Annotated in this window: 107 protein-coding genes, 4 tRNA genes, 3 rRNA genes and 1 pseudogene; 63 read left to right on the forward strand and 52 right to left on the reverse strand. The window is 40.7% G+C overall.

The window, feature by feature from the left end; genetic code table 11:
• Positions 1-160 precede the first annotated feature (160 nt).
• The 7 genes from dnaA (at position 161) to PUND_RS00035 (ending at position 9,853) form a co-directional block, all read left to right on the forward strand.
• Positions 161-1,549 (forward strand): chromosomal replication initiator protein DnaA, encoded by a 1,389-nt coding sequence (gene dnaA, locus PUND_RS00005; protein WP_010392708.1) that lies wholly within the window; start codon positions 161-163, stop codon positions 1,547-1,549.
• A gap of 13 nt (positions 1,550-1,562) precedes the next feature.
• Positions 1,563-2,666, forward strand: coding sequence for a DNA polymerase III subunit beta (dnaN, locus tag PUND_RS00010; RefSeq protein WP_008112965.1), 1,104 nt, complete (start codon positions 1,563-1,565; stop codon positions 2,664-2,666).
• Between the two features lie 15 nt (positions 2,667-2,681).
• Positions 2,682-3,776 (forward strand): DNA replication/repair protein RecF, encoded by a 1,095-nt coding sequence (gene recF, locus PUND_RS00015; protein ID WP_010392712.1) that lies wholly within the window; start codon positions 2,682-2,684, stop codon positions 3,774-3,776.
• Between the two features lie 12 nt (positions 3,777-3,788).
• Positions 3,789-6,215 carry a DNA topoisomerase (ATP-hydrolyzing) subunit B gene (gyrB, locus tag PUND_RS00020; RefSeq protein WP_008112961.1) on the forward strand — a complete coding sequence of 809 codons (2,427 nt, stop codon included), beginning with the start codon at positions 3,789-3,791 and terminating at the stop codon, positions 6,213-6,215.
• Between the two features lie 140 nt (positions 6,216-6,355).
• Entirely contained in the window at positions 6,356-7,258 is a 903-nt protein-coding gene (glyQ, locus tag PUND_RS00025; RefSeq protein WP_010392717.1) for a glycine--tRNA ligase subunit alpha, read from the forward strand.
• Positions 7,259-7,260: 2 nt separating this feature from the next.
• Entirely contained in the window at positions 7,261-9,330 is a 2,070-nt protein-coding gene (glyS, locus tag PUND_RS00030) for a glycine--tRNA ligase subunit beta (RefSeq protein ID WP_010392718.1), read from the forward strand.
• A gap of 73 nt (positions 9,331-9,403) precedes the next feature.
• Entirely contained in the window at positions 9,404-9,853 is a 450-nt protein-coding gene (locus PUND_RS00035) for an early set domain-containing protein (protein ID WP_010392720.1), read from the forward strand.
• Between the two features lie 143 nt (positions 9,854-9,996).
• Here the strand turns inward: PUND_RS00035 and tusA are convergent, their stop codons facing one another.
• From tusA to fadB, 3 genes are all read right to left on the reverse strand, one after another.
• On the reverse strand, positions 9,997-10,236 hold the full coding sequence (gene tusA, locus PUND_RS00040) for a sulfurtransferase TusA (RefSeq protein ID WP_008112953.1): 240 nt from the start codon (positions 10,234-10,236) through the stop codon (positions 9,997-9,999).
• Between the two features lie 249 nt (positions 10,237-10,485).
• Positions 10,486-11,655 (reverse strand): acetyl-CoA C-acyltransferase FadA, encoded by a 1,170-nt coding sequence (gene fadA / locus PUND_RS00045; protein ID WP_010392722.1) that lies wholly within the window; start codon positions 11,653-11,655, stop codon positions 10,486-10,488.
• 4 nt (positions 11,656-11,659) lie between these two features.
• Positions 11,660-13,819: a fatty acid oxidation complex subunit alpha FadB gene (gene fadB, locus PUND_RS00050; RefSeq protein ID WP_010392724.1), complete on the reverse strand. Its 2,160-nt coding sequence runs from the start codon at positions 13,817-13,819 to the stop codon at positions 11,660-11,662.
• 309 nt (positions 13,820-14,128) lie between these two features.
• Here fadB and PUND_RS00055 point away from each other — a divergent pair, with 309 nt between their 5' ends.
• The 9 genes from PUND_RS00055 to PUND_RS00095 all read left to right on the forward strand — a co-directional run bounded on the left by PUND_RS00055 (position 14,129) and on the right by PUND_RS00095 (position 22,007).
• On the forward strand, positions 14,129-16,015 hold the full coding sequence (locus PUND_RS00055; RefSeq protein WP_010392726.1) for a transglycosylase SLT domain-containing protein: 1,887 nt from the start codon (positions 14,129-14,131) through the stop codon (positions 16,013-16,015).
• A gap of 117 nt (positions 16,016-16,132) precedes the next feature.
• Positions 16,133-17,455: a Xaa-Pro dipeptidase gene (pepQ, locus tag PUND_RS00060; RefSeq protein ID WP_010392729.1), complete on the forward strand. Its 1,323-nt coding sequence runs from the start codon at positions 16,133-16,135 to the stop codon at positions 17,453-17,455.
• Between the two features lie 80 nt (positions 17,456-17,535).
• Positions 17,536-18,150: a YigZ family protein gene (locus PUND_RS00065; RefSeq protein WP_010392731.1), complete on the forward strand. Its 615-nt coding sequence runs from the start codon at positions 17,536-17,538 to the stop codon at positions 18,148-18,150.
• A gap of 94 nt (positions 18,151-18,244) precedes the next feature.
• A complete protein-coding gene (locus PUND_RS00070; RefSeq protein WP_010392733.1) occupies positions 18,245-19,696 on the forward strand; it encodes a TrkH family potassium uptake protein in 1,452 nt (483 codons plus the stop codon).
• 24 nt (positions 19,697-19,720) lie between these two features.
• Positions 19,721-20,383, forward strand: coding sequence for a flagellar brake domain-containing protein (locus PUND_RS00075; protein WP_010392736.1), 663 nt, complete (start codon positions 19,721-19,723; stop codon positions 20,381-20,383).
• A 503-nt stretch (positions 20,384-20,886) separates the two neighbouring features.
• A complete protein-coding gene (locus tag PUND_RS00080; protein ID WP_008112941.1) occupies positions 20,887-21,099 on the forward strand; it encodes an EF-hand domain-containing protein in 213 nt (70 codons plus the stop codon).
• Positions 21,100-21,167: 68 nt separating this feature from the next.
• Positions 21,168-21,380 (forward strand): EF-hand domain-containing protein, encoded by a 213-nt coding sequence (locus PUND_RS00085; RefSeq protein WP_008112939.1) that lies wholly within the window; start codon positions 21,168-21,170, stop codon positions 21,378-21,380.
• Positions 21,381-21,514: 134 nt separating this feature from the next.
• Positions 21,515-21,727, forward strand: a complete 213-nt coding sequence (locus tag PUND_RS00090) for an EF-hand domain-containing protein (protein ID WP_008112937.1) — start codon at positions 21,515-21,517, stop codon at positions 21,725-21,727.
• 64 nt (positions 21,728-21,791) lie between these two features.
• Positions 21,792-22,007 carry an EF-hand domain-containing protein gene (locus tag PUND_RS00095; protein ID WP_010392739.1) on the forward strand — a complete coding sequence of 72 codons (216 nt, stop codon included), beginning with the start codon at positions 21,792-21,794 and terminating at the stop codon, positions 22,005-22,007.
• Positions 22,008-22,066: 59 nt separating this feature from the next.
• Here PUND_RS00095 and PUND_RS00100 read toward each other — a convergent pair whose 3' ends face one another.
• The 5 genes from PUND_RS00100 to def form a co-directional block, all read right to left on the reverse strand.
• Positions 22,067-24,217, reverse strand: coding sequence for a TonB-dependent siderophore receptor (locus PUND_RS00100; protein WP_041708890.1), 2,151 nt, complete (start codon positions 24,215-24,217; stop codon positions 22,067-22,069).
• A 192-nt stretch (positions 24,218-24,409) separates the two neighbouring features.
• On the reverse strand, positions 24,410-25,786 hold the full coding sequence (trkA, locus tag PUND_RS00105; RefSeq protein WP_010392744.1) for a Trk system potassium transporter TrkA: 1,377 nt from the start codon (positions 25,784-25,786) through the stop codon (positions 24,410-24,412).
• Between the two features lie 84 nt (positions 25,787-25,870).
• Entirely contained in the window at positions 25,871-27,166 is a 1,296-nt protein-coding gene (gene rsmB / locus PUND_RS00110) for a 16S rRNA (cytosine(967)-C(5))-methyltransferase RsmB (protein ID WP_010392746.1), read from the reverse strand.
• Positions 27,159-28,112, reverse strand: coding sequence for a methionyl-tRNA formyltransferase (gene fmt / locus PUND_RS00115; RefSeq protein ID WP_010392748.1), 954 nt, complete (start codon positions 28,110-28,112; stop codon positions 27,159-27,161). Before fmt ends, rsmB begins: the two co-directional genes overlap by 8 nt.
• Positions 28,113-28,143: 31 nt before the next feature.
• Complete coding sequence (def, locus tag PUND_RS00120; protein WP_008112927.1) at positions 28,144-28,650, reverse strand: peptide deformylase; 507 nt, start codon at positions 28,648-28,650, stop codon at positions 28,144-28,146.
• Between the two features lie 119 nt (positions 28,651-28,769).
• Between def and PUND_RS00125 the strand changes: the two genes are divergently transcribed.
• The 6 genes from PUND_RS00125 to hemF all read left to right on the forward strand — a co-directional run bounded on the left by PUND_RS00125 (position 28,770) and on the right by hemF (position 33,680).
• The gene (locus tag PUND_RS00125) at positions 28,770-29,891 is read left to right on the forward strand and encodes a LysM peptidoglycan-binding domain-containing protein (RefSeq protein ID WP_010392750.1); all 1,122 of its coding nucleotides are present in this window, start codon (positions 28,770-28,772) and stop codon (positions 29,889-29,891) included.
• A 28-nt stretch (positions 29,892-29,919) separates the two neighbouring features.
• Positions 29,920-31,011 (forward strand): DNA-processing protein DprA, encoded by a 1,092-nt coding sequence (dprA, locus tag PUND_RS00130; protein ID WP_010392754.1) that lies wholly within the window; start codon positions 29,920-29,922, stop codon positions 31,009-31,011.
• Between the two features lies 1 nt (position 31,012).
• On the forward strand, positions 31,013-31,486 hold the full coding sequence (locus PUND_RS00135) for a DUF494 family protein (protein ID WP_010392756.1): 474 nt from the start codon (positions 31,013-31,015) through the stop codon (positions 31,484-31,486).
• A 111-nt stretch (positions 31,487-31,597) separates the two neighbouring features.
• Positions 31,598-32,173: a DNA topoisomerase family protein gene (locus PUND_RS00140; protein ID WP_010392760.1), complete on the forward strand. Its 576-nt coding sequence runs from the start codon at positions 31,598-31,600 to the stop codon at positions 32,171-32,173.
• 23 nt (positions 32,174-32,196) lie between these two features.
• Positions 32,197-32,760, forward strand: a complete 564-nt coding sequence (gene tsaC / locus PUND_RS00145; RefSeq protein ID WP_010392763.1) for an L-threonylcarbamoyladenylate synthase type 1 TsaC — start codon at positions 32,197-32,199, stop codon at positions 32,758-32,760.
• A gap of 2 nt (positions 32,761-32,762) precedes the next feature.
• Entirely contained in the window at positions 32,763-33,680 is a 918-nt protein-coding gene (gene hemF / locus PUND_RS00150) for an oxygen-dependent coproporphyrinogen oxidase (RefSeq protein ID WP_010392766.1), read from the forward strand.
• A 46-nt stretch (positions 33,681-33,726) separates the two neighbouring features.
• Here the strand turns inward: hemF and PUND_RS00155 are convergent, their stop codons facing one another.
• Together PUND_RS00155 and PUND_RS00160 are read right to left on the reverse strand one after the other, a co-directional pair.
• Positions 33,727-35,331 carry a methyl-accepting chemotaxis protein gene (locus PUND_RS00155; RefSeq protein ID WP_010392769.1) on the reverse strand — a complete coding sequence of 535 codons (1,605 nt, stop codon included), beginning with the start codon at positions 35,329-35,331 and terminating at the stop codon, positions 33,727-33,729.
• A gap of 102 nt (positions 35,332-35,433) precedes the next feature.
• Positions 35,434-35,871, reverse strand: coding sequence for a group II truncated hemoglobin (locus PUND_RS00160; RefSeq protein ID WP_010392770.1), 438 nt, complete (start codon positions 35,869-35,871; stop codon positions 35,434-35,436).
• 52 nt (positions 35,872-35,923) lie between these two features.
• On the opposite strand from PUND_RS00160, the gene aroE reads away from it, so the two are divergent.
• Positions 35,924-36,748, forward strand: coding sequence for a shikimate dehydrogenase (gene aroE, locus PUND_RS00165; protein WP_010392772.1), 825 nt, complete (start codon positions 35,924-35,926; stop codon positions 36,746-36,748).
• Positions 36,745-36,999, forward strand: coding sequence for a DUF1488 family protein (locus PUND_RS00170; RefSeq protein WP_008467093.1), 255 nt, complete (start codon positions 36,745-36,747; stop codon positions 36,997-36,999). Before aroE ends, PUND_RS00170 begins: the two co-directional genes overlap by 4 nt.
• A gap of 1 nt (position 37,000) precedes the next feature.
• On the opposite strand, the gene PUND_RS00175 is transcribed toward PUND_RS00170, so the two are convergent.
• Complete coding sequence (locus PUND_RS00175) at positions 37,001-37,540, reverse strand: gamma carbonic anhydrase family protein (protein WP_010392775.1); 540 nt, start codon at positions 37,538-37,540, stop codon at positions 37,001-37,003.
• 580 nt (positions 37,541-38,120) lie between these two features.
• On the opposite strand from PUND_RS00175, the gene PUND_RS00180 reads away from it, so the two are divergent.
• The 13 genes from PUND_RS00180 to PUND_RS18355 all read left to right on the forward strand — a co-directional run bounded on the left by PUND_RS00180 (position 38,121) and on the right by PUND_RS18355 (position 49,928).
• A 16S ribosomal RNA gene (locus tag PUND_RS00180) occupies positions 38,121-39,654 on the forward strand.
• Positions 39,655-39,730: 76 nt separating this feature from the next.
• A tRNA-Ile gene (locus tag PUND_RS00185) sits at positions 39,731-39,807 on the forward strand.
• A gap of 111 nt (positions 39,808-39,918) precedes the next feature.
• Positions 39,919-39,994 (forward strand) — tRNA-Ala (locus tag PUND_RS00190).
• 298 nt (positions 39,995-40,292) lie between these two features.
• Positions 40,293-43,177 (forward strand): 23S ribosomal RNA (locus tag PUND_RS00195).
• A gap of 135 nt (positions 43,178-43,312) precedes the next feature.
• A 5S ribosomal RNA gene (gene rrf, locus PUND_RS00200) occupies positions 43,313-43,427 on the forward strand.
• The 16S, 23S and 5S rRNA genes sit together here with 2 tRNA genes alongside, the layout of an rRNA operon.
• Before the next feature lie 365 nt (positions 43,428-43,792).
• A complete protein-coding gene (locus tag PUND_RS00205; protein WP_010392530.1) occupies positions 43,793-44,725 on the forward strand; it encodes a hypothetical protein in 933 nt (310 codons plus the stop codon).
• A gap of 25 nt (positions 44,726-44,750) precedes the next feature.
• Positions 44,751-45,650, forward strand: coding sequence for a DUF350 domain-containing protein (locus PUND_RS00210; RefSeq protein WP_041709155.1), 900 nt, complete (start codon positions 44,751-44,753; stop codon positions 45,648-45,650).
• A 4-nt stretch (positions 45,651-45,654) separates the two neighbouring features.
• On the forward strand, positions 45,655-47,376 hold the full coding sequence (locus PUND_RS00215; protein ID WP_010392534.1) for a polyamine aminopropyltransferase: 1,722 nt from the start codon (positions 45,655-45,657) through the stop codon (positions 47,374-47,376).
• Positions 47,377-47,456: 80 nt separating this feature from the next.
• Positions 47,457-47,870, forward strand: coding sequence for a YjfI family protein (locus PUND_RS00220; protein WP_008113284.1), 414 nt, complete (start codon positions 47,457-47,459; stop codon positions 47,868-47,870).
• Positions 47,871-47,959: 89 nt separating this feature from the next.
• On the forward strand, positions 47,960-48,652 hold the full coding sequence (locus tag PUND_RS00225) for a PspA/IM30 family protein (protein ID WP_010392537.1): 693 nt from the start codon (positions 47,960-47,962) through the stop codon (positions 48,650-48,652).
• A 71-nt stretch (positions 48,653-48,723) separates the two neighbouring features.
• Positions 48,724-49,362, forward strand: a complete 639-nt coding sequence (locus PUND_RS00230; RefSeq protein ID WP_010392538.1) for a DUF4178 domain-containing protein — start codon at positions 48,724-48,726, stop codon at positions 49,360-49,362.
• Positions 49,359-49,679 (forward strand): hypothetical protein, encoded by a 321-nt coding sequence (locus tag PUND_RS00235; RefSeq protein ID WP_010392540.1) that lies wholly within the window; start codon positions 49,359-49,361, stop codon positions 49,677-49,679. Before PUND_RS00230 ends, PUND_RS00235 begins: the two co-directional genes overlap by 4 nt.
• A gap of 63 nt (positions 49,680-49,742) precedes the next feature.
• On the forward strand, positions 49,743-49,928 hold the full coding sequence (locus PUND_RS18355; RefSeq protein ID WP_021033113.1) for a hypothetical protein: 186 nt from the start codon (positions 49,743-49,745) through the stop codon (positions 49,926-49,928).
• A 15-nt stretch (positions 49,929-49,943) separates the two neighbouring features.
• Here the strand turns inward: PUND_RS18355 and PUND_RS00240 are convergent, their stop codons facing one another.
• The 4 genes from PUND_RS00240 to PUND_RS00255 all read right to left on the reverse strand — a co-directional run bounded on the left by PUND_RS00240 (position 49,944) and on the right by PUND_RS00255 (position 52,761).
• The gene (locus PUND_RS00240; RefSeq protein WP_010392543.1) at positions 49,944-50,345 is read right to left on the reverse strand and encodes a hypothetical protein; all 402 of its coding nucleotides are present in this window, start codon (positions 50,343-50,345) and stop codon (positions 49,944-49,946) included.
• Positions 50,346-50,355: 10 nt separating this feature from the next.
• Positions 50,356-50,874, reverse strand: coding sequence for a hypothetical protein (locus PUND_RS00245; RefSeq protein ID WP_010392545.1), 519 nt, complete (start codon positions 50,872-50,874; stop codon positions 50,356-50,358).
• A gap of 108 nt (positions 50,875-50,982) precedes the next feature.
• Entirely contained in the window at positions 50,983-52,362 is a 1,380-nt protein-coding gene (locus PUND_RS00250) for a class II fumarate hydratase (RefSeq protein ID WP_010392548.1), read from the reverse strand.
• Between the two features lie 213 nt (positions 52,363-52,575).
• Positions 52,576-52,761, reverse strand: coding sequence for a hypothetical protein (locus tag PUND_RS00255; protein WP_008113269.1), 186 nt, complete (start codon positions 52,759-52,761; stop codon positions 52,576-52,578).
• Positions 52,762-52,954: 193 nt separating this feature from the next.
• On the opposite strand from PUND_RS00255, the gene PUND_RS00260 reads away from it, so the two are divergent.
• Complete coding sequence (locus PUND_RS00260; protein ID WP_010392551.1) at positions 52,955-53,545, forward strand: DUF938 domain-containing protein; 591 nt, start codon at positions 52,955-52,957, stop codon at positions 53,543-53,545.
• Here PUND_RS00260 and PUND_RS00265 read toward each other — a convergent pair.
• The 3 genes from PUND_RS00265 to PUND_RS00275 form a co-directional block, all read right to left on the reverse strand.
• The gene (locus PUND_RS00265; RefSeq protein WP_010392552.1) at positions 53,522-54,661 is read right to left on the reverse strand and encodes a GNAT family N-acetyltransferase; all 1,140 of its coding nucleotides are present in this window, start codon (positions 54,659-54,661) and stop codon (positions 53,522-53,524) included. The two genes, PUND_RS00260 and PUND_RS00265, sit on opposite strands and share 24 nt — an antisense overlap.
• A 92-nt stretch (positions 54,662-54,753) precedes the next feature.
• Complete coding sequence (locus tag PUND_RS00270) at positions 54,754-57,480, reverse strand: ATP-binding protein (protein WP_010392554.1); 2,727 nt, start codon at positions 57,478-57,480, stop codon at positions 54,754-54,756.
• A gap of 73 nt (positions 57,481-57,553) precedes the next feature.
• On the reverse strand, positions 57,554-58,009 hold the full coding sequence (locus PUND_RS00275) for an Lrp/AsnC family transcriptional regulator (RefSeq protein ID WP_010392556.1): 456 nt from the start codon (positions 58,007-58,009) through the stop codon (positions 57,554-57,556).
• A 136-nt stretch (positions 58,010-58,145) separates the two neighbouring features.
• Between PUND_RS00275 and PUND_RS00280 the strand changes: the two genes are divergently transcribed.
• Positions 58,146-59,315 (forward strand): PrnB family protein, encoded by a 1,170-nt coding sequence (locus PUND_RS00280; RefSeq protein ID WP_010392558.1) that lies wholly within the window; start codon positions 58,146-58,148, stop codon positions 59,313-59,315.
• A 1-nt stretch (position 59,316) separates the two neighbouring features.
• Positions 59,317-60,441, forward strand: coding sequence for an aminotransferase class V-fold PLP-dependent enzyme (locus tag PUND_RS00285; protein ID WP_010392560.1), 1,125 nt, complete (start codon positions 59,317-59,319; stop codon positions 60,439-60,441).
• On the opposite strand, the gene PUND_RS00290 is transcribed toward PUND_RS00285, so the two are convergent.
• From PUND_RS00290 to PUND_RS00310, 5 genes are all read right to left on the reverse strand, one after another.
• Positions 60,425-60,913 (reverse strand): RNA-binding protein, encoded by a 489-nt coding sequence (locus PUND_RS00290; protein ID WP_010392562.1) that lies wholly within the window; start codon positions 60,911-60,913, stop codon positions 60,425-60,427. The genes PUND_RS00285 and PUND_RS00290 overlap by 17 nt on opposite strands.
• A gap of 724 nt (positions 60,914-61,637) precedes the next feature.
• Positions 61,638-61,730, reverse strand: a tRNA-Ser gene (locus PUND_RS00295).
• Between the two features lie 54 nt (positions 61,731-61,784).
• Positions 61,785-61,875, reverse strand: a tRNA-Ser gene (locus PUND_RS00300).
• A gap of 221 nt (positions 61,876-62,096) precedes the next feature.
• Positions 62,097-62,237 carry a hypothetical protein gene (locus tag PUND_RS00305; RefSeq protein WP_010392563.1) on the reverse strand — a complete coding sequence of 47 codons (141 nt, stop codon included), beginning with the start codon at positions 62,235-62,237 and terminating at the stop codon, positions 62,097-62,099.
• A 760-nt stretch (positions 62,238-62,997) separates the two neighbouring features.
• Complete coding sequence (locus tag PUND_RS00310) at positions 62,998-63,792, reverse strand: YggN family protein (RefSeq protein ID WP_010392565.1); 795 nt, start codon at positions 63,790-63,792, stop codon at positions 62,998-63,000.
• Between the two features lie 387 nt (positions 63,793-64,179).
• On the opposite strand from PUND_RS00310, the gene PUND_RS00315 reads away from it, so the two are divergent.
• Complete coding sequence (locus PUND_RS00315) at positions 64,180-64,365, forward strand: PA3496 family putative envelope integrity protein (protein ID WP_008108975.1); 186 nt, start codon at positions 64,180-64,182, stop codon at positions 64,363-64,365.
• Between the two features lie 72 nt (positions 64,366-64,437).
• Here PUND_RS00315 and PUND_RS00320 read toward each other — a convergent pair whose 3' ends face one another.
• The 3 genes from PUND_RS00320 to PUND_RS00330 all read right to left on the reverse strand — a co-directional run bounded on the left by PUND_RS00320 (position 64,438) and on the right by PUND_RS00330 (position 66,019).
• Positions 64,438-64,929, reverse strand: coding sequence for a glutathione peroxidase (locus PUND_RS00320; RefSeq protein WP_010392568.1), 492 nt, complete (start codon positions 64,927-64,929; stop codon positions 64,438-64,440).
• Between the two features lie 89 nt (positions 64,930-65,018).
• Positions 65,019-65,318 (reverse strand): AzlD domain-containing protein, encoded by a 300-nt coding sequence (locus tag PUND_RS00325; protein WP_008108977.1) that lies wholly within the window; start codon positions 65,316-65,318, stop codon positions 65,019-65,021.
• The gene (locus tag PUND_RS00330; protein WP_010392571.1) at positions 65,315-66,019 is read right to left on the reverse strand and encodes an AzlC family ABC transporter permease; all 705 of its coding nucleotides are present in this window, start codon (positions 66,017-66,019) and stop codon (positions 65,315-65,317) included. Before PUND_RS00330 ends, PUND_RS00325 begins: the two co-directional genes overlap by 4 nt.
• 105 nt (positions 66,020-66,124) lie before the next feature.
• On the opposite strand from PUND_RS00330, the gene PUND_RS00335 reads away from it, so the two are divergent.
• Positions 66,125-66,781 carry a cytochrome b/b6 domain-containing protein gene (locus PUND_RS00335; RefSeq protein ID WP_010392573.1) on the forward strand — a complete coding sequence of 219 codons (657 nt, stop codon included), beginning with the start codon at positions 66,125-66,127 and terminating at the stop codon, positions 66,779-66,781.
• A 52-nt stretch (positions 66,782-66,833) separates the two neighbouring features.
• Here the strand turns inward: PUND_RS00335 and PUND_RS00340 are convergent, their stop codons facing one another.
• Entirely contained in the window at positions 66,834-67,286 is a 453-nt protein-coding gene (locus PUND_RS00340) for a c-type cytochrome (RefSeq protein ID WP_010392576.1), read from the reverse strand.
• A gap of 220 nt (positions 67,287-67,506) precedes the next feature.
• On the opposite strand from PUND_RS00340, the gene PUND_RS00345 reads away from it, so the two are divergent.
• Positions 67,507-69,840: a S8 family serine peptidase gene (locus PUND_RS00345; RefSeq protein WP_010392578.1), complete on the forward strand. Its 2,334-nt coding sequence runs from the start codon at positions 67,507-67,509 to the stop codon at positions 69,838-69,840.
• Between the two features lie 11 nt (positions 69,841-69,851).
• Complete coding sequence (locus tag PUND_RS00350; protein WP_010392580.1) at positions 69,852-70,385, forward strand: S8 family serine peptidase; 534 nt, start codon at positions 69,852-69,854, stop codon at positions 70,383-70,385.
• A 53-nt stretch (positions 70,386-70,438) separates the two neighbouring features.
• On the opposite strand, the gene PUND_RS00355 is transcribed toward PUND_RS00350, so the two are convergent.
• A complete protein-coding gene (locus tag PUND_RS00355; protein WP_010392582.1) occupies positions 70,439-70,909 on the reverse strand; it encodes a DUF2721 domain-containing protein in 471 nt (156 codons plus the stop codon).
• Between the two features lie 191 nt (positions 70,910-71,100).
• Here PUND_RS00355 and PUND_RS00360 point away from each other — a divergent pair, with 191 nt between their 5' ends.
• The 3 genes from PUND_RS00360 (at position 71,101) to PUND_RS00370 (ending at position 74,320) form a co-directional block, all read left to right on the forward strand.
• Positions 71,101-73,272 carry a S9 family peptidase gene (locus PUND_RS00360; protein WP_010392583.1) on the forward strand — a complete coding sequence of 724 codons (2,172 nt, stop codon included), beginning with the start codon at positions 71,101-71,103 and terminating at the stop codon, positions 73,270-73,272.
• A gap of 166 nt (positions 73,273-73,438) precedes the next feature.
• Positions 73,439-73,804 carry a DUF4870 domain-containing protein gene (locus tag PUND_RS00365; protein WP_010392586.1) on the forward strand — a complete coding sequence of 122 codons (366 nt, stop codon included), beginning with the start codon at positions 73,439-73,441 and terminating at the stop codon, positions 73,802-73,804.
• A gap of 75 nt (positions 73,805-73,879) precedes the next feature.
• The gene (locus tag PUND_RS00370) at positions 73,880-74,320 is read left to right on the forward strand and encodes a YqaA family protein (RefSeq protein ID WP_010392588.1); all 441 of its coding nucleotides are present in this window, start codon (positions 73,880-73,882) and stop codon (positions 74,318-74,320) included.
• Here PUND_RS00370 and folX read toward each other — a convergent pair.
• The 7 genes from folX to ycaO form a co-directional block, all read right to left on the reverse strand.
• A complete protein-coding gene (gene folX / locus PUND_RS00375; RefSeq protein WP_008108994.1) occupies positions 74,297-74,653 on the reverse strand; it encodes a dihydroneopterin triphosphate 2'-epimerase in 357 nt (118 codons plus the stop codon). The genes PUND_RS00370 and folX overlap by 24 nt on opposite strands.
• Before the next feature lie 3 nt (positions 74,654-74,656).
• Positions 74,657-75,211: a GTP cyclohydrolase I FolE gene (gene folE, locus PUND_RS00380; protein WP_008108996.1), complete on the reverse strand. Its 555-nt coding sequence runs from the start codon at positions 75,209-75,211 to the stop codon at positions 74,657-74,659.
• Positions 75,212-75,235: 24 nt separating this feature from the next.
• Positions 75,236-75,955 (reverse strand): dihydromonapterin reductase, encoded by a 720-nt coding sequence (folM, locus tag PUND_RS00385; RefSeq protein WP_008468539.1) that lies wholly within the window; start codon positions 75,953-75,955, stop codon positions 75,236-75,238.
• Positions 75,956-76,081: 126 nt separating this feature from the next.
• On the reverse strand, positions 76,082-76,918 hold the full coding sequence (gene nadE, locus PUND_RS00390; RefSeq protein WP_010392594.1) for an ammonia-dependent NAD(+) synthetase: 837 nt from the start codon (positions 76,916-76,918) through the stop codon (positions 76,082-76,084).
• 73 nt (positions 76,919-76,991) lie between these two features.
• The gene (locus tag PUND_RS00395; protein WP_010392596.1) at positions 76,992-77,624 is read right to left on the reverse strand and encodes a YceH family protein; all 633 of its coding nucleotides are present in this window, start codon (positions 77,622-77,624) and stop codon (positions 76,992-76,994) included.
• A gap of 41 nt (positions 77,625-77,665) precedes the next feature.
• The gene (locus tag PUND_RS00400) at positions 77,666-81,004 is read right to left on the reverse strand and encodes an ATP-binding protein (RefSeq protein WP_010392598.1); all 3,339 of its coding nucleotides are present in this window, start codon (positions 81,002-81,004) and stop codon (positions 77,666-77,668) included.
• A 117-nt stretch (positions 81,005-81,121) separates the two neighbouring features.
• On the reverse strand, positions 81,122-82,882 hold the full coding sequence (ycaO, locus tag PUND_RS00405) for a 30S ribosomal protein S12 methylthiotransferase accessory factor YcaO (RefSeq protein ID WP_010392601.1): 1,761 nt from the start codon (positions 82,880-82,882) through the stop codon (positions 81,122-81,124).
• A 156-nt stretch (positions 82,883-83,038) separates the two neighbouring features.
• On the opposite strand from ycaO, the gene PUND_RS00410 reads away from it, so the two are divergent.
• The 4 genes from PUND_RS00410 to PUND_RS00425 all read left to right on the forward strand — a co-directional run bounded on the left by PUND_RS00410 (position 83,039) and on the right by PUND_RS00425 (position 88,190).
• Complete coding sequence (locus tag PUND_RS00410) at positions 83,039-85,327, forward strand: penicillin acylase family protein (protein WP_010392604.1); 2,289 nt, start codon at positions 83,039-83,041, stop codon at positions 85,325-85,327.
• Between the two features lie 75 nt (positions 85,328-85,402).
• A complete protein-coding gene (locus PUND_RS00415; protein WP_010392607.1) occupies positions 85,403-86,251 on the forward strand; it encodes an MBL fold metallo-hydrolase in 849 nt (282 codons plus the stop codon).
• Positions 86,252-86,340: 89 nt separating this feature from the next.
• Entirely contained in the window at positions 86,341-87,873 is a 1,533-nt protein-coding gene (locus PUND_RS00420) for a bifunctional GNAT family N-acetyltransferase/carbon-nitrogen hydrolase family protein (protein WP_010392609.1), read from the forward strand.
• Positions 87,873-88,190 (forward strand): DMT family transporter, encoded by a 318-nt coding sequence (locus tag PUND_RS00425; RefSeq protein ID WP_010392612.1) that lies wholly within the window; start codon positions 87,873-87,875, stop codon positions 88,188-88,190. The genes PUND_RS00420 and PUND_RS00425 overlap by 1 nt, the downstream gene beginning before the upstream one ends.
• A 30-nt stretch (positions 88,191-88,220) precedes the next feature.
• On the opposite strand, the gene PUND_RS00430 is transcribed toward PUND_RS00425, so the two are convergent.
• Positions 88,221-89,102, reverse strand: coding sequence for a DMT family transporter (locus PUND_RS00430; RefSeq protein WP_010392614.1), 882 nt, complete (start codon positions 89,100-89,102; stop codon positions 88,221-88,223).
• Between the two features lie 242 nt (positions 89,103-89,344).
• Here PUND_RS00430 and PUND_RS00435 point away from each other — a divergent pair, with 242 nt between their 5' ends.
• On the forward strand, positions 89,345-89,728 hold the full coding sequence (locus PUND_RS00435) for an MAPEG family protein (protein WP_010392617.1): 384 nt from the start codon (positions 89,345-89,347) through the stop codon (positions 89,726-89,728).
• Between the two features lie 74 nt (positions 89,729-89,802).
• Here PUND_RS00435 and PUND_RS00440 read toward each other — a convergent pair whose 3' ends face one another.
• The 3 genes and pseudogenes from PUND_RS00440 to PUND_RS00450 form a co-directional block, all read right to left on the reverse strand.
• Positions 89,803-91,014 carry a M56 family metallopeptidase gene (locus PUND_RS00440; RefSeq protein WP_010392618.1) on the reverse strand — a complete coding sequence of 404 codons (1,212 nt, stop codon included), beginning with the start codon at positions 91,012-91,014 and terminating at the stop codon, positions 89,803-89,805.
• A gap of 9 nt (positions 91,015-91,023) precedes the next feature.
• Positions 91,024-91,397, reverse strand: a pseudogene (locus tag PUND_RS00445) (BlaI/MecI/CopY family transcriptional regulator).
• Between the two features lie 111 nt (positions 91,398-91,508).
• Positions 91,509-92,198 carry a pseudouridine synthase gene (locus tag PUND_RS00450; RefSeq protein WP_010392624.1) on the reverse strand — a complete coding sequence of 230 codons (690 nt, stop codon included), beginning with the start codon at positions 92,196-92,198 and terminating at the stop codon, positions 91,509-91,511.
• A 91-nt stretch (positions 92,199-92,289) separates the two neighbouring features.
• On the opposite strand from PUND_RS00450, the gene PUND_RS00455 reads away from it, so the two are divergent.
• Both PUND_RS00455 and PUND_RS00460 read left to right on the forward strand, forming a co-directional pair.
• Positions 92,290-92,595, forward strand: coding sequence for a DUF6482 family protein (locus PUND_RS00455; RefSeq protein WP_008109023.1), 306 nt, complete (start codon positions 92,290-92,292; stop codon positions 92,593-92,595).
• A gap of 40 nt (positions 92,596-92,635) precedes the next feature.
• On the forward strand, positions 92,636-93,055 hold the full coding sequence (locus PUND_RS00460; RefSeq protein ID WP_010392627.1) for a GNAT family N-acetyltransferase: 420 nt from the start codon (positions 92,636-92,638) through the stop codon (positions 93,053-93,055).
• A 14-nt stretch (positions 93,056-93,069) separates the two neighbouring features.
• Here PUND_RS00460 and PUND_RS00465 read toward each other — a convergent pair whose 3' ends face one another.
• From PUND_RS00465 to lptM, 7 genes are all read right to left on the reverse strand, one after another.
• Positions 93,070-93,429, reverse strand: coding sequence for a HopJ type III effector protein (locus PUND_RS00465; protein WP_010392629.1), 360 nt, complete (start codon positions 93,427-93,429; stop codon positions 93,070-93,072).
• A gap of 74 nt (positions 93,430-93,503) precedes the next feature.
• Complete coding sequence (locus tag PUND_RS00470; protein ID WP_041709606.1) at positions 93,504-94,208, reverse strand: HAD-IA family hydrolase; 705 nt, start codon at positions 94,206-94,208, stop codon at positions 93,504-93,506.
• A 10-nt stretch (positions 94,209-94,218) separates the two neighbouring features.
• Positions 94,219-95,163 carry a tyrosine recombinase XerC gene (locus tag PUND_RS00475; RefSeq protein WP_010392632.1) on the reverse strand — a complete coding sequence of 315 codons (945 nt, stop codon included), beginning with the start codon at positions 95,161-95,163 and terminating at the stop codon, positions 94,219-94,221.
• On the reverse strand, positions 95,160-95,771 hold the full coding sequence (locus PUND_RS00480) for a DUF484 family protein (RefSeq protein WP_010392634.1): 612 nt from the start codon (positions 95,769-95,771) through the stop codon (positions 95,160-95,162). The genes PUND_RS00475 and PUND_RS00480 overlap by 4 nt, the downstream gene beginning before the upstream one ends.
• Positions 95,768-96,598, reverse strand: coding sequence for a diaminopimelate epimerase (gene dapF / locus PUND_RS00485; protein ID WP_008109029.1), 831 nt, complete (start codon positions 96,596-96,598; stop codon positions 95,768-95,770). The genes PUND_RS00480 and dapF overlap by 4 nt, the downstream gene beginning before the upstream one ends.
• 64 nt (positions 96,599-96,662) lie before the next feature.
• The gene (gene lysA, locus PUND_RS00490) at positions 96,663-97,916 is read right to left on the reverse strand and encodes a diaminopimelate decarboxylase (RefSeq protein ID WP_010392636.1); all 1,254 of its coding nucleotides are present in this window, start codon (positions 97,914-97,916) and stop codon (positions 96,663-96,665) included.
• Positions 97,917-98,096 carry an LPS translocon maturation chaperone LptM gene (gene lptM / locus PUND_RS00495; RefSeq protein ID WP_010392638.1) on the reverse strand — a complete coding sequence of 60 codons (180 nt, stop codon included), beginning with the start codon at positions 98,094-98,096 and terminating at the stop codon, positions 97,917-97,919.
• 148 nt (positions 98,097-98,244) lie between these two features.
• Between lptM and cyaY the strand changes: the two genes are divergently transcribed.
• The 8 genes from cyaY (at position 98,245) to add (ending at position 107,923) form a co-directional block, all read left to right on the forward strand.
• On the forward strand, positions 98,245-98,568 hold the full coding sequence (cyaY, locus tag PUND_RS00500) for an iron donor protein CyaY (RefSeq protein WP_008109036.1): 324 nt from the start codon (positions 98,245-98,247) through the stop codon (positions 98,566-98,568).
• Positions 98,565-99,221 carry an alpha/beta hydrolase gene (locus PUND_RS00505; protein WP_010392641.1) on the forward strand — a complete coding sequence of 219 codons (657 nt, stop codon included), beginning with the start codon at positions 98,565-98,567 and terminating at the stop codon, positions 99,219-99,221. The genes cyaY and PUND_RS00505 overlap by 4 nt, the downstream gene beginning before the upstream one ends.
• A gap of 23 nt (positions 99,222-99,244) precedes the next feature.
• Positions 99,245-100,150 carry a DUF2914 domain-containing protein gene (locus PUND_RS00510; RefSeq protein WP_010392643.1) on the forward strand — a complete coding sequence of 302 codons (906 nt, stop codon included), beginning with the start codon at positions 99,245-99,247 and terminating at the stop codon, positions 100,148-100,150.
• A gap of 59 nt (positions 100,151-100,209) precedes the next feature.
• On the forward strand, positions 100,210-101,148 hold the full coding sequence (gene hemC, locus PUND_RS00515) for a hydroxymethylbilane synthase (protein ID WP_010392645.1): 939 nt from the start codon (positions 100,210-100,212) through the stop codon (positions 101,146-101,148).
• Positions 101,148-102,986 carry a uroporphyrinogen-III C-methyltransferase gene (locus PUND_RS00520; RefSeq protein WP_010392646.1) on the forward strand — a complete coding sequence of 613 codons (1,839 nt, stop codon included), beginning with the start codon at positions 101,148-101,150 and terminating at the stop codon, positions 102,984-102,986. Before hemC ends, PUND_RS00520 begins: the two co-directional genes overlap by 1 nt.
• Positions 102,983-104,089, forward strand: a complete 1,107-nt coding sequence (locus PUND_RS00525) for a heme biosynthesis HemY N-terminal domain-containing protein (RefSeq protein WP_010392648.1) — start codon at positions 102,983-102,985, stop codon at positions 104,087-104,089. Before PUND_RS00520 ends, PUND_RS00525 begins: the two co-directional genes overlap by 4 nt.
• 46 nt (positions 104,090-104,135) lie before the next feature.
• Positions 104,136-106,802: an ATP-binding protein gene (locus PUND_RS00530; RefSeq protein ID WP_010392650.1), complete on the forward strand. Its 2,667-nt coding sequence runs from the start codon at positions 104,136-104,138 to the stop codon at positions 106,800-106,802.
• Positions 106,803-106,921: 119 nt separating this feature from the next.
• Positions 106,922-107,923, forward strand: a complete 1,002-nt coding sequence (add, locus tag PUND_RS00535) for an adenosine deaminase (protein WP_010392653.1) — start codon at positions 106,922-106,924, stop codon at positions 107,921-107,923.
• A gap of 66 nt (positions 107,924-107,989) precedes the next feature.
• On the opposite strand, the gene PUND_RS00540 is transcribed toward add, so the two are convergent.
• The 5 genes from PUND_RS00540 to PUND_RS00560 all read right to left on the reverse strand — a co-directional run bounded on the left by PUND_RS00540 (position 107,990) and on the right by PUND_RS00560 (position 113,286).
• Positions 107,990-108,403 (reverse strand): CBS domain-containing protein, encoded by a 414-nt coding sequence (locus tag PUND_RS00540; protein ID WP_010392655.1) that lies wholly within the window; start codon positions 108,401-108,403, stop codon positions 107,990-107,992.
• A gap of 159 nt (positions 108,404-108,562) precedes the next feature.
• Complete coding sequence (gene fre, locus PUND_RS00545; protein WP_010392658.1) at positions 108,563-109,276, reverse strand: NAD(P)H-flavin reductase; 714 nt, start codon at positions 109,274-109,276, stop codon at positions 108,563-108,565.
• A gap of 95 nt (positions 109,277-109,371) precedes the next feature.
• Positions 109,372-110,838: a 4-hydroxy-3-polyprenylbenzoate decarboxylase gene (gene ubiD / locus PUND_RS00550; RefSeq protein ID WP_010392659.1), complete on the reverse strand. Its 1,467-nt coding sequence runs from the start codon at positions 110,836-110,838 to the stop codon at positions 109,372-109,374.
• 71 nt (positions 110,839-110,909) lie between these two features.
• Complete coding sequence (locus tag PUND_RS00555) at positions 110,910-112,940, reverse strand: methyl-accepting chemotaxis protein (protein ID WP_010392661.1); 2,031 nt, start codon at positions 112,938-112,940, stop codon at positions 110,910-110,912.
• 67 nt (positions 112,941-113,007) lie between these two features.
• Positions 113,008-113,286 (reverse strand): MliC family protein, encoded by a 279-nt coding sequence (locus tag PUND_RS00560; protein ID WP_010392663.1) that lies wholly within the window; start codon positions 113,284-113,286, stop codon positions 113,008-113,010.
• A 117-nt stretch (positions 113,287-113,403) separates the two neighbouring features.
• Here PUND_RS00560 and PUND_RS00565 point away from each other — a divergent pair, with 117 nt between their 5' ends.
• A complete protein-coding gene (locus PUND_RS00565) occupies positions 113,404-114,306 on the forward strand; it encodes a DUF808 domain-containing protein (protein ID WP_010392664.1) in 903 nt (300 codons plus the stop codon).
• A 21-nt stretch (positions 114,307-114,327) separates the two neighbouring features.
• Here PUND_RS00565 and PUND_RS00570 read toward each other — a convergent pair whose 3' ends face one another.
• Complete coding sequence (locus PUND_RS00570) at positions 114,328-115,269, reverse strand: tetratricopeptide repeat protein (RefSeq protein ID WP_010392665.1); 942 nt, start codon at positions 115,267-115,269, stop codon at positions 114,328-114,330.
• Positions 115,270-115,343: the final 74 nt, after the last annotated feature.

The raw sequence follows: 115,343 nt of genomic DNA on the forward strand, positions 1-115,343 counted from the left end.
TCAACAATTTTACAAAAATCAATCTTTTACTTGTGGATAAAGTGCATTCATAATAGTCGGTCTTGGGCTGCTTATTGAGCCATTTAAACGCAATACAGGTGTGATTTTTGAATCATTATTGATGTGCGGGAATAAAAATTATATCTCTGGGAGTTTTACTGTGTATCTGTCGGTTTGGCAAAGTTGTTTATATGTATTGCAAGATGAATTGCCTTCGCAGCAATTCAGTATGTGGGTCAGACCACTTCAAGCAGAAAGTACCGAAGATACCTTGACGATTTATGCGCCTAATCGTTTCGTACTTGATTGGGTGAGAGAGAAGTACTTAAATAGAATAAATGAATTATTGGTAGAAATTTGTGGTGTAGAAGCACCCGAGTTACGCTTTGATGTAGGTAGTAAGCCGCTATTAAATGCACAAGCTGCACCGGTGGTTGAAACACAATCAGCCCCAAGCACGCAATCAACGGCAAAACAACCACCTCGAGAACAAAAACCGGTTGTAGAACCTGCTCCTAAATCTGGTTATAAATCAAACATTAAAGAAAACTATACCTTTGATAGCTTTGTTGAGGGTAAATCTAACCAATTAGCAAAAGCGGCTGCCACTCAGGTAGCAGACAACCCTGGCTCTGCATTTAACCCTGTATTTATTTACGGTGGTACAGGCTTAGGTAAGACGCATTTATTACATGCGGTAGGCAACGGTATTATGGCCAATAAGCCCGATGCTAAAATTGTTTACATGCATTCAGAACGTTTCGTTCAAGACATGGTTAAAGCACTGCAAAATAATGCGATTGAAGAGTTTAAGCGTTATTACCGTAGTGTTGATGCATTAATGATTGATGACATTCAATTTTTTGCTAATAAAGAACGCTCTCAAGAAGAATTCTTTCATACCTTTAATGCATTATTAGAAGGTAACCAACAAATTATTTTAACCTCTGACCGTTACCCTAAAGAGATTGAAGGGGTTGAAGATCGCCTTAAATCTCGTTTTGGTTGGGGATTAACCATCGCGATTGAGCCGCCAGAGCTTGAAACACGCGTTGCTATTTTGATGAAAAAAGCCCAGCAAAGTAAAATTAACTTACCGCATGAAGTGGCATTTTTTATTGCGAAAAAATTACGTTCAAACGTACGTGAACTTGAAGGGGCATTAAACCGTGTAATTGCTAACGCAAACTTTACCGGCCGCCCAATATCTATCGACTTTGTAAAAGAAGCACTGCGTGATTTATTAGCGCTGCAAGACAAACTAGTCACCATCGACAACATTCAACGTACGGTTGCTGAATACTATAGAATACGTGTATCTGATTTACTGTCTAAGCGCCGTAGTCGCTCTATAGCAAGGCCTCGCCAAGTAGCCATGGCATTATCTAAAGAACTCACTAATCACAGCTTACCTGAGATTGGGGATGCTTTTGGTGGGCGTGACCATACAACAGTACTGCACGCGTGTCGCAAAGTTAAATCATTACGTGACGAAAGCCACGAGATTAAAGAAGATTACCAAAACTTAATAAGAACATTGTCATCTTAGGGCTGACTTTATTATGCAAATAACAATATCAAGAGAACAATTTTTAAAACCATTGGTACAAGTATCGGGTGCCATTGAGCGCAAGCATACGTTACCTATTTTATCTAACGTATTGCTCGTGGTAGAAAATGGCCAGCTTTCAATGACAGGGACAGACCTTGAAATTGAGTTAGTGGCGAGTGTATTTGTAGGTGACGATGTTGCCGATACTAAACTCACATTACCGGCTAAAAAATTACTCGATATTTGTAAAAGTTTACCGGATGGTTCTGATCTTACTTTAAGCTTGCAAGACCATCAGTTACTTTTAACCAGTGGGAAAAGTCGTTTTTCATTGACCACTTTAGCTGCTGAAGATTTTCCTAATTTAGAGCAGTGGGATGGTGAAGTTGAGTTTCAACTAACGCGTTTAGAATTACGTAAATTACTTGAAAGCACACACTTCTCAATGGCAAACCAAGATGTGCGTTATTACTTAAACGGCATGTCGTTTGAAGTTGATAACAGCGATATAAAAACAGTTGCCACTGATGGGCACCGTTTAGCTATTGCACAAAAACAACTAGGTCAGTCGTTAAATACACAGCGCCAATTAATTATACCGCGCAAAGGCGTACAAGAAATTATGCGTCTAATGGTTGCTGATCAAGAGCTGGTAACTATTCAGTTTGGTGCCAACCACATTCGTATTATTGATATTGAATTTACCTTTACGAGTAAATTAGTTGATGGTCGATTCCCTGATTACCGTCGTGTTTTACCGCGCGGTGGCGATAAGGTAATTACCGCGAATCGTGAATGGCTTCGTAATGCTTTTCAGCGTGTGTCGATTTTATCGAACGAAAAGTTTCGTGGTGTACGCTTAAATTTATCAAACGGTTTATTAAAAATTACAGCCAACAACCCAGAGCAAGAGCAAGCTGAAGAAGTGGTTGAAGTAATGTACGAGGGTGATGACCTAGAAATAGGCTTTAATGTCTCTTATGTATTAGATGTATTAAATACATTAAAAACCGAAGATGTATTATTTACCCTTGCCGATTCAAACAGTAGTGCACTTATAGAAGGTGCCGGCGATGAAGAAGCTATGTACGTTGTTATGCCAATGCGTTTATAAGATTATAAATACATAATGAGCTTAAGTCATTTGAGCCTCAAATATTTTCGTAATATTGAGGCACTGACGCTAGAACCAGTTAACGGCGTTAATATAATTTATGGTGAAAACGGCAGCGGAAAAACCAGCCTTTTAGAGGCTATTTATTACCTTTCTCACGGCAAATCTTTCCGAACCTCTAAACATAAAAGCATCATCGCCCATCAACAAGATCAGTTTGTTATTCATGGCCGAAAAGCGTTACACGATTTATCTATTCCAATAGGGATAAGTAAAACCCAAACGGGTGAAACCAATTTAAAAATACAGGGTAAGGCGAGTCGAAAAGTATCTGAACTTGCTCAACTTATGCCAGTGCAAGTTATTACACCAGAAAGCTATTCATTATTTTTTGGTGGCCCTAAAGAGCGCAGAAAATTTTTAGACTTAGGTTTGTTCCACGTGGAACATGAGTTTTTTTTCTTATGGCAATCGTTTAATAAAGTGCTAAAACAGCGCAATGCATTGTTGAAATCTAAGCCTAAGAATTATTTTGACCAAATCAAGTTTTGGGACAAAGAATTTGTTAGACTGGCTGAACAAATAAATAAATTAAGAATTGCGTATATAACTAGGTTTAAGCAGCAGTTTTTTGATAAAATGTGTGCAGAATTAACGCTAATACGCGATCTAGAAATTAGCTTTAATGCAGGCTGGAAAGAGACCGAATCTCTTTCTGATGCGTTAGAGCAAAGCTTTGAGCGAGATGCTCGCCAAGGCTTTACTAGTAAAGGCCCTCATAAGGCTGGTTTTAGTTTTAGTGTCGCTGGCAGCAGTGTTGAGAATGTATTCTCACGCGGGCAGTTAAAGCTATTGTTGTATGCGTTAAAAGTAACGCAAAATAGTTTAATTGAGTCAGAGACAGATAAGCAATCTATATTGCTAATAGATGATTTACCTTCAGAGCTAAGCGAAGATACAAAAGAGAAAGTGGGTCAGTTATTGACTCATTGCAGTTCTCAAATATTTATTTCTTCAATTTTATCTGAAAGTATTTCTGCTGTGGTGGAACCCATGAAACGAGAACTAAAAATGTTCCACGTGAAACATGGCAACCTAATAACAAGATAAGTGGGATTAACCATGTCTGAGAATTATGATTCGTCGAGTATTAAAGTACTTAAAGGATTAGATGCAGTAAGAAAGCGTCCTGGTATGTATATAGGGGACACCGATGATGGTACGGGCTTACACCACATGGTGTTTGAGGTCGTTGATAACTCTATCGATGAGGCCTTAGCCGGTCACTGTGATGATATATTTGTCACAATTCACTTAGACGGTTCGGTATCTGTAAGAGATAACGGCCGTGGTATTCCTACTTCTATACATGAAGAAGAAGGTGTATCTGCAGCTGAAGTTATTATGACGGTATTACACGCTGGTGGTAAGTTTGATGATAACTCTTATAAAGTATCAGGTGGCTTACACGGTGTTGGTGTATCGGTAGTAAATGCATTATCAGAAAAGTTAAAACTAACTATTCGTCGTGAAGGTAAACTTTACGAGCAGTTTTACACTATGGGTGTTCCAGATGCACCACTTGCAGCTATTGGTGATTCTGAAACAACCGGTACTGAGTTACGTTTTTGGCCAAGTGCAGAAACGTTTACTAACCTAGATTTCCATTACGATATTTTAGCTAAGCGTTTACGCGAGTTATCGTTTTTGAACTCAGGTGTGAGCATCATTTTAAATGATGAGCGCGAAGAAAATAAGAGTGACCATTTTAAATACGAAGGTGGTATTAGAGCGTTCGTTGAATACTTAAACCGTAATAAAACGCCTGTACACAAAGGGGTATTCCACTTTACTCACGAACGTGAAGAAGACGGTATTAGTGTAGAAGTATCAATGCAGTGGAATGATGCGTTCCAAGAAAACATTTACTGTTTTACTAATAACATTCCACAACGTGATGGTGGTACTCACTTAGCTGGTTTTAGATCTGCGCTAACACGTACGCTGAATAACTACATGGAAAAAGAAGGTTTTAACAAAAAGGCTAAAACAACAAGTAACGCAACGGGCGATGATGCTCGTGAAGGCTTAACGGCTGTTGTTAGTGTTAAAGTTCCTGATCCTAAATTCTCATCACAGACAAAAGACAAGCTAGTATCTAGTGAAGTTAAGTCTGCTGTAGAGCAAGCAATGGCTGAAAAATTCACTGAGTTTTTATTAGAAAACCCAATGGATGCAAAAATTGTTGTTGGCAAAATTATTGATGCAGCACGCGCGCGTGAAGCCGCTCGTAAAGCACGTGAAATGACACGCCGTAAAGGTGCTATGGATTTAGCTGGTTTACCGGGTAAACTAGCGGATTGCCAAGAAAAAGATCCAGCCCAATCTGAACTATACATAGTGGAGGGTGACTCAGCTGGCGGTTCAGCCAAGCAGGGTCGTAACCGTAAGAATCAAGCGATTCTTCCGCTTAAAGGTAAAATCTTAAACGTAGAAAAAGCACGTTTTGATAAAATGCTTTCTTCACAAGAAGTGGCAACGCTAATTACTGCACTAGGTTGTGGTATTGGCCGTGACGAATATAACCCTGAGAAATTACGTTATCACCGTATCATAATCATGACCGATGCCGACGTGGATGGTTCTCACATTCGTACTTTGCTACTAACATTCTTCTATCGTCAAATGCCGGAAATTGTTGAACGTGGTTATATTTATATTGCTCAGCCTCCACTTTATAAAGTGAAAAAAGGCAAGCAAGAGCGTTATATTAAAGATGATCCAGCATTAGTTGATTACCTTACATCTTTAGCGCTAAGCAATGCAGCACTGTACACTAGTGATAGTGCTGAAGCGGTTGATGGTGAAGCATTAGAGTCAATTGTTCACGATTATCAAAACACGGTTAAAGTTATCGAGCGCTTAAAGCGTAAATATCCGAACACAGTTATGAACCGTTTGATTTACCAAAGTGAGCTGAAAAAAGAAGACCTTTCAGACGAAGCTAAGGTAATTGCTTGGACTAAAGAGCTGGTTGATGACTTAATTGAACGTGATGAAGATGCAACTATTTTCCATGCGGGAACTGAGCACGATACAGAGCGTAACTTGTATTATCCAGTTGTGAATATTCGTCAGCATGGTGTGGATAAAGCACACGTACTTCATTATGACTTTATTACATCAAGAGACTACCAACGCATTGCTGTAACAGGTAAAAACATTGCTAATATCATCACAGAGGGTGCATATATCCAACGTGGTGAGAAAACAAAACCTGTTGATAACTTTGTGGATGCATTGGAATGGTTGATCGCAGAGTCTAAGCGCGGGATCTACATTCAACGCTATAAAGGACTGGGTGAAATGAATCCAAATCAGCTTTGGGAAACCACCATGGATCCTAGCGCACGCCGTATGTTGCAAGTAACAATTGAAGATGCTGTTGCAGCGGATCAATTATTTGCCACTTTAATGGGCGATCAAGTTGAGCCGCGTCGTGAGTTTATTGAAACGAACGCACTGCGTGTGGTTAACTTAGACGTATAAAACATTATCGTAATCACAAAAAAGGAGCCCTAGGCTCCTTTTTTATTTTTTCAAACGCACAAACTGCTTAAAACCTGAGTGTGCACAAGGTATACTGAGGGTAATTTTCACGCTACTTCTCAGATAGTAAAAAGCCAAATATGCAAAAATATGACGTTAAAACCTTTCAAGGTTTGATCCTGGCTTTACAGGATTATTGGGCACAGCAAGGCTGTGTCATTATTCAACCACTTGACATGGAAGTGGGCGCAGGGACATTTCACCCGCAAACATTTTTAAAATCAATTGGCCCAGAGCCGATGTCGAGCGCATACGTTCAACCGTGTCGTCGTCCTACCGATGGCCGTTACGGTGAGAACCCAAACCGCTTACAACATTACTACCAATTCCAAGTTGTGTTAAAACCATCTCCAGACAATATTCAAGAGCTTTACTTAGGCTCTTTAGCTGCTGTAGGTATTGATACCCTAACTGACGAAGTTCGCTTTGTAGAAGATAACTGGGAATCACCTACATTAGGTGCGTGGGGCCTAGGTTGGGAAATTTGGTTAAATGGCATGGAGGTAACGCAGTTTACCTACTTCCAGCAAGTGGGCGGTTTAGAATGCTCACCGGTAACGGGCGAGATTACTTACGGCCTAGAGCGTTTAGCAATGTACATTCAAGGCGTAGATAGCATTTACGACCTAGTATGGGCTGACGGTCCATTTGGGCGCGTAACTTACGGTGATGTGTTCCATCAAAATGAAGTTGAGCAATCAACCTATAACTTTGAACATGCAAACGTAGCCGACTTATTTGAACAGTTTGATAAATGTGAAGCTGAGAGCCAAAAGCTAATTGAAGCAAGCCTACCATTACCAGCCTACGAGCAAGTAATGAAAGCATCGCACGCATTTAACTTATTAGACGCACGTCATGCTATTTCAGTAACTGAGCGTCAACGTTATATTTTACGCGTTCGTGCGTTATCAAAAGCGTGTGCACAAAGTTATTACGATGCACGTGAAGCACTTGGTTTCCCGCTGTGTAAGGATAAGTAAGCATGTCAGCAGAAAATTTATTAGTAGAAATTGGCACCGAAGAGTTGCCACCAAAAGCACTTCGTAAATTAGCCGAAGCCTTTGCTGCAAACTTAACAGCAGAATTAGAAAGTCTAGAACTAGGTCACCAAGGTGTGAACTGGTATGCATCGCCACGTCGTTTAGGTTTACAAGTAAAAGCACTTGAAGCTAAACAACAAGACAAAGAAGTTGAAAAACGTGGCCCTGCAACTAAAGCCGCTTTTGATGCTGAGGGTAACCCAACTAAAGCAGCCATGGGTTGGGCTCGTGGTTGCGGTATTGAAGTAAAAGATGCGCAAACACTAGAAACAGATAAGGGCGCATGGTTATTGCACATTGCTAAAGTAGCAGGGCAAGAAACCAAAACGTTAATGACCGACGCTATAAGCAAAGCGCTCGCTAAACTACCTATCCCTAAACCAATGCGTTGGGGTGCGAATAAAACACAATTTATTCGTCCTGTGCATACGGCAACTATTTTATTCGGTAGTGAACTGGTTGAGGGTGAAATTCTTGGTAAGCAAGTGAGTAATCAACTGCAAGGCCATCGTTTTCATCACCCTGAAAAAATTAGCATTGATCATGCTGATGATGTGTTTGATGTACTTAAATCAGCTTACGTTGTTGCTGACTACGAACAGCGTAAAGCACAGATTCGCGCGCAAATAGAAGATGCAGCCAAAGCAGTTAATGCCGTTGTTGCTATGGATGAAGACTTACTTGAAGAAGTTACTTCATTGGTAGAATGGCCAGTAACGCTAACAGCCACATTTGAAGAAGCATTTTTAGATGTACCTGCTGAAGCGCTTATTTACACCATGAAAGACGATCAGAAATACTTTCCGTTATTAGATCAAGACGGCAAACTTTTAAATAAGTTTTTGTTTGTCTCTAACATCGAAAGTAAAGATCCTAGTGTAGTTATTTCTGGTAACGAAAAAGTAGTGCGCCCGCGTTTAGCCGATGCGCAGTTCTTCTTTGAAACAGATAAAAAGAAAACATTAGAAAGCCGTTTAGAATCTCTTGATAGTGTATTGTTCCAAAAACAACTTGGTACGCTTAAAGATAAGTCACAGCGTATTAGTGAACTGGCAGGTTACATTGCAGAGCAACTTGGTGCCGACAAAGCACTGGCAGCTCGCGCTGGCTTATTAAGTAAAACAGACTTAATGACCGAAATGGTAATGGAATTTACCGACGTACAAGGTGTAATGGGAATGCATTATGCGCGTCACGATGGTGAAGCAGAAGAAGTCGCAGTGGCACAAAACGAGCAATACATGCCACGTTTTGCCGGTGACAACTTACCAACTAATTTGATCAGCTGTGCAGTCGCCATTGCCGATAAGTTTGATACGCTGGTGGGTATTTTTGGTATAGGCCAAGCACCAAAAGGTGATAAAGACCCATTTGCACTTCGTCGTGCTGCTATTGGTGCATTACGTATCATGGTAGAAAAACAGCTACCGCTTGATATTTTAGACCTGGTTGCTAAATCACAAACTCTGTTTGGTGAAAAGCTGACTAACCTAAATGTATCAACAGATGTGTTTGACTTTATGCTAGGGCGTTTCCGTGCTTGGTATCAAGACGAAGGTATTGAAGTAGATGTGATTCAAGCCGTACTGGCGCGTCGTCCAACGAAGCCAGTTGATTTTGATCGCCGAGTTAAAGCCGTAAGTCATTTCCGTACATTAGACGCCGCAGAATCGCTTGCAGCGGCTAATAAGCGTGTAAGTAATATTCTGGCTAAAAATAACATTACAACGCAAGGTGATGTTGATCAGAGCTTATTAAGTGATGATGCTGAAAAAGTGCTTGCTTCGCAAGTTGCAAAATTTGCCACTGATTTAGCACCACTGTACAGCGATGGAAATTACCAAGAGGCATTAAGCCAATTAGCAGGCATTCGTGAGAGTGTTGATAACTTTTTTGACAATGTCATGGTAATGGCCGACGATGAAGCGGTTAAGCAAAACCGTCTTGCACTTTTAAGCCAGCTTAGCGGGTTATTTTTAGAAATTGCAGATATTTCTGTATTACAAAAATAACAGCTTATAGCTATTTAAAAAGCCAGCATTATGCTGGCTTTTTAGTATTCACTGTATGCAAAGGATACAAATGATGATCTCTATAAAACGAATTTTAACGCTAGCAATGGCTGGTTTACTTACGGCCTGTACCAGCCAAATTTCGATTAACGATGTGTTGCCGCAGCAAGAATTGGATCGCAGTATTTATTTAAGAGGGGATTTCACATTATGGGATGCAGAACCTCAATACCAATTTCAACAAGTTGGCCCTGCGCTTTATCAAGCTCAAGTTAAATTTTCGACCCCTGGCAAAGTGTACGAGTTTAAAATAGCCGATGCAGATTTTAGTGAAGGTTTTAACTGTGGCTACAGCGATTCACAGCCATCAGGGCAAAGCCTAACACTTGGCCAATCAACGCGCGCTGATTGTAATACCATTTATAATTACTTTAGCTACACACCCGCAATCAAAGGGTCGTACATAGTCAGCATTGATTTTAGTGACTACGATAAGCCGCAAGTAACGATAACTAAAAAGTAAGAGCTGTAAGCTATAAGCAGTCAGTCGTTAGCTTAAATATAAAATAAAAAACCGTGCTTGATTTAACAAACACGGTTTTTTAATTTTTAGCTGATAGCTGATAGCTGATAGCTGATAGCTGATAGCTGATAGCTGATAGCTGATTACAACCCTTTCTTCACCACATATCTATACGGTGATTCTTCAACTTCTTTAGCCACTAGCGTGTGATCCATAAAGGTACAAAAGCTGGGAATATCGCGGGTGGTTGAAGGGTCGTCGGCAATAATAAGCAGTGTTTCACCATCGCTCATTTTACGAATCGCAGCGCGTACCATCATCACCGGCTCTGGGCAACGAAGGCCGATGGCATCTAATTGGTGATCGGGGTTATCAAAGCTCATAAAAATTACCTGTAAAAATAGTCGCGGCTTGGTTAGGTCGGGTAGTTTAGCGTAAATAAAGCTGTTGGTTAACTATTTTACGTATAACAAAACAGCTCAACTTATTAATAGATAATCTGAAATAAGTTTAATGCACCCGATCACATTATTCATTTTAAACCTGCAAAAGCTGGTGGCATAAAAAAGGCGAACTAACTTGCGCTAGTTCGCCTTTTAATCACCAAGATGGTTTTACATGTTAAAAACTAATTAGTCTTGAACACGTTCAAATACAGTGGCAATGCCTTGGCCTAAACCAATACACATAGTTGCTAAACCGTATTTTGCGTTTTTGTCTTCCATTAAGTGAATAAGCGAGGTGCTAATACGTGAACCCGAACAACCCAGAGGGTGACCAAGTGCGATAGCGCCGCCGTTTAAATTCACTTTTTCGTCAACCACATCTGCTAAACCTAGGTCTTTAAGTACAGGCAGTGATTGTGCTGCGAATGCTTCGTTTAGCTCAGCTACGTCAATGTCATCAATGGTAATACCGGCTTGTGCTAATGCTTTTTTACTTGCAGGTACTGGGCCGTAACCCATGATTGATGGATCGCAACCGGCAACAGCCATAGCGCGAATACGTGCACGAATTGGTAAGCCCAGTTCTTTTGCTTTTTCTTCGCTCATTACTAACATAGCTGATGCGCCGTCAGAAAGTGCAGAAGATGTACCCGCAGTAACAGAACCCGTAGCAGGGTTAAATACTGGACGTAGCTGCGATAAACCTTCAACTGTTGTTTCTGGACGAATTACTTCATCATCTTCAACAAGAATAAGTGAACCGTCAGCATCGTGACCTTCCATTGCTAAAATTTCGCGGCGGAAACGGCCTTCAACAGTCGCTGCATGAGCGCGTTGATGCGAGCGGTAAGCAAATTCATCTTGTTGCTCACGGCTAATACCGTGAATAGTAGCAAGGTACTCAGCGGTTAAACCCATAGAGCCAGATGCTTGTGCAATTGATGTAGCTAAGCCTGGGTGAAAGTCGTTACCGTGAGTCATAGGTACGTGACCCATGTGCTCAACGCCACCAATTAGGTATGTGTCGCCAGCGCCAGTCATAATTGCGCGAGCAGCGTCATGCAATGCTTGCATTGATGAGCCACATAAACGGTTAACTGTGGTTGCTGGCACTGAATGTGGAATGCCTGCAAGTAGAGATGCGTTACGTGCAACGTTAAAGCCTTGCTCTAATGTTTGCTGTACACAGCCCCAATAAATATCGTCAATTGACGCAGGGTCAACTGCCGGATTACGTTCTAATAAGCCTTTCATTAAATGAGCGCTTAAGTCTTCCGCACGTTTGTTTTTAAATACGCCGCCTTTTGAGCGACCCATTGGTGTGCGGATACAATCTACAATTACTGGATTATTCATGATATTAACCTTCCACCTTATAGAAAACACGGCCTTCTTCAGCCCACTTGCGAGTTTGCTCTGATACTTGGTAAATCGCACCTAGGTGAGCGTATTTGTCAGCAGTTGCTACAAAGTTAGCTAAACCTGTTTGATCTAAGTAACGGAACGCGCCGCCTCTAAATGGAGGGAAACCAACACCATATACAAGTGCCATATCAGCTTCTTGAGGAGAAGCAACAATGCCTTCTTGTAAACAAAGTAGTACTTCGTTGATCATTGGGATCATACAACGGTCAATGATTTCTTGTTTATCAAATTCTTTTGGTGCGTCTGTGATAGGTGCAAGTAGTTCAATCGCTGTTTGGTCATGAGATTTTTTAAGACGACCGCGACGATCTGTTTCGTACTTATAGAAACCTGCTTTGTTCTTTTGACCAAAACGTTTTTCGTTAGCAAAAACAGTCACTGGGTCTTTATCTGCACGTGCCATACGCTCAGGGAAACCGTCTGCCATTACACCAGTACAATGATAAGCCGTATCAATACCTACAACATCAAGTAGGTAAGCCGGGCCCATTGGCCAGCCAAATACGTTTTCCATTACTTTATCTACTTTTGCAAAGTTAGCGCCTTCAACCACTAATTTGCTAAATCCAGCAAAGTAAGGGAATAAAACACGGTTTACAAAAAAGCCTGGGCAATCGTTAACAACAATCGGTGATTTACCTAGTTTAAGTGCGTAATCAACCACGGCATTAATCGTTTTATCTGAAGTTTTTGCACCACGGATAATTTCTACTAATGGCATTTTTGGTACTGGGTTGAAAAAGTGCATACCACAGAAGTTTTCTGGCTTATCAAGCGCTTCTGCAAGTAGGTCGATACAAATAGTCGATGTATTTGACGTAAGTACCGTGCCTTCTGGCATATTCTTTTCAAGATCAGCAAGTACGGCTTGCTTCACTTTAGGATTTTCTACTACGGCTTCAACAATGATGTTGGCGTTTTGTAGGTCTGCATCGTTAAGCGTTGGTTTGATTTTGCTAAGCGTTGCTAGCATTTTTTCCATCGGCATGTGGCCGCGCTTCACTTTTGCACCTAATAGTTTAGATGCTTCACCCATACCTAAATCTAGCGCATCCTGTTGGATGTCTTTCATTATGATTGGTGTGCCTTTATAAGCAGACTGGTATGCAATACCGCCACCCATAATACCTGCGCCTAATACTGCCGCTTGTTTAATTTCTACATCGCTGTGTTTAGCAAATTTACGTGCTTTACCTTTAATGTATTGGTCTGCTAAAAAGATACCCGTTTGAGCAGCAGCTTCACTAGTACGTGCTAGTTTTGCAAAGTTGGCATTTTCAATTGCCATTGCTTCGGCGCGTGAGCTGTTTGCTGCGGCTTTAATAGTGCGAACTGCCATAACTGGAGCAGGATAGTGGCCTTTGGTTTTACCCATTACCATACCTTCTGCCATTGCAAAGCTCATGCCTTGCTCAACACGGTTTAATTTAAGCGGTTGTAATTTTACAGCACGTTTTGCTTGCCAATCTAGCTTGCCAGCAATCGCTAATTCTAGTGTTGCTAAACTTGACTCTTGTAGTTTGTTGGCACTAACTACCGCGTCAAATGCACCTACTTTAAGGGCGTCAGCAGCGCGATTTTCGTTACCTGTGGTGATCCACATCATCGCGTTATCGGCACCAATAATGCGCGGAAGGCGCACTGTACCACCAAAACCAGGCATTATGCCTAATTTAACTTCTGGTAAGCCCATTTTTGCTGAGTCACTTGCAACACGATAATCGGTAGCAAGTGCCCACTCACAGCCGCCGCCAAGCGCCAAGCCGTTTATAACACTGAGTGTTGGGAATGGTAAGTCTTCAATTGCATCAAAAACGTCAGTTGCATCTTTGATCCACGTTACTAATTCTGCTTCAGGCTTAGTAAAAGTAGGTAAAAATTCGAAGATATCGGCACCAATAATAAAGTGGTCTTTATCACTGGTAAAAATCATGCCTTTAATATCAGTGTTAGCGGCTAATTCTTTTAATGCTGCCGCGCAATCTGAAAGAGTTTGTTGAGATAATGTGTTTACAGAACCTGTAGCACAAAACTTAAACTCGGCGATGTTTTCCTTCACGAAGCTAACTTCAAAGGAATCGCTTTTATATAACATTATTATTCTCCCTAGTTGATGAACTAAGACTGGTACGATGAGTTCATATTCAGACCAGTGTGCTTGCTTTAAATTAAAAATGCAACGAAAAATTTATCTTGGTTACAAACGTCTGGTTAAAATATAGCTGGTTTGGTGCTAAGGTGGGTTTGAAAGTTTTCTTTATTCATTTTATTGCGCTGTCTTGGTGTTTATAGCTTGGGTTTTATCAAAGTAAATAAAATAGAGTTACAGTGCCTGCGCTGTTTTTTATTTACCCATAGCCACACTCTTGTCAGCCTTGAAGGTAACTATGCCCTAAAGGACATTATGAAAAAATATTTATTAAGCGTAGCGGCAGCGACTCTATTTTTATCTTTTCCCTCTGCCAACGCAAATACCGAACTTGATGCATTTTTAGATGCAGAAAAACAAGCCCGCTATGGCGATTACAATAGCTTTAAACAAGCGGTAGACTCATTGTCTCACCCACTTAAGCCCTATGTAGAAAAAGCCTATTGGCAGCGCTACCCCAGTTTAAAACACCAAACAGAAATAGAAAACTTCCTCACTATTTATGAACACACGCCATTAGAGTGGCCAGTGCGCAAAGCATGGTTAAATTATTTAAAGCGCAGAAATAAAAAAGCAGCATTTATTAAAAACTACCGTGAAACCTCTGACACTGAGCTTAGTTGTACCCATCTTAGTTATCAGCTTGATTTAGGAGCGCCTAAAAAAGCAATACTCTCGCAGGTAACCGACATTTGGACGGTAGGCGAGTCACAACCTAGTGAATGTGACGGGCTTTTTGAGCGTTGGCGACAAAATGGTTATTTAACCCCTGATGTTGTGTGGCAGCGTGTTACTTTAGCGGCACAAGGGGGCTCTTATCGTTTATTGCCTTATTTAAAAACCTTATTGCCAGCCAAGGAGCGTTATTTAGCTGATTTATATTCCAAAGTAAGGCGCGATCCTAGTGCTGCTGCAGGCCTTTACCGCTATAAACGTAAAACAGCCAAAGAAGGGGAAATAGCGCTTTATGGTATTAAGCGTTTAATTTGGCGTGATAAAGAGCTGGCATTAAAGGCGTGGCAAAAAATTGAAGGCATGTTTGATTTTGCTGATGATGAAAAGGCGGAGGTATATTATACCTTTGCGCTGTCGTTAGCGTCGAGCGGCCATAGCCAGGCGAGCTTTTATTTAAATAAAGTCCCTAAAGCGCGTCAAGACCGTAAATTAATGCAATGGCAACTAGCCAATATGCTTAAAACTCAAGATTGGGAAGGCATTGCGGCATTTTTTACCGGAAAAGAAAACCTTAGCTTAGGGCAACAGTATTGGCTTGCATATAGTTATGACAAACGCGCAGAGCATGAAAAAGCTAAGGCAATTTGGAGCAAGGTAGCCGCTAACCGTGATTATTACGGTTTTTTAGCCGCTGCTCGCTTAGGGTTACCGGTTGATTTAAATGAGCTACCAGTCAATGTAAATCAAGCCTTAGTGACAAAAGTCAGTAATGCACCAGGCTTTAAGCGTGCTAAGGCACTATATGAACTTGAGCGATTTACAGCGGCCCGACGTGAATGGAATTATTTAACCAACACTTCTGAAGATGATGAAAAGCTAGCAGCGTCAGTGCTTGCGGCAGAACTTGATTGGTTTGATAGTACAATATTTACCCTAGCAAAAATAAAAGCATGGGATTATGTTGATTTGCGTTTTCCATTTGCGTTTCAAGAAATGTTTGAGCGCTACAGTAATCGTAGCAAAATAGATTTAACTTGGAGTATCGCTATTGCGCGTCGAGAAAGCTCATTTGCACCCGATGCCCGTTCTCATGCAAATGCACGCGGGTTAATGCAGTTATTACCAAGCACCGCAAAATATATTAACAAAGGCGATGTATCTAGCCGTCGCTTGTATCAGCCAAAAACCAATATTCGACTTGGTACCCGTTATTTACAGTATTTAAAAAAGAAAAATCACGGTAACGAGGTGTTGGCAACAGCATCCTATAACGCCGGGTATCACCGAATTAAGCGTTGGCTACCAGAGGAAGCGATGCCCGCAGAGCTATGGGTTGAGCTTATTCCATATAGAGAAACTCGAGACTACGTAAAAAACGTATTTGCGTATCGGCAGGTTTATCACACTCGCCTTGGCCGAGAGGGGAATTTACTCGCGCCACTATTAGAGATGACCATGGGCGGGTAGTAAAAATAAATCTACAACAGCAGAGGGATATTTACACGGTAACTATCCCTCTTTTTTGAGCGCTTTGTTTATAAGTGGTAGACTCAGAGCAAGTTAAATTTAACAGATGGGTTTATTATGGAAAAATTAGCCGTATTATACGCCGAACATATTGCAACATTGCAGCAGCGTACACGTACTATTTGTGAGCAAGAAGGGTTAGAAGGATTAGTCATTCATTCAGGCCAAGCTAAGCGCCAATTTTTAGATGATATGTATTACCCGTTTAAAGTTAACCCACACTTTAAAGCGTGGTTACCGGTTATTGATAATCCGCATTGCTGGATTGTGGTAAATGGTAGCGATAAGCCAAAGCTTATTTTTTATCGTCCAATTGATTTTTGGCATAAAGTACCTGATGAACCAAGAGATTTTTGGGCAGAGTACTTCGATATTGAATTGCTACTAAAGCCTGATCAGGTTGAAAAACTACTTCCTTACGATAAAGCTAAATTTGCCTACATTGGTGAATACCTAGAAGTAGCCCAAGCACTTGGTTTTAGCATCATGAATCCTGAGCCAGTACTTAACTATATTCATTATCACCGTGCTTATAAAACGCAATATGAACTTGAATGTTTACGTAATGCGAACCGTATTGCAGTAGATGGCCACAAAGCGGCGCGTGATGCGTTTTTTAATGGTGGTAGCGAGTTTGATATTCAGCAGGCCTACTTAATGGCAACGCGTCAGAGCGAAAATGAAATGCCATATGGCAACATTGTGGCCCTTAACGAAAACTGCGCTATTTTGCACTACACCCATTTTGAGCCAAAAGCACCGCAAACACATAACTCATTTTTAATTGATGCGGGCGCTAACTTTAATGGTTACGCTGCAGATATTACCCGTACCTACGACTTTAAAAAGCAAGGCGAGTTTGCTGATCTAGTTAAAGCAATGACGGCGCATCAGATTGAGTTAGGCAAAAGCTTAAAACCAGGTGTACTGTATGGCGAGCTACATATTGACTGCCATAACCGCATTGCACAGTTACTAAGTGACTTTGATATTGTTAAGTTACCTGCAGCTGAAATTGTTGAGCGTCAAATTACCTCAACCTTCTTTCCTCATGGCTTAGGGCATCATTTAGGTGCACAGGTACATGATGTAGGTGGCTTTATGCGTGATGAAACCGGTGCGCATCAGGCACCACCAGAGGGTCATCCATTTTTACGCTGCACTCGCTTAATTGAGAAAAACCAAGTGTTTACAATTGAGCCCGGTTTGTACTTTATCGACTCTTTGTTGGGTGATTTAGCACAAACAGACAACAAGCAGTTTATTAACTGGGAAAAAGTAGAAGCGTTTAAACCATTTGGCGGCATTCGTATTGAAGATAATATTATTGTTCACGAAGACAGCCTAGAAAATATGACGCGTGATTTATTACTCGACTAATATTTAACTAATAACAGTTTATATTATTCATGAAAGGGGCCTGTTGGCCCCATTTTTAATTTAACAGCCAAGTAAGCGCTATGTCAGAATATAAATACCCAGCCGACGATGTTTTTCATCAAGAAGAAATTAAAAAAAGTACCTTTATTGTGCATATAGGCCACACGCCTGATTTAAACTCTGCGAAAGCCTTTATTAAAAACATTGAAGAAAAATACAGTGATGCACGCCATAATTGTTGGGCGCATGTTGCGGGTAATCCTGGTGGAAGCCATGTTTATGGTTTTTCTGACGATGGAGAGCCAAATGGCACCGCCGGTAAACCTATGCTCAACGTGCTGGTGGGCTCTGGTCTAGGTGAAGTAACTGCTGTGGTAACACGATATTTTGGTGGTATAAAACTTGGTACCGGTGGGTTAGTTCGTGCTTATGGTGGCTCACTTAATAATGCCTTAGCAAAATTACACACAGTGGTAAAAGTACCCAGCATTGAGCTGGTTGGCTTTAGTGAATACAGTATGCAAGGCGCAATAGAACAGCACTTAAAAACCAATTTTCAGGTACTTAATATTGAAAAGCAGTTTACGGCAAATATTGAGTGGAGTATTACTATTGATAGCCGCCAAGCACAGCAAGCATGCAAAGATATTTTTGATTTAAGTCACGGCGCAGTTGAGTTAACAATCAAAGAGTAATAGTCTTACATCCATCCTATTTAATCACTACAGATTAAATTTTCGAGTCATACAGTAGTTATTTTAATTTACTAATAAAAAAGCGATACGCTCAATGCAATTTCGTACCATCATAAAAATTCTTGGCCAACTGGTCGCGCTATTTAGTATTACAATGGTGCCACCAGCACTCGTGTCTTTAATTTATAAAGATGGCGGAGGTGTACCGTTTGTTTTAGCCTTTATATTTAGCGTTATTATTGGCTTAATGGCTTACTATCCAAATAGGCATGAGCATGGTGATTTAAAAGCACGCGAAGGCTTCTTAATTGTGGTTTTGTTTTGGTTGGTACTAGGGGCGTTTGCGTCATTGCCGCTGATATTTTTACAAGAACCCAACCTCTCTTTGGCCGATGCAGTGTTTGAAGCTTTCTCAGGCTTAACTACCACAGGGGCGACCGTATTAACTGGCATAGAATACTTGCCTAAATCGGTATTATTTTATCGCCAGCAATTACAGTGGTTTGGTGGGATGGGGATCATTGTATTAGCAGTAGCCATACTGCCAATGCTTGGCGTCGGTGGTATGCAGTTGTACCGAGCTGAAATTCCTGGCCCAGTAAAAGACTCCAAAATGACCCCGCGTATTGCCGATACAGCTAAGCACCTTTGGTATATTTACGTATCTATTACTCTTGCGTGTACTTTGGCGTATTGGAGCGCAGGGATGAACTGGTTTGACGCTATATGCCATGCCTTTTCTACAGTTGCTATTGGTGGTTTTTCTACTTATGACGCGTCAATGGGGCACTTTGATAGCCCTGTAATTAACTTTATTTGTGTGTTCTTTTTAATTATAGCCGCTATTAACTTTTCACTACATTATGCCGCTGTAGCGAGCCGTAATATTAGCGTGTACATTCGTGACCCTGAATTTAAAGTATTCTTATGTATTCAGCTAGCGCTGGTGGTAATTTGCTTTACTGTGCTTTCGTCTCATGATGTTTATGCAAATGGTGATGAAACCCTCGATCAGGCGTTGTTTCAAGCGGTGTCTATTAGTAGTACTGCTGGGTTTGCCACAGATAATTTTTCAGCTTGGCCGTTGTTTTTACCTATTTTACTTATTTTTTCGAGCTTTATTGGCGGCTGTGCGGGTTCTACCGGTGGCGGTATGAAAGTTGTTCGCGTGTTTTTGTTGTACTTGCAAGGGATACGAGAGCTTAACCGCCTAGTACATCCTCGAGCTATATATTCAATAAAGCTCGGTCGTAAGGCCTTACCTGACAAAGTAGTTGAAGCGGTATGGGGCTTTTTCTCAGCTTATGCACTAGTCTTTATTATTATAATGTTAGCGTTAATGGGCACAGGGTTAGACAACATTACTGCATTCTCTGCGACAGCAGCCTGCCTTAATAACTTGGGCCCAGGTTTGGGTGACGTAGCCTCTCATTATGGTGCGATTAGTGATGCCGCTAAATGGATACTAACAGTCGCTATGGTATTTGGCCGGTTAGAGATATTTACACTGTTAGTATTATTTACCCCAACATTTTGGCGTGGATAATGTTTTAAATATTAGGAAGGAACTATGCAAAAAACCAATTTGGAAAAGTTAAACCAAATCGTCACAGGTGGCATAGTCGATGTAGAAATACTGACACCAACCAGTAGCCGACGTGTAAAAACGGAGTTTATTGGTTTATTAGAAAACAAATTTATTATTTTAAACTATCCCAGCGCTAAGCGACTTCCTATGGCAAGTGATTACCTGCGTGATGGTGTTATGGTGGTGGTAAGAGCGCTTATAGAGGGCAGTGGCGGGCATGTGATTGCGTTTCGTCAGCAACTTATGTCTGTTGCCTCTCACCCTGCTAAATTGTTGTTTATTCAATACCCTTCACAAGTGCAGTTGTTTGGGCTGCGCTCACAAGCACGCATACCCACGTTGTTTCCTGCTAAGTTAACATTAACCGATGAGCAGCCTCCCTTTGAAGGGGTTATAAAAGACATTTCGCTCACCGGAGTTATGTTTGATATTAAAACAACCCAAGCACTCGATGAGTTAAAAGACATGCGCTGTACGGTTGTATTTGATGGTGATACTAAGCATGAGGGGCAAATATGCAGTGTAAAAAAACATGCTAGCGGTATCTGTTGTGGAATTCGATTATTTGCCAGTGAAGAGCAAATGAAAGCGCTAATGGGGGATCATTTTATTGACCCTAGTGCACTTGAAGTTGAAATAGTTTAGGGGCATATCAAGTTGAACAAGCTTCTATTATAAGTTCAGTATACTCACGTGATTTCGTCATTTTGCAACAAATAGCCTTGTGCGGCTGTAAATTTTCAACGTCACCTTAAATTTATTTTTAAACTGTTTAAAAACAGCAGCTTAAATTTATTTTTTAATTTTAATTTTTTATTTATAACAAAATAAATCTCAACTCACCTTCCTTTTTGTTTAATTAACTTGCTTTGTTAGTGGTTTTTCACTGATCGTGTGGTGTTTTTATAAAAACCAACCCATTGTTTTTTAAGGTTTTAATTTTATCGCTTTATTCACTGTTGCTAAAAAGCAACAAAATAACGAGTAAAATAACGCTACTTAAAGATGTTTTAATTTTAACTCATTGAAAGTAAATTACTTTTTATTGTTGGCATCGAAGTTGTAATAGTCAGGTTGTATTGAACGAAACGTGATTTAAAGTAAAACACTTAATCGCATAAAACATAAACTTTGAAGGAAGATTGATTATGAAAAGCATTAATAAAACTTTAGCACTTATCGCATTGGCTTCTTCATCAGCTGCTTTTGCAGCAAGCGACTTTGATACGCTAGACGTTGACGGCAACGGCGCGATCAGTCAAAGCGAAGCATCAGTTGATGCAAAACTAATGAGCATGTTTTCAGAGCTTGATACAGACCAAAACGGTGAGCTATCAAAAGAAGAGTTCTCTAAAGCATAATCCTAAGCTATTAAACTTTGGGAGCTAAATCTCCCACATTATTTAAACGATTTTAAGGAATACTCATTATGAAAACATTACACAAAACATTCGCACTTATTGCATTGGCTTCTTCATCAGCAGCTTTTGCTGCCAGCGATTTTGATACACTTGATACCGACGGTAACGGTGCTATTAGCCAAAGTGAGGCATCAGTTGATGCAAAGCTAATGAGCATGTTCTCAGAGCTTGATACAGACCAAAACGGTGAGCTATCAAAAGCAGAATTTTCTAAAGCATAAGCTAAAGCTGGGTATATTCTGAGTTGCCAAAGACAACCTAAGTAGGCAAGGGAGCCTGTGAAAAAGAATGACAAGGACGGTTATAGCCTGACATTTCCAATAGCACAAAGCATTACATTTTGAAGGATTAAATTATGAAAACATTACACAAAACATTCGCACTTATCGCGCTAGCTTCTTCATCAGCAGCCTTTGCCGCTAGCGACTTTGACACACTTGATGCCGACGGTAATGGGGTTATTAGTCAAAGCGAAGCTGCTGTAAATGCTGATTTAACGGCCGCATTTACTGAGCTTGATACTGACGGTAATGGTGAGCTTTCTAAAGCTGAGTTTGCAAACTTTTAATTTTTAACTTTTTTCATTGCACAGGGATCTCAGAAAAGGATTTCCCTCTTTAAGGAGACTTATTATGAAAGCATTAAACACAACACTTGCGATTTTAGTATTAGCGTCATCATCAGCGGCATACGCAGCAGTAGACTTTGCCTCTTTTGATAGCAATGGCGACGGTGTAATTAGTCAGCAGGAAGCAGCGTCTAATAAACAACTAATGAATATTTTTGATGACTTAGATACTGACGGAAATGGTGAACTTTCTAAAGAAGAGTTTGCAAGAGTACAATAAGTATTACCCCATCATACTCCACTAAAGCCGCTTAATAGTCAGCGGCTTTTTTGTGCTTGTTAGAGACTATATTTAAGTTGGAGAGAGAAGCTTCTTGGCTTGCCATGACGATATTGGTTATAGAACCCAATTTGACTGTAATAATGCTTATCAAATAAGTTATCGATATTTAGGCTAACAGATAATTGCTCATTCATTTGATAATTCGCCATTAGGCTGGCAATACCATAACTAGGCTGGTTTACCTCAACAGCACCATAAACAGGGTTGTTAACTTCATCATAGCTATTGCTTTGCCAGCGATAGCCACCACCCACTTTTAGATTGTCTAATGCACCTGAGAGTTGATAGCTAGTAAAAAGTTTAAATTGATCTTTTGGGTTGGTGGTATTTAATACCGTATTATCCGGTTTTTCGCCTTTACTATGGGTATAGCCAAAATAAGCGTTCCAGTTGTCGGTTAATTTTCCGTTGATTTCTAGCTCGTAGCCCTGAGTTAATGTGCCGTCAATGGGCTTGTAGATGGCCTGAAGTGTTTCTGCAATGGTATCTCCCGTGTACTCGCCTACATTATCTTGATAAATTTTAAATCCAGAAAGGGATATGTCTAAACGTTCATCAAGTACAGAAGCTTTTATGCCAAGTTCATAATTCTTACCTTCAATAGGGCTTAAATAATGTCCATTTTTATCAACTCGACTTTGTGGTGTAAAAATATCAGTGTAATTAGCATACAAAGCCCAACTCTGTGTTAGTTCATAAGTTGCTCCAAAATAATTAGTTAGTTCATCACTTATTTTATAATCATGCATGCGACCAAAATTATCTTGATTGGTTTGCCATTGATTTAACCGGCTTCCAACAATTAAAGACAAGGCATCGGTTATATTTAGTTGTGCAGCAACATAAAGCGCATCTTGTTTAGTTGTGCCATAAGAGCCGTAAGCCGCTTCTGACTGCCAATTTGGTTTTGCAATACTATAACTAGAGTCAGTGAAATCGCCGATAATATAGTCACTTTGTTCACTAGCATAATAAGGGGTCGAAAACCGTTGCTCTTGGGTATTATAACCAAATAGCAGTTGGTGACTTTGGCCCAGCCAATTAAACCTACCATTGAGTTCGACCTCATAGGTATCCTGCGTTCTGTTTGCATCAATATAGTTTATAGAACCGGGTTTCATTCCAGTGTTGTTTATAGGATCGGGCTCTCCTTTTACCCAAAACACATCATAGTCTAGGTCGTTATCACCATAGACATAATTAGCGGTTAGCTGCCAGTTAGCGTTAAAGTAATGCTCTAGACGAATAAACGCATTAAGTGCATCGGTTCGAGAAGAGGCCCAATCTTGAGCCGTTGAAGCACCTCTGTCATAAGCAGTGCGGGAGCCATCACTATAAAAAATAGGCAAACCACCTGACATTGTTCCTTTAGGGGTTGTCGATTGATTATCAACAGCAAGAGTCAATAAAGTACTGTTAGAAAGATCTGCCTCAATAATGCCATACAATGTTTGACTGGTTTGCGAGAAGCGATCTTGATATGAGTGTCTATCTTGATAAGCAACAACAGCCCGTCCTCTTATACTTTCACTATTATTTATGCTTCCCGACACATCCACCATCGCACGGTAGTTGTCCCATGAGCCTAATGAAGCAGTAAGATTTATTTGAGTGTTTGCAGTTGGACGTTTACGTATCAAATTAATTGCTGCCGAAGGGTTACCTGCGCCCAGCATTAGCCCCGTTGCTCCTCTAACTATTTCGATACGATCATAAATTGCGGTATCGGTTAGGTTATCTCCATAATTAAAGCGGGTGTCATAGGTGGTCGCTATGCCATCATAAAGTATGCTGGTGACACTAATACCTCGGGCTGAAATAGAAAACTTGCCATTATCTGCTTCTCGAGCATTTATGCCTGTTACACTGGTTATAGCTTCAATTGCGGTGTCTAGTTGTTGGTCTGCCATAAAATCGCTTGTTATCGCTATCGTTGATTGCGGTGTTTGCAAATGTGATAGCTCAAGACCTGTTGCAGAGCTCATGGAATTAACTTTATAGCCGTTCGCTTGCTCTCCAATAACGGTTAACCTTTCGATATCTTTGCTAGTGTGGGCGAGCGTTTGAGTTGAAACTGCTGAAAATAAAAGACCAACCAGAGTGTAATGAGTTACGGGAGAATTTTTCTTTGAGAGTAGGTGTATCATTTGAAATCCATTTTTATTTAAAAACGTGAAATTAACTTTTCACATCAGTAGATGTCGCTGCTTGATAATCGAGCAAGAAGAGACTAATGGATTTTTCTTTATTAGTAAATGCTTTTGATAATGATTTTCATTTAGATTTAAATGTTCTCCTTTTTACTTACAAGCACGTTGTGAATAAAAAGGAGGGATTACTTATAAAAAGATTGCGCTAACTTGGAATAACTTTTCAACCACGTTAATGTGCTTTTTATCAATTAAGAACATAATTACATGATCGCCTGATAGAATTATCGTGTCGTCGTGGGCAATGAGTACATCGTCATTACGTACAATTGCACCTATTGTGGTACCTGCTGGCAATTTAATATCTGCAATCGCGCGACCCACTACTTTAGATGTGTTTTCATCACCATGGGCAACTGCCTCTATGGCTTCTGCAGCCCCTTTACGCAGTGAATACACGTTTACAATGTCGCCTCGGCGCACGTGCGTAAGTAACGCAGAAATAGTCGCTTGTTGTGGTGAAATAGCAATATCTATTTCGCCGCCCTGTACTAAATCAACGTAAGCACCTCGTTGAATAAGCACCATGGTTTTTTGTGCCCCCATGCGTTTTGCGAGCATGGCCGACATAATATTCACTTCATCATCGTTAGTAACGGCAATAAAAACATCAACTTGTTCAATGTGTTCTTCTGAGAGCAGCTCTTGATCGGACGCATCACCACAAAATACCACGGTATTGTCTAGCATTTCAGAGAGTTGCTCTGCGCGCTTTTTACTGCGTTCTAATAATTTAACGCTGTGGTTTCTTTCCAGTGAACGGGCTAGGCCTGCACCAATATTACCGCCACCGGCTATCATAATTTTTTTGTACGAGCGTTCCAGTTTTTGTAGCTCGTTCATTACCGCACGAATATGTTTGGTGGCGGCAATAAAAAATACTTCATCGTCGGCTTCTATTACGGTGGTACCCTGCGGTTTTATTGCCTTGCCTTGACGGTAAATAGCGGCTACCCGGGTTTCTACATTAGGAATATGTTGCTTAAGTGTAGATAGGGCATAGCCTACCAATAAACCGCCATAGTAGGCTTTTACAGCTACTAAAGAGAGCATGCCGTCGGCAAATTGTAGTACCTGTAATGCACCAGGGTAATCTATCAAACGGCGAATATATTTAGTTACGAGTGCTTCTGGGGCTATATAATGATCGACAGGTAAATCATCATTATGAAAGAGCTTTTCGCGGTATTTTAAATATTGCTCAGAGCGAATGCGGGCAATTTTGGTTGGCGTATTAAAAATACTGTAAGCAACTTGGCATGCCACCATGTTTACTTCATCTGAGCTGGTTACGGCGATAATCATGTCGGCATCTTCAGCTCCTGCGCGACTCAACACGTCAGGGTGGGCGCCATGGCCTGCAACACCTTGTAAATCGTATTTATCTTGCAGTTCACGCAAGCGGTTACCGTCGATATCAACTACGGTTATTTCGTTTTGTTCACCCACTAAGTTTTCTGCGAGTGTGCCGCCAACTTGCCCAGCACCGAGTATGATTATTTTCATTATGTACCCGTATTATTAATACTAATTACATCAAAATAATAACTACCTCAAAAGCGAGGTAGTTAAATGTGTTGCGTGGCAATACTAGGCTTTTTTAACTAATTTAGCGTAGTAAAAACCGTCACTTTCACCTGGTAACAGCTGTAAGCCTGGTGTGGTTTTTGTGTCTTCGCTGTGCAGAGGAATATGCTCCACATCGTCGTTATTAGCTAAAAACTTAGCAACTTGTTGTTGGTTTTCTTGAGGAAGTACCGAGCAAGTTGCATACACTAATGTGCCGCCTGGTTTTAACAATGGCCAAATGCTATCGAGTATATCGCCTTGTAGGGTCGATAAGTCGTTAATGTCGGATGCGCGACGTAGCCATTTTATATCTGGATGACGACGAATTACGCCCGTTGCAGAGCAGGGTACATCTAACAAAATACGATCAAACTGCTCTTCGTCCCACCAAGTGTGAGGTTGCGATGCATCACCACATTGTAAGTCGGCGCCCAAACCAATTCGTTCTAAGTTTTGTTTAACACGTTCTAATCGTGTGGCATCGCTATCAAGCGCGAGTACATCTGCATCGGCAAGCTCTAAAATATGGCAGGTTTTACCACCAGGCGCTGCACAGGCATCAAGTATTGCATCACCATTTTGTGGGTCTAGGTAGCGAGCTGCAAGCTGCGCTGCCGCATCTTGTACTGAACAAGCACCGGTATCAAACTCAGGAAGTGAAAACACATCGCGTGGTTTGCTTAGTTTAATGCCATCAATAAAATCAGGGTTTAGAGTATGTTCAATATCGTTAGCGGTTAGCATTTCGCTATATTCTTGGGTGCTAAACTGAGATTGATTCACTCGCAGCCACATTGGCGCTTGCTGTTGGTTTGCTTCTAGAATGTCTTCCCAGTGATCTGGATAGGCTTCTTTTACTTGCTTTATAAACCAGTTTGGATGGTTGTATAAACATACCGGAATTTGTTTGGCTTTTTCTTCAAGTTCAACTTGCTGACGTTGAAAGCTTCGTAAAATGGCGTTAATAAGTCCTTTTAAGCCAAGAGCACGCAATTGTTGTAACGCATTAACCGTTTCGCTAATTGCTGCATGCGGCGGTACACGCATGTGTTGTAGTTGGTAAATGCCCACATACAATAAAAACTGGAAAATACGACGTTTGCCTTTAAGCGGTTGCTCGACTAGATGCTGGCAATAATTTTCTAGGCTAGGTAAGTAACGTAATACTCCGTAGCAAATTTGCTGCAGTAAGGCTTTATCTTTAGGTGATAGGCCTTGGCTAGCGAAAGGAAGCTCTTGATTAAGCGATGCGCCTTTATCAACCACGTTATATAAAGTTTCAGCGGCTAGCGCTCTGACATTGCTTACATTACTCATTATTTTCGCCTAATACAGTGCCGGGTGTGACCCAATCGCTACGACCGTTTAAAAAATCATTAATTGCCATTGGCTTTTTGCCTTGTGGTTGTAATTCGCCAATAGATAAAGCGTGTTTACCACAAGCCACAACGATACCGTTTTTATCACTTGCTAAGACAGTGCCAGCTGCGCCTGATTGTTCAACCACATTTGCTTGGTATATTTTTACCGTATTACCACTCATTTGGGTAAAGCATACTGGCCATGGGTTAAAGGCACGAATGTTGCGCTCGATTTGCTCGGCATCCATAGACCAATCAATGTTAGCTTCGTCTTTTGAGAGTTTTTTAGCGTAATTGGCATCGGTATCGTTTTGTGGTTCAGGCGTTATTTCCCCGTTGGCTAAACGATTTATGGTATCGATTAATGCATCAGGCCCGAGTTCAGCAAGCTTAGTGTATAAGCTGGCACTGGTTTCAGTATTATCAATAGGGCAGCGGCTAATATGCAGCATATCGCCGGTATCTAGCCCTTCATCCATTTGCATTATCGTTACACCAGTTTGCTGATCGCCTGCCCAAATAGCACGTTGAATAGGTGCGGCACCACGCCAGCGAGGTAAAATAGAACCATGCACATTTAAACACCCTAAACGCGGGGCATCTAAAATGGCTTTAGGTAAAATTAAACCGTAGGCAACCACAATCATAATATCGGCATTGAGGCTGTTTAATTCCTCAAGTGCTTCATCTGTTTTGAGAGATTGCGGCTGAAAAACAGGGAGGTCATGTTCTAGTGCAAGCGCTTTTACTTCACTGGCTTTTAGTTTTTTTCCGCGACCCGCTGGACGATCTGGTTGACTGTAAACGCCCACAATTTGGTGTTCACTATTGATGAGTGCTTGCAGATGGCGTGCAGCAAAGTCCGGCGTACCGGCAAATATAATGCGTAATGGTTGTGTCACTGAGTTTCCTAATTATTTACTAAGGTGCTTATTATTGCGCTGCAAACTTCGCTTCTTTTTCAAGCTTTTTACGGATGCGTTGGCGCTTTAATGGAGATAAATAATCAATAAATAATTTACCTTGAAGGTGATCAAGCTCATGCTGAATACAAATCGCTAATAATTCGTCGGCATCAAGAATAAACTCTTTACCTTCTTCGTTGAGTGCAGCCACGGTGACGGTTTCTGCGCGATCAACTTTTGCGTAGGAGTGAGGAACTGATAAACAGCCTTCTTCGCTCACGGTAGAGCCATCTTTTTTGATAATTTGTGGATTGATAAGTACTAGCGGTTCATCGCGCTCTTCTGATACATCGATCACCACAATACGTTGATGAATATCAACTTGCGTAGCAGCAAGTCCAATACCATTTTCATCGTACATAGTTTCTAGCATATCTTTGACGATTTCACGTACTTGGTCGTCAACAACAGTTACTTCTTTTGCGATTGTACGTAAACGTTCATCTGGAAATCTTAAAACTTCTAACCTAGCCATAGTTACCTTTTACACTTATGCTTAAATTTAGGGTATCGTATGTTCTTATTTTAGCCATTCACGTTCCCCTTTAACAGGTTTTGATTAATAATAATGAAAAAACACTATGAGGAAGCTCAATGAAATCTCCATTCATTGCAATAATACTTGCATTAGGTGCTGCTTTTCCTGTTCTAGCAGATGTACTAACTATAAAAAAAGACGCTCCTAAACAATACGTTGTAAAAAAAGGTGACACGCTTTGGGATATCTCAGCGATATATTTAAACGAGCCGTGGCTTTGGCCTGAGTTATGGCAAATGAACCCGCAAATAGACAACCCTCATCTTATTTACCCGGGCGATGCGTTAGCATTAATTTACGATGCAGACGGTAATCCGCGTTTAGTGATTAATAAAGCGTATAGAAAGCTATCACCTATGGGGCGTATTACACCTAAAGGGAAAGACGCTATCACCACGTTACCGCTTGAGTTGATTAAACCGTATTTGTCGTTTGAACAAGCGATAAACAGCGATACGATAAAAGAAAAACCCTACATTTTGGGTGCAAACGAAAATACTAAAACCCAAACAATCGATCATATTTTATATGTTAAAGGTAACTTAAAGCGCAATCAGGCTTATGCTATTTACCATGAAGGGGCGCCTTACACCGATCCTAAAACAGGTGAAAAGCTAGCGAGTAGAGCATCTTATGTGGGTATGGCTCGCGCTTTTAGAGCTGGTGATGCGGCTAATGGTGAACCTGCCTCAGTCAGAGTTGAATCAGTTAAGCGCGAAATCAAGCAAGGTGATTTTTTATTACCCGCGATGGAAGGACAGATGCTGCCGGTGTATTTTAATATGCATCGTCCTACCCAGCCGTTGCAGGGTCATGTAATTGCCTCTCCCCGTGAAGTGAGAGAATTTAGCACGATGGATGTGGTGGTGCTAAACTTAGGCTCTGAACAACAAGTTGAAGTAGGTCATGTAATTGATATTGAACGTCAATCACCTAAAGTAATTGATGGCGCTCGAGGTCCGCGTTATACAGAAGACTCAAGTCGTTTAGAAAAACTAGTATCCGCTACTAGCGAGTTGTTTGGCTCAGAGAGCGACGAAGATAGCATTACGTGGAAAATGCCAGCAGAAAAAGTTGGTGAAATGATTATTTTTAAAGTGTATGACAAAGTTAGTTATGCACTCATCACTAAAAATCAGTACCCAATTCGCATTGGAGATTTAGCAGTTATTCATTAAGTAGCGAGTCGGTGTTCTAGGAGGGAACATGGAGCAATCGTGTGGCAAGTTAAATCATTGGCTTGCCTTATACTTATGCAAGGGGTTAGGGATTAAAACGCTCTTAGCCCTGTCTAAACAATACAGCTTAGCATCGCTGTTTTCTTTATCGCATGCTGAGCTAGTTAGCTTAGGTTTAACGGCTCATCAAGCTAGCAATTTACTTAATACTAATTGGCAGCAAGTTGCACATTATGAGCAGTTGATCAGCCAACAAAACATTATTGTTATTAGTATTTTTGATACCACCTACCCAGAACACCTCAAACAAATAGCTAGTGCGCCATTATTACTTTTTTGTAAAGGAAATATCAGCTTGCTGGCTTCGCCGCAAATAGCCATTGTTGGCAGTCGAAACGCAACGACTACGGGGCTTGAAATTGCTGCTGAGTTTGCGCATCAGCTAACGCTTGCTGGCATAACAGTAACCTCTGGTATGGCGCGTGGCATTGACGGCGCTGCCCATAAAGGAGCATTGGCAGGAAATGGTAAAACCATTGCAGTGCTAGGGACAGGCGTTGATATTTACTATCCCAAACGCCATAAGTTACTCACAGAGCAAGTATTAGCAACAGGCTTATTGGTTAGTGAGTTTTTGCCTGGTACGACTGCCAATGCGCACAACTTTCCACGGCGCAATCGTATTATTTCAGGGCTCTCTTTAGGCGTTTTAATTGTTGAAGCCGAAATTAAAAGCGGCTCATTAATTACGGTACGTTACGCGCTTGAACAAAATAAAGAAGTTTTTGCGGTACCCGGTTCAATTAAAAATCCGCTTGCACAAGCTAGCCACTTTTTAATTAAGCAAGGTGCTAAGCTGGTTGAGAACGTCGCAGATATCCTTGATGAGATGAACTTTTCATACCCTTCTGGTCTAAACTATAAAGAGTTAACTGATGCTGTAACCTCAGATTGCGAGGTACTTAATAGTATCGGGTTTGAGGTGACCAGTGTGGACGATATTATGCGTCGAGTGCAGTGGCCAATTGATAAAGTACAAGCGCGATTGCTTGATTTAGAGTTAGACGATCAAATTGAGCGAGTATTAGACGGCTATATTAAATTAAGCGCTGGAGGATAATATGTTTGATATTCTTATGTATTTATTTGAAAACTATGTTCACAGCGAAAGCGATGTTTTTGTTGAGCAAAGTAAGCTTACTGATGAGCTACTGCGCGCTGGGTTTAACAAGCCGGAAATAAACAAAGCTATTGACTGGTTAGATCAACTTGCCGCATTACAATATAGTAATGAGTCGCCTTATTTATTAGCCACTGAGCAGCATGCAGTGCGAATCTTTACCGATAGCGAGTGTCGAGTTCTTGATACTGAATGCCGTGGCTTTTTAATGTTTGTTGAACAAACCGGCGTTATTAATAGCACCACTCGTGAAATGGTGATGGATCGTTTGGCGGCGCTTGATAATTCAGCCATTACTTTAGAAGATTTAAAATGGTTAATTTTGATGGTGTTATTTAATGCCCCTGATTCTCAGCAGGCGTATGAGCAAATGGAAGATCTTATTTTTGATGAGCCTAGCGAAGTGTTACATTAACCATTATTGGGTGTTTTATTATTTTCAGCGTTAACAAACCGACCGCCATAGCTTGTATCTTTAAGGGTTTTGGGTATATTAGGCGAAAATTCACCAACCACTAGGATTTACATGAGTAAAATCGATCATTCACTTTTCTCGGCCAATAAACACGCCCTAGAAAAAGAATATGAGATATGCCCGCAATGTGGTTCAGAACTCGTCATTCGTAATAGTAAGTCGGGGCCTTTTTTAGGCTGCGCTAGTTACCCAAAGTGCGATTTTATTCGCCCGCTTGCCCATCATGATAGCAATGAAATAAAAGTACTTGAGGACAGCGAGTGTCCAGAGTGTAGCAAGCCGCTGGTGGTGAAAAATGGTCGCTACGGTATGTTTATTGGTTGTACGGGTTATCCTGAATGCCACTATATTGCCAGTGACGATGACGACACCCCAAGTGAAGAGCCTGTGGTTGGTTGCCCTAAATGTAAAAAGGGGCATTTAGTTTCACGCAGTAATAAGTTTGGTAAAGTATTCTATTCCTGCGACTGTTACCCAAGCTGTAAATATACGCTTAATCATAAACCTGTAGCTCAAGCGTGCCCAGTATGTGACTGGCCAGTTGTTACTGAGAAAAAAGCCGCGAGTGGCGTTGTGTTACAATGTCCACAAAAAAGCTGTATGCATAAGTTTGCTGCCACTGAATAACGTAAATATCTCTGGAGACAATTTTGTCTGACCTTTCTTCTTTATCTGCTGCAATAACAAGCTTAGAAAACGGCGATGTTATTTTATACCCAACCGAAGCTGTTTATGGTTTAGGTTGCGATCCTGACAATCAACAGGCGGTGGAACGTTTACTTGATATTAAACAACGCCCAGTTGAAAAAGGGCTTATTTTAATTGCTGACAATTACGGGCAATTATTAAAGTACGTGGATGATGCTAAGTTGCCCATGGACAAGCGCGCTGATATTTTTTCAAGTTGGCCTGGTGCTATTACCTGGGTTATGCCTGCAGCTAAAACCACGCCGAAGTGGTTAACAGGGCAATTTGATACTATTGCAGTGAGAGTAACTAACCATCCTACAGTTAAACGTTTATGCCAAGAGTTTGGTAAATCATTGGTATCAACAAGTGCAAATTTAACTGGTCAAGCAACGGTAACAAGTATTGTTGAGGCGCAGCAGCAGTTTGCAGAGCAGGTTAGTTTTTATGTTGATGAACCATTAGGTGGTAATACACAACCAAGCACCATTAAAGATGCCACAACAGGCAATATATTCAGAGGTTAACTATGCAAAGCGAATTATTAAAACAAGTAAAAGCCTACTTTATGGCTTTGCAAGATACCATTTGCCAAGGCTTAGAAGCAGCAGATGGGAAAGCACAATTTGTTGAAGACAGCTGGCAGCGAGAAGAGGGCGGCGGTGGTCGTACTCGCGTTATCACCAATGGTAATGTGATTGAGCAAGGCGGAGTTAATTACTCTCATGTATTTGGTGCCTCTATGCCGGGCTCTGCGACTGCACATAGACCTGAACTTGCAGGACGTAGTTTTCATGCGTGTGGTGTATCGTTAGTGATTCATCCTAAAAACCCACATATACCAACAAGCCATGCCAATGTACGCTTTTTTATTGCCGAAAAAGAAGGTGAAGAACCGATTTGGTGGTTTGGTGGTGGTTTTGATTTAACCCCGTTTTACCCTGTACTTGAAGATGTAGTGCATTGGCACCAAGTTGCGCACGATGTGTGTCAGCCATTTGGCGATGATGTTTATCCAAAATATAAAAAATGGTGTGACGAATACTTTTATTTAAAACATCGTGATGAAACCCGCGGCGTAGGCGGCTTATTTTTTGACGATTTAAATGAGTTAGGTTTTGAGCAAAGCTTTGCATTTATGCAATCGGTGGGTAATGGCTTTTTAGATGCTTACGTTCCTATTATTGAACGTCGTAAAAACGATGAGTACACCGAGCAGCAGCGCGACTTCCAATTATACCGCCGTGGTCGTTATGTTGAGTTTAATTTAGTCTGGGACCGTGGCACATTGTTTGGTTTACAAAGCGGTGGCCGTACGGAATCTATTTTAATGTCGATGCCACCTTTAGCCCGTTGGGAGTATAACTATACCCCAGCCGAAGACAGCGCAGAGGCATTACTATATAAAGATTTTTTAAAGCCTCGAGATTGGTTAGCACTGGGCTAAGAATGATATGCCAGTCAATAAGCTACTTATTGACTGGCTTTTAAAATTATTGTTTAAGTTTAAAACTGCGTACCTGCTCATCTAACGAACGAGCTAAATTGAGTAACTCTTCACTGACTTTTTGATTTTCATCGGCATCCACTAATGATTGCTCGGCGTTATCGCTAATACCAACAACACTTATATTTATTTCTTCAGCAGCTTGGTTTTGTTGCTCTGTTGCATCGGCTATTTGTATATTGAGCTCATTTATTTCATTCATTTGCCCTGAAATATCTTTTAAAGCTTGTGCAACTTGCTGTACTTGTTGCGCTCTTTCGTCTGCCTCTGCACAGGACTCCCCCATGGTTTTAACGGTTTGCGCGGCTTCTGACTGCAGCTTATCAATTGTGCGACGTATTTCATCAGTAGATGCATGAGTTCGAGTTGCTAAAGTACGTACTTCATCAGCAACAACGGCAAAGCCTCGGCCAGCTTCACCTGCACGGGCAGCTTCAATGGCAGCATTAAGCGCTAATAAATTTGTTTGCTCGGCGATACTGCTGATCACCTCAAGTACTTTTCCCACTTCAAGCGTTTGCTCTTGTAGTTGTCTCACTTGATCTGCCGCTTGGCGTACATCTTCTGCTAACTGATTGATACTGAGTTCGGTTTGCTCAGCAACCTGCATGCTTTGTTGTGCTAGTTCATTACTGTTCTCAGATTTTTCTTGAGCAAAATGAGTGGTGTTTCTTACTTCATTGGATGAGCTTTCTAGCTCATTAATGGCTGCGGCCACCGAATCGGTACTTTTCTTTTGTTTTAAAATAGCGCGCTCAGTGGTATCGGCCGAGGTATAAATTTTCTCTGCTGAATGAATAAGTACTTTTGAAGAGTGAGATACCTGAGCAATATTATCTTTAAACGTAGCAATCATTTGGTTAAAGCTAGTGGCAAGCCAGCCGAGTTCATCTTCGGCGTTATCTTCAATGCGTAAGGTTAAATCTTTATTGGTAGTGGCTAAGTGCATTGCATGGCCGAGCTTTTTAAGGCGCACTATAAATATTTTTCTAAACACTATACCTAGCAGCACAAAGGCAATAATAAAAATAGTAGAAAGTAGGCTGGTGGTTACTAAGGTGTTGTAAGTTACCTCATTATCAATATCAGCTAAGGAATAACTAATTTTTACCACGCCTAGTACATCGCCTTCTTGCGCTTGGTGGCAGCCTAAACAGTTAGTACCTTTATAATCAGAGCTAGCATACATAGGACGTAGGTAGGTCATACTGCGGCTATCGGTGTTTTGCTCTATAAATAAGCTTTCTTTACCCTTTAGTGCTTCGCGTTCGTTGTTATTACTTGCTGTTTGGTTTTTATTTCCGGCACCATACAGATTATTAACTATATCGGAGCGAATAATATGAGCATCTTCTATATTAGGGTGTTTGCGTAGCTTTTGGCTCAATAATTCTCGATTAGCTATAGTACCGGTTAGCATCATGGTGTTTATTGAATCAAAATAATTATCGGCAAGCAGCTTAATGTTTTCTGCCACCGTATCTTGGGCGAGCGTGCGCTGTTGGCTAGCACTACTAAAAATACTGGCTATTAATACAATAACGCCAGTTAGAGCTAATAAAGCATAAATTTTATGTTGGATTGATTTCACACGCGCCACGCTTTTCTAATTATTTGATAGGGTATTATCTATATTTTAGAAAAGCGGATTTTGACTTAGCGCAAATAATCCCCAATTAAAGAACGAGGTAGGTTAATGCTGGTTAATCATATGGCTGGCAAGCTGAGCCAGTGATTGACGTAAGCCTTCGCGTAACACAGGGTTATCTATTTCTATATCTAAGGTCTTATTCATGCAATACATCCACTGATCACGTAAGTCTTGATCAATAGGGAACGGCATATGACGTTTACGCAGCATCGGATGGCCATGCTTTTCAACAAATAGGTCAGGCCCACCAAGCCAACCGGATAAAAACTCAAAAAATACTTGGCGAATTCTGTCTAATGGTTGAGGATGCATATCATATAACGGTTTAGCGTATTCATCGCTGGCCATTATGTCGTAGAATCTATTAGCAATTGCACGCGTGGGGGCTTCTCCACCAATGATTTCATACGGGGTTTTATCTGGCGTAGGTGCTTGCGTAGTTGTAGACGGCTTTGATCTTGAAAAGAGTCTTTTAATCATAAATTTATCATCGTTAATAGGCAGTACTAAAACTGCGAAGAGGTTGTTTAAAATGGACAAATATGCGGTTTTTGGAAATCCAATCAAACATTCAAAATCTCCCATTATTCATCAGCAGTTTGCAAAATCATTGGGAGAGCAAATCGACTATCGCGCAATATTAGCACCTATCGATGGATTTGAAAAAACAGTCGCTGCTTTTTTTGAGCAAGGGGGAAAAGGCGCCAATGTCACTGTTCCTTTTAAAGAGCAGGCTTTTGCTTTAGCCGATGAACTCACCCCAGTTGCCAAACTGGCAGGCGCAGTGAACACCCTTAAAAAGCGCGATGATGGCAGTTTACTCGGTGATAACACTGATGGCACTGGTTTTGTTAACGACTTACTGACCAATAAAATAACGATAACAGGTAAACGCCTGTTGATCATTGGTGCGGGTGGCGCTGCTCGAGGAGTGATCTTACCTTTACTAGAGCAAAATCCCGCAGAGATAGTTATTGTTAATCGCACAGTACACAAAGCCCAAACATTGGCAAAGCTCTTTACTGGGCATGGCAATGTTTCGGGATATGGTTTTGACGACCTTCCTTTTACTGATTATCATTTAGTTATTAACTCAACCTCGAGCAGCATGAATAACGAATTACCTGCGTTAAGCGAAAAGCACTTAAGCACATGTGAAATGGCTTATGATATGTTTTACGCCACGCAAAATACGCTATTCATGAATTGGGTCAGCGAACACAATAAAGCAGCTAAGCTATTAGATGGCAGTGGCATGCTAGTAGGGCAAGCCGCCCAAGCTTATTATGTATGGCGAAATAAAATGCCTGAGATTGTTCCTGTTATTACTGCACTAAAGCAGGGAGTGCTTAAATGAATCAAGCAATACAGTTTATAGATCGACTCGAATTTAGAGAGCCAACTCATCAATTAGTTTTTTTTGCACAAGTAAATGGCATGCTAGTTGAGTGTGTGATTGCTGTCAGTAGTTTAAATTTAGCCGATGAGAGTCATGCAACGCGTTATTTTGAGCAATACCGTTTTGATTATGAAGAACGTGCCGAGCAGCTTATTGAAGATGAATGCTATAACTCGGCAGGTCAAATAGAAGTGAGTTTAGTTAGTTAAATTAACTAGCATCTTCAGCTAAGTATTCATCTTTAAGCTGCACGTAATTATCAGCAGACACTTTTAAAAAGCTCAGCTCTTGCTCTGTTAATGGGCGAGCTTGTTTTGCTGGGCTACCTACATATAAAAAACCAGATTCTAAACGCTTATTAGGGGGTACTAAAGCACCGCCACCAATAATTACCTCATCTTCTACAATCACATTATCCATAATAATAGCGCCCATACCCACAAGTATACGATTACCTAATACGCAGCCATGCAGCATTACCTTATGACCAACGGTTACATCATCACCAATAATAAGTGGGTAGCCGTCTGGATTATTCTTTGTTGCTCTTGATAAGTGTAAAACGCTGCCATCTTGTATATTAGTACGTTGACCAATACGAATATGGTTAACATCACCGCGGGCAGCAACTAACGGCCATACACTGCTATCATCACCTATAGTGATATCACCGACTAATACAGACGACTCGTCTACATAAACAGATTCATTAAACGCAGGAGTGATTCCTTTATAAGAACGTATTGCCATATATGCACCTTTAAATTAAACATATTAAGAGTATTAGTGTAACAGTAGCGCTTATTTTAGTGCCAGCAAAGCCTATATTGATTATAAAACTACCAGTTTCACCTGCTTTCGTTCAGATACTAACCGAACAGTGTGTTTTTTTAGTTTTTCTTTAAAAAAGTACTTGCGTAAAAATCTGTTCTCCCTATAATGCGACCCCACTGAGACGGGGAACGCCAACGCATAGCGAGGCACGAACTACTCAGAGAGTTAAATAAAACTTGAGTTTAAATCATCGTAAGAAAGTTTAAAATTAAGTGTTGACTCGAAAAATAAAGGATGTATTATACGCATCCCTAGCGACAACGTCGCAACGTTCTTTAACAATATAAAGCAATCATCTGTGTGGGCACTCGTACAGATTGAGTTCTAACAGCCAAGCTACTTAGGTAGTGAGGCAAACAAATTTAGAGTCTCAATTGAAACTGAGTGACCAACAGCAATAACTACTTAGGTAGGAATTGCAGCACAGTCAATTCAATATCGAAAGATATTAAATAAATTCAGAATTCATTGAGCTGTCGAAAGACATAAAACTTTTTAATTGAAGAGTTTGATCATGGCTCAGATTGAACGCTGGCGGCAGGCCTAACACATGCAAGTCGAGCGGTAACATTTCTAGCTTGCTAGAAGATGACGAGCGGCGGACGGGTGAGTAATGCTTGGGAACATGCCTTGAGGTGGGGGACAACAGTTGGAAACGACTGCTAATACCGCATAATGTCTACGGACCAAAGGGGGCTTCGGCTCTCGCCTTTAGATTGGCCCAAGTGGGATTAGCTAGTTGGTGAGGTAATGGCTCACCAAGGCGACGATCCCTAGCTGGTTTGAGAGGATGATCAGCCACACTGGGACTGAGACACGGCCCAGACTCCTACGGGAGGCAGCAGTGGGGAATATTGCACAATGGGCGCAAGCCTGATGCAGCCATGCCGCGTGTGTGAAGAAGGCCTTCGGGTTGTAAAGCACTTTCAGTCAGGAGGAAAGGTTAGTAGTTAATACCTGCTAGCTGTGACGTTACTGACAGAAGAAGCACCGGCTAACTCCGTGCCAGCAGCCGCGGTAATACGGAGGGTGCGAGCGTTAATCGGAATTACTGGGCGTAAAGCGTACGCAGGCGGTTTGTTAAGCGAGATGTGAAAGCCCCGGGCTCAACCTGGGAACTGCATTTCGAACTGGCAAACTAGAGTGTGATAGAGGGTGGTAGAATTTCAGGTGTAGCGGTGAAATGCGTAGAGATCTGAAGGAATACCGATGGCGAAGGCAGCCACCTGGGTCAACACTGACGCTCATGTACGAAAGCGTGGGGAGCAAACAGGATTAGATACCCTGGTAGTCCACGCCGTAAACGATGTCTACTAGAAGCTCGGAACCTCGGTTCTGTTTTTCAAAGCTAACGCATTAAGTAGACCGCCTGGGGAGTACGGCCGCAAGGTTAAAACTCAAATGAATTGACGGGGGCCCGCACAAGCGGTGGAGCATGTGGTTTAATTCGATGCAACGCGAAGAACCTTACCTACACTTGACATACAGAGAACTTACCAGAGATGGTTTGGTGCCTTCGGGAACTCTGATACAGGTGCTGCATGGCTGTCGTCAGCTCGTGTTGTGAGATGTTGGGTTAAGTCCCGCAACGAGCGCAACCCCTATCCTTAGTTGCTAGCAGGTAATGCTGAGAACTCTAAGGAGACTGCCGGTGATAAACCGGAGGAAGGTGGGGACGACGTCAAGTCATCATGGCCCTTACGTGTAGGGCTACACACGTGCTACAATGGCGCATACAGAGTGCTGCGAACCTGCGAAGGTAAGCGAATCACTTAAAGTGCGTCGTAGTCCGGATTGGAGTCTGCAACTCGACTCCATGAAGTCGGAATCGCTAGTAATCGCGTATCAGAATGACGCGGTGAATACGTTCCCGGGCCTTGTACACACCGCCCGTCACACCATGGGAGTGGGTTGCTCCAGAAGTAGATAGTCTAACCCTCGGGAGGACGTTTACCACGGAGTGATTCATGACTGGGGTGAAGTCGTAACAAGGTAGCCCTAGGGGAACCTGGGGCTGGATCACCTCCTTATACGATTTAGAACTTATTTGTTCGTAGTGTCCACACAGATGATTGTTAATTGTAAAGAGAACAACACTTATTGTTTGGGTCTGTAGCTCAGCTGGTTAGAGCGCACCCCTGATAAGGGTGAGGTCGGTAGTTCAAATCTACTCAGACCCACCACTTCTTCTTAATACTTCGTTGTAAGCTTCGTTGTTTAGTAAACTAAACGGCCTCAACTTACGCTTTGTCTTAAAAAGAAGTCGGTATACAAACAGTAAGACCAGCATATGTGGGGCTATAGCTCAGCTGGGAGAGCGCCTGCCTTGCACGCAGGAGGTCAGCAGTTCGATCCTGCTTAGCTCCACCACTTTACTTCTTAAAAATAAATATTCTTTTATCGGGTAGCACAATCACCTGAGAATAGAGTGTGTTTAATTTTGAGAAGTTTTTGATTCTCTGCTCTTTAAAAATTTGGAAAAGCTGATAATAAAATTCGTATGAATAACATTGTTATTTGTACAGAGTTTTCAAAAGTAAAAAAGAATGATAGCAGTATCATTCAGTGCCAATTTAATCCTCGGATTAATTGGTATCTACTTTAGTATTCAATATTAACTTCTGGCGAAGTTAAACTGTCACAAAACAAAGACCCGTTTGGGTTGTATGGTTAAGTGACTAAGCGTACACGGTGGATGCCTTGGCAGTTGGAGGCGATGAAGGACGTATTAACTTGCGATAAGCCTAGTCAAGCTAGTAAAAAGCACTTGAGACTAGGATTTCCGAATGGGGAAACCCACCTGCTTGCAGGTATCGTTAACTGAATACATAGGTTAACGAGGCGAACGCGGAGAACTGAAACATCTAAGTACCCGTAGGAAAAGAAATCAACCGAGATTCCGATAGTAGCGGCGAGCGAAATCGGAACAGCCCTTAAGCTTATTATGTGTTAATGGAAGGCTCTGGAAAGTGCCACGATACAGGGTGATAGTCCCGTACATGAAAATGCATTTTAAGTGAAATCGAGTAGGTCGGAGCACGTGAAACTTTGACTGAATATAGGTGGACCATCATCTAAGGCTAAATACTCCCAACTGACCGATAGTGAACCAGTACCGTGAGGGAAAGGCGAAAAGAACCCCTGTGAGGGGAGTGAAATAGAACCTGAAACCGTGTACGTACAAGCAGTAGGAGCCCCTCGAGGGTGACTGCGTACCTTTTGTATAATGGGTCAGCGACTTATATTTTGTAGCGAGGTTAACCGATTAGGGTAGCCGTAGGGAAACCGAGTCTTAACTGGGCGAATAGTTGCAAGGTATAGACCCGAAACCCGGTGATCTAGCCATGGGCAGGTTGAAGGTTGAGTAACATCAACTGGAGGACCGAACCCACTAACGTTGAAAAGTTAGGGGATGACCTGTGGTTAGGAGTGAAAGGCTAATCAAACCGGGAGATAGCTGGTTCTCCCCGAAATCTATTTAGGTAGAGCCTCGGACGAATACTTACGGGGGTAGAGCACTGTTAAGGCTAGGGGGTCATCCCGACTTACCAACCCTTTGCAAACTCCGAATACCGTAAAGTAATATCCGGGAGACACACGGCGGGTGCTAACGTCCGTCGTGAAGAGGGAAACAACCCAGACCGCCAGCTAAGGTCCCAAAGTCATAGTTAAGTGGGAAACGATGTGGAAAGGCCCAGACAGCCAGGAGGTTGGCTTAGAAGCAGCCATCCTTTAAAGAAAGCGTAATAGCTCACTGGTCGAGTCGGTCTGCGCGGAAGATGTAACGGGGCTAAACTATGCACCGAAGCTGCGGATTCAGAATTTATTCTGAGTGGTAGGGGAGCGTTCTGTAAGCGGTTGAAGGTGTACCGGGAGGTATGCTGGACGTATCAGAAGTGCGAATGCTGACATGAGTAACGATAATGCGGGTGAAAAACCCGCACGCCGGAAGACCAAGGGTTCCTATCCCATGTTAATCAGGGTAGGGTAAGTCGACCCCTAAGGCGAGGCCGAAAGGCGTAGTCGATGGGAAACGGATTAATATTTCCGTACTTGGTATAATTGCGATGGGGGGACGGAGCAGGCTAAGCAAGCATGGCGATGGTAGTCCATGTGAAAGTGTGTAGGCTAGCGACTTAGGTAAATCCGGGTTGCTGTTAGGCTGAGACACGAGACGAGTCACTACGGTGATGAAGTTGCTGATGCCATACTTCCAGGAAAAGCCTCTAAGCTTCAGATTATACCGAATCGTACCCCAAACCGACACAGGTGGTCAGGTAGAGAATACTAAGGCGCTTGAGAGAACTCGGGTGAAGGAACTAGGCAAAATCGTACCGTAACTTCGGGAGAAGGTACGCTCCGATTGGTGATGAGACTTGCTCTCTAAGCTGATTGGAGCCGCAGTGACCAGGTGGCTGGGACTGTTTATTAAAAACACAGCACTGTGCAAAATCGCAAGATGACGTATACGGTGTGACACCTGCCCGGTGCCGGAAGGTTAATTGATGGGGTTATCTTCGGAGAAGCTCTTGATCGAAGCCCCGGTAAACGGCGGCCGTAACTATAACGGTCCTAAGGTAGCGAAATTCCTTGTCGGGTAAGTTCCGACCTGCACGAATGGTGTAACCATGGCCACGCTGTCTCCACCCGAGACTCAGTGAAATTGAAATCGCAGTGAAGATGCTGTGTACCCGCGGCTAGACGGAAAGACCCCGTGAACCTTTACTACAGCTTGGCACTGAACATTGAACCTACATGTGTAGGATAGGTGGGAGACTTTGAAGATGAGACGCTAGTTTTGTTGGAGTCGTCCTTGAAATACCACCCTTGTAGTTTTGATGTTCTAACGTTGGCCCCTGAATCGGGGTTACGGACAGTGCCTGGTGGGTAGTTTGACTGGGGCGGTCTCCTCCCAAAGAGTAACGGAGGAGCACGAAGGTTGGCTAAGTACGGTCGGACATCGTACGGTTAGTGTAATGGTAGAAGCCAGCTTAACTGCGAGACAGACACGTCGAGCAGGTACGAAAGTAGGTCATAGTGATCCGGTGGTTCTGAATGGAAGGGCCATCGCTCAACGGATAAAAGGTACTCCGGGGATAACAGGCTGATACCGCCCAAGAGTTCATATCGACGGCGGTGTTTGGCACCTCGATGTCGGCTCATCACATCCTGGGGCTGAAGTCGGTCCCAAGGGTATGGCTGTTCGCCATTTAAAGTGGTACGCGAGCTGGGTTTAGAACGTCGTGAGACAGTTCGGTCCCTATCTGCCGTGGGCGTTTGAGAATTGAGAGGGGTTGCTCCTAGTACGAGAGGACCGGAGTGAACGAACCGCTGGTGTTCGGGTTGTCATGCCAATGGCATTGCCCGGTAGCTACGTTCGGAACTGATAAGCGCTGAAAGCATCTAAGCGCGAAGCAGGCCTCGAGATGAGTTCTCACTAGACTTTTAAAGTCTCTGAAGGGCCGTTGAAGACTACAACGTTGATAGGCAAGATGTGGAAGTGGTGTGAGCCATTAAGCTAACTTGTACTAATTACCCGTGAGGCTTAACCATACAACGCCAAACGCGTTTTATGTGATAGTGAAACAAGCGAAGAAGTTAATAGACTAAAGTAGATACTAGAAGACTTTATTATCAGAATTCCAAATTTTAGTTAGTGCGTAGCGATACGGACTGACACCAAATTTGCTTGGTGACAATAGCGTTTTGGACCCACCTGACTCCATGCCGAACTCAGTAGTGAAACGAAACAGCGCCGATGATAGTGTAGCATTTGTTATGTGAAAGTAGGACATTACCAGGCTCCAAATACAAGAAAGCCCGATTCGAAAGAGTCGGGCTTTTTTACGTCTGGAATAAAGTAAAAAGAAGGTTCGAGCTGAAAGGTATTAGGTTAAAGGAAGAGAATTGAACAGACCCAATCCCATGACATACTAATGCGCTGTCGCTGCAAAGTAGTATACGTACTCCAAATCCAAGTCAGTGTTAAGCCTAAAGCCTTCAGTTTTGAAGTATTAGCATCAGCACTCCGTCTTTACTGATCTTAGTTATTCTCATTGCATCTTTAAACTAGTCCCTAAATTATCATCTTGTTGCAATTTCATTGTTGGTTTAATAACTGTCCTGTGTAAAACTATCTAGGATAATTTAGTAAATCAGGTGACATGAATGTCGAATATAAAAGCTTGGAAACTTCTCAGCCTGTTTTGTTTGTTTACAGCACTGATTGGTTGTCAATCTAAAGAAGAACAGCTACAACAAACAATTCAAGAGTCCATTAAAAAGGCCGATGTCGAGCTTACTCAGCTTGGTAAAGCACTTGATAATGGTAGTATACGTAATGCGATTATTCTTAAAGAATACAGTCGTATCCTTAAACAACAGCAACCTGAACTCAGTAAGGTTGTTGATGTAGTTAGCCTTGATGCCACACGCCAGGGAGCCCTTTATAGTGGCTTAACCCAACGCCTTGATGATATTAAGGGTAATTACTTAATTCCTCCTTACGAAGACACTTTATACAATATTGATTTATTGCGTGAAGCCGCCAAGCCAACGTTATTTTCTGATGCCTTAACCGATCCTATTAATATGCTTGCGGATATGTCGAATGGTTCTTTGGCACGAGTTGGTGCTATAAGCCAAAAAGCTGAAGGCGAAGGGGTCGGTAACCAAATGGTAGGTAATCCTAACTATGGTAATTGGCAAACGAATAGTAGCGGTATTAGCTTTTGGCAATGGTACGGCATGTACCGTATTTTGGGTGATGTATTTGACCGAGTTGAATACGGAAGTTGGAGTAAACGCCGTAAGTATAGTTACTACAATGACTATGGTCGTACTCGTTACTCAAGCCCTAAACAAATAAAAACCCAAAGTGCATTAGAAACACGTACACGACAATCTTACCAACGCCAAGGCAAGCAGTTCACTAGTCCTTATGCGAGTAAAAAAACAGGTGCATCAGGTTTGAGTCGCAGCAGTTATACGCCGCCTAAAAGTCGCAGCAGTTACTCAAGAGCGAGTAGTTATAGCAATAATTCAGGATCGGTTCGTAATAGCAGTAGCAGAACCTCGCGCGGCGTAAGTCGTGGTAAGTAAAGAATAACGTTGGAGTTAGAATAATATGTATGAATTTAATGGAATAACTATGTGGTCTTTGCAAGCACTGTCTGTGGACTTTGCAATTATCATCTTACTGTTTGTGAGCTTAAAGTATATTAAAGGTTGGGTATCTAATTTACACGCCAATGATGAAATTACCGAGCGCGATAACTTTGCATTTGGAATAAGCTTTGCCGCTGGTTTGGTGGCACTTGCGATTGTGTTAACGGGCGTGAGTAGTGGTGCCTTTGCTGCTACGTTACAAAAAGAAGCTCTGTTAATGCTTGGCTATGGCGCATTAGCAATTTTGCTTATAAAGCTGGGTCACTTTTTTCAAGATAAAGTGGCGCTGCGTAAAGTGAGCTTACATAACGAAATAGTCAAAGGTAACGTTACTGCGTCAATTATTGATTTTGGCCATGTAGTAAGTGTTGCAGTGGTTATCCGCTCTGCACTATTGTGGGTTGCTACTGAAGGTTGGCATGGCATTCCTATTGTTATTGCTGCGTTTGTGATTGGTAGTGTGGTACTGCTTTTAGTAAGCCAATACCGAGTGCAGTTATTTAAACGCACCAATAAAAGCGGTGATTGCCTACAACAAGCCATTGTTGATGGTAATTTAGCAGTAGGTGTTCGCTATGCCGGCTTTTTAATTGGTAGTGCATTAGCCATTACTGCTGCAACAGGTATTGCTCCCTATGCTGCCGATAATATTAACGCGAGTTTACTTTACTGGGCGCTAAGTGCCGTTGTTAGTTTGGTTGCTTTCATTTTACTGCACTTACTGACGATTAAAATCATTCTTGCTGGGTGTAATATTTCAGATGAAGTGAATCGTCAAAAGAATGTGGGTGTTGCCGCTATTTCCGCAGCAGTGTCATTTGCTGTCGGGATCACTATGGCCACACTACTGGGTGCATAATCACGTGTCATCAACTCAAGCTTCCCCAAGTAAATTTAATTTACTTGGGCATGATATTTTACTGATCACTGTTATGGCCGTACTCGCAGGGTGCGGCCTTATTTATGAATACTTACTTTCTCATTACGCTGGCCGAGTACTAGGCTCAGTTGAGAGTGCAATTTACGCCATGATAGGCACTATGATTGTAGCTATGGGAATGGGTGCATTTTTAGCGCGTTGGTTTAAAGATGCCTTTACCGCATTTGCCTGGCTAGAAAGCATTATTGCGCTCATAGGTATGGGCTGTATATTAGCCATTGCCAGTATCATTGCTGTTAGTTATTCACTCCCTCATTTATTCTCAAGTATTTTTAATATTCCACCTGACGTTATTCTTAATGGTTATGTGTTTCAAAAGCTGCAAGAGTGGTCTCGCTTTTTACCTTATGTATTTGGCTTAATATTAGGGCTATTTATTGGTATGGAAATACCGCTTATTGCGCGTATTCGCCAGCATGTTTATGGACGTTTTTTAGAAAATAACGCCGGCACTATATATGGGGCTGACTATATTGGCGCCGGTATTGGCGCGGCAATTTGGGTAAGTATTATGCTCGCGATGCCAATAATGCAAGCCGCTGCTTGGACAGCGCTATTTAACATTATTGCCGGCCTTGCCTTTTTATGGCGTTACCATAGCTATGTACGCTTTGCTAAGTTGCTATTGGTTTGCCATATATTACTGCTGGTGTTATTCGCTTTTATTTTGCAGTTTGGTAGTAGCTGGATGGATAATCTAAGTAACGTACTATACAAAGATAAAGTTATTTATTCCCAAGCAACGAAATACCAGCATGTGGTGTTAACCGAACGCTTAAGTAAAAATCAGCCACAGCCAATCACCGATCTATACTTAAATGGTCGTTTGCAGTTCTCAAGTATTGATGAGCAAATATATCACTCAATGCTTGTTTATCCTGCAATGCTCGCATCTAATCGTCATGACCGTATTTTGATTATTGGTGGCGGTGACGGATTGGCCATGCGTGATGTATTAAAGTGGCCGGTTGAGGAAGTGACTTTAATTGATTTAGATGGACAGCTACTCAATTTATTTGGTCATAAAGATAATCAATACACACCGCCTGATGATATTAAACAGCGATTAGTGGCACTCAATAATGAATCGATGCATGACCCCCGAGCAAATATTATTGTGGGTGATGCATTTTTAGAAGTTGAGAGGCTACTGGATCAGTCAAAGCAGTTCGATACTATCCTAATTGACCTGCCAGACCCTAATCATCCCGATCTGAATAAGATGTATAGCGACTATTTTTATAACCATGTGCGCCAATTATTGGCACCTGATGGTGCTATGGCGGTACAGTCAACCTCGCCTTATCATGCGAAAAAGGCATTTTTAAGTATTGCTAAAACGGTGAAAGCCGCAGGTTTTGATTATGTAGAGCAATATCAGCAAAACATCCCTTCGTTTGGTCAGTGGGGGTGGACTATTGCTACTAAAATGGGGCAATCACCAAGTGCACGTATTAGCAATATAACGGATATGCCAGTGCCATCTCGGTGGATTAGTAAAAAATATTTATTAGCCAGTTTTGCATTTCCTAATAACTATTTTGAACAAGTGAAAGATATTGAAGTCAATAGGTTAGGTTCTGGTCGTTTATATGATTATTACCGGGCTGCTTGGCAAATAGAAAGTGAATTGTATAAAAATTAATAAAACATGGTTGACATAATATGTCGACCATGCGAATCTTAACTCAGACATAATATGTCAAACGACAAAAAGGCAGAGACATGGAATTAAATGAACTTTCAATAAAATTAGCGTCTTTTGAAACTGAGGGTGCTAACTTTGAGTCTTTCTTGATTGCCAACCCAGGTGAGCAAGATGTTTTACAAGTCATTGTTGATGGAAACGATGAGCTTCCAATTTTTGTTACCCAAACACAAGAGCAACTATTATGTATTAGCTATTTGTTTGGTGAAGACGAAGTAAAAAGCGAGTTACGCGACGAGTTAAACGAAACACTACTGCGTTTAAACGTGCCAATTCCGCTAAGTGCATTTGCTAAAATTGATAATAAATATGCAATTTTTGGTGCACTTTCGGTAAATTCATCATTAGATGACGTTACCCACGAACTAGTGACATTAGCTGATAACGCAATTGATGCACTAGAAGCCGTGACATTGTATTTAAACGATTAGGATACCCGCCTAGGTAAGTGCTGATTGCTAATAGTATATGGCTCTCACTTTACCTAATAGGATATAAACAAGTTTTTGGAGTTAAGATTATGAGTATTTTAAAAAAATTATTTACAGCGGTACGTGGCGGCGCGCGTGAAGCGGGCGAAGCAATTGTTGATGCGAATGGTATTCGTATTTTTGAACAAGAAATTGCCGATGCACAAAATGCACTGAATCGTGCTAAAAAAAGCCTGACAGAAGTAATGGCTAAAGAGATGCAAACCAAACGTAAAATTAGCGCAGTTGATGCATCAATTGCTGAGCACGAAGCGTATGCAGGTCAAGCCCTTGAAAAAGGGAATGAAGCATTAGCATTAGAAATTGCAGAAAAAATTGGTGACTTTGAAGCTGAGAAAGCCGAACACGAGCAAGTGTTAGCGGGCTTTACTAATCACATAGTGATGTTGAAGCAGCAAGTTAAAGATGCTGAAAAATCAATTAAAGAAAACCAGCGTCAGCTTACTATGGTTAAAACCACAGAAAGCGTTCAACAAGCGACAATGGCTGTAAATAGCACGCTTAATACTAATAATTCGTCAATGACGTCGGCGCGTCAATCGCTTGAGCGTATTAAGCAACGCCAACAAGACCGTACTGATCAATTAGGTGCTGCAAAGTCTTTAGAAGCAGATGTTAATGGCGATGATTTAAAAGCTAAAATGGCTGAAGCAGGTATTGGTGATACCAATCCAAAAAGTGCTGATATTCTAGCGCGCATTAAAGCGAAGCAAAATAGCTAACATTTAGAACCATATTAAAAAGGTAACCGAGTTTTGCTCCGTTACCTTTTTTGCTTACAGAGGCACCTTATATGTTTAATTTTTTCAAATCTAAAAAAAAGCCAGAACGTCAGCTTAATCACGCGAGTGACCTTAAAAAAGGTGACATGTTTACAGTGATTGACTCGTTTGCTTATCCTGCATGGCTCAAAGGCCAAACACTTCGCGTTATTGATGTGCAAACGTATCAGTACCAACATAGTAGTGATACTGAATTCGTACTTGAAACTAACACAGGCCAAGTGGTGTTTTTACAAATAGAACAAAACGATGGTGAGCAGTGGGCTAATTTCTCAATAAAGATTCAGCGTGATGATGTTGATGAAGTATTTGGTTTGGATGAGTTTTCACGTATTTTTGATGAAGAATCGTTAACGCATATTACAGTTAAAAATACGCCTGAGCGCTTTATGCAGTTTTTAGCTGGAAGTTATCAACAAAGCGAATCACCTTATGTATGTTATTTTCATAATAAAGATTTTCGTGGCCAAGCGCTACCTCGCTATGAGCAAGACGGTGGTGAACCCTGTGAAATGATTTGTTTAGCGTCACCCGATGAAGGGCATAGCGTTAATATCGAAATTTGGGAGGGAGGTGAAACAGAAGTATCACTGACATTAACTCGCCCAATTAGCGATATTGTTGACTTGTTTCCTGGAGATGCCCAGTGAGTGATGCTAAAGACAAGTGGTTGCGCCAAGAGCAAGCTGTGCGCGCCACGCAAATGGCCTTTGATTTGAGTAGTGAGGTACAAAAGTCGATAAAAAAACAAGCTATCGACCAAGAACTTACTCCCTCAGATATGATCCGCAAAATTTTAGGCCTTGATGTAAAGTCTAAAAAAACACGGCAGCGTTTATCGTTTAATTTAAATGATGATGAAATAGCGCAATTGGCTAGTCGGTTTGAAGTTGCAGTAGATGATAAAAGAGCGGTAAAGCAACAGGTAGCAGATCTACTCATTGAGCATACAAAAAAGACTAAGTAACCCTTTTGCCTTCTTTATATAAAATACTTACACTGAGGTTATTATTTCTAAACAAGTGCAGCTGTGAATATTATATTGATTGCCTACTTACTTATGTTTGCGTTATTTGGCACAGCGGCAAGCTACTTTGTGCGTTTTATATATGCTTATTGGGTACAAAAGAACATGCCTTTGGAATACATTTTTAAGGCTGGTGTATGTATTTTCATGGTAGTGGTTATTTCGGTGTTAATACCACTATTAAATTAACACCGAAACGAACTGCTACTGGTAATTAACGGTTTTACATTGGTTATCAATACATAAAGAGTGAACTTCTAGCACTGGTGAACAGTCATCAAACTCAAGCGCAGTGTTATTTTTTTGTTCTTGCTGAGTGATTTTTTGTGCTAATTGCTCGGCATGCTTTTGAGAATTATTTAATGTTGAATACACAACATACTTACTCGGCCCCCCACAGACACGCGAGCCAACACCTAACACCTTACATTGATAACTGGCTGTGCAGCTTTTATTACTTGTAAGCTCATTAAGCTGAGTATTTAAAACAGATTCACTCGCGTTTTGAGCTGTGCTTGGTGTTAGTGCGCTACTGCAACCGCTAAGCAGCATAGTCATGACAACACTGGCAGCTGATAGTTTAATTACGGATGACAAACAACTCATAATCTAATCCTTAAAATACACTTACCGCAGAGCCTTCAAGCTTAACACATTTATTTTCAACGCACTGGGTACTAGGCGCAGTTAAATGTTGGCAAATACTCATCATGCCTTTTTGCGCATTATAAGTACTTTCCAATTGAGTAATTGTATCGCTTAGGGCTGAAACCTGTTTTTGGGGGGCGCTTTGTGTCGAGTACACAATATAATCGCTCGGCCCACCGCAGGCACGGCTACCAACAGCATTCACTTTACACTGTGAACTCGTTGAACATTGCTTATCTGCTATGAGGCTGTTTAGCTTATCTTTTGCTGTTTTAATATCATCAAGCGACACTTCTTTTGCTGCATCAGCTGGTAATGGCTGTGCTATTTTATTTTGCTTATTCGCTTGTGGTAATTTTTGTTGCGGTATCGGCGTAGACGTATTTTCTACCGCATTGGTTTTAGTTTGCTCAGTTTTATTTGAGGTTGTTTCTAAGCACGCCGTTAAGCAAAGCGGTAGCAGTAGAGCGAGTAATGGAGTACGCATAATCGTTCCTGATAGTGATGAATTATTCATCACTATCATACACTGTGCATTCATTACAGCAATAAAAACTCTACTATCAACATATTAAAGAGGTGATAAGGAGAGTTTTTAAGTTAACCCGCCTTGCGTTAATTTAGCTGGATTGAGTAATGCCTCTAATTCTGATCGAGATAGGTCGGTTTCTTGCTCAGCGATATCAATAATTGGCTGTGCTTGCTGATAAGCTTGCTTAGCAATTTTTGCTGCTTTTTCGTAGCCAATAACAGGGTTTAGCGCAGTCACTAAAATCGGGTTTTTAGTTAATGCTTTATCAATCTGAGTTTGATTAACTTTAAAGCTAGCAATGGCTTTATCTGCCAACGCTTGCGCGCTATTAGCGAGTATCTCGGTACTTTGCAAAATATTGTAAGCGATTACCGGCAGCATTACGTTAAGCTCAAAGTTGCCAGCTTGGCCTGCAACCGTAATAGTTGCGTCGTTACCAATGACTTGGGCGCTAACCATTGCAGCGGCTTCTGGGATCACCGGATTCACTTTACCCGGCATAATTGATGAGCCAGGCTGTAATGCTTCAAGTTCAATTTCTGAAAGTCCCGCAAGTGGGCCTGAGTTCATCCAACGTAAATCGTTGGCTATTTTCATTTGTGCAACTGCATAGACTTTTAGCTGTCCTGATAAAGCGACAATCGCATCTTGCGATCCAATATTATAAAAAAAGTTATCGCTAGGGGTAAATTGAATCCCTACCTTTTCAGTTAGCTGTGTGGCAAATAGAGCGGCAAATTGTGGGTCGGCATTAATACCTGTACCTACTGCTGTGCCACCTTGCGCTAGCTCACAGACACGCATCAGCGCATGCTCAATACCGCTAGCTGCATGCTTTACCTGCGATTGCCATGCGCTGAGTGTTTGCTCAAAAGTTATTGGCATTGCATCCATTAAATGAGTGCGCCCAGTTTTAACTATGTGGCCGATGTCTGCTTTTTTTTGCTCTAAGGCGTCTGCTAAATTTGCCAGGGCTGGCAGTAATTTTTTATCAACACTAATAGCGCTGCTCAAGGCTATCGCAGTGGGAATAACGTCATTAGAGCTTTGCCCCATATTCACATCGTCATTTGGGTGAATAGCTTGGTTAGCATGTTTTGAGGCTAAGCTCGCAATGACCTCATTAGCATTCATATTTGAGCTAGTACCTGAGCCAGTTTGAAAAATATCAACGGGGAAATGCTCATAATGCTTACCATCAATAATTTCTTGGCAGGCATGGTCGATTGCATTTGCTTTCGTTTTATCTAAATGACCTAGTTTGAAATTGACTATTGCAGCGGCTTGCTTGATATACGCTAAGGCAATAATAAATTGCTGCGGCATTGTGAGGCTACTGATCGTAAAGTTATTAATGGCGCGTTGGGTCTGTGCTTTATAAAGTGCGTCAGCGGGCACGTTCAGTGTGCCCATGCTATCTGATTCTGTTCTAAAGTTACTCATTAGTACTCCTATAAAAGAGAATATATGACATTTAACTACGCTATATAAAAAGATATGGTGCTGTTATTACTATTTACAACGGTATAGCTAAAAAGTAGAGGGCGTCAAGGTAAGCTAATGATGGAACAAAATAAAAAGTCGACTTAAATTGATTTTAAGTCGACTTAAATAATGTATTTATATAAACAGCCGGTTACAAGGCTAAGCAGAATTTTAATTGTAGCCAAGAATAAATATTTGGTCTGTTTCATGTTTGTTTTGTGCCTTTTGAGTATTTTTTACATGAGAAAGTAAGTCGATAACCGTTGCTCTACAATCTGTTTCATAACTCGTTTTATCTAGGCTTTTGTCTGTAACTGCCATTGCAGCATCTACTGCGGTATAAGGTGAAATATACATAATGTTATCCTTTTGTAGTTTAGTACTCATTAAGTGAGTAATTTAATAAAAGCATATAGCGTACCAGCTCGGTAAAGATAATTTAACGTATTGAAATTGAAGTTATTTTATTATTTTGGTCAATTTACTCACGACAGAATAGCTGAAATTTGTTTTACTATTGTGCATTCATTTGCAATTTAGGTGCATCAGTATGACCAAACCGTTTTCACAAGCTTGCGAAAATAATAAAAATCATATACTTAAGGCTTTGCAGCCTGCATTGCAAAATGCAGCATCAGTACTTGAGATAGGCTCGGGGACGGGTCAGCATAGTGTTTTCTTTGCCAAAAAATTGCCACATTTACAATGGTATACCAGTGATCGAGAGGTTAATCATCAAGGAATAAAGTTATGGCATGATGAGGTGCAACTGGCAAACTTGCATCCGCCTTTATTACTTGATCTAAACTATTCTTGGCCAGTAAATAAAGTGGATGCGGTATATACTGCTAATACTTTTCACATAGTGAGCTGGGAGTTAATTACGCGTTTTTTTGCTGGAGTAAATCAGCACTTAAACCAGCAAGGGGTGGTGTGTGTATATGGCCCTTTCAAATATAAAGGGGAGTTTACCAGCCCCAGTAATGATGAATTTAATAGTTTATTGCAAAGTCGCGATCCACTTAGTGGTATTCGTGATTTCGAAGCGGTTGAGCAGCTTGCAGTGCAATATGGGCTTAAGTTACTCAGCGATACTGCGATGCCTGCAAATAATCAGTTACTCATTTTTAAACGGCAATAAAGTGCTACATTGTTGTTTGTAAATTTCGATATGTTGGCATTCGCGTTCTAAGTAATCTGCAATGGCATTATTAAAATCGGGGTGAACAATGTGATGGGCAGAGTAAGTGATTACCGGTTGAAAACCACGAGCGATTTTATGCTCTCCTTGTGCCCCAGCATTAAAGCACTGAATGTTATGCTTAATAGCATAATCAATCCCTTGGTAATAACACAGCTCAAAGTGAAGCGAATCTATCTCTTCACTAGCACCCCAATAGCGGCCGTAAAGGGTATTATCATCAATTAAGCTTAAGGTGGCAGCAATTACTTGCTGGTCTCTTTTGGCTAGCATAATGAGCAATTTGTCAGCCATTAAAGCGTGTAACAAGCTAAAAAAATCACTGTTTAAGTAGCCTAAATGACCCGATCGTTTTAAATAAGTGCGTTGATAAAACTCACAAAAATGCTGCATTGTAGCGGTAGTGATTTTCTCGCCTTTGAGCCATTCAATACTGATATTTTGCTCTGTGATTTTAGCGCGCTCTTTTTTAACGGCTTTACGCTTTCGGGCATTAAAGGTTTTTAAAAAATCGTCAAAATCTTTAAAGTTATTATTAAACCATTGAAACTGCACGCCGATTCTTCGCATAGCACCGGTATCATAAAGGTGGGTGGCTTGTGCTTTGTCGCAAAAGTTTACATGCCAGCCTGACCATGCCTGTTCTACGCAGTGGCTTTTAAGTTGCTCTGTTATGTACTTATACACTAGCTTTGGATTGCTATGCATAATACGTATTCTTTGTCCCTCAATCGGGCTAAAGGGAATACCACATAGCCATTTAGGGTAATAATCTAAGCCATTTTTTTCATAAGCTTCGGCCCATGCCCAGTCAAATACATATTCACCGTAGGAGTGCGCTTTTAAGTAGCCAGGGGCAAGCGCAATGAGTTTATCGCCTTCATAAACGGCTAAGTGATGAGGCTGCCAACCTGTTTTAGCACTTACACATTGGCTTTGCTCAAGTGCGTATAAAAAAGCATGTTGGGTGAATGGGTCATTACCAAAAAATTGATGCCACTGTGTAGCATCAATTTGATTAATACTATTAAACCAACTGTGAGAAAAGTGGCTCATAATGATTTGCCTACTACTGTTGTCTGTGTGTTACTTGTTAATTTTGATAATAATTCGACAGCCATATTCGGTTTTCTATTTTGGATAAAACCTTATGGTTCATCCTGCTCGATATATTGAGATAAGCATTGTGTGAGCTTATCGAGTTCGAGAGGTTTTGCAAGATGTTCGTTAAAACCAATTGCTAAGGCATTGGCTTTATCTTCAGGCATTACATCAGCGGTTAAGGCGATCACAGGTAATTGTTCAGCACTTTTAGTTTTCCGTATCAATGCGGTGGCCTGGTAACCGTCCATAACTGGCATTTGGCAATCCATTAACACTAAATCGAAGTCATTTATTTTAACTTGTTCTACTGCCAACTCTCCATTTTCAACCAATGTTGGGGTGATCCCCAAAGAGCTAAGCATTGCTTTTATCACTAATTGATTGACGCTGTTATCTTCTGCAACCAGTATTTTTAGTTTGCTTAAATCAACATGCTGTTGCGAGTGCTTCGCCGTTACTTGTTGTACAGCACAGGTATTTAACTCGACAGAAAGAGTAAAAGTGGAGCCTTTACCTGGCTCACTTTGTACTTTGATATCTCCAGACATTAATAAGCTAAGTTCTTTTGCGATTGCCAAACCAAGCCCTGTACCTCCAAATTTACGTGATGTTGAGCTATCAGCTTGGGTGAATGCATCAAATAATTTACTTTGCTCTGAAGCGGCAATACCGATACCCGAGTCCCTAATAGCCAAGGTAATTTGATGACGTTTATCGGCGATCTCCTTGCTGTATGCGCTAATACTTACTTCACCTTCGTAAGTAAACTTAATAGCGTTACTACACAGGTTTAATAAAATTTGCTCAATTCGCATAACATCACCTTCAAACCAAATGTCGGTTGGTAATTGGTTATCAACTTTCCAGTTAATACCTTTTTGTTCAGCGCTTTGCTCGAACATGCTACTGATCCGAGCAAGAAGAGCATTCAAATCAAAAGGAGCAACTTCTAAGGTTAGTTTTTGTGATTCAATTTTAGAGATATCGAGTACATCATTGATTAAACTTAATAATGAGTTAGATGCTAAATTAATTTTATTTAAATAATCAGAAAGAGTTTCAGGACTATCTTCATTTTTAGCTAAGGTTGAAAAGCCGATCACAGCGTTAAGCGGGGTGCGAATTTCATGGCTCATATTTGCTAAAAACCGGCTTTTAGCTTGATTTGCCAAATCAGAATGCTGTTTAGCCTTAACGAGAGAGCGAGTACGCTCTGCTACCAAACGTGAAAGTGCAAGGTGTTGATGATTAAACAACAGTAATATCAATAAAATGAGTGAGCTGACAATGACCTGTAAAATAAGCAAAAAGAGTGTCATGTTATTAGTTTGATGCGGTAGAAATTCATCTTTAATGGTTAAATCAACGAACCATGTTTGCCCTGCAAAATCAATTTTGATAGTTGTAAGCTTATTGCTTTTGGTTGGAATATTTTCGGTATTTGAATAAAACGGGCTGGTAGCATTGGCTTCATAAATAGCGATATTAAACATTTTATTTTGTGCTTGGGTAAGCGACTGAGCAAGTATGTTTTTTACTAAAAATACACCTGTTGCGTAACCTTTAATTGAGGCAATCTCATTATTTTGTTGATACACAGGAGAAAATAATAAATACGCGGGTTCAGGTCGCTGTGTTTGAACTAATTGAATTATTTTAGTACCGACAGGGCGATTTTTGATACGTGGATCGAGTAAAGTCTGACGACGATCTTTACGAGAGTTGAGATTAAAACCTATGGCGGATTGGTTTTCTGACAAAGGAGCAATATAAGTGATAATCACCAATGGATCGTTGTTTGATAATGGGGCGCCTTTAATGCTCGGAACAAAGTTGTGTGTATTATAAATTTCATCAAGCTGTTTGTTAAAGTCACTGACCTGAGCCTGGTTAATTTTGCGGTTCCATGAAAATGCTTTAATAAATGAATGCTCAGCCAATAGTTGAGCACTGTAAATATCAAACTCTTGCTTGCTTAAAGTCGGTGTTGATTGTATTTGGCTTGCAAGGCTTTGTACGGTTATTTGACTGAGGTTTAAATTGCTCAGTAAACTGTTTTCAATGATAGATGTTTCGCGTTTGGCAATTTGTATCGCATTTGAATAACTCTCTTGATTATATAGCTTTGTGGTAAAAGCTACAGAGATGAATAATACCGAGCAAACTGCGATGGTAGGTAGTGGGGTGAAGTAATGTCGTTTAAATTTAGGTTGTAATAACGCCAATATAAAAGGAGTTGCGATCAGCACACCAAGAGAATCACCAAGCCACCAAAAAGTAACATTTCTCCAATGATTATCAATACTGTAAGCAGGGTTAAACTGACTTAAAGCATAGACGCCAATATTGGCCGATATTAGGCTAACGACAATACCAACGATAAAAATAAAATAAATTATTGATTGGCGCTTCTTTAAAAACAGCGGATGACCTAGCCAGTATTTTAAAAAAGCTGCGCCAATCATCCCTTGTAGTACAGCACCAAAGCCGATTAGTAACACCTGCTCTAATGTATTGCCAATTAAAACTTGATCAGTAATAACGTTATCACCGGTACTTAAATTAAAGGCGACAGAGGCAATAAATAATGCCGGAATAAAACGCCACCACCAGATAAAACAGCCAACTAGGGCAATACCTGCAGGGAGCCAGATAGGGATTACTTGTGATTGGAAGGCAAAATTAGTTAATAACTTACCAGTTGCAAAATAAGCCACCGCAAACAATATGTAAAAAGCAGAAGAACTGGATGTTGAACGAAAAATCTTCACATGCATCCTTGTTTAATATTATTTTTATAGTTGAATCTCAGTATAGCGAATCAGTACTAAATAGTATTATTTTTTAAAGTGGTAACTGTTTTTTACTAAATGACTGCTTTAATACAACGGTTGATTCTATGTTGGCGATACAGCTTAAGCTTCCCAGTTGGTGCTTTACAAACTGCTCATAACTTTCTAAATCCTGAGAGATAATTTTTAATAAATAGTCGTGGCTGCCTGAGATCACTGAGCACTCAAGTACATGCGGTAGTTTTTCTACATGTTGTTCAAACTGTTGTGCAGCACTCACTGAGTTTTGACACAGTCGCACAAAAGCATAAACCAGTACATTAAGATTGAGTGACTTAGGGTTAATAGCTGCGTGATAACCAATAATAACCTGTTCTTGCTCAAGTTTTTTAATGCGCCTTAGAGTAGGAGTATCCGAGAGATTAATGGTATTGGCTAATTCTGATACCGACATTCGGGCTTGCGATTGCAAGGCAACGAGTAGCTGCTGATCTTTATTATCTAACATGGCTATAGAATCTTATTAATTATATGTCTAGTAATAGTGATTATTGCTAACAATAACTGCTTTTACTATTTTTTTTAGCGTTTTAACCTCTGGGATCTTTGCTAGCATTAAAAAATAATAATAACAGGATGTAGTCATGAGTTCTTACACTGCTAAATTTGATAATTGGATTAGGTCTGAGTTTGTTGCTCTAAACTCTCAGTTAGAAGAGTTGTATTGGCAACAAGATGATAAAGCAAATGTTGAAGGGGTCGGGGATAACTTAAAGCAAACCTTGAAAGAGCAAGGTAATGCGTTGATCAGCGATTTATTAGCTGAAGGTAATACCGACGAAGGATTTGATAGCGCATTTGATTTACTTGGTAATGTCGGTTTGTTCATGGCGGCTTGCCGTAGACATGAAATTACAGAGCCAAGCAGAGAGAATAGTTCACCGCTGATAGAAGCATCGGCGCTTGCTATGCATATTGGTGCTTCTATTGGAGTAACTCCTCGTTTTGCCACCGCACATTTAACCACTCATAATAAAGCCATTAATGGCATCTATAAACGGTTTACAAATCTTGATGATGAAGCCTTGTTTTTAGATTACAACACCCAAGGTATTTTAGCGTATAAGCGCGCGAGTGATGCTTTACTAAAAATACTGCCATTAGGTATTTCACACCCTGTCACGGCTGAACTACTTGAGGTGGTTAAAACAGCACTTATTGATGTAATAGCGTCGAATAATGCCTTGTACACTCAACTTGATACCGAGCGTTTTTTTAATTGTGTACGCCCATATTACAAGCCTTACAGGGTAGGTAAAGAGGTTTACCGTGGTGCAAATGCGGGAGATTTTGCCGGCATTAATGTTATTGATATGCTGCTAGGACTTTGTAGTGCAAATGAGCCGAGTTACTCGCAAATGCTGGTGGATAAATTTTTATATATGATGCCAGAAGATCAACAAATATTGCGAGAGGCCATGCGTATGCAAAGCTTCATGGATGACTTCTTAAAAGCCGAGCAATATAAACACACAGAGTGGTTTCAAAAGCACGGCAAACTATTTATACAAGTGTGTAAATTACATGGTGACACCGCTATCGGTCATCATAATCAGTTGGTTGAGAAGTTTATTGCCCAACCGTCACTGCAAATGCAACAACAGCATATAAGCAAAGTAACTGCCAGTGGACCACCTTTACCGGTACTGCTAGATTCCTTAGCTAAATTAAGGGATAGACGTGCAGCAGCTAAGCGAGACGATATTAATACGCGTTTTGATGACTTAAATACGCTAAAACAGTGGATTAACTAATATGGCTAAAAATGATTTTTGTATGCCAAGGGGCTGCTATTTATTAAGCCACTCTGTTGGTCGTCCTCTAAAAAGTACTTTAGAAAATGCTACTGAGCAGTTTTTTACTCCTTGGCAGGAAAGTGCTAAAGAGCCATGGCAGCAATGGCTACCAGCTATAGAAAATTTTACGGGTGCATTAGGGCGGCTATTTAATGCGCCAAGTGAGCAGTTTTGTCCTCAGGTTAACTTATCTAGTGGTTTAACTAAATTGCTTATGTCGCACCCCGTATTTAATAAACCACAGTGCACGGTATTAATGGCGCAGGCCGACTTTCCAAGTATGGGGTTTGTAATGCAAAAAGCACTCCCTGCATGTGCAACAATACGTTTCATCCCCGAGCATGAAGATCTAAGTGATAGGCAGGTATGGCAGCGATATTTAACCCCAGAGATTGATGGTGTGTTTGTTAGTCATGTTTATTCTAATACGGGTGTACAAGCTCCTTTAAACGATATTGTGGCGCTTAGTAAAGTCACGAATACACTCTCAATAATTGATGTGGCGCAATCGGCAGGGGTTATCCCTGTCGATCTAACGGCGTTAAATGCCGATTTTATGATTGGCTCAAGTGTGAAGTGGTTATGCGGGGGGCCAGGTGCGGCCTATTTATGGGTAAATCCAAAGCAAATAACGCAATGTGAACCAAAAGATGTTGGTTGGTTTTCACATCAAAATCCATTCGAGTTTGATATTACGCATTTTCAATATAACGCTAAAACACTTAGGTTTTGGGGCGGTACGCCTTCTATACTCCCTTATGTTATTGCCGCTGATAGCATTGAATATATTGCCCAGTTTGGTGTGGATAAAGTGAGAGCGCATAATTTAGCGTTGTTAACGTTACTTCAGCAGCAGCTGACGGCTTTTTTAGTATCGCCAAACGATAAAGATCAGTGCAGTGGTACCGCTATTTTAGATTTTGCAGAGCATCAACAAACCGTATTAGCGGCATTGGAGGCAGCAAACATAAGTGTGGATGTGCGCAAACTCGGTATTCGTATTTCACCGCACATATACAATACAGCGTCAGAGATACAAGCGTTTATTGCTACGGTGAAAAAGGTAATTAAGGCTGCTGATTAAGCTGTTGTTTTTTTTGAGTGAGTGCCGTTATTTGTTGTTGTGCTTGTTTTATTTGCGGTTCAAATCTTTGTTTAAGTACCGCAGTTTCTGTAGCAATTGCATCTGCAATCGAATCAGCGCCTAAACGATTTGCTTTATCTTGGGTCATGTAACCGACTTGCTGTTTCTTTTGCGCGTATTCCTGCTGGTATTGCTTTATTTTAAGCTCAAGCTTCACAATATCGCGCTCTATTTGTTGCACCTCAAGGTAGTCATCAACTGAGGTATCGATAACTAGGGCGTTTTCAGATTGCAATGCATTGGTTTGCATAATGTTGACGTTTTTAAGCGTGATCACTTTAGCGTCTTTAGCGCAAGGAGTTTGACTGAAAGTCGGCACCCCTTTAATGGTGCATTTAAAAACCGTCACTTCATTTGCCATGCTGACAGTGCAGGCACCTAAAAAACACAGTAGTAATATTAGCTTTGCCATGGTTAAACCTAAGCTGGTTTAAAATACCATTTATAATGCACTAAGTTGTAACACCATACAATTTGTTTAATTTAATAGCCTAAGTCAAGTATGCCTTCCAAAACGAACAACTCCATAGGTTGTTAAAATTTAGGCACAAAAAAACCACAATTAAGTGGCTTATATTCAGTAATGGTGGAGAGGGAGGGATAGACTTACTTACATCCATGTAACCAATCGCTACGCGACGCTTGCAGCGGCCGAAACTGTTCCAGACATTTTATCGAACCCTGTCGAGGGTTCTCACCCTCCCAATTAGCGGCAAAGCTTATTTTTGGGCACAAAAAAACCACAATTAAGTGGCTTATATTCAGTAATGGTGGAGAGGGAGGGATAGACTTGCTTACATCCATGTAATCAATCGCTACGCGACGCTTGCAGCGGCCGAAACTGTTCCAGACACTTTATCGAACCCTGTCGAGGGTTCTCACCCTCCCAATTAGCGGCAAAGCTTATTTTTGGGCACAAAAAAACCACAATTAAGTGGCTTATATTCAGTAATGGTGGAGAGGGAGGGATAGACTTGCTTACATCCATGTAATCAATCGCTACGCGACGCTTGCAGCGGCCGAAACTGTTCCAGACACTTTATCGAACCCTGTCGAGGGTTCTCACCCTCCCAGTTTTTAACGGAGTTAAAATTCAGGCACAAAAAAACCACAATTAAGTGGCTTATATTCAGTAATGGTGGAGAGGGAGGGATTCGAACCCTCGATAGAGCTACAAACTCTATACTCCCTTAGCAGGGGAGCTCCTTCGGCCACTCGGACACCTCTCCGACGCATTATTCTGCGTATTATTAATCGGGATAAAACCAATTAATAAAAATAAGTGGTGGAGAGATAGGGATTTGAACCCTAGAGGGGCTATAAACCCCTGCCGGTTTTCAAGACCGGTGCATTCGACCACTCTGCCATCTCTCCACGTCGTGATGCAGGATAATACTTAGGAGAGTAGTCTGTGTAAATAGCAAAAAGATCGTTTGCTTAAAAAGTGAGCGTAAATGCGGTTTTTTTTATAAATAATGAAGATTTAAGGTGATTTTTAGCTATGAGGTGGCTGGCAGCAAACAGGAGGAGCTAAAGAAGAGTCTTCATTAGAGGTTGGGTGTTTGCTGCAACAATACAAAATCATGGTTGGGTGATTATTTGTATTGAATTGCACCGCCAAGTGCTAATTTTTTTCCGTAACGGTTAAGTTTAGCTAGCATTTTTGCTTTGCGATTAGTTGGCTTAACGGCAACGTGAGTTGTGGCTGTTTGGTTAAGTGTATTAATTGGGTTCATTTTATTCGCTCCATGGTTGTGTCTGTTGAAAACATGTGCATTTTGCACGCAGGGTGGTTAAAAATAAAGCGATAAAAATTACTGGTGAAGTATTAGTTTTTTTAATCCGAAACCGTTTTATTAATTTGTCGTTCAACTACTGGTTTATTATTTTTTGTATAATTATTCATCTGGGTTCATTGCTATGTCGCTTTTATATGGGGTCTTTTCGGTTTTTTTGAGTTTAAACTGTTTATAAAAAGAGTTTTTTGAATATTTATTCAGATTAAATTATTTTGTATTGGTTGGGCTTAACTTTGCTTTATTCAAAGATTTAACATGTTATTTATAGGTGGTTAATTATTTATCAGATAAGAGCAGTAAATAAACGATAAAAATAGTGTTGCGAGGTTTTTAAATTATAAAAAAAGTGCCTAGGTTACTAGGCACTTTGGAGTTAGTTGCGTTTTAAAACGCTTCTAACTGGGGAACGTACCATCTCATGAATATAAATCTAAAAAGATGGGTTTAATTATGTTTGCAATTTGGGCTTACAATCATCAGCTTGGGTGGCATTTTAACTATTCTAGAGCGAAGCGAAGATTATACTTTGGTTTGTATTTTACTATGAAGCCACAAAACAATGCTGCACAGCAAGAGTAGATCCGCTCAACAGTCTATTATTTGAGTTAAATGGTTTTAAATAGGGTATAAAAGGCAAAATGCGGCATAGCTTAAAAGCAAATGCCGCAAAGGGAGATTAATGCGGGGTATTATTCTATTAGTGCTGTTTAATAGTAAATAGCTCATAGCCTTTTAATGCAGGAACTTGAGCGGTTAGTTGCGTTTCTTGTTGTGCTATTTCAACAAAATCATCACATAATGAATTTGCACGCTTTTCAAGTGTTTTGGCATGCAGCTCTACTTTTTCTTCTATTTGTGCGCCCATATTTTCCATGCGCTCTTCAAATGCTTGCATGTCACCGCCTGAACTCATTAACTCAGAGCCCAATGCCACTAAAATGCTGCCCATTGATTCCATTACTGCTGATTCAACTGCTGTTTCTATTTGCTTTTCAAACTGCTGTTCAAAGTTTTCACCAAATTGAGTAAAGCTTTGTTGACCCATTACAAAAGTACCTTGCAGATAAAAGGTGCTTTCAACCTCTTGATGAATATCGTCCATTAAGGCTGAAATATTATCGAGGCCGTTAATATTAAACGCATTTGCAACCTCTTCTAATGCTACACCTGCAATTTTAACCCCTTCAAGGGCAATATTGGCCACTTCAGGTAATTGCACGCGTAAATTGTCTGTGTAGTCGGTCATTGCTTGGCGCTGTGCACTATTTAATGCTACTTGCTCGCCATTGATAGACAGCTCACCTTCAGCGGTAAATAGCATGTGCTGATTATTGGCTTTAAAAATTTCTAATTCATTAGGTTTGATGCGCACATCGTTCTTAAATTCAACGTTACATTCATCGTTACTAAATGAAATTGAAGAGTCGCTAGTATTGTGAGCCATTGCTACTGGAGCGCACATTATCGCGCTAACTAATAATAATTTTTTCATGTTTATTCTCTGCTTTTTGCTGATGATAATTAACTTATAACAAGTTTGATGCCAATTATTTTTAATGTTTTAAAACAATGGCTTGAGATTTTTTGAATGCTTTAAAGTCGAAAGTGTACTCATTGAAAATACTAAAATATGGTCAAAATAACCAACAATTAAATGCTAATAAATAAAATTTATCGATACGATAAAAAACTCTCACTTTCCACAATTCAAATTTAACGCTATTTATTCACAATACTGACACAGAGACTATTTAGGATAGCTATGTGGCTTTATTTTGACGTAAATTTGTACAGCTAATTTATGTTGAACATTTTAATTTCACCAATTATCGCGATATAGAAATCCGTAATTGGTCTCAAACACTTTATGGAGTGGGTTGTGGGTAAGACATTTAGTTACGATGCGCTAGATGATGATTTTGTTGAAGACGAATACGAAATGGTCGGGCGTAATCAACACGACAAGAAAAAGCAAAAGGTGAAAAGAAAGTTAGAGGATTACCTTGAGCAAAAACGCTTGCGTAAAAATCTAGGTGAAGATGACTTAAACGATTATATTGATTAAGCTCTCGCTAGTACAAATAAGCGTTACAGTTTGTAATAAAGAGGCTTTGTGCCTCTTTATAGTTTTTTGGGGTTAAGCCTTAGCTGCAAGCAGAGCTTTTTCAATTACTTTTTCTAGTTTTTCAGGTTTAGTAATAGGTGCAAAGCGCTTAATAGGTGTACCATCTGCCGCTACTAAAAACTTAGTGAAGTTCCACTTAATTTTTCGGGTTAAAAACCCCGGTAGTACAGACTTTAAATAGCGGAAAACAGAATCTGTATGCTGGCCATTTACATTCACTTTTTCTGCGATTAAAAAACTAACCCCGTAATTTATTAAACAACCTTGCGCTATTTGCTCAGCGTCGCCGGGCTCTTGTTGACCAAATTGGTTACATGGAAAGCCTATAATGATCAAACCTTGGCTTGCATACTTTTCATGTAATGCTTGCAATGACTGATATTGATAAGTTAATCCACATTCACTTGCGGTATTTACGATTAATACAACTTTACCTTCAAACTCTTTAAAGTCGATTGGCTGGCCTTGTAGGCTGGTAGTCTTTAGTTGATGGAATGGGTGCATATAAATACGCTTATTATTTGTTTATTTTGCATAGTCTAACCCTTGCGTGATGATCTACAAAGTCTAAGTCACTTTTACAGCGCTTACTGCTAATTTAAAATTAAAAATAGCCCCATACCGGCCAAGGTCGTTAAGTAAATATTATGCGTTTTGTAAGCAACAACAATAGCGACTATGGCAGCACTGAGATAAGGGTTCTGCCAGTTTAGATTAATACCTTCGTCATTTATAAATACAATTGGCACCCAAATCGCCGTTAGTACCGCAGGTGCACTAAAGCTCAAAAACTGTTGCATTTTAGGCCCTACTTTAAATGGCAAGGCGCGGTGTAAGAATAAATAGCGAGTAAAAAAAGTAATACATGCCATTAGTAAAATAGTGGTCATCATTTTTTGGCCCCCTTATTTTGCACTAATCTGGTAACAGCGTAACCTGCGCTCATTGCTAGAAGCGCAGAGCATACTAACCATAATTCAAAGCCTGTGCTTTTTAATAAAGTGGCACTGATCCCTGCAACAATGACTGTAACTAGAGTAGCTAAGTTTTTAATCCCTGGAATTACTAAGGCAATAAAAGTTGCTGCAATAGCAAAATCGAGTCCTAAATTAGTGAGATCTGGAAGCATAGTACCGGCTACAATGCCAATGAGGGTCCAAATATTCCACGCAATATAAAAGCTAAAACCTGCGCTCAATGCATAAATTAAACGGGTTTTAGTACGATAGGCGCGCGGGTGGTGCGAAAAAGCAAATAGTTCATCAGTTAACACAAAGCTGACAGGCAGGCGCCATCGCATGGGTTGCTCAATCACTTTGTGACGAACTGCCAAGCCATATAAAAAATGGCGAGAGCTAATAATAAACGTGGTAAAAAGAATGGTTAGTAGAGGGGTATTACCAGCAATGAGCTCAATTGCAACCAGCTGCGCCGAGCCTGCAAATACCAGTAGCGACATGGCTTGAGTTTCAAATGGGGTAAAGCCATTTTGTATTGCTAACGAGCCACATAAAATGCCCCAAGGAATAACCGCTAAACACAGTGGCAGCATATCTAAAAAGCCTTTTAATACTGGTTTTTTAATTGATTGCATGTGTTTTACTCTGCGCACTGGTAGAAAGACTCATCGGGATACCTTAATATTGAGAAGCTAAAATAGTTAGCGTTTTAGATGATACTTTTTTTTAGGGAAGGTGCAATGTTTAAGGTAAAAGTGTGGGATGGCTTTGTAAGAAGCTTTCATTGGTTATTAGTATTGAGTATTGCTGCGCTTTATTTTAGTGCAGAAGAGGGCATGATCGAACTTCATTTTGTGGTTGGCTTTTTTACTTTAGCGCTTATTTCAACACGAATTATATGGGGCCTATTTGGCAGTAAAACAGCAAAAATATCGGTATTACTGCACTCTCCTAAATCGGTGCTTGCTTCTTTTGCTGGCAAAAAAACAAATGAGGCGGGCCATTCTGCACCTGGTAGCTATATGGTGTTATTATTTTTTATTCTGATCATAGCGCAGCTAGTAAGCGGTTTAATGAGCAGTGATGGTATTTTAACTGATGGCCCGTTAGCGCAGTATGTATCAAGTGATACCATTGATTTTGCCAATTGGTTGCACCATATCAATTTTGATATTTTATTTTATGCGATTATTTTGCATGTTGTGGCTATTATTGCTTACAAAATTAAAGGCAAACCATTAGTCAAAGCAATGATCACCGGTAATAAAGCACTAGCAACAAAAAGCTCAGAGCCAGAGACAAAGTCACCATGGGTTGCATGGGTTATATTTTTGCTACTACTAGTTTTATTAATGAGTACCTGGGGAAGTGAGCATTTAAGTTATTTGCTTAGTTAAAAAAAGTGGCGCTAATACAGCGCCATTTTTGTTCTTAATACACAGTTATATATTAGTCTTTGAATTGCTTATGACAATCTTTACAGCCTTTAGCCCATGCACCAAACGCTTTACCAATAACAGCTTTGTCACCGGTTTGAGCTGCTACAGCAAGTTCATCAGCATATTGTTGAAATGCTGTCGCTTTTTTCATAAAAGTATCGTTTTCAGACCATACCGCAGGAAGTGCTGATGTATCACCCTTATCAGTACCTGCGTAAAAAGCTTCCCAAGGCATTTTAGACAATGCCGCTGCGTTATTTGCACGCTGCTTAAATTGCTCTGCATCAAAAGGAATTTTACCCTTGAGCATGGCACCCATATCGCCTATTTGAACTGAAATCATAGAAAATGCAGCTTGGCGATACTCAATCGCATCACTCGGCTCTTTGAATGCAGAATTTGCAGATACGCTAAATGCGCATGTAGATAGTAACGCCCCGATAAATACTTGCTTCAATTTCACTTTACTCTACTCCTTTAAGGGTTCTTTAATTATCTTTGTATCTTAGCTCAGGCTTTAGTTCAAGGGAATGCATAGATTATTACTTTGATATTATTAATGGGCTTGAATCAGACTGATATTATTTCATGGTTTATTGTGAATATTTGTAAACGCGGTGTTGCTGGTTGCTGCTTGGTTGTGTACATTCAGATGTCATAAAAATAACCAATGAAGAGCGTTTATGAAAAATAATATTTTTAAGCTGTCAGCGTTGTCTGCAGCGATAGTAATTTCGTTATCAGGATGTGGTGGCAGCGATAATGACAATAATAATAAAGTCCCTGTTGTTACTGATGTTGCACCAAAGGCAAGTGATGTCGTAGTCGTTGATTTAAAACAGTGGGTTCCAGTTACTGCTGATTTTAAAGCAAGTGATAATGATGGTGATGCACTTACTTTTAGCTTTACTGAAAATGGCGAGGAAATTACCGCGCAAGATGGTGTGTTTAAGTTTAGCCATGGCATGTTAACGGTAGATGGTAACTCGTTTACATATGTTCCTGTCTCAGGGGAAGATGCTGTTATTGACTACACAGTAACTGCAAACGGTAAAACGGCCTCTGCGAAAATTAATATTTCAGGAATTATTGGAGACCCTCTTGCAAATGAGCAGTGGCATTTAAACAATACTGGTCAGAAAGCTTACTCGCTCAGTGACGAGATGAAGCAAGGCCTAATTGATTTATACGTTAGCTTATTTGGCGATACAGAAGAACAAGCGCAAGCCGATGTTAACGCTAGTTTTGCTCAATCGGAGGCGACCGAGCTTGTTGCTGGTGAAGATATGAATGTTGTTGATGCTTATGCTCAAGGTGTTACTGGGGCAGGTGTAACGGCAGTTGTAATCGATTCAGGTATGGAAATCCGCCATGAAGATCTGATAGATAATGTATTACCAAACCGTTCTTTAAACTTAAATGCTGATGCGACTGACCGTACAGATCCTACTAGTATGTCAAACAGTGGTGATCATGGTACAAGTGTAGCTGGTTTGATTGCTGCAAAAGGTTGGAATGGTAAAGGTGGCCGTGGTGTTGCTCCTGATGCTGGTTTAATTGGTATGAATTACCTTGGTGGTGCTAAAATCCCACAAACTGAGTTAATGGTGCATGGTTTCCCTGGAAGCGGCATTAGCACAACAGAAAATATTTCTGCATTTAACCGTAGTTATGGCATAACTTTCCCAACATTTATTGCTTATTCAGAACTAGATGAAGCTATTGAGTCATACCCAAACCTAAATCTGCGAGATGGTAAGGGTGCACTTAATATGAAATCGAGTGGTAACTCTTTTGTTGATGGCGGAGATGAAGGCTCACTATGTGAAGATAATGGTGCTAACGACTTAGGTTTAACATGTTACAACGGTGCGTTTGAGCCAAGCCAAGGTCATCCTTACTATCTAAGTGTTGCTGCTGTAAATGCAAATGGTAAGCATACTAGCTACTCAACTGCAGGTGCTAACTTAATGGTTTCAGCGCCAGCTGGTGAATATGGTCGTTGGGCACCTGCAATGGTAACAACGGATCAGATGACATGTATCAACGGTTACTCAGGCTTTAATAGTGGTGCTGTTGCAAGCTTTACTCAAGCATATGGAGAAGAGTTTGCTATAAGCCAATTCCCATTCAACTACCCTGGTAATGAAGATAACGCAAGTTGTAACTACACATCTACATTTAACGGTACATCGTCTGCTGCGCCAAATGCATCAGGTGTAGTGTCGCTAATTCTTTCCGCTAATCCTGAACTAACTTGGCGTGATGTGCGTCATATCTTAGCATCAACAAGTACATCAATTGACGCTGAAAATGCCCCTGTGAAGTTAACTACCGCAGATGGTGAGTTTGTTGCACATGACGGTTGGGTTGAAAATGCGGCAGGTTTCAGCTTTAATAATTTATATGGCTTTGGTCGCGTAGATGCTGGTGCAGCTGTTGCCATGGCTAAATCTTATGACGCTTCATTAGGTGAGCAAGTAATTACGGATTGGAATGGTGTTGGTTCAGTAGTTGCTGAAAGTGCACTAGCTTTAGAAATTCCTGATAACAGCGCTACAGGTTTAACGCAAGAAATTGTAGTTACAGAAGAGCTCAATATTGAAGCGATGCAATTTAAGTTTGATGTAAGCAATCCTGAAATGGGCTTCGGTTTGGGTAATGGGACACAAACATCTGCTGGTAACGATTTAGCTATTGAGGTTACTTCGCCAGCAGGTACTCGAAGTGTATTACTTTCATCTAAACAAGCTTTGTTCTTCCCTGCATATAGCTTCACTAATGGCTGGAGTGTTGGTTATGTACTTAAAGATGCTGTGATGCTTTCAAATGCTTTCTACGGAGAGTCTACGAAAGGTACCTGGACAGTTCGTTTGTTAGATACAAGCGCCGACAGCTTTGCATTTAGTAGAGGCACAAATAATGCCCTAGGCGTTACTGGTATTAGTAATAATAACTCAGCAAGTGTACTTGAAGGTGTATCTCTTCGTGCATTTGGTCACGCAGGTCAAGAGTAAGGATTATAAAGATGAAAATTAAACAATTAATCGTATTAGGTGCTGCTGCGTGTATTTCGTTAGGTGCAACAGCAAACACTAGTTCAGATAAAGAGCTTCAGTTTCCTAAAAAACAAGTAGCTAAATTAAACTTTGATAATGTAGATTTTGGTTCTTATAAAGTTGAAAAAAATCTGCGTTTAGTACCATCAAGTGTAGCTTCAGATGATCATGTCGTTATGCGAAAAGGCGAGATTACAGTAGTCAGCGTAGAAACATCGTCGGATATAGTGACTAAAGGAACATTAGTACGTAACATTTTTACTAATAACCTAACGTCACTATCAGGCAATATTACTATTCTTTTAAAAGATGGAATGAGTGCAAGTGATGTTGCTTCTGCTGCAGGTTTGAAGGTCGTATCTTTATTCCCAGGTACCAAAATAGCTGTTTTAGCTGTAAATGACGGCCAAGATATTTTAGTTGCGTCAAAACAGCTAAAAGCATCAGGCTTGATTAAAGAAGCTAAAATAGAAGTGCTTGAAACAATTTATACAGCGCAGTAATCTGTTTTAGATAAGTGAAACCCCGAGTAGCGTAATTGGCTCGGGGTTTTTTATTAATCGTTTATATCAATATCAGCGAAAATCATCCCTCGGCGCATACTGCGTGTTGCTAAGAACACCTCCCCCAGTAATGACATAAATGCACATATTAGTAATGCCATGGCACCAACAAAGCAGCTACCAATAGTGACACCTAAGTTAATCGATTGTATGTGTGATAAAAACAAAAGCATAACCACGGCACATACTAATAATGCGCTTAAGACACTTAAACTAAATGCAATATGGATACACCGAGAACGCTTTAGGAGTGCTCTCAGCTCAGTAGTTAAAGACAGGTTAAATTCTTCATCAACACTGACCTTTAATTTTCGTTCTAACTGTCTGGCTCTGTCAGTAATACGCGCCAAGCGATTTGATAATACCCCGAGAGTTGCAGCAATCCCCGTAATTAAAAAAACGGGTGCAACCGCTGTTTGAATGACTTTAGCCATTGTTAAAATGTTAATTACGTCGTTGTTCATTTTTATCCTTATTAATTAGCAGCATGAAGAGGCTATATAATGCTACTTCGTTATTGTTAGGATAACTGAAGTCATAAACATATAAAAAGAATTTCTAGGCTCCCTTTTTACATAGCTTCACAAACTAAATTTCTGTGCTATTAAATATTAGGTATATTTAATAAAAATAAAAACTACAGAGATTCCAATTAATGAAACACACCCCATTTGTTCTTACTTTTATATCCTTAGCTATTTTAGGGGGATGTAATAAAGCCCCTGATGTTGAGCAATCAGCAAAGGTTGAAAATGTAGCTGCTCAAACCGAAGTCATGCCGCCGATTGCGAAGAAAGTGCCATATGAAATGACAATTCATGGCGATACTCGCATCGATGATTATTATTGGATGCGTGATGATGAGCGTAAAGCTACTAAGGTGATTAGTTACCTTGAGGCTGAAAATGCTTACACAGATGCAATGCTTGCGCATACTAAAACACTGCAAAGTAGTTTATTTGAAGAGCTTAAAGGGCGAATTCAAAAAGATGATGACTCTGTTCCAGTAAAAGACGGAGAGTACTATTACTCGTCGCAAACTCGCGGCGATAACGAGTATGCTACTTACTTACGCAGTAGTGATTTTGCAGGCACCGATCAGGAAGTTATTTTAGACGTCAATGAACTAGCTAAAGGCCATGACTATTTTGCAGTTAGTGGTCTGAGTGTCAGCCCAAATGATAACTTAATGGCGTATGGTGAAGATACGGTGAGCCGCCGTGTTTACAATATAAGAATTAAAGATTTAAGCACTGGTAAATTATTAGAAGACACGCTTGAAGGCACCAGTGGTTATGTTGTGTGGGCGAACGATAATAAAACTGTTTATTACATTAAAAAAGATGCGCAAACCTTACTCGGTTACCAAGTTTATCGTCATACGCTTGGTACACCACAAAGCGATGATGAGCTTGTATACGAAGAAAAAGATACGAGCTATTACACTGGTATGAGCAAGAGCAAAGACGGCTCAGAAATTTATATTTGGCATAGCAGTACTGATGCATCGGGTTTGTCAGTACTTAGTGCAAACGATGTAAATGCTAAGCCAAAGCGTTTAATTGAACGTGAAGCCAACCTTGAATACAGCATTTCCAAATTAGGCAATACCTATTACATTGTGACCAATTTAAATGCGGTTAACTTTCAACTTATGAAAGTCGATATTGATAAAGCCGGCGACAAAGCGAATTGGCAAAGTGTGATCCCTGCGCGCGAGGATATTAAACTTGAAGGTGTTGAGTTATTTGATGACTACTTAGTATACCAACAACGCGAAATGGGCCAATCAACACTGATTGCGCGTAATTTAACATCGGGCAAAGAGTTACCACTAAGCTTTAACGACAGTGCATATACAATTAATGCGTACGGTAATAACGAATTAGAAAGCGATACGCTGCGCGTTTACTACACCAGTATGACCACTCCGGGTTCATCTTATGATGTTAATTTGGCGACTGGCGAAAAAACATTATTGAAGCAACAAACGGTATTAGGTGACTTTAACGCGGATAACTATGCATCTGAGCGTATTTTTGTCACAGCACGCGATGGCGTAAAAGTACCGGTGAGTTTGGTGTATCGAAAAGAGCTATTTAAAAAAGATGGCACTAACCCATTATTGCAATACGGCTATGGTTCGTATGGTGCAACAATGGATCCTAGTTTTTCTTCTGCACGATTAACGTTGCTTGACCGTGGTTTTGTATTTGCCATTGCCCACGTACGTGGTTCGCAAATGTTAGGGCGCCCGTGGTACGAAGCGGGTAAATTACTCACTAAAAAGAACACGTTTAACGACTTTGTAGATGTTACTAAGTCATTGGTAGCCCAAGGTTATGGCGATAAAGAGCAAATTTTTGCCCAAGGTGGCAGTGCTGGTGGTTTATTAATGGGCGCAGTGGCAAACCAAGCGCCTGAGCTATATAAAGGTATGGTGGCTGCGGTTCCATTTGTTGATGTGGTTACTACTATGCTTGATGAGACTATTCCGCTTACAACTAACGAGTATGGTGAGTGGGGTAACCCTAACGAGAAAGAATATTACGATTATATGTTGTCGTATTCACCGTACGATCAAGTTAGTAAACAAGACTACCCTAATATGTTAGTAACAACAGGTTTGCACGACTCACAGGTGCAATATTTTGAGCCAGCAAAGTGGGTTGCAAAGCTGCGTGACTACAAAACAGATGATAATAAACTACTATTTAAAATAGACATGGAAGCCGGCCATGGAGGTGCGTCTGGTCGTTTTAAACGCTTGGAGGACACGGCACTTAACTATGCATTTATGCTTGATTTAGCAGGTAAAAATAAGTAATAAAATAAAAGCGTAGCTTTTTAAGTGACCCCCAGTAGTTGTATATTGTAATTACTGGGGGTTTTTTATATTTGAATTGCCGCCAATTAAAGCTGCTTGGTATTAGCGCAAAATAGTAATAGTATATTCAGTTAAATTACGGTGTTTTACGAAAAGGGAAAATGTAATGGAACAAAATCAAGAGATTAAAGTCGTCAATAAAGATGACCGCACCTGGGCAATGCTATGTCATTTAAGTGCATTAGCGGGGTTTATTGTGCCATTCGGCTCGGTGCTAGGTCCCCTTATTATCTGGCTAATTAAAAAAGATGAAATGCCTATAGTTGATATACACGGTAAAAAAGCGCTTAACTTTCAAATTACCATGGCTATAGCTTACTTTGTGTGTTTTTTACTAATTTTTGCAGCTGTTGGTTTACTACTGTTACCTATGGTCGCTATTTTTTCATTTGTGATGGTGGTTATCGCAAGCGTAAAAGCCAACGATGGTAAAGAGTTTAATTACCCCCTTAGCTTAAATTTAATAAAATAAGCGTTTTGATTTAAGTTAAAAAGTCGTTCAAACCCAGCTTAATTGCTGGGTTTAGTTTTTATTCATAAGGGAAAAATGCTCTATATAACATTATTTTTTACAGCATTTATATCGGCTACGTTATTACCCAGCTCGTCTGAAGTGTTGATGGGTGGGATGATAATGCAAGGTAATACTAACTTGTGGCTAATTTGGTTTGCAGCAACCTTAGGCAATGTATTAGGCAGTTGTGTTAATTATTGGCTTGGAACACAAGCATTACGCTTTAAAGATAAAAAATGGTTTCCAGTTTCTGAAAAAGGGCTCAAAAAAGCGCAAAAGCAGTTTAATAAATATGGAGTATATAGCTTACTGTTTGCGTGGTTACCTATTGTTGGCGATCCACTAACTGTTATTGGCGGCGTGTTTAAAGTGCGCTTTAGTATGTTTTTAGTGCTAGTAACACTCGGCAAAGGGCTACGTTATTTAGCTGTGATAGCCCTTGCCGTTGGATTATTTGTGCCAGTCCAGAGTTAGCGACACAGAGTCTGCAAAGCGCAGCGCATGAGGTTTATCCACTCGGGCTTTGGCGTAATTTACACTTGGGTGCGAGTGGCAAACAGCAAGAATTTCAGCAACTAATTTTTCTAACAATAAAAAGTGACCCTGTTCAACTAAGCTAATTACTTCTTTAGTAATTACCTTGTAGTTAAGTGCTTGTTCTACTTCATCAGTTTCACAAGCTTGATCAGCCGGATAATGAATTTCTAAATTAATGACTACATCTTGTTTTTTTTCACGTTCATCTGGATTAAAGCCAATGAACGTGCGTAGCCGTAAATTAGTTACATTAATTATTGCGTTTGCCATAGATTATCCTTTGATCAGCTGTAAAAACTCATTACGTGTTTTCGGATCGGCTCTAAAGTTTCCTAGCATTACCGAAGTACGCATGCTTGAGTTTTGCTTTTCTACACCACGCATCATCATACACATGTGCTTTGCTTCAACAATTACACCTACACCTTTTGCACCTGTTACTTCTTCAACCGCTTTGGCAATTTGATGGGTTAGTTGTTCTTGAATTTGAAAACGGCGAGAGAACATATCCACAATACGTGCAAACTTAGACAAACCTAATACTTTGCCATCAGGAATATAAGCAATGTGACAGCGGCCAATAAATGGTAATAAATGATGCTCACACATAGAGTAAAGCTCTATGTCTTGTATTAATACCATATCGTCAGCATCTGAGGTAAATACTGCATTATTAGTGATTTCGTTAAGCGTTTGGCGGTAACCTTGAGTTAGGTACTCCATCGCTTTTGCAGCGCGTTTTGGAGTATCGAGCAACCCTTCACGTTCTGCATCTTCACCGACTGCGGTTATAATTTTTTGATAGCTTTCTTTTAATTCGTTATGCATAAGTTTCTCGTTTATTTAGATGACTTACTTAAGATGGCGACCACCATCAACAGGTAAAGCACGGCCTGTGATGTAATGGCTGTTCAGTAGTAGGTCGATACTATTGATAATTTCTTGGCATCCAGGTTCGATACCCATTAATGATTTTTTTAAAGTTTTAGCGCGATACTGCTCATCATCATGTTGATTAAAAATAATTAATGATGGTGCGACTGAATTCACTTTAATATTCGGTGCATATTTAGCACTAAATGATTTGGTTAAGTTATCCAAGGCGGCTTTACTGGCCGCATAGGCTAAGTGCTTTGGGCTACCAGTTTCCACTACGTAATCAGTTAGATGAATAATGTCAGCGGGCTTTGCATGAGACGCCTGATAATTTAATAGTAAATCTGCACAGCGTAAGTTTACCAAGTACGGTGTTTTTGCATGAATGCGCATCATATTGTCAAACAGCTGCTCAAACTGAGGGTTGTTAGCTTCACAGTCCCAGCTTGATGCATTATGAATTATCGCGCTTAGTGAGTCAGTCTGTGCTTTAAGTAATGTAATAAAAGTATTAATACCCTCATCAGAACTAAAGTCAGCATAAAGACAGATCGCCCCTTGTTGTTCTAGCAAATCTACCGCTTTATGGCGGGTACGATAAGTAATAATGACCGCTTGCCCTTGGGCTATAAAATGCTGTGCAAGCGCAAGTCCAATACGTTGTCCTGCGCCAGTAATCAAAATAGGGGGGGTCATAAAATATAAAACTCTCTGTTGGCAAGCGTTAAGGTTAACCGTTAAAATTTAAGCCACTTATTTTCACGCCATTTTTACGTAAAATATAAGCGGCTCGATCAGTTAAATCACACTTATAATATTGATTTAAAAAGCATCGTATATTGTTGGAATAGGCTGGCGCTTATGTTGCGTGCGTTGGTAAATTGCAATCAGTGTTTGCTCCACATGCTCAGAGACTGGTTTACCTTCTAAAAAGTCATCAATTTCTTCATAGCTTAAGCCTAGTGCTTCCTCGTCAGTTAAACCTGGTCTATCACTTTCTAAATCGGCAGTAGGTGCTTTTTCAACTAACAAAGCAGGTGCACCTAATGCTGTTGCCAATGCTCTAACCTGACGTTTAGATAGACCAAACAAAGGTGCTAAATCGCAGGCGCCATCGCCAAACTTAGTATAAAAACCAGTAATGTTTTCGGCGCTATGGTCGGTACCTACAACGAGCCCTTGGCAAAACCCAGCAATTTCATATTGTGCAATCATGCGTTGGCGTGCTTTCACATTGCCTTTAATAAAGTCTATTTTTTCTTGTGTTGGCAATGGCTGATTATTGCCAGCTAAAGTTGCCATCGTTTGCTCGTGCAGTGCGTCGGTTGCAGGCTGAATATTGACTGTCATACGGGTGCTGGGTTTAATAAAATCAACCGCCATTTGTGCTTCGCTTTCATCTGCTTGCACTCCATACGGTAAGCGCACAGCAATAAATTGATACTGTGTATCTTGGTGTTCTTGATTAAGCTCATCAATAGCAAGTTGGCATAATCGGCCACAGGTTGATGAGTCTACACCGCCACTAATACCTAGTACCAGTGAAGTTGAGTATGCGGCTTTTAAACGTGCTTTAATAAAATTTACTCGGCGTTTAATTTCAGCGTTAACATCAATACTAGGCTGAACTTTCATTTCAGCCATAATTTCTGCGCGCATGGCCCGCTCCTTAAAGTTAAAAAGTTTTAATGCTCAAAAAAGAATAGCTATTATGTGATTTCAAATTACACAATTAAAGCCCTATATACTCTTTTATTTGTTTAAGTTGAGCTTTTAGTTCGTTAATTTCAGCAAGTAGATCATTGAGCTCTTGATTTTTTAACTCGTCAGTAATGGTCTGTGTTGCTATTGGCTCATCGTTTTCTGCAGAAGGTGCTGTAAATAAGTGGATATAACGGCTATCACGCTTACCAGGCTCACGGGGCAGCTTTTTAACATGGCTATTTTCAATCAATTGTTCAAGCGATATTTCAACGTCGTCAACATTGGTAAAGTCAGCTAAGCGAGCACAACGGGTTTTTAATTCACCGGGTGTTTGAGCTCCCCGCAATAATAATAAACATATAATGGCGCGTTGTTGTGCGTTAAATTGTAAGTGGCTAAATTGTGTATTACAAAAGCGATGGTCGTATTTAGATACACGTCCACTGAGACCTTCATCTTCTGTTACCAAGCGTAAGTCGATTAATTCGGCAATGGTAGCCTGAACTTGCTGTTGGCTTAATTCGAGCAAAGGAGCGCGATTTGATTTTTGATTACAAGCATTCGTTAAGGCATTTAATGATAGCGGGTAATGTTCAGGCGTTGTTGTTTGCTTTTCCAATAAACAGCCAATAACTCTTTGTTGTTCAACTGATAACTGCATAATATCCCTTACTTCATCGATTCTATTTTAAGCTTACACTGTTATTTAGCGCTAAGCCATTGTTGCAATTTAGCATGCATAGCAGGGCCATCGAGAGGTTTACTTAAATAGTCGTTCATACCGGCATTTAAACATTTGTCTTTATCTCCGCGCATTGCATTAGCCGTTAGTGCAATAATGGGGATGGTTTGATTCTCTAGACCCGCGAGGCCCTCTCTAATAGCCATGGTAGCTTGGTATCCATCCATAATAGGCATTTGGCAATCCATTAGAATAAGTTGATAAGTGTTTGCGTTTGCTTGGTTTAATTTCGTTAGTGCATCCTCGCCATCCTCTGCAATATCAAAAGTGAGCTCGGCTTGTTTTAATAATGCACAGGCAACTACTTGATTTACTTTGTTATCCTCTACTAACAACACATGGCCTTTCGCTTTTTTAGGTGTATTAATCGCTGGAGGGAGCGCTAACTCTTTGGGCTGTGCTGCCAATGTTACTTTTACCAGCGTGTCATACAAACCAATAGCGGTGAGTGGTTTAAAAATTAAGGCTGCTTCATTGTTTCCATAAAATAAATTGCTTTTTGAATAGCTCATTGGAGCCATAATCAGAATATGACTGTTCACTAAAAAATGTTTCAACTTTTCAGCCAAGGGGTGTGCTACAGGCTCCAAAAAGCTTGTATCAATAATTGCCACATCCGGCGGTGTTTGTTGATTATTAGTTATATAAGTTTCAACCTCTTTATAATCACACACAGCACTGACATCTGCGCCCCATAGCGTTAATTGCTTTTCGATGATGGTGGCATTCATCTCGCTATTATCAACAATGAGTATTCGCTTTGCTTGTATATGTTGGCAATCTAAATCAAATGCTTGGTCTATCACTGAGGTAATGTTGACTGAAAAAGTAAAGGTGCTGCCTTCATTAGGTAGGCTATATACACTTACTTCGCCTCCCATGAGTTCGCACAGCTGCTTAACTATTGCCAAGCCTAAACCGGTGCCGCCATATTGGCGGGTTGTTGATGCATCAGCTTGAGTAAAAGAATCAAATAACTGTTTTTGCTTCTCAAAACTAATACCAATGCCGGTATCAATAATCGCACATTCTAAAGTCGTATTGTCGAGAGTTTTTTCTATAGTAGCGGTTACTAGTACTTGTCCGTTTTGAGTAAATTTAACGGCATTGGCAATCAAATTATTTAAAATTTGTCGCAATCTATTTGGATCGCACACAATCTCACTGGTGCTTACATGCGTAGTATCTAAAATCAATTGGGTGTTATTGCTTTCGGCCTTGAGCGCAAACGACTCCACAATTTCGCCGAGTAATTGTGGTAGATTAAATTGAATGCTTTCTATGTCTAACTTACCAGCTTCTATTTTAGAAAAGTCTAAAATATCATTAATAATCCCTAATAAAGATTCTGCTGACGACTGGGCAAGTTTAATATGATGACGTTGTTGCTGATCAAGTGAGGTCGCCTGAATGATATTAAGCATACCTAACACCCCATTCATCGGGGTGCGAATTTCATGACTCATGCTGGCTAAAAACTCACTTTTAGCGATCACCGCTTGTTCAGCGGCTTCTTTTGCCATTACTAGTTCTGCTTCCGTTTCTATGCGCTGTTCACTAGAGTAAAGGCTTCCTATTAGTGCGCCGATTGCAATTAAAAAACCTTCTTCGTTTTGCGTCCATGCTCTAACGCTTGCTTGTTCTGCGCATACAACACCAATTGATCCGCTGCCTGCGGGGATCATTACACAGAGCATTGCTTTTATAGATGAAGGTTCTAGGTAGCTTTTTGCTAAGGGTGCGAGGCAAGCTTGTTGTTGAGCATTCTGGGCGCTAAAAACGGCTTTCTTTTCTAGGGTGGTAAAAAAATCAGGAATGTCTTGCTGGCGCCAAGGGGTATTATTATCACTGTTATTTTGGCTATAACTTGCAATAGGACTCAGTTGAGTTTTATGCTTATCAAACAAGCGGATGCTTACTGTATTCACTTTAAGTGCACGACACACCGCACGAGTAATTAGCTCTTTAGATTCGCTTAATTTACCATTTAATATGTGGTCGCTAATTGTTAGCGACGCTAAAGTTTCGTTAAAGCGGGCTATTTTTTGATCTTCTATTGCTACCTTTTTACGGGCATCAATATTTTGTAATGAGCCGAATATTCTGATGCAGCGTCCATTTTTATGCTCTGCTTCACCATGTATGAGTGCCCAAATTACTTCGCCTTTGGCATTAATAACTTCAAGTTCAGCCTCGTAACTTTCACCGTATTTAACCGCTTTAGTGATCAGTTCAGCCGCCTTATCTCTGCTTTTTCCCTCTTTAAAGTAATATAAATCGGATGACCATTTAGGTTGCTCATCTAAAGGGTATTCAAATATCTTTTTGGTCATGTCTGACCAAAATACCTGTTTTTTTTCTAAATCAAATGACCATGCACCTACTTGAGCTAGGTTACTCATTACCTCGAGCATTTTTTCGTTTTCGTGTTCTCTATTGAGCATTTTTAAAAACAATAAAAACGCAAAAATAAGCAAACTTAAAATAACACTAATAACAATACGTAATGGCCAGACAGACGACGATGCTGGCTGCCAACCTGTTTTTGGCACTACATAGAGCTGCCAAGCACCGCCTTGGAAATTTAGATTAAACTCAAGCGGATTTTGGCTTGTAATTTCTGGGTCACCAAAGAAAAACTCACCTTGCTTACCTAACCCGTTACGTCCTTGAATGGCAACGGTGTATTTTTTTTGTAATTCGAAAATCCCTGCGTTGTTATAGACTTTTTCTAGATCGAGCACCACAGAAAGCAGCCCCCAAAAAGATTGGTCTTCAGGTAAATAAACCGGCACTCGTGCAATCAAAGCTTCACTGCCTTGAACTAACGTGAGCGGTCCAGCCATTACAATGGTATTAGTATCGCGTGCTTTAATAGCATCATCGCGTTGCGCTTTATTTTCTAAAAAATTGAGTCCAATGGCTTTTTCATTCCCTTTAAGCGGGTAGGTCATTGTGATGACCATATTAGGTGCAGCACCAATATTGCGTAGTTCGTTAGAGGTGTTAAACAGTGGGGCGGCAATTTGCCCAAAACGTGTTTGGCTTAAATTTGGCTCAGCAGCAACGGCTACAGCCAAGCCACGTATTAACTGAATATTTGATACCAAAGTAGCTTCAAGCTGGGCTCTGTAGGCACTGACTTGAGAAAGGACTTGTAAACGGTAAGCATCTTTTGCCCGATTATAATTAAGCCGCTCAAGCACTAAGCTAGTTATTACAAGTAAACTGATTGCAAATAAAAAGGTAAGCTTAAAATTATAAATGGATGTGCGTTTACTTTTGCGTTGTTGCCACATAGGGTGTAATTAAATTGTTAATATAGAAAGCTTAACTATAGCTAACTAACACTAGAAACAAAAATGGCGCAGTTAAATATGCGCCATTTTCTTTTTAACTATATACACGTTTAGATATTATGAGTCACTAACTTCGCGTGCCCAATGCTTCTGTTTCGCAACATGTAACTTGCGGTAGCCATCCAGTAATGCGGCGTGCTTTTTAAAGCCTTCAAGCGATAAACCTGGGAAAGTTAAGCCGTTAAAGCGTGTCCGACCTTCTGCAATCTCAATTGCAAGGGTGACATTATTAGCGCCAAACATAAGCCCTAAGGCGTCTTGGTAACTTGCATATTCACGTTCGTCATCGTATTTAATTTCTAAAATAGCTTTTAAACAACGGAAATGACGCATCGCGTCTTCATTAACTTGGCCGGTATGTAAAATCCAGTCAACCCAATCAATCGCTTCTTCGCTGCCTGCGGCTAAGCATAAGTGTGCTTTCAGTTCACCAATACGTAGAGTATGCCAAGGCGTATCGGCATCGGTTGCTAAGCCAATGAATTCAGCAGCGCGAATAATATCGCTGTGACCAGCTTCTTCGAGGTTATCGTAAATTTCCATCAGTTGCTCAGTATCATACTGATCAAGTGATAAGAAAGTTTCGCGGAATTTAGCCCCTTCGTTGTTATTACGCCAAATAAGCTCATCTACCGGATAAATATCAGACATACCAGGCACTAAAATACGACATGCATACACATTTAAGTGGGTGTAATCCATGATGTAGATATCATGGCCCATGCTGTGAATTAAATCAGTACAGAAGTTATATTCTTGCTCAGTTGAACCACTAAAGTCCCAATGTACAAATTCAAAGTCTGCTTCAGAACGGAAAAAGTCATGAGAAATTAAACCGCTTGAATCAATAAAGTGCAGTTCAATGTTTTCAGGTGTGGCTACTTCGTCGTTGTCAAAAGTGGCAGGTTGAAATACGTCTAGTTGATCTAGACGACGACCTTGCAGTAATTCGGTAACGGTTCGCTCTAGCGCCACTTCAAATGAAGGATGAGCACCAAAAGAGGCAAACACAGAGCCATCCACTGGGTTGATTAGCGTAACACTCATTACAGGGTATTTACCGCCAAGTGAGGCATCTGCAATACGTAAATGGAAGCCATGGCTACGCAATTCTTCACAGGCTTCATGAATTTTAGGGTATTGTTTTACCACATCTTCAGGCACGAGCGGTAAGCTAATACCTTCAGCAATAATGCGATTTTTAATGGCGCGTTCAAATACCTCAGATAACCCCTGTACACGGGCTTCAAATTTAGTATTACCAGCACTCATACCGTTGGATACAAAAATATTACCAATCACGTTCACCGGAATATAAATATCTTGGCCGTCGCGCTGGCGGGTATAAGGCACAGTACAAATACCACGCTCAAAATTACCAGAATTAAAATCATAAAGGTGTGAGGCAGTTAATTCACGCTCAGGATCGAAGTAATCCCATAAGCTTTCATCCATAATCCCTTGTGGTACTTCATCTTCTGCTACTTTAAACCACTTTTCGTTCGGGTAATGAGTAAAGTCACCATTGGCAAATTCTTCACCTAAGTAAAAATCAGCAAAAAAGTAGTTACAGCTTAAACGCTCAAAATATTCACCTAGCGCAGAAGCGATAGAGGCTTTATCAGTAGCACCTTTACCGTTAGTAAACATCACACCACAGTCGCTATCTTTTATATGAACTGAATAACAGTTTGCTACAGGGTTAAGCCATAGCGCTTCTTCGATATTAATATTTAGCGCTTTTAGCTTGTTTTGCATGGTAGAGATAGACGATTCTAAATCGCGGTCTTTACCTTTAATAAATGTTTTTTCAGTCATTTTGATCTCAACTAGGTCTGCACAATACATGAACTGTGTATTATCGTGGATTTTGATGTTTATTTCACCCTTTACCCGCTTTTCGTAGCGTTTTTAATAGAACGATTATGAATATATGCTAATAATAGTTTATTGAAAAAGTTGAAGGGTATATTTATGTTTAAAGTAATCAAGCGGTTGCTATTGGTTTTTGTGGTTTTAGCGCTTGGGGGGACCGCCATTGTATACGGCGTGTTGACTCTAAGTTTACCTACCCTTGATGGTAAAGGCCGAAGCGATGCGGTAACGCAGCCAGTTAAAGTTGCTCGAGATACGCTTGGCCAAGCTGTTATCACTGCAGCTACTCGCCACGATGCTGCCTATGGCTTAGGTTATGCTCACGGGCAAGATCGCTTTTTTCAAATGGATTTACTTAGACGTAATGCCGCAGGTGAGCTCAGTGAGCTATTTGGTAAAGCCGCGCTCGCTCTTGATAAAAAAATGCGCTTTCATCAATTTCGCAAACGCAGCCAAGCGATTTTAAAAACTCTCCCTGAAGCCGATAAGCAACTACTAAAAAGCTATGCACAAGGTGTAAACGAAGGACTTGCGCAAGTAGGGTACCCAAGTTTTGAATACCTACTTACAGGGGCTGAGCAACAACCATGGCAAAGCGAAGATAGTCTGTTAGTTATTTTTAGCATGTATTTAGATTTACAAACTGCGACCTTTGAGCGCGACCAAGCTTTAATTCAAATACAACAGCAATATGGCGCAAAAATGGTTGAATTTTTAACCCAACCAAGCCAATACCAAGCAGCATTAGATGGCAGTGTTTTAGCACCTTATACCCAAACTATACCCCAGTTACCAACGCAGCCATTAGCGGCGATTAAAAGCATTACTGCTAATTTAGAAGTAGGCAGTAATAACTGGGCAGTGACCGCAGATTTAACTAATACTCAAGCTGCGATGCTTTCAGATGATATGCACTTATCAATGGCGGTGCCGGTTATTTGGTATCGAGCGCAGCTTAATTACACTCATAACAATCAAGCTTATCAGGTAACCGGTGTTTCGTTACCAGGGGCGCCAGCTATTGTGGTTGGCAGTAATAATAAAATTGCATGGGGATTTACTAATGGCTATATAGATACAGCCGACTGGGTTGCACTAACGGATAGCAGTAAAACATGGCAAGTAAATGAAGTGATTACCTTGGATAATGGCAACGATGAAATCTATCCCTTAACGCTAAGTGAGTATGGCCCTGTTAAATACATTAACAATCAGCCTTATGCCTTAAGTTGGGCTGCGCATCAGCCGTATGCCGTTGATATGCAATTGTTACAACTTGAGCAGGCTGAAACAGTGGATGATGCCCTTAATATTGCAAGTAACGTGGGTATTCCGGTACAAAACTTAATGGTGGTAGATAGTCAAGGCAGTGCAGCTTGGAAACACATGGGCGGTATTCCTGCACGAACAGTACCCAGTGAGTTAGCCATTAATGAAAGTGAATATTCAGCAACTTGGCAGCAAAATGAAGTTATTCGCCCGTTTGTTAAAAACCCTGAGAGTGGGCGCCTATGGACAGGGAATTCGCGAGTGGTCTCTGCTGAGGATAATGCGCGTTTTGGTAATGGCGGCTATGCCCTAGGTGCTCGTGCGACGCAAATACGCGATCGGTTGTTTGAAAAACAGCAGTTTAACGAAGGCGACTTTTACCAATTACAGTTAGACAATCAAGCGCGTTTTTTAACTCCTTGGCATAGCTTATTACTTGAGCAGTTAAAACAGCAGCCAGAACACAATGCAGATTATATCAATGCACTGGATAACTGGCAGCAATGCGCCTGCTCAACCTCCGTTGGTTATACCTTAGTAAAGATGTATCGTGATGAACTAATAAATATTTTATTTAGTAGTATTGAAGCCAGCCTCAATAAGCAGGATGGTACATTGAGTTATGTAAAGCGCGATTTAGAGCCCGCTGTTTGGCAATTAATAAAAGCGCAGCCAGCAAGTTGGATTAACCCGCAATTTACGAATTGGGAGCAGCAATTACAGGCAGCTTTTGAGCAAACTCTTGCGCAGTTAACAGCAAAGTTTGGTAATAACATTCAAAACTGGCAATGGGGTAAAGTAAACGAATTAGTGATTGAACACCCATTTGCTAAACAAATACCTCTATTGAGTAAGCTACTTAATATGCCTACCGCTCCAGGGTTTGGTGATAGTTATATGCCTGCCGTACAAAAAACCAGTTTTGGCGCATCGCAGCGATTTATTGCCCAACCTGGACATTTAGAAAGTGCCATTTTAACAGTGCCTGGAGGGCAATCAGGGCACCCGCTTTCTGAGTTTTATCGAGCCGGTTTTGATGAATATGTAGAAGGAAAGCACACCCCATTGTTACCGCAAACATTCATGCATCAAATTGAAATAGTGCCTATCAACGACTAGCTTTGGATGCAGAGTGAGCTAAATAAGTTGCTATCACGTTTTATAACCATGATTATTAATTATAGGGTTACAACAATGAAAAAATTACTACCGGCATTAATAACGACTTTACTACTAAGCAACTACGCGGCGGCGGATGACAACCCAGTTACAGCTAAGCAACTGAGCGGGCATGTATACGTCCTATACGGACAAGGTGGCAACATTGCAGCCAGCGTAGGGGATGATGGCATATATATCATTGATGATCAGTTTGCCAAACTCTCAGCCGATATTAAAAAAACCATTAGCGACTTAAAGCCAGGCAGCGCAGAGTTTGTAATTAACACTCATCATCATGGCGATCACACCGGTGGTAACGAAAACTTTGCTAAAGCCGGAGCCCATGTTATTGCCCACAATAATGTACATAAACGCCTAAAAGAAAAACATGGCGAAGGGTCTGATTACCTACCACGAATTAGTTTTGGTGATGATTTAACACTGCACTTTAATAATGAGCAAGCGCATGTTGTGCATTATCAACATGCCCATACCGATGGCGATGCGGTGATTTTTTTCAATAATGATAATATTGTGCACATGGGCGATATTTACTTTAACTTTGGCAGCCTACCGTTTGTTGATGTAGACAGTGGGGGTAGCGTTGATGGTGTTTTAGCGGCGGTTGATGATGTGATTAATCAGATTGATGATAAAACCCAAGTTATTCCTGGTCATGGCCCGCTAAGTGACCGTTCAGGACTGATCACGTATCGTAAGCTGGTGCAAAAAGCGAAAGATGTTATGCTAAAAGCAATGCAAAATGACGCTAGTTTAGAGCAGGTACTTAAAGCAGATCCATTGTCAGAACTTGGCCTTGAATATGCTAATTGGTTACCTAAAGAGCGGGTAACCACACTTTTTTATCGCAGTTTAAAGTAGCGCAAAGCGCGAATAAAAACGCATAAACCTAATAAAGCTGAGCATGTGTTCAGCTTTTTTTGATTCTTACATGCCCCAAGGAGTTGCGTATGTCGGCAGAAAAAACCCATCTTGAAATTTGTAACTTAACCCGAGAACAATACCCACAAATTAAAACCTTGATGGACGAAGCTTACCCCGACCTAGGCGGAGCATGGCCAAGCCATACTATTTTTAGACTCATCGATCAGTTCCCTGAAGGGCAAATCGGTATTGTGGATGACGGCGTGCTGGTGGGTTTAGCGCTGAGTGTACAGGTAGATTATGCGCGCTTTTCAAACCCGCATACCTATGAAGATATTGCCGATGGCCACGACCGTGTATTTAGCGACACCACAGGGGATGCTTTATACGGTTTGGATGTTGCTATTAGTGAACAATACCGTGGCATGCGTTTAGGACGCCGTTTATATGATGCGCGAAAAGAATTGTGCCGTCAGTATAATTTACGCGCTATTTTAGCGGGTGGCCGTATTCCGCGTTATTACAATCACAGCAGTGAAATGACCCCGATGGAATACATTGCTAAGGTCGATCAAAAAGAGCTGTATGACCCCATACTCAGTTTTCAATTAGCCAATGACTTTCAGGTTAAACGATTATTGAAAAAATATTTACCTGAAGATCAGGAGTCGGTCGGTTATGCCACATTACTTGAGTGGAATAACATTATGTATGAGCCAACCGACACCGTTATTGAGTCAACTAAATCAATCGTGCGCGTAGGAGCTGTGCAATGGCAAATGCGCTGTGTTGAATCGGTTGAAGAAATGCTTAAGCAAGTTGAATACTTTGTTGATACGGTATCTGATTACAAAAGCGATTTTATTTTATTCCCTGAGTTTTTTAATGCGCCACTGATGGGATTAACTGAACAAAGTAACCAAACCGAGGCAATTCGGTATTTAGCCGAATACACAGAGACCTTTAAAAACGCCATGTCGCGTATGGCGATAGAATACAACGCCAACATTATTACCGGCTCAATGCCGCTTGCCGAAGACGATAAAATATATAACGTTAGTTATTTATGCCATCGCAGCGGTAAAATAGACGAGCAACGTAAAATTCATATTACCCCGCATGAACAAAATGATTGGGTGATCCAAGGCGGTGATAAAATTGCTGTATTCGATACAGATGCAGGCCGTGTAGGTATTCAAATTTGTTACGATGTCGAATTTCCTGAGTTGTCACGTATTTTGGCCACCCAAGGTTTGGATATTTTATTTGTGCCATTTTGGACTGACACTAAAAACAGTTACTTGCGTGTACGCCATTGTGCCCAAGCACGTGCCATTGAAAACGAATGTTATGTGGTTATTGCAGGCTCTGTGGGTAACTTACCTGAAGTAGAAAGCTTAGATGTGCAGTTTTCGCAGTCGGCGGTACTAACCCCATCGGACTTTTCATTTCCGCACGATGCCACACTAAATGAAGCCACCACCAATACAGAAATGTTATTATTTAGCGACTTAGATATGGATAAGTTAAAAATTCTTCACAGTGAAGGGACAGTGCGTAACTTAAAAGACCGCCGTCACGATTTGTATGAAGTGATATTGAAAAAGAGAGATATTTAATGGCGTGGATGTATTTAATTATTGCTGGGTTACTTGAGATTGGCTGGCCTATAGGGTTAAAAATTTCTCAAACCCCTGAAACTCGTTGGCAGGGCATCGCGATTGCCATTGCGTTTATGGTCGCGAGCGGCTTTATGTTGTGGTTAGCGCAAAAGCAAATATCTATGGGCACGTCGTACGCAGTATGGACGGGTATTGGTGCTGCTGGTACGTTTTTAGTGGGTATATTATTTTACGGTGATGCCGCCACGTTTGGTCGTATTGCTGGTGTGTTAATGATTATTTGCGGTGTGATCACCCTAAAAATTAGTCATTAAAAACGAGCGCAGGTTGATACCTGCGCTTTTTTAGCTGCTCGGCAGCATTACCAATATCGCAGCCACTGCAATCAATAATAGCCCAGCGCTATCTTGGCGTTTTAGCGGTTGTTTTAACCATAAAACAGCAATTAACATCGTAAAAAATACTTCTATCTGGCCGAGCGTTTTTACATAGGCAACATGTTGCAAGCTCATTGCGCTAAACCAACCTATTGATCCCAAGCAACTAAATATACTCACCGTACAAGTCATGCCCTTATGCTGAAACATAGTTTTAAATGTATCGCGTTCCTTTAAGGCAATATAAATACACAGCATTAGTGTTTGTAAACTAATAACAAGCAATAAAACCCATGCAGGCGCATATGGAAAAGCTATACCTGAGCTTAAACTGGCTTCTCTGATCCATGACGATGACAACGCAAAGGCGGTACCGCAGGCAAGTCCTGTTAATGCTGTTTTTAAGCTAAAGTGTTTCACATTGGCGATACCACTTAATAGCAATACCGCAATTGCACCAATAAACACGCCAAACCAACCAAGTAATGAAAGCGTTGAGCCAAAAAACAGCAACCCGAGTATGGCCGCCATAAGCGCTTCACTTTTAGCTAGCCCAGCGCCTACAGCAAAATTATTCATTTTAAATAATTTAACCATGAGTCCCGTGGCAATAATTTGCACTATGCTGGCACCAATAATGTAGCTAATAAATAAAGGGTTGAATGAAGGAAAGGGAGCATCTTGGTAATAATAAAGCGCATATAAATACAGCCCAGCAATAGGGCTTGCCACAATAAAGCGGGCTAATGTGACGCCAGCAATGCTCACATGAGCGCTTAATTTGCTTTGCAGAGCGTTACGCCATGACTGCATAAATGCAGCAAAAATAGTCAGTAAAATCCAAATCATCTTAAACAACATACAATAAGCGGAGGAGTAATTTAGCAGTACTGTGACATGAAAGCGACCATCAAAAAGGCATAATGAATATTCATCACCTGCGACAATTTGCCACAGTGACGCATTGCTTAAATCGGCTATAGTGTCTGGGATGTTACTGCTAGCCGCCAGAACTCAGGTTATTTATATTTGGCGGCTTTTTTCTATTTGCTGTGTTATTTTGAGTTATAAATAATAACTTGAGAATGATAATGACGACTTTATTGGTTTGCGCCTTAATTGCAGTGATCATGCCTTATGTTGCAAGGATCCCAGCTATTATAGAAATGAATAAGCTCGGTGGTTACGATAATAAACATCCGCGCCAGCAACAAACGCAACTTACAGGGCTCGGAGCAAGGGCGTTGGCCGCACATCAAAATTGTTTTGAGTCGCTAGCGGTATTTGCCGTTGCTTTGGCTGTGGTGTTAGGCACCAATAATGTTAATGCCGTAACCGAAACTTTAGCGATGACGCATATTGTGGCGCGTATTTTATTTTGTGTTTTTTATTACTTAAACCTCGATATTATTCGCTCGATCACTTGGCTGGTGGGAATAGGCACCGCTATTGGCATGATCGCCGTCAGTTTATAACGAGAATAAGCAAAAACCACAAAGCAAGCAGCCTAAAAGGGTGCTTGCTTTATAGTCTTAAACACTTATTCCCATTAATGCGATATGTTAACTCGCTCTATTAAATCACTTTTTGTAACTGTACTGTTGAGTGCAAAATCAAGTTGTATTAGTACGTTTTGTTGTCCCATTGATGAAGGCGTATATTGCCATTGCATCAGTGCTCTTTTTGCTTCTTTGTTAAAGACTGCTTCTGGTTCAGCTTTTACAACAGTAATGTTAGCTGTTTTGCCTGCTGGGGTTATGTCGTATTTTAATACCACTGAACCGCTAATGCCTTGTTCCGCCGCTTGTTTTGGGTAAAGCGGTTCGATTCGCATTACGGGAGCGATAGATGTTTCTTTTTTAGCTGATGCTTCAGGTTGCTTTGCTACAGCTAAGCCACTGAGCAAGCTTGCTGCTATAAGTAACAAGCTCCCTTTTGCTAGGCGTGAATGTGCGCCATTATGTTTGATATTAGTAAGTCGTTGTAACATGGTTTTTTTATCTCCGTAGTGTGAATAAGCCATCAGACCCGCTGGTGCATTTGCAGCGCAGTTTACTAAGGCTTTGCTGTATAAAATCTGTTGCTTTGTGGTTTTATTACTTAGTACCTGTTCATCACAAGTCAGCTCTTGTAAGCGTCTACAGCTTGCGTATGCCATCCAAACTAAAGGGTTAAACCACATTAAAATTGTAGCCAGTAATAGCAGCGCATTTGTTAGGTTATCTTTGCGTTTTATATGCACATTTTCGTGCTCTAAAATAAGCGCCAATGTAGCTTTATCAAACAGAGTATTGTAGTTGTGTGGTAAAACTAGCTTGCTATTTAGTACCCCAATTACCATAGGTGTTGCAACTTGATGGCTAGTAAAGGTTTTTACCCCTGAGCTTATTTCTGCTTGTAAATTTGTTACTTCACAAAGCTGTAGGTTGCTTACAAATCGGCGATGAATAATCCAAGTGGCGAATAAAAGCAGTGCCGTAATAACTACATAAAATAGCGCCCAGTTAATACTAATAGTGCTTATTAATGGTTGATTAGGAGTAATGATATAATGACTAATTGGACTGTTTTGTAATGGCCTAATTGCATTGGGTAAATTAGCGATAAGCAGCGAGGCTGGTATTAACCACACTAATTTATAAATAAGCTGCGAACCAATTGCTTTTAAGCCAAAGCGCTCAAGTAAAACAAATCCTGCAAACAACAGACTCAATAATAGCTGTTGCTCTATTAGCCAATTAAAGCTTGTTTGAATAACCATGAGAATCCCTTACTTTTGGTTTTTTTCCCAGTCATCTATGACTTTTTTAAGCTCGTTTATATCTTGTTGAGAGAGTTTTTCTGATTTTGCAAAACCACTTACCAACGGAGCTATACGGCCACTAAAAAACGCTCAATAAAGTTCTGGCTTTCTTTTTGGGTGTAATCAGCACGATTTATACAGGGGGTGTAAATATATTGGCGGCCTTCTTTTTCGAAGCTAAGCGCTCCTTTTTTAACTAATCGACCTAGTAAGGTTTTAATGGTTTTTTCGTGCCATTGTTTATCATCACTCAAGCGCTCAATAATTTGGCTGGCATTAGCGGGGTAGCTAATCCATAGCGCATCGAGTACTTCAAATTCTGCTTTTGATAATTCGATCATTTTATTGCCTACAAGTGTAATCTTTAATTTAAGACTACACTTGTAATCTATTTTTGCAAGTTTAATTTATATTTTTTAATCGCATTAAAGTGAGGGGGTAGCGTGAGCTTGTTAGCCTAAAATGTCGCTTTTATTAATTTTTATAAACTGGTTTTCAGGTAAATTTAAATGGTCTAACAGTAATTCACTTATTTGTACGCGGTATAAATCAATCACTTTGTAACCACAGTAATGCGCCATTTTACGAATTTGTCGATTTAGTCCTTGTTTTAAAATAATACTAAACTGATTGTCAGTGATTTTAGTCACCTCACACGGCAAAGTCATTTGCTTGTCGACAGGGACGCCTGCAGCCATTTCTTCGCAAAAATCCGCATCTAAAGGTTTATTGACGGTTACTAAATAGCGTTTAGGCTGATGAAAGTCAGGGTGGATCAGCTGGTTACAAAAATCCCCATCATTGGTTAAAATAAGCAATCCGCGTGAGTCTTTATCAAGGCGACCAATAGGGTATACCCGTGTTAGTTGTGGCAAGTGATGAATAAGGCTGCTTGGGTCGTGCTGATTGAGTTTACAATCAATTCCTACTGGTTTGTGATAAGCAAAGTAGACTAAATCGGCAGGGCCTTTAATGGCTTGGCCATTAACAATGACACTGTCGTTTTCGTCCACATGATCAATATGATTTGCGGGGCGATTATTAACCATGACCACACCTTCGTCAATCAAACGCGAGGCCTGCTTGCGTGAGCAAACACCGGCATGCGCTATGTACTTTGCGAGTCGAATTTTTGTATCCATGATAGCGCGTAATTAAAAAAATCTGATCGCGATTATAGCAAAGCTGCGTATTGATTACTTGGACAGTTAATTTAACAGTAGGTAGGTTAATATGGGTATTCAATTTTCAGAACTAAAAAAGCATCAGCCATTACAAAAAGTGGTGGTTCATTCACTGGAAATGGCCTTGTATCAAGTGTCTGTTGTCATTAATAATGTTGAATACTATGTACAAGAAAGCGATGGTGAATTTGTAAAGGCAGTCAGCCCATTACATATTCAAAAACGCTTTGAAGACATTGCCTACGCGCAAATGATGCTCAGGCATACCAGCGCTTATGATGAAATGTGTGGTCAACCGGAAAAAATTTCTAGCAATATGCTTGAAGTTCCCTTTGGACAAAATAACCTGTTTTAACATCAGGTATTTGCTAAAATAGGTCTATTTGGAATAGCCAATGTACCTATTGCAGGCAGAAAATACTGAGCAATTAAACCAAGCACTGCGTGTTAATATGCTTGAGTTTAATACTCAACACTTCGACGCAGAGCGCCAAGCTATTGGCTTTAAATATCTCGATAAACAGCATGAATTAGTTGCCGGTATAAGTGGTCATGTATTTGGCAATTGGCTGCTAATAAGTTGGTTGTGGTGTGCTGAATCGGCACGAGGCAATGGCTTGGCTGATTCGTTATTAACATCACTTGAAAATGCAGCAATTGAAATGGGTGCCGTTAAGGCTCAGCTTGACACCTTAGACTTTCAAGCCAAGCCTTTCTATGAAAAGCGTGGTTATCAGGTTAAATATCAATTAAATAATTATCCGCTCAGCGGTACGCGCTACTTTATGGAAAAGCCGCTGGTAGCGGCTAAATAATGCTGATTTGAATATTACTCTTTTGTGGTTAAAGGCGTGCCATCAAAGCTAATGCCTAAAAACGGTGTTGCCTCGGGCGCTAACATAAACGTACGAATATTCATGTGATCATCGGCACTTGGGTTGTCTAGTACATCTTCGCGGTAAAATTTACCAAAACAATCTAAGGTATTTTGTTTACTAAGACCGTTGAGCTTAGCAAATGCAAAAATTTTGCACGAACCGTTATTTTCACTCGCAGAGCTTAATAACCCATGGTTACTGAAGCTGCATGCTGTAAAAGTATAGTGCTCATCAATAACGGCCATAGTATCAGCAAAGCTAATACTTTTTGGCTCATCTGCGAGCGTTGTTAAATAATCTGTGAGCGTCATACGCTGTCCTTGTTATTATAATATGTCGTTAATTAACTAACTCTAACTTATATTATTAGTAAAACAAGCATAGGTTATATTAAATGGGTTAACGCATGAATGTTGGTTATTTCAATATCAGCCAACCCTTTGTAGGCATAAGTTTGTGCTTGATTATTCAGCCATACAGACTGACAGCCAGCGTTGTTAGCACCTTGCACATCGCTATCAAGGCTATCGCCAATGTGTAACAGTTCGCTGTTTTTAATATTTAAATGCGTTGCAGCCTGATCAAATAATGTTGTGTGCGGTTTTGCTTTACCGTGCAATCCTGCCTGTAGGACTAGTTCAAACTTGTCTTTTAAATTAAAGCGTTCAACCTCAACATTGCCATTGGTAATGGCGATTAATCTGTAGTGCTGACCTAGTTTATCAAGCAACTTCAGTACGTCTGTGCTCACAGTAATATTGCTTCGCTCATCAGCAAATGCTTGATACGCCTTATTTGCATGATGCTCTATTTCATCACCTTTAAAACCCAATTCAGACAATACTAAGCGCAAGGTATGCTTACGCCATTGTGTGACGTCATCAATCAGCTCTGGCTGCTGTAGTGCTGCGAGTTCACGGCATTGCTGCCAAAACTGTGGTCCTTGTTTTTTGTAGCCTGGTAGCGCATTTAAATAATCAATTTGCGCCTGAACGGCTGCGGTTATGATAGGGCGGTTATCGTACAAGGTATCGTCTAAGTCAAAACTTAGCACAGAAAAAGGAGAAATTGCGCGATTAAATCGGATCATAGTTGCTGCTCTAATCGGTTCTTTTTTTAGCACGTGGGTGGGTGTTATCGTACACCTTGGCTAAGTGCTGAAAATCTAAATGAGTATAAACTTGGGTTGCAGATAAACTACTGTGGCCTAATAATTCTTGCACTGCTCGTAAATCCCCAGACGACTCTAAAATATGCGACGCAAATGAGTGGCGTAATTTATGCGGATGAACTTGCGAGCTAATACCTTGCTTTATCCCCCACTCTTGCATACGCAAACGAACTTGGCGTACAGAAATACGGCTTTTTTTGCTACTCAAAAATATTGCATGTTCATCTGAGCCCATAAATAGTGGGCGAACTGCTAGCCAATTGTTTAACGCCTCAAGTGCTTTAGAGCCAACCGGTATTAGGCGTTCTTTGGCGCCTTTGCCTCGCACTAATATTTCACCGCTACGAGTGTTTATATCTTGCATGTTAGCGCCAACTAACTCACTAATGCGTAAGCCTGATGAATACATTAGTTCCATCATCGCTTTATCACGAATGGCAAGTGGATCATCATCGGGTATTTCGAGTAAACGAGCCATTTGGTCAACATCAAGGTTTTTAGGTAAAGGCCGCGCAAATTTAGGGCCTTTTATGCCCTGTGCCGGATTATGGTAATGCACTTGCTCAGTAATATTTTTTGCTTTTAAAAATTTATACAAACTACGTATGCAGCTTAATTTTAAGCTGATTGTTCTGCCACTTAATTGTTTTGCCCGCAGTGCCATACTGTAACGACGAATATGCTCACTTTGTACCGCAAACCAATTGTCGCACAGTTTATTAAAATACAAGGCGGCAAAACCTAATTGGCTGACATACTGATTAACAGTGTGCGCTGAATATTGACGTTCAAATTTTAAGTAATCACTAAATAATGTAATGGGTGTACGCCAGTTATCGCTTAAGTCGCTTATATTTGGCGCGTTATCGCTCATGCCAGTTCCAGTAACCGTATTTGCAATGAGCGCACAAAATCTAATACAAATAAGTTATCTTGTGAGGGCTCAAAGTGGTTTTCATCGTGGCTGCCAAAAGCCAAAATTGCGTAGGGGTTACTCGGCTCACCAATTAAATAAAGTGCGGTCGATTGGGTATCATTGTTGAAGAGTAAGTCGCGTTCTTGCTGATTTACACGGCCTAAATAATGATTACTATCTGACAGTCTATGCTTTACTAACTCTTCAAAGGCATTATCGTATCTAACGAGTTTGCATTCATTAATAGTCGGGCTCATACAAATAATATTGCGTAAGTTACTGGCCAGTGTATTAAAGTCGTAATTACTCCACAGCTGTCGGTGACATTGGCTAAATAAACGATAAACCAGTTCATTCTGGGTCGCATTTTTGCTCATGCTGTCTATTTGATTTTTTAGCTGTGTATTGTGCTCGCGTAATTGGCGCTGCTGAATATGCACTAATGAAGTAGCACCCTGTACTTGCTGTTGTAACTCAAGTTGCGCTAACAGCTTAGGTTGCTCAATTAAAAAATCAGGATGCTGTTGTAAGTAATCTATTACTTGCTGTTTAGTTAATTCACTCATAGTGCAACTTGCCCATCAAATACATGTTCAGCGGGACCTGTCATACGCACTGGATGGCCCTCGCCACTCCAGCGCACTTGTAAGCTACCGCCGGGTAAATCAACTTGTACTGTACTGGTGAGCTTATTTTGGATAAAACCAATCACCATGGCAGCACACGCGCCGGTACCGCAAGCAAGTGTTTCGCTTACACCACGCTCCCATACTCTGAGTTTAATGTGCTCTTGAGAGATAACCTGCATAAAGCCAATGTTCGCGCGTTGTGGAAAACGCTCATGGTTTTCAAGCAACGGGCCTAGGGTATCCACTTGGGCTGTTTCTATATCGTCTACTTCCATTACGCAATGAGGGTTACCCATAGATACGGCACCACTAAAAACGGTATGCTCTTCTGCGCGAATAATATAAGTCAGCTCACGTTTGGTTGCTTTGAGTGGAATTTTATTTGGCTCAAAATTAGGGTGACCCATATTAACGGTTACTTGACCGTCTTTTTCAATATACAGGGTGAGATTACCAGACTTAGTCGACACGCTGATTTTATGTTTATTGGTTAAGCCTTTCATGCGTACAAAGCGGGCAAAGCAGCGCGCACCGTTACCACATTGTTCTACTTCGTGGCCGTCAGCGTTAAAAATACGATAGTGAAAATCGAGATCGGGTGAGTAAGGGGCTTCAACCATCAGTAGTTGATCAAACCCAATGCCGAAATGGCGATCGGCCAGCTTTTTGATTTGATCACGGGATAAAAAAACGTTTTGTGTAATGTTATCAATCACAACAAAGTCGTTACCTAAGCCGTGCATTTTGGAAAAATTAACTAACATAGCGCTCTAATTCGGTTTTGCTCTGTGCTAATCATGCCACAGAGCAGCTAGTTGGCAAAAACGTTTATGGTAAAACTTTCTCACCTTGGTATAAGCTTTCGATAGTTTCGCGTTCGCGAATAAGGTGATGTTGCTCACCATCGACCATTACTTCGGCAACTCGTGGACGTGAGTTATAATTTGAGCTCATGGTAAAACCATAGGCTCCAGCGCTTCGCTGTACTAACAAATCACCTTGTTTGAGTGCCAGTGGTCGGTCTTTACCTAAAAAGTCACCGGTTTCACACACCGGGCCAACCACGTCATAGTTGTGGGTAGGTGTTTCGTCATCACGCACTGATACAGGAATAATTTTTTGCCATGCTTGATACAGTGATGGGCGTAACATGTCGTTCATACCCGCATCTACAATTGCAAAATACTTGTCTTGATTTTGCTTAATAAACTCAACTTGTGTAACTAAAATCCCCGCGTTTGCGGCAATGGCTCGCCCAGGCTCAAAAATCAGTTCTAGGTGACGGTAATTTGCAAGGCGCTGCGTTACTTGTGCTGCATATTCACTTGGGTGTGGAGGTTGTTCGTCGTCGTAGGTTACTCCAAGGCCTCCACCTATATCTAAATGGCTTAGCTCAATACCTGCATTTTTTAATTCATCAATTAATGCCAGTAGTTTATCAAGCGCCTCTAAAAACGGTTTGGTTTGTGTAAGCTGTGAGCCAATGTGGCAATCTACGCCAACAATCGTTAAGCCAGGTAATGATACCGCATGTTGATACACACTTAATGCAGACTCGATTCCAATACCAAACTTATTTTCTTTAAGTCCAGTAGAAATATACGGATGTGTTTTGGCATCAATATCGGGATTAACACGAATAGAAATTGGCGCGTCTAAATTAAGCTCGCAGGCCACTTCTGAAATGCGCTCAAGCTCTGAAATTGACTCAACGTTAAAGCATTTAATACCTAATTCTAACGCATAAGCAATTTCGTCAGCCGTTTTAGCAACCCCAGAAAATACCACTTTGTTAGCAGCGCCTCCGGCTTTTATCACCCGTGCTAATTCGCCTTTTGAGACAATATCAAAACCCGCTCCAAGTCGTGCCAATATGTTTAACACCGCAATATTTGAATTTGCTTTAACGGCATAACACACTAGGCTTTTGTGATCTTGAGTCGCATTAGCAAACGCTAAATAATGGCGTTCAAACGTGGCTCTGGAATACACATAACACGGCGTACCATAGTGCTGTGCAATGGTTGCTACGCTGACATCTTCAGCAAATAGTTGGTTGTTTTTATAATTAAAAAAATCCATTTACTGCTCCTGTTGTTGTTCGGCGGGTGTTTGTTTGTTAGGAATGTCAGTTGGCTGGTTTTGTTCAGCAGGCTGCTCGGGTAAGTACAGCGGGCCGCTTTGGCCACAGCCAGCTAATGCACACAACAATACGGTGCTGATTAATAGTTGTTTTAATTGTAAGGTATATGTCGCTTTCATTAGATTAATACGGTTGCTGGCTTTATAATCGCAGAGTAACAGAATATCTAAAAAATGCAGCTATTCGCGGATGATTTTATTCCTGTTACACTAGCTCTATAAACATGCACCCATTATTTAGGCGCCTCGCCTGCAAAGGAAATTAACGATGACTGATCACGAATATCACCAGTTAGCAGAAGCTCTTATGTTCACTATTGAAGAACAAGTTGATGATTGTGAAGCAGATTTAGATTATGAATCGGCTCAAGGTATTTTAGAAATTATTTTTCCAGATCGCAGTAAGATTGTGATTAATAAGCAAGCACCTTTGCACCAAGTATGGGTAGCAACAAAATTTAATGGTCACCATTTTGAAATGCGTGATGGGCAATGGATTGATAACCGCTCGGGTGCAGAGTTTTGGAGCTTCATTAACGAAGCGTCTACACGCCAAGCGGGTCAAGAAATTAAATGGCAATCAACACTATGAGTTTAGGGTTTGTAGAATACCCAGCGCAAAGCGCCCATAAAGCCACGGTGATTTGGCTGCATGGCTTAGGTGATTCAGGTGATGGTTTTGCACCTGTTGCCCCGCAGCTCGACTTACCTACTGAGTTAGGAGTGCGTTTTATTTTTCCGCACGCGCCTATGCAGGCTGTTACAGTTAATGGCGGTATGCAAATGCGCTCATGGTACGACATTAAATCTATGGATTTAGATAAACGTGCCGATGAGCAAGGGGTTAGAGAATCAGCTGCAAAAGTTGAGCAACTCATTACACAAGAAATTGCTAACGGCATACCTGCCAGTAAAATTATTTTAGCGGGCTTTTCGCAAGGTGGCGTTGTATCGCTTCATTTAGCACCGCGTTTAGAACAAAAGCTGGCTGGTGTAATGGCGCTGTCAACCTACATGTGTGTGCCACATAAATTGGCAGATGAAGCAAAACAAACACAGTTAAATATATTTATGGCTCATGGTAGCCAAGATGACGTTGTACCGCATAGCGCGAGTAGAAGTGCGTTCGAAGTATTATCAACGCATAACATGGATGTAAGTTGGCAAGAATACCCAATGGGGCATCAGGTTTGTACACAAGAGTTACAAGCTGTGCGCCAATGGTTAATTTCTCGCTTAAGTTAGTTTAGGAGCCGCTGAGGGTCAAAATGAGTCAAAAAATAGTAATAACAGCAAATGTAAAACGTGAACCACAGGTAAGCGAACCCAACGTGAGCTATGAGTGGCATTGGCGTCGGATTGTGAGTATTTCTATGTTGGTGATTATGATCTCTGCAGCGGTTATTTACGGCCTGTCTAGCGCCGTGAATGCTGATCAAGGGACGCCGCATCCTAATGAGCAGCTTGATTTTACTGAGCAACAAACAGCAATTGTGTCGCTAAGCGATGATAATGCAGCACCAGTAGAGAGTGAAAAAGCCATAGATGCAGATGAGGAGCAGGTAAGCAGTGTTGCGATTGCAGACCCTAAAACCTTTTCCTCAGTTGAGCAAAAATCAGCTTCTATTACTGAACCGGTACCATCGGAGCCTGAAGTTCAACAAAGTATTATTAAGCAAGAAGTAGAGCCAACGATCACTGCTGAGCCTGAAGAAGCAACCATTGCAGCAATAGACACTCAAGCCCCTGAAGTTGAGACTGTTAGTGCAAAGCCAGTTGAGCAAAAGAAATTTGCTGCATCCGCACACATTGCTAGTGTAGCTGTGGGAGCCAAAATAGATACAGCCACAATTAGCCGTGCAGTTCTGACTCGCAGTGTCAGTAACCGTGAGCCAACCAATGTATTTGCCGCCGATGTGCGTTTAAATCAATTTGAAGAGTCGCTGTCATTTTTTAGTGAGCTTAAAAACTTACAGGGCCAGCAGGTAAAACATGTGTGGCTATTTGAAGGTGAAGTAATGGCTGAAGTGGCACTTAAGGTCACTTCTCCGCGTTACAGAACGTACTCAACTAAAAATATTATGGATACTCAATTAGGGCATTGGCGCGTTGATGTAGTTGATGAAAACGGGCTGCTCATCGCTCAAAAAGAATTTAGAGTTTTAGCAAATTAAATAGCCTTAGATTGAATAAGTTTTAATTCTAAAAGCTAGTAATTATTAATGGATATTTTATGACTGAAAAAACAAAGTTAGTTCGCATTGCCACTCGTAAAAGTGCATTGGCACTCTGGCAGGCTGAATTTGTAAAAGCGCAGCTAGAGCATTTTCATGATGACGTGCGTGTAGAGCTCGTGCCAATGTCGACTCAAGGTGACATTATTTTAGATACACCGCTAGCTAAAATTGGCGGCAAAGGTTTATTTGTAAAAGAGTTAGAGCAAGCCATGCTAGATGGCCGTGCAGATATTGCAGTGCATTCAATGAAAGATGTGCCGGTAGAGTTTCCGGATGATTTAGAGTTACACACCATTTGTGAGCGTGAAGACCCGCGTGATGCGTTTGTATCAAATAACTTTGTCAATATTGATACGCTACCACAAGGTGCTATTGTGGGGACTTCAAGTTTACGTCGTCAATGTCAAATTAGAGCGATGCGTCCGGATTTAGAAATTCGAGATTTACGCGGCAATGTTAATACACGTTTAGCTAAGCTTGATAGCGGCCAATATGATGCCATTATACTCGCAGCAGCAGGCCTAATTCGTTTAGAAATGGGCGAGCGTATTCGTGATTTTATTGAACCAGAAGTCTCTTTACCTGCTAATGGCCAAGGCGCTGTAGGCATTGAGTGTCGTATAGACGATACCGTGACGAAAGCATTGTTAGCGCCGCTTGAGCATAACGAAACACGTATTCGTGTTAACGCTGAGCGTGCAATGAACCGCCATTTAGAAGGGGGCTGCCAAGTGCCAATTGGTGCTTATGCATTGGTTGAGGGTGACCAAGTACACTTACGTGGTTTGGTCGGTGCGATTGATGGCAGTGAAATTTTACGCGATGAAATTAGCGGTCACGTTGATGATGCTGAAAAGTTAGGTGTAGAGCTGGCTAAAAAATTATTAGCACAAGGCGCAGATAAAGTTCTAGCTGACGTATATCGAGACGCATAATGAAACATATCTTGATAACTCGGCCCGAAGGAAAAGGCGCAGCCCTTGCAGAGCAACTTGAGCAAGCGGGTTATCAAGCGTCTTTATATCCAGTTTTAAAAATAACCTACTTAACGCCAACAAACGTTGAATTAAGCCCGCTGGTGAACGCTGACAAAATTATTTTTGTTTCACAGGATGCGGTGCATGCATTAAATGCACTTAAGCCTGCTATTAATACCAAAGCACAGTTTTATGGGGTTGGGCAACAAACAGCTGATACTATTTATGAAGTATTTGGTGTGCGTGCCGCACTACCAAAACAACATGACTCTGAGGGGTTACTCGCGCTTAAGTCTTTGGCTGATGTTGATGGCAGTAATATTGTGTTGGTCAAAGGTATTGGCGGGCGACCTGAAATAGCAAAAACCTTGAAGCAACGTGGTGCTTATTTAAATAATTGCGTGGTGTATCAACGTGAGCCAGTAGAGCCTAGCTCAGCTAACTGGATAGACCACTGGCAAAGCCATAATGTAAACGGTATAGTCATTACAAGTAATGCTGCAGTTGACGCCATATTTAATACTATCTCGGCGGCGCAACTAACATGGTTACAACAGTGCGAATTTTACGTTGCCAGTGAGCGCATAGGTACTTATTTACAGCAACAAAAAATAAATTCGACCCATATACATACTGCGGCAGGAGCTAGCGACCACGCTATGTTTACCTGCATTAATCAGCAAGGTAGCAAAATGAGTGAACAGTCAGCGACGTCAAAAGTAGAAAAAGCAGCGCAGCCAACAGCAAAAAACACCTCTAATACGACTAAAAGTGACTCTGTAAAAGCGAATAACCAAACGCAGAGCACTCCTCAAAAAGTAAGTAAAGTAGGTAGCGTTGCGTTAGTGATTTCCTTGCTTGTTGCCAGCGGTGTGGGTTATGAGTTTTATCAAAAGCTTAATGCCAGTAAAGTGCAAAATTTAGCAGTTAATACGCTGACAGAACAAAATAAAATGCTACAACAAGAGCTGCAAGCGCTTAAATCTGAGCAGCTTAGTTTGCAGCAAGCGTTGCTTAATAGCGAAGAACAAATCGCTATGGCACTCAATGAAAACTCTGTAAAAAATCAACAAGCATTAAAAGCCGCGCTGCAAAAGGTGCAACAAAGTGGTAATACATTAAATCCACAAGAGGTCACCAGCTTGCAACGCATGGCTGAATTTAAACTGTGGGCAGAACAAGATTACTCAGGCACCAGTGCCGTGCTTAAACGTTTAGATTCATTGTTAAGTGATCATTCTGGTACGCTTGAGTTGCGTCAAGCAATTACACAAGACATACAAACACTCGACAATATTAAACCCGTTGCGACAGAAGCGATTTATTTACAATTAAACAGCGTAATAAAGCGTATTGATGACTTGGTATTTAATGCGGTTAATTTGCCTGAAGAGGCGAGTATAAGTGATGAGAATGCACTCTCTGAAGATGTTAGTGATTGGCAACAAAACATTCTTAATAGTTGGAATAAAATAGTCGATAGCTTTATTACTATTCGCCATCATGAAGGCGTATTAATTGAGCCACTATTAACTGACCGAGAGCGTCATTTAATTACCCAGCGCATCAAGCTTAATATTACTCAGGCGCAAGACGCATTAATGGCTAAACAAGCTAGTATTTATTTTAACGCTTTGAATGATACAAAACGTTTGGTTAATGAATACTTTAAACAAGATGACGATGCAACAAAAGTGGTAATACAGACATTGGCCAATCTTGAAAAAGAATCGCTTAACTTTAACCCTGAAGTGACACTGCAAAGCACTCAACAAGTGAAGGAGTGGGCACAATGATAGGGCTGATTATTTTTATTGTCGCTATTGTGTTGGTGCTAGCGATTACCCCCTTTGTGTTAGATGAAAAAGGCTATGTGCTGATTTCATTTAACAATACCACCATAGAGGGCACAATTGTTTCGTTTTGTATTATGGCAGCACTGAGCGCAGCGGCTTTATATTTAACTTATAAGCTAGTGCGTTATTGTTTATCTATATACAGAAACACTAAGCATGGCTTTTTTGCGCGAAGCCAAGAGCGTAAACATGCGGCAATAGAGCAAGCATTGTGGAGCCTCATTAATGATGATTACGAGCAAGTAGAAAGTGCACTATCAAGCAATAGTGTGCCTGCTAAATTTGACGATATACGTTTAGCATTATTAGCAAAAGCCGCACTTGCAAATAATCAGCCAGATAAAGCGCTTGAGCGTTTATTTGAAATCAGCCCAGAGCAACAACTTAAAGTGGCTAAGTTATGGTTAGCTAGTGGCGACAGTAGTGTAATTGAGCCGCAAATACGGGTGGCTGCAGAATCTAAAAAAGCCACGGTACTTGATTTGAAGTTGTACACCGAAGTGTTAGTGCAACAACAGCATTTTAAATTGCTTGAAGACTTTTTACCGCGTTTATTACGCAAAAACGCCTTGAATGATACCCAGTGGCAGCAAGTGTTTTTAGCTTATTTTGCTGCGCAAGCAAGTGATGAGTTAACCGCTAAATATCAACATTTAGGTAAAAAGTTGCAGGCGCATGCGCACACGGCTTATTTAACCCAAATGGCCAAAACAGGGCAGCTAGCAAGCATCGAAAATGAGCTAATTAAATTACTCAAGCAAAAACAGCATGATGAGCTGGCTTATATTTTAAGTGAAACTGCACCAAGTAATGCTTATAAGCTGCAATCAAGTATTCAAGAGCGACTAAAAAAAGATGAGCATAATAATGCGTTACTATTAGCGTTAGCGTGTTTAGCCAATGCACAAGGTGATTACGACTTAGCAGCACGTGTTTTTGACAAAGCACTCAATAGCGAAAATAAAGCACAGTATCGACAACAAGCGATATTAAGTTATGAACACAGTGCACAATTAGATAAGGCACTTGTACTCTACCAATAATCAATTATAGTTATAAATCAATAATAAAAGCGCAGGAGCGACGGTTGTGAAAAATGTATTTACATTATCTTTTAGCCTCGCATGCGCTTATTTCTTTAGTGGTTATCTAAGTAACTTTTTATTCGCCGTTAACGGTTATGCGGTTGCCTCTTGGCCTCCGGCTGGTATTGCGCTGGCAAGCTTTTTACTATGGGGGCGTCGCGCTTATGCTGGCATTTTTGCCGGTGCGGTTTTTGTTAATTTAATTCACTTAGATAACTCCGCTGATATCTTAAATTGGCAAATATTAATCCAATCCCTCGGGGTTAGTTGCGCCATATTTTTTCAGGCTTGGCTTGGTGCATTCCTTATTACCAAAGTCATTAAAGCTCCCCTTAATTTATCTTCTTTAAAACTTAGTATTCAAAGCTTGGTGATTGGTGGGCCGCTATGTTGTGTCATAGCTGCTGGAGCAGGAACTAGTCTACTTGTTTTAAATCATTTTATTAGCACATCTGATGTCATCAGTACCTTTATTACTTGGTGGATAGGTGACTCAATTGGGGTGCTGATTTTTACCCCGTTAGTACTGGCTATATTTAACTATTCGCAGTTGCGTCATCGGCTACAAGTTATTTTACCTGCGTTACTTATTTACGCCATTATCAGTATTAGTTTTTATGGCGCGGCCAGTGTAAAAAAACAAAAAGACCTTCAAAAACAAGACGCCAAAGTACTAATGACGCAAAGTGCCATTAATCAGAAGTTAGATGAAGTGGCTGCTCATCTATCTTTGTTAGGTGCATTTTTAGCAAGTAGTGATCAAGTTAGCCACGATGAGTTTAATCATTTCACCTCTAAGCAGTTGAGCTATAGTGAAGAGATTTTAGCGTTAAATTGGGTACCAATGATTACTGCCAAGTCTATTAATGATCCTGCTGAATGGGACAAAAGTATCGTTATAAAGCAAAGAATGGCGAATGGACAGTGGCAACAAGCACCCTTTAGCAATACTTATTACCCCATAAAATACATTTATCCTATAAAGAACACGCAAGATTTGTTGGGCTTCGATTTGAGCTCTGATATAGATATTCGCGATGCCCTTAATAAAGCAAAAATTCTTAATGAGTTGGTACTGAGTAAACCATTTAAGTTAGCCCCTACAGATGATGAATTAAGCGTGCTTTTTATTTCTCCTGTATTTGGTGCTCCTGATATTGAAGGGGATTTCAAAGGATTTGTGATTGCACTCGTTAACTTAGCTAAGTTGTCGCAGGTACTTTCATTTGATAGTAGTGGCGAAGTCGCGATTAGCTTTACTGATATAAATAAAGTAGATAATAAACAGGCTCTTTATAGCGTTGAGCATGACTCAATGACGTTGCTAAAAGATTATCAGTTGTTAATTGGGCATCGGTTATGGCAGGTAGAAATATACCAACCTAAGACGGAGTCAACCTGGCTTATTTATTGGTTAGCACAGATAGTGGGAATGTTATTTGTTTGGCTATTGATTATGTTTTTAATTTCAGTGGTCGCCACCAATGTTCGTATACGCGAACAAGTGGCAAAGCAAACGCTGACTTTGCGTCAGGAAAAGCAAAAAGCCGATAAAGCCAGTGAGATAAAAAGTCAGTTTTTAGCCAATATGAGCCACGAAATTCGCACCCCAATTAATGGTATTAAAGGCATGCATTACTTAGCACTGCAACAGCGGGACTGGCCACTAGCAAAATCTTACATAGAGCAAGCTGATGGTGCGGTCAGCGTATTATTGAGAGTGCTTAATGATGTGCTCGATTTTTCAAAAATGGAGGCGGGTAAACTTGAGTTAGTGCAGGAACCTGTGGAGCTAAAGTCTCTAGCAAAAGAAGTTATGAGTTTAATGCAGTTTGAGGTCAGTAATAAGCCTTTGTCACTGCAAGTTGAGGTTGATCATGATGCTCCTTTTGTTGTTAATACCGATCCTATTCGTTTAAAGCAGGTGCTGCTGAACTTATTAAATAATGCCGTTAAGTTTACTGCTAAGGGCAGTGTCACATTAAAGATTTGGCAGTCAGCAAAAATGACTTATTTTAGTGTCAATGATACGGGGATTGGAATTAGTGAGGAGGCACAAAAACAGCTATTTAACCCATTCTCTCAGGCTGATAGTTCAACCTCACGCCAGTTTGGTGGCACAGGGCTTGGTTTAAGTATTTGTAAAAAATTAGTGGAACTGATGGGAGGAGCAATTGATTTAAAAAGTAGTGAAGGTCACGGCTCTACTTTTACCTTTAGTTTACCGCTTCATTCTCCGTTACCTAAAGCACAATATTATTCAGGTAAGTTAGATAAAATAGATATAAGCAACCTATCACTGGCGAAGTATCGCTTACTACTCGTTGAAGATAACCCATTAAATCAACATGTGGCTACCGCTATTTTAGAAACCAAGCAGGGTGTTGTTGATATTGCTAATAACGGACTTGAAGCGATTAAAATGCTAAGCGATAAAAGGTACGACTTAGTATTAATGGATATTCAAATGCCACAAATGGATGGCTTAAAGGCAACGAAAGTGATTCGTAATGAATTAGGGTTTTTAGATTTACCTATTATTGGCCTATCTGCTAATGCGCACGAAGAAGATGCTAAAAAAGCGATTAACGTGGGGATGGATAACTATATAACAAAACCGATTGATGCAGATGCACTGTTTAAAATGATTTGGTTTTATTTATCACGTTAACTCTTTTTATATAAAAAGCAGACATAAGACCTCCAAGCGCTATTTTAAGTATTCTACACTTGAAATATTACTATACCTGCGTATCATTCGCGCAATTTTAATTCAACCGAGTAGCTATTATGATCAATAGAAAAATACCTTTGCTAGATATTCACCGTCATTTAGATGGTAATGTACGCGCGCAAACCATACTAGAACTTGGTCGTCAGTTTAATATCGCTTTACCAGCGGACAATGTTGAAGCACTTATTCCTCATGTTCAGGTTATTGATCCTGAGCCAAACTTAATGGCATTTTTACAAAAGCTTGATTGGGGAGTGACGGTACTAGGCGATTACGATGCCTGTAGACGTATTGCGATAGAAAACATTGAAGATGCGCAAGCGCAGGGTCTTGATTATGTAGAGCTGCGTTTTAGTCCTTATTATATGGCTCAAAGCCAAGGGTTACACCCTCAAGGCGTTGTTGAAGCAGTGGTTGATGGTATCCGAAGTGCAACAAAAGATACTGATATAAAAGCAAACTTAATTGGTATTTTGTCTCGTACATACGGAGTTAAAACCTGTCAGCACGAGTTGGACGCGTTACTTGCCTTTAAAAATGATTTGGTTGCAGTGGATTTGGCCGGTGATGAAATTGGTTATCCTGGCGAGTTGTTTGTTGATCATTTTAAGCAAGTACGTGATGCATATTTGGCTGTTACTGTGCATGCTGGTGAAGCGTTAGGTGCTCCAAGTATTTGGCAAGCATTAAACGAGCTTGGCGCAAGCAGAATAGGCCATGGTGTTAAAGCGATTGAAGATCCAAAACTAATGGATTATTTACGCGATAACCGTATTGGTATTGAATCGTGCTTAACCAGTAATATTCAAACCAGTACAGTGAATGATTTAACCAAACACCCACTTAAGCAGTTTTTAGATCATGGTATTTTAGCTTGTCTTAACACGGATGACCCAGCTGTTGAAGGCATTGAAATTGAGTACGAGTACGCAGTGGCAGCACCAAAAGCAGGTTTGTCACAAGCCGATATGGAAAAAGCGCAAGCGAATGCGCTTGAAATTGCCTATTTAAGTGACGCTGATAAAAACGCACTTAAAGCTAAAGTCGCACAGCGTTAAGTTGCTTATATTATCCAGAGTTCAGGTTATATAATTAAAAATGCCACTGTTTACAGTGGCATTTTTTTATATGTGCGTATTACAACTAACGTAATTATTATAAAGTGCTTTTAATATATCGGCACGGCTGATCATACCTACCACTACACCGCCATCGATCACGGGGTAATTTTTAGGCTTACCAGGCTTCATTTGTTCTGCTAATTCCATAATATTGGTATCGCCGTTCACGGTTACCACATCTGTTTGCATCAACTGCGATACTTTAACCATACCATCACAAAAATAACTACTTTGCATTAAGGGTTTAAGTAATTCTTGCTCTGAGATAAAGCCAACGAGCACCTTATTATCATCAAATACCGGCGCGCCTAGTAGTTTAAATTTTTCTAGCTCTGCTATGGCTGTGGTCATTTCTGTATTAGGGGTGATATGAGGCAACTTATGTTGCATAAAATCTTTTACTTTTGTATTTAACATTTAGGTTTCTCCCGCTTAATGTTCTGTACAAAGTATGGTTTATAGATTGGATTTTAGGAAATTGTTTATGTTGATGAGCTTAATAGGTAATAACAATCACAGTGCTAGCAATTAAAACAATTAAGGCACCCTAAGGTGCCTTAAAATAATGCGCTAATGTTACTTTATAAACGCGAATGCATCTGCGTACATGTTTTCACGAGTGGCGCCATGATTTATAAAATCATCACGTACTATGCCAATCATGTCAAAACGACCTGCCATGTAAATATCGTAAGGTTCTAACGAGATGATATCGTTCATCACCGCTTTATGAACATAACCAGTGTGGCCAGTCCAGCTGTCGGTAGGATGCTCTACTACAGGAATAAATTTAAAGTTTTCACGGCTATCTGCCCATGCTTGCATTTCGGTATGTGCATATAGCGCCGACTCTTCTTTTACTCCCCAGTAAAATAGCACCGGGCGCTCACAGTTGATTTCAGCTAAATGCTCGGCCATTGACTTTGCGTAAGAAAAACCAGTACCGCCGGCGAGTAAAATAATTGGACGCTCGCACTGCAAACGCAGCTGAGAAATACCTAAACCAGCTTCAATAGTTACGGTTTGGTTCTCGTTGTGGGCACTACGAAGGTGTTCTAATGATTGCATCGCGTAAGAGTCTGCGTTTGATGCGCCAATGTGTAATTCTAATGCATCAGTTTGTGAGGGGCGGCTCGCGATTGAAAACGCACGTTTATCTTTTTCACCTAAAACCAACTGTAAATATTGACCAGCTTCAAATGCTACAGGCTGTTGCGGCTTTAAAATAACTTTATGAACAAATTCTGTTAGTGGGCTGATAGAAACAACTTCAGCGAGTAATGTTTGCATGTTTTACCTTAAATTAGCGGATACGCACTTTATTTGAGCAATAATAGCATATCCGCAGGGTGAGTTTATAGCCTAGAGGCCCTAGACCAAAGTCGTTAAAGAATATCTAAGCTATCCCAAAGCTCATCAACTCGATCCTTAGTGGCTTGATCCATTACAATAGGTTCGCCCCATTCTCGAGTTGTTTCACCAGGCCATTTATTTGTTGCATCCATACCCATTTTTGAACCTAGGCCAGATACGGGCGATGCAAAATCTAAATAATCAATTGGTGTGTTTTCAATTAACGTCGTGTCGCGCGCAGGGTCCATACGAGTAGTGATAGCCCAAATTACATCGTTCCAATCTCTAGCGTTAATATCATCATCACAGACAATAACAAACTTAGTGTACATAAATTGTCGTAGGAATGACCAAACCCCCATCATTACGCGCTTGGCGTGACCTGGATATTGTTTTTTCATTGTTACCACGGCCATACGGTACGAACAACCTTCTGGCGGTAAATAAAAATCGACAATTTCTGGAAATTGCTTTTGTAAGATTGGTACGAATACTTCGTTTAATGCCACCCCTAAAATCGCAGGCTCATCCGGCGGACGGCCAGTAAAAGTACTATGGTAAATAGGGTCTTTACGATGTGTAATATGAGTGACTGTCATAACAGGGAAGTCGTCGACTTCATTGTAGTAGCCTGTGTGGTCGCCATATGGACCTTCCGGCGCCATTTCTCCAGGCATAATATGCCCTTCAAGTACGATTTCTGCACTGGCTGGTACTTGTAAATCATTCGAGATTGACTTAACTACTTCAGTTTTACTACCACGTAGTAAACCTGCAAAGGCATATTCGCTTAACGTATCTGGAACGGGGGTAACAGCGCCTAAAATAGTCGCAGGATCTGCACCTAATGCCACCGAAACAGGGTAGGGCTGGCCAGGGTGTTCTTTACACCACTCTTGAAAATCAAGCGCGCCACCGCGATGAGATAACCAACGCATAATGATTTTATTTTTACCCAATAGCTGTTGACGATAAATCCCTAAATTTTGGCGCTTTTTGTGAGGTCCTTTGGTAACGGTTAAACCCCAAGTAATCAAAGGTGCAGCATCGCCAGGCCAGCAGTGCTGAATAGGAAACTTAGTTAAGTCAACGTCGTCACCTTGTAAAATAACTTGTTGGCAGGGGGCTTTTTTAACTTCTTTAGCCGGCATATTAAGTACTTGCTTGAATACCGGAATTTGTCCGAGCGCTTCTTTAATGCCTTTTGGCGGCTCAGGCTCTTTTAGAAATGCGAGTAATTTTCCAACTTCACGTAATTCACTCACATCTTCTTGGCCCATACCCATAGCTACACGCTTTGGGGTACCAAACAAGTTAGCTAAAACGGGAATGTCGTACCCTTTAGGGTTTTCAAATAATAAAGCAGGGCCTTCGGCACGCAGTGTGCGGTCAGCAATTTCGGTCATCTCAAGATACGGGTCGATTTCTTGGCTGATGCGTTTTAACTCGCCTCGTTTCTCAAGTAAATCGATAAAATCGCGCAGATCTTTGTATTTCATTGTGGGCCGTTACTTAGCAAAAAGTTAAAAGTATTATACCCAGTTCATACAAGCCAAGTCATTAGCTGCGCTTAAAACTTAAAGCGCTCTACTGCACCTTTTAGTGAGTGTGCAAGTTGGTTAACGTCTTCACTTTCGCTTGCTAGGGTCGTTGCATTGTTGGCATTTAAGGTGGCCTGCTCGGTTACCTTAGCCATTATTTGTTGAATATCGGTGCTGTTTGCCAGTTGTTCATGTGAGGCACTTGCAATCTCTTTACTCATGGCATTAACCGATACCAGCGTGCTCTTAATACGCTCAACGGCACTATTTAGTTCAGTACTGTTTTCAACGCAATGCTTAGCCTGTTGTTGGCCATCATTTATTTCAGTTTGAGTGGCTTGAGTATGCTGCTGTAGAGTGTTAATCATGGTGGTAATTTCGCTTGTAGAACTTTGTGTGCGGGCTGCAAGCGAGCGTACTTCATCGGCTACTACGGCAAAACCTCGACCATGTTCACCAGCACGTGCCGCTTCAATTGCGGCATTAAGTGCCAGTAAGTTAGTTTGCTCTGCAATACTGCTAATGGTATCGACAATGGCACCAATTAGTTGCGTATATTGAGCTAGTTCTTCTGTACTGCTTACTGCTCTATCTAAGCGGCTTAAAAGTGCTTCAATGCTTTGGCTATTATTATTTGCAATGTCGTTAACGTCATTGGCAAATTGCGAGGCATTAGTAATTTCATTAGAGGTGCTTTGCGCTTGTTCGTGTACGGCTTGAGAACTTTGCAACATTTGCTGTGCTAATGAGGTTGCTTGTGCACTACGTTCCAGCTGTTGCTTAGCAACAATGGTCATTTGCTGGCCTTTTTCGCTGGTTTGAATAGCTGAATTATCTAGTTCGTAAGCATCGTTACTAATGGCTTTTATTAAGTGAGTTAAATCATCACAAAGCTTATTAGTGTTATGCATCAGAGTACCAAATTCATCTTTACTGCGGGGGTTGCTACGCTTAGAAAAGTCACCTGAGGCTATGTGAGCAAGTTCTTTGTTTACCTTTTTAAGCGGTTTTAGCATGGCGTTAGTAGTAAAAACTGAAATAATAATCAGCAAAGCAATTAAAACAAACGCAATAATAATCACTAAACTAGAGCCGGTATTAATCGCTGACTTAGCGCTCTCTTGTAGGGAGTTAAAGCGTATGTCAGCCAGTTTATTAAGCTCAATCAGTTGACTTTCAATACTAATAAATGCCTGTTGAAAGCTTTCAAACCGCTGATCAACTTTATCTTTATTATTGAGCACAGCATTTTGCAATGCATACAGCCCATCAGGATTATTTAATAAGCTGCTTAAATCGTTAAACGCTGTAATTAGTTCATTAGCGTTGAGTTTATTAGCAATTGGGGCGGCTTGTTGCTCTAAGTAACTAAGATTAGATTTAATATTATCGAGTAAAAAAGAGGTATCTTGCTGATGATCGTTTATATTTTCTGAAGTTGTTATTTGCCCAATCCCTTTGACATTATTATTTAAAGTAAATAATAAATCATCAACACGAGTCGCAGTGCCAAATACTGCATTCAAAAGTGATTGCTGGTTGCTCTCAACGTTTATGAGCTCTATATCAAGCAAGCGGTTACTGAGTTCACGAAGCTGTTCATTAAACGTAATTGTTAGTGCTGCGGCTGAGCTTTGCGCCTTAAATCGTTGCTCTTTTGCTGCAAGCATTTGGTTGCTTATTGTATTTAGCTGGGCGAAGTCTTTGTTAATAGCTGTAAGAAGTGTTTGCATACCTTGCTGCTGGGCAACTTGTGCTTTTAGTGTTTCTAATTTACTAAAAAACTGCGTTTGTTCAGCGTGTGCCTGCTTTTTATTTTCCAGCAGTAAATTAAGTTTAGTTTGGCTATAAGCAATGGCATTAAATTTAGTGATAGAAAGGAGTGATAAACGAAGGTCTTTACTGGCTTGTTGTACAGGCACTGCCAACGCTTCTATACGTGTGTTAGTGATATTAATTTGATTTAGCGACCAGTAAAAAAATATGCAGCTAGTAAGCATTAACAAGCCAATGGCTGAAAAGGCTAAAATTATTTTATGTTTTATAGCGAGAGATTGCATAACTTTATCAACAATATTAAGACTTTTGTTAGTGTAGCAAGTTTTTTAATTTGATGTTAGTTATTGGTTAATTGCTGCTGCATTGGTATTTTTTGCCGTTAATTATTAGCATTGCTTGCTCTCCTTTACTCCAAAATAACACCTCTTGATTAATGTATTTACTGCCTGAAGCACTCACCTCATGATTCAATATGTAATCATGATCATAAAAGCTCAGCTTTGCTTGCTTGTTGCTAATAATATCAAGTTTTGCAGGTGCGTTATCGCAAACATAGTTATTTGTAACTGGCTGCTTATTGCATGCAGTCAAAGCTATTAGAGCAATAATAACGATAGCGTGTTTCATTGGCTGTGCCTTATTGAGTCCCTTGTTTAATTAAGAGCTTAACAAAGCTAAATTAACCGTTGGTGAAAATATAGCTTTACGTTATGTTTAAGATCTTATTTTTAGTTAGGAAATTTCATGGCTGGCACCAACCTTTTAACATTACTGGATGATATAACGACTTTGCTGGATGATATTGCGACCATGAGTAAAGTTGCGACAAAGAAAACAGCCGGAGTACTTGGTGATGATTTGGCACTTAATGCTCAGCAAGTTACTGGGGTTACTGCTGATAGGGAGCTGCCCGTTGTATGGGCAGTGGCAAAGGGGTCGTTTTTAAATAAAGCCATATTAGTCCCTGCTGCGTTATTAATTAGTGTGTGGTTGCCTTGGCTAATTACTCCACTTTTAATGATAGGTGGCTTATTTTTATGTTTTGAAGGCGCAGAAAAAATATTTTTATCTCATCATGCAGAAGCGACAGAAGGTGCTGAAAATTTAGACCTGGCAGAGTATGAAAAACAAAAAGTTAAAGGCGCCATTCGTACTGATTTTATTCTTTCCGCCGAAATTATTGTTATTACATTAGGCACGGTCGCAGGGGCGACATTAATGAACCAGGCGCTGGTATTGAGTGTGATTGCCATCATTATGACAATTGGTGTTTATGGACTGGTAGCAGGGATTGTAAAGCTTGATGATGCGGGCTTATATTTACTTAATCAATCCAAACTCTCCGCAAGTAAGTTTAGAGAATTACTCGGTAAAGCCTTATTAGCTGCAGCCCCACGGTTAATGCAGTTTTTAGCCTTTGCGGGCACAGTGGCAATGTTTTTAGTGGGTGGTGGAATTTTAGTACACGCAATTGAGCTTTTGCATCATACCCAAGTGGATGTAACTCATTATGCGCAGTCGGTTGCTGGTAGCACAGGAGAAATACTAGCCCCTTTAGTATTTGACGGACTGTTAGGAATAGGTGCTGGTTTGGTTCTTGTGATTGCGCATGTCGCTTATACTAAGTTATTTAAAGCAAATAAGTAGCGGTGGTAACGCTACTTTATTTTATTCGCACTGAGTTGTTTTGCATAGTTGCTCAAGTTCGTATTTAGCTTTGCTATTACCTTGAGCAATGGCTTTTTTATACCAATAAATCGCTTGCTGAATGTTCTTTTTTGTACCTTGTCCATCACGATACATTTGAGCAAGATTTAGTTGACCCCATTGTGAGCCTGAGTTTGCTGCTAGGTTAAAGCTTTCAAGCGCTTCGTTATATTGCTTATCTTTATAGTAAATAATCCCTTGCTGATTATTCTCATCGAGCTTTAAGCCTTTATAAAGAGGTTTAGGTTTAGGTGGAAACATCACAAACCCGCCATAAAGTGAATATGCTTGTGGGCGTAGCACGTCAAATATAATGTCATCTTCGTATAAACGTTTTATTTCATTACGAGGCAGAGTAATAGTTTGAGAAGAAAAGTAATCTCTTTGTACTAATAAACTTGCACGCATCGCTGTGGTAATGGCACTAGTGCGCTTATAGCTGTAATTACTCACCTGAAACGTTATAAATTGCTCATCAAAGCTGAGTACTTGCGCAACTTTTAAATTAGTGAGTGTCCATGGTTCGTGAGTGAACTTATCGGCTTTAACTAAATAGGTATCATAAGCTTTTGGGGAGGTTAAATAGCTTTGTTTTAGTGCTTCAGTGTTGAGGTGCTTTTGATAAAAAAATAACGCCCCCCATAGTAATAAAATTAATCCAATACAGTATTTTGGTAGGCTAAGTTTTTCAAACAGAGGTAACGTTTTAATATTGATAGCCTCACTATGTCCGCATTGATAGCACTCGCGTTTATAGCTTAACTTGATCGGAAATATAGGAAAAATGGTAAAGCGTAAAAAGCGACTTTGATTAACTAAGTGATAGCTGTTGTTGTTGCAGTCGGGGCAGCACTGAACGTGTGTAAAATGAGGGAATGACTGACTAGTATTGAAAAGCAACATAATAAGGCTCCTTGTTAATTTACAACTTTAGAGCAAGTGATAAATTAGTAAAGCAGCAAACTGTAAGTAATTAT

The organism is Pseudoalteromonas undina, assembly GCF_000238275.3.
Taxonomy (GTDB): Bacteria; Pseudomonadota; Gammaproteobacteria; order Enterobacterales; family Alteromonadaceae; genus Pseudoalteromonas; species Pseudoalteromonas undina.

Coding starts and splice junctions, on each gene's coding strand:
- cyaY (WP_008109036.1), top strand. CDS start 98,245: ATGACTGATCACGAATATCACCAGTTAGCAGAAGCTCTTATGTTCACT.
- ubiD (WP_010392659.1), bottom strand. CDS start 110,838: ATGAAATACAAAGATCTGCGCGATTTTATCGATTTACTTGAGAAACGA.
- PUND_RS00305 (WP_010392563.1), bottom strand. CDS start 62,237: ATGAACCCAATTAATACACTTAACCAAACAGCCACAACTCACGTTGCC.
- aroE (WP_010392772.1), top strand. CDS start 35,924: ATGGACAAATATGCGGTTTTTGGAAATCCAATCAAACATTCAAAATCT.
- PUND_RS00285 (WP_010392560.1), top strand. CDS start 59,317: ATGGCTAAAAATGATTTTTGTATGCCAAGGGGCTGCTATTTATTAAGC.
- PUND_RS00250 (WP_010392548.1), bottom strand. CDS start 52,362: ATGAGTAACTTTAGAACAGAATCAGATAGCATGGGCACACTGAACGTG.
- PUND_RS00455 (WP_008109023.1), top strand. CDS start 92,290: ATGGGTATTCAATTTTCAGAACTAAAAAAGCATCAGCCATTACAAAAA.
- folE (WP_008108996.1), bottom strand. CDS start 75,211: ATGCATAACGAATTAAAAGAAAGCTATCAAAAAATTATAACCGCAGTC.
- PUND_RS00460 (WP_010392627.1), top strand. CDS start 92,636: ATGTACCTATTGCAGGCAGAAAATACTGAGCAATTAAACCAAGCACTG.
- PUND_RS00035 (WP_010392720.1), top strand. CDS start 9,404: ATGATCTCTATAAAACGAATTTTAACGCTAGCAATGGCTGGTTTACTT.
- tusA (WP_008112953.1), bottom strand. CDS start 10,236: ATGAGCTTTGATAACCCCGATCACCAATTAGATGCCATCGGCCTTCGT.
- fadB (WP_010392724.1), bottom strand. CDS start 13,819: ATGTTATATAAAAGCGATTCCTTTGAAGTTAGCTTCGTGAAGGAAAAC.
- dprA (WP_010392754.1), top strand. CDS start 29,920: ATGGAGCAATCGTGTGGCAAGTTAAATCATTGGCTTGCCTTATACTTA.
- PUND_RS00220 (WP_008113284.1), top strand. CDS start 47,457: ATGGAATTAAATGAACTTTCAATAAAATTAGCGTCTTTTGAAACTGAG.
- folM (WP_008468539.1), bottom strand. CDS start 75,955: ATGACCCCCCCTATTTTGATTACTGGCGCAGGACAACGTATTGGACTT.
- PUND_RS00330 (WP_010392571.1), bottom strand. CDS start 66,019: ATGCAATCAATTAAAAAACCAGTATTAAAAGGCTTTTTAGATATGCTG.
- PUND_RS00090 (WP_008112937.1), top strand. CDS start 21,515: ATGAAAACATTACACAAAACATTCGCACTTATCGCGCTAGCTTCTTCA.
- PUND_RS00440 (WP_010392618.1), bottom strand. CDS start 91,014: ATGGTTATTCAAACAAGCTTTAATTGGCTAATAGAGCAACAGCTATTA.
- glyS (WP_010392718.1), top strand. CDS start 7,261: ATGTCAGCAGAAAATTTATTAGTAGAAATTGGCACCGAAGAGTTGCCA.
- PUND_RS00100 (WP_041708890.1), bottom strand. CDS start 24,217: ATGATACACCTACTCTCAAAGAAAAATTCTCCCGTAACTCATTACACT.
- PUND_RS00080 (WP_008112941.1), top strand. CDS start 20,887: ATGAAAAGCATTAATAAAACTTTAGCACTTATCGCATTGGCTTCTTCA.
- PUND_RS00365 (WP_010392586.1), top strand. CDS start 73,439: ATGGAACAAAATCAAGAGATTAAAGTCGTCAATAAAGATGACCGCACC.
- lysA (WP_010392636.1), bottom strand. CDS start 97,916: ATGGATTTTTTTAATTATAAAAACAACCAACTATTTGCTGAAGATGTC.
- PUND_RS00070 (WP_010392733.1), top strand. CDS start 18,245: ATGCAATTTCGTACCATCATAAAAATTCTTGGCCAACTGGTCGCGCTA.
- PUND_RS00430 (WP_010392614.1), bottom strand. CDS start 89,102: ATGATTTGGATTTTACTGACTATTTTTGCTGCATTTATGCAGTCATGG.
- PUND_RS00275 (WP_010392556.1), bottom strand. CDS start 58,009: ATGTTAGATAATAAAGATCAGCAGCTACTCGTTGCCTTGCAATCGCAA.
- PUND_RS00555 (WP_010392661.1), bottom strand. CDS start 112,940: ATGCAATCTCTCGCTATAAAACATAAAATAATTTTAGCCTTTTCAGCC.
- PUND_RS00095 (WP_010392739.1), top strand. CDS start 21,792: ATGAAAGCATTAAACACAACACTTGCGATTTTAGTATTAGCGTCATCA.
- PUND_RS00465 (WP_010392629.1), bottom strand. CDS start 93,429: ATGACGCTCACAGATTATTTAACAACGCTCGCAGATGAGCCAAAAAGT.
- PUND_RS00360 (WP_010392583.1), top strand. CDS start 71,101: ATGAAACACACCCCATTTGTTCTTACTTTTATATCCTTAGCTATTTTA.
- PUND_RS00205 (WP_010392530.1), top strand. CDS start 43,793: ATGTCGAATATAAAAGCTTGGAAACTTCTCAGCCTGTTTTGTTTGTTT.
- PUND_RS00230 (WP_010392538.1), top strand. CDS start 48,724: ATGTTTAATTTTTTCAAATCTAAAAAAAAGCCAGAACGTCAGCTTAAT.
- PUND_RS00475 (WP_010392632.1), bottom strand. CDS start 95,163: ATGAGCGATAACGCGCCAAATATAAGCGACTTAAGCGATAACTGGCGT.
- PUND_RS00505 (WP_010392641.1), top strand. CDS start 98,565: ATGAGTTTAGGGTTTGTAGAATACCCAGCGCAAAGCGCCCATAAAGCC.
- add (WP_010392653.1), top strand. CDS start 106,922: ATGATCAATAGAAAAATACCTTTGCTAGATATTCACCGTCATTTAGAT.
- PUND_RS00435 (WP_010392617.1), top strand. CDS start 89,345: ATGACGACTTTATTGGTTTGCGCCTTAATTGCAGTGATCATGCCTTAT.
- PUND_RS00420 (WP_010392609.1), top strand. CDS start 86,341: ATGTCGGCAGAAAAAACCCATCTTGAAATTTGTAACTTAACCCGAGAA.
- PUND_RS00290 (WP_010392562.1), bottom strand. CDS start 60,913: ATGGCAAAGCTAATATTACTACTGTGTTTTTTAGGTGCCTGCACTGTC.
- nadE (WP_010392594.1), bottom strand. CDS start 76,918: ATGCGCGCAGAAATTATGGCTGAAATGAAAGTTCAGCCTAGTATTGAT.
- PUND_RS00450 (WP_010392624.1), bottom strand. CDS start 92,198: ATGGATACAAAAATTCGACTCGCAAAGTACATAGCGCATGCCGGTGTT.
- PUND_RS00560 (WP_010392663.1), bottom strand. CDS start 113,286: ATGAAACACGCTATCGTTATTATTGCTCTAATAGCTTTGACTGCATGC.
- ycaO (WP_010392601.1), bottom strand. CDS start 82,882: ATGACTGAAAAAACATTTATTAAAGGTAAAGACCGCGATTTAGAATCG.
- PUND_RS00370 (WP_010392588.1), top strand. CDS start 73,880: ATGCTCTATATAACATTATTTTTTACAGCATTTATATCGGCTACGTTA.
- rsmB (WP_010392746.1), bottom strand. CDS start 27,166: ATGAGTAATGTAAGCAATGTCAGAGCGCTAGCCGCTGAAACTTTATAT.
- trkA (WP_010392744.1), bottom strand. CDS start 25,786: ATGAAAATAATCATACTCGGTGCTGGGCAAGTTGGCGGCACACTCGCA.
- PUND_RS00065 (WP_010392731.1), top strand. CDS start 17,536: ATGTCAGAATATAAATACCCAGCCGACGATGTTTTTCATCAAGAAGAA.
- PUND_RS00310 (WP_010392565.1), bottom strand. CDS start 63,792: ATGAAAAAATTATTATTAGTTAGCGCGATAATGTGCGCTCCAGTAGCA.
- PUND_RS00425 (WP_010392612.1), top strand. CDS start 87,873: ATGGCGTGGATGTATTTAATTATTGCTGGGTTACTTGAGATTGGCTGG.
- PUND_RS00210 (WP_041709155.1), top strand. CDS start 44,751: ATGTATGAATTTAATGGAATAACTATGTGGTCTTTGCAAGCACTGTCT.
- PUND_RS00540 (WP_010392655.1), bottom strand. CDS start 108,403: ATGTTAAATACAAAAGTAAAAGATTTTATGCAACATAAGTTGCCTCAT.
- PUND_RS00160 (WP_010392770.1), bottom strand. CDS start 35,871: ATGATTAAAAGACTCTTTTCAAGATCAAAGCCGTCTACAACTACGCAA.
- PUND_RS00265 (WP_010392552.1), bottom strand. CDS start 54,661: ATGAGCCACTTTTCTCACAGTTGGTTTAATAGTATTAATCAAATTGAT.
- PUND_RS00395 (WP_010392596.1), bottom strand. CDS start 77,624: ATGCAGTTATCAGTTGAACAACAAAGAGTTATTGGCTGTTTATTGGAA.
- PUND_RS00570 (WP_010392665.1), bottom strand. CDS start 115,269: ATGTTGCTTTTCAATACTAGTCAGTCATTCCCTCATTTTACACACGTT.
- PUND_RS00170 (WP_008467093.1), top strand. CDS start 36,745: ATGAATCAAGCAATACAGTTTATAGATCGACTCGAATTTAGAGAGCCA.
- glyQ (WP_010392717.1), top strand. CDS start 6,356: ATGCAAAAATATGACGTTAAAACCTTTCAAGGTTTGATCCTGGCTTTA.
- PUND_RS00140 (WP_010392760.1), top strand. CDS start 31,598: ATGAGTAAAATCGATCATTCACTTTTCTCGGCCAATAAACACGCCCTA.
- hemC (WP_010392645.1), top strand. CDS start 100,210: ATGACTGAAAAAACAAAGTTAGTTCGCATTGCCACTCGTAAAAGTGCA.
- PUND_RS00350 (WP_010392580.1), top strand. CDS start 69,852: ATGAAAATTAAACAATTAATCGTATTAGGTGCTGCTGCGTGTATTTCG.
- PUND_RS00480 (WP_010392634.1), bottom strand. CDS start 95,771: ATGAGTGAATTAACTAAACAGCAAGTAATAGATTACTTACAACAGCAT.
- PUND_RS00325 (WP_008108977.1), bottom strand. CDS start 65,318: ATGATGACCACTATTTTACTAATGGCATGTATTACTTTTTTTACTCGC.
- PUND_RS00260 (WP_010392551.1), top strand. CDS start 52,955: ATGACCAAACCGTTTTCACAAGCTTGCGAAAATAATAAAAATCATATA.
- dapF (WP_008109029.1), bottom strand. CDS start 96,598: ATGTTAGTTAATTTTTCCAAAATGCACGGCTTAGGTAACGACTTTGTT.
- PUND_RS00280 (WP_010392558.1), top strand. CDS start 58,146: ATGAGTTCTTACACTGCTAAATTTGATAATTGGATTAGGTCTGAGTTT.
- PUND_RS00135 (WP_010392756.1), top strand. CDS start 31,013: ATGTTTGATATTCTTATGTATTTATTTGAAAACTATGTTCACAGCGAA.
- PUND_RS00055 (WP_010392726.1), top strand. CDS start 14,129: ATGAAAAAATATTTATTAAGCGTAGCGGCAGCGACTCTATTTTTATCT.
- PUND_RS00245 (WP_010392545.1), bottom strand. CDS start 50,874: ATGCGTACTCCATTACTCGCTCTACTGCTACCGCTTTGCTTAACGGCG.
- PUND_RS00400 (WP_010392598.1), bottom strand. CDS start 81,004: ATGTGGCAACAACGCAAAAGTAAACGCACATCCATTTATAATTTTAAG.
- fadA (WP_010392722.1), bottom strand. CDS start 11,655: ATGAATAATCCAGTAATTGTAGATTGTATCCGCACACCAATGGGTCGC.
- pepQ (WP_010392729.1), top strand. CDS start 16,133: ATGGAAAAATTAGCCGTATTATACGCCGAACATATTGCAACATTGCAG.
- PUND_RS00225 (WP_010392537.1), top strand. CDS start 47,960: ATGAGTATTTTAAAAAAATTATTTACAGCGGTACGTGGCGGCGCGCGT.
- PUND_RS00320 (WP_010392568.1), bottom strand. CDS start 64,929: ATGCACCCATTCCATCAACTAAAGACTACCAGCCTACAAGGCCAGCCA.
- PUND_RS00565 (WP_010392664.1), top strand. CDS start 113,404: ATGGCTGGCACCAACCTTTTAACATTACTGGATGATATAACGACTTTG.
- PUND_RS00520 (WP_010392646.1), top strand. CDS start 101,148: ATGAAACATATCTTGATAACTCGGCCCGAAGGAAAAGGCGCAGCCCTT.
- PUND_RS00085 (WP_008112939.1), top strand. CDS start 21,168: ATGAAAACATTACACAAAACATTCGCACTTATTGCATTGGCTTCTTCA.
- PUND_RS00510 (WP_010392643.1), top strand. CDS start 99,245: ATGAGTCAAAAAATAGTAATAACAGCAAATGTAAAACGTGAACCACAG.
- lptM (WP_010392638.1), bottom strand. CDS start 98,096: ATGAAAGCGACATATACCTTACAATTAAAACAACTATTAATCAGCACC.
- PUND_RS00410 (WP_010392604.1), top strand. CDS start 83,039: ATGTTTAAAGTAATCAAGCGGTTGCTATTGGTTTTTGTGGTTTTAGCG.
- PUND_RS00240 (WP_010392543.1), bottom strand. CDS start 50,345: ATGAGTTGTTTGTCATCCGTAATTAAACTATCAGCTGCCAGTGTTGTC.
- fre (WP_010392658.1), bottom strand. CDS start 109,276: ATGCAAACATTACTCGCTGAAGTTGTTTCTATCAGCCCACTAACAGAA.
- PUND_RS00175 (WP_010392775.1), bottom strand. CDS start 37,540: ATGGCAATACGTTCTTATAAAGGAATCACTCCTGCGTTTAATGAATCT.
- folX (WP_008108994.1), bottom strand. CDS start 74,653: ATGGCAAACGCAATAATTAATGTAACTAATTTACGGCTACGCACGTTC.
- recF (WP_010392712.1), top strand. CDS start 2,682: ATGAGCTTAAGTCATTTGAGCCTCAAATATTTTCGTAATATTGAGGCA.
- PUND_RS00525 (WP_010392648.1), top strand. CDS start 102,983: ATGATAGGGCTGATTATTTTTATTGTCGCTATTGTGTTGGTGCTAGCG.
- dnaN (WP_008112965.1), top strand. CDS start 1,563: ATGCAAATAACAATATCAAGAGAACAATTTTTAAAACCATTGGTACAA.
- PUND_RS00355 (WP_010392582.1), bottom strand. CDS start 70,909: ATGAACAACGACGTAATTAACATTTTAACAATGGCTAAAGTCATTCAA.
- hemF (WP_010392766.1), top strand. CDS start 32,763: ATGCAAAGCGAATTATTAAAACAAGTAAAAGCCTACTTTATGGCTTTG.
- PUND_RS00335 (WP_010392573.1), top strand. CDS start 66,125: ATGTTTAAGGTAAAAGTGTGGGATGGCTTTGTAAGAAGCTTTCATTGG.
- PUND_RS00345 (WP_010392578.1), top strand. CDS start 67,507: ATGAAAAATAATATTTTTAAGCTGTCAGCGTTGTCTGCAGCGATAGTA.
- gyrB (WP_008112961.1), top strand. CDS start 3,789: ATGTCTGAGAATTATGATTCGTCGAGTATTAAAGTACTTAAAGGATTA.
- PUND_RS00415 (WP_010392607.1), top strand. CDS start 85,403: ATGAAAAAATTACTACCGGCATTAATAACGACTTTACTACTAAGCAAC.
- def (WP_008112927.1), bottom strand. CDS start 28,650: ATGGCTAGGTTAGAAGTTTTAAGATTTCCAGATGAACGTTTACGTACA.
- PUND_RS00125 (WP_010392750.1), top strand. CDS start 28,770: ATGAAATCTCCATTCATTGCAATAATACTTGCATTAGGTGCTGCTTTT.
- PUND_RS00075 (WP_010392736.1), top strand. CDS start 19,721: ATGCAAAAAACCAATTTGGAAAAGTTAAACCAAATCGTCACAGGTGGC.
- PUND_RS00470 (WP_041709606.1), bottom strand. CDS start 94,208: ATGATCCGATTTAATCGCGCAATTTCTCCTTTTTCTGTGCTAAGTTTT.
- PUND_RS00255 (WP_008113269.1), bottom strand. CDS start 52,761: ATGTATATTTCACCTTATACCGCAGTAGATGCTGCAATGGCAGTTACA.